Genomic DNA, 113,762 nt, shown 5'->3' with positions numbered 1-113,762 from the left:
GCCTCGACCTGCCCGGCGGAATGGCCGAGGCCGGGGAGTCCCCGCACGAGGCGGCCGGGCGCGAGGTGCGCGAGGAATTGGGCCTCGACCTCACGGTCGGGCGGTTGCTCGCGGTGTGCACCACGCCCGCCGCGACGTTCGGGCGGGTCGTGCTCGACTTCGTCTTCGCCGGGCCGACGCTCACCGACGAGCAGGTCGCCGTACTCGCCCCGGCCGACGCCGAGTTGCACGCGGTGTACGTGCTTACGCCCGACGAGGCGCTGCCGCGTTTTCCGGGACGCACCCGGCGGCGGGTCTCGGTCGCGTTGGAGGCGGAGGCGTCGGGGTCCTGTCTGTACGTGGTCGACGGGCGCGAGTATCGGCCACCGAAGGAGCGGGTCTGGCACGAGGACGAGCCGGTCCCGGCCGGTACGTCCGTGGGCCGGGCGGCGGGGTGGCTGTTCGATCCGGACGGTCGGGTGCTCCTTGTGGGCGACCCCGACGGGGGGTATGCGCTGCCCGGCGGCGGCGCCGAGCCGGAGGACGTGGACGCGCTCGCGACCCTGGCCCGCGAGGTGGCCGAGGAGGCCAACGCGGTGCTGGGCAAGATCACCCATGTGGGCTACCTGTCCGACCCGGACGGCGGCGACGTGCGCTCCCGCAGCGCCGCTCGGCTCGCCGCACTCGGCCCGCTCGCCCCCGACCCGGCCACAGGCTGGTCGTGGAGCCGGGTCCTGGTCACCCCGCGCCACGCCGCCGCTCTGCTCGGCGGCGGCTACGACACCCGACTGTCGCAGGCCCTCGCCGCCCAGCGCATCGCGCACGAGCGCCTGGGCGTGCCGATCCTGGACGACGACAGTCGCGTCGACGTCCCCCCGGAGGGCGTCACCTTCGCCTGACCGCCTGACCGCCTGACCGCCTGACCGCCTGACCGCCTGACCGCCCGACCTACAGCGGGCGGTTCAGGTGTCGGCTCAGGTCGCCCACGTAGTCCGTGATCATGTGGCGGCGGGTGAAGCGCCACGCCCCGTCGAGGCGGGCGAAGGTGTCGTGGTAACGGCCGGTGAAAATGGGCTGAAGGGGGAAGTCGGGCAGCGCCTGGAACACCGTGACGTAGCTGCGGCACGTGCCCGTCCCCGCGTCGTCGTCGACGTCCACGATCAGGTTCGTGGTGACGTGCCGCGTGTGGGGCGTGCCGTTGTCGGAATACCGGCGCGTCCACGCCTCGTACATCTCCCGCGCCCCGGCCGCGCCGCGCACCTCCGGGCCCTGGCCCTCCGAGGTGATCACGGCGTGCGCGAACAACTCGCCCACGCCCGCGAAATCGCCCGCGTCGATGCGCTCGGCGTACAGCCCGATCAGGTTCGGGATCGCGTGGTATCCGGATGGCATGACGGCACCGACCAACCTCTCGTGGGGGAGGGGCGAGGGGGCCCGAGGCCGCCCGGACCCCATCCGGGCGACCATAACTGACGCAGCGTCAGATGTCAGTGTCCCCTACGAAGCCCGGCCGCATCCCACTCCGCCTCACCCCACCGTCCCACCCCTGATGTTCTCCGTCAGCTCCAACAACTCCGCCTCCCGCTCCGCCCGCGACTTCGGGAACCCCGGCGCGTCCGGCCGGGTCTGCCACGGGTGCGGCCCGTCGAGCGGGCGGTACTCCACGCCCAACGCGTCCAGCCGCGCCAGGTGCGCCGACGTCAACCGCTCGGTGAATTCCGCGAAGTCGCCCGGCCCCGACCACACGGCCTCGGCGAACGCGCACATCCTCGGGAAGGCCATGTAGTCGATCCGCCGCACCGAATCCATGTGCTCGGTCCAGATCTGCGCCTGCCCGCCCAGGATCCGCGCGCCCTCCTCGGCGGTCAGCACCGAAGGCACCGGCCGGAACGCGTACACGTCCGCCAACGTCAACAACGGCCCCACCGGAATCGGCTCGTCCGCCGCCTCGCCCTGGCGGTAGTCGAAGTACACCGACATGTCGGGGCACGCCACCACGTCGAACCCGGCCCGCGCCGCCACGATCGTCCCGTGCTCGGCGCGCCACCCCCCGATCAACGCGTCCGACGGCACCGCGTCGCCGCCCGCCAGCACCTCGTCCCAGCCGAACACCACCCGCCCGTGCGCGGCCAACATCTTCGCCAACTCGGCCACGAACCAGCCGCCCAGCGAGCCGGGGTCGGGGTGCCCCATCCGCTCCCACGGCCCGGTCGGCACCTCGTCGCCGCCGACGCACACATACCGCGAGGGGAAGATCGCGCACACCTCGGCCAACACGTCGCGACAGAAGCCCAGCGCCTCCTCGGTCGGCGCCAGCACCCCGTCGGACAGCCCGCCCCAGCGGGTGCGCACGCCGTCCACCGGCACCGCGCCCAGCGACGGATACGCCGCCACCGCCGCTTGGACATGCGCCGGCAGATCGATCTCGGGCACCACGGTGATGTGCCGATCGGCCGCGTACGCCACGATCTCGCGCAGATCGTCGCCCGTGTAGAAGCCGCCGTGCGGCTTCTCGTCGAAGCGCTCGTGCTGCCGGGCCCCGCGCATGCTGGCGGTGCGCCACGCGCCCACCGAGGTCAACCGGGGCCACCCCGGCACCTCGATCCGCCAGCCCTGGTCGTCGGTCAGATGCAGGTGCAACACGTTCAGTCGATGCGCGGCCAGCAGGTCGACGAAGCGCAGCACGTCCTGCTTGGGCACGAAGTGCCGGGCCACGTCCAGCATCACCCCGCGCCACCCGAACGCCGGCGCGTCCTCGATCAGGCACGCCGGCATCGACCACGCGCCGTCTCGCACCCGTCCGCGCCGGAACACGTCCACCGGCAACAACTGCCGCAGCGTCTGCAGGCCCGCGAACACCCCCGCCGGCGCACCGCCGCACAGGTCCACCCCGGCGGCGGTGACCTCCAGTCGGTATCCCTCCGCCGGCAGCGCCTCCGGATCGAGCCGCAACTCGATTCCCGGCCCCGGCGGCAGCAGGCACCCGGTCGCCGGGCCGAGCGCGCCGCGCAACCACGCCGCCTCGCCCGCCAGTTCCGGCGGATGGCTCAGCCCGGTCGTGGGCGTCAGTACGAACCCGCCCACACCGGGTGTCATGCGCGCCGGTCGGGGAACCACGGACGGCCCGGATGCCACCGGCGCCACGGACGAGGAAGACGAAGACGAAGACACGGAATCAGCCCTTCACCAAGGAGGAGGTCACCACGGATACCAGCGACGACCGAACGCCGACACACCCCGAACCCTCAGTCCTTCACCGCCCCGCCCAACCCCGACACCAGGTGCCGCTGCACCAGCACGAAGAAGATCAGCACCGGAATGGTCATCAGCGTCGAGGCGGCCATGATCCCGCCCCAGTCGTTCTCGTCCGGCTTGAAGAACACCATCAGCGCCGCCGGCAACGTCTGGTGATCGGTGTCCAGGATGAACGTCTTCGCGAACACGAAGTCGTTCCACGCGGTGATGAACGAGAACACCGACGTCGCCGCGAGCCCGGGCGCCACCAGCGGGAACAGGATCCGCCACAGGATGGTGAACCGGTTCGCTCCGTCGATCCGCGCTGCCTCCTCCAGCGACTCCGGGATCGCCTTGACGAAGCCGCGCAACATCCAGATGGCGAACGGCAACGAGAAGGCCAGGTTCACCAGCATCAGCGAGCCGAGCGTGCTCAGCCCGAACTGCGGTGCCACCGAACCGATGTCGCGGACCAGGAAGAACAGCGGGATGGTCAGCGCCTCGACCGGCACCATCTGGGCGACCAGGAACATCACCAGGATCGTGGTGCGGAACTTGAAGTTGAACCGGGTCAGCGCCACCGCCGCCAGGAACGCCACGAGCCCGGACAGCACCACCACCACGCTCGCCACGATCAGGCTGTTCAGGAAGTAGCCGCCGAAGCCGCTGACCCCGAACGCGTCCCGGAAGTTGGACAACGTCGGATGCCACGTCCACGGGCGCGGGTCGACCGAGTTGATCTCGCCGTCCGGCTTGAACGCGGAGAGCACCATCCAGTACAGCGGGAAGACGGTGAGCAGCGCGACCACGATCGCCGTGGTGTTGGCGATCCTTCGGGACACCGTGCGATTGCCCTTCGAGCGACGGGGGCCGGCCGGCCGGACGGCGCCGGCGGAGGTACGGTTCACAGCTCCTCCCCGGAGCGACGCAGCGCGCGGATGTAGAAGATGGTGACCGCGAGCAGGATCAGCGTCATCAGCACGCCGATCGCCGCGCCCAGGCTGTAGTCCGAGGACGCGAAGGCCTTCTGGTACGCGTACACGTTGAGCACCAGGTTCTGGCCGGCGATGCCGCCACCGCCGGTCATCACGTAGATCTGGGTGAAGACCTTGAAGTCCCAGATGATCGACTGGATCACCACGATGGTCAGGATCGGCCGCAACATCGGCAGCATCACGTGTCGAAAGACGGTCCAGGTGGACGCGCCGTCCAGGCGGGCCGCCTCCAGCACCGAGACCGGGATCGACTCGATGCCCGCGTACAGCGAGATCATCACGAACGGGAACGAGTGCCACACCACCACGACGCCGACCAGCGCGAATGCGGACCACTTGTCGTAGAACCAGTTGTGGCCCTGCATCCCCAGGACCTCGTTGACCAGGCCCAGGTTGGTGTCGAACAGGAACATCCACACCGTCGAGCCGGTCATCGCCGGCGCCGCCCAGGCGCCGAGCGCGGCGAACAGCAGCAACAGCCGGGGCCACTTGCCGACCCGAGTGAGCAGCACCGCCAGCGCCGCGCCCACCGCCAGGGTCGCCACCACGCACGCCGCGGCGAACACCACGGTCTGGAACAGCACGTCCCAGAACTGGTCGTCGCCCAGCAGGGTCGAGTAGTTGTCGAACCCGACGAACTCCGCGACCTCGCCCGCCGACGCCTGCGGCTGACCGAACTTCAGGAAGGAGAGCAGGCCGAGCTGATAGAGCGGGTAGCCGAACAGCGGGATCAGAATGACCGCCGACGGCAGCAGCAGCCAGAACGGCGTCCAGGAGCGGCGCCGTCCGGTCTTCGTCTTGCCCGCGCCGCCGCGCGGGCGGACCGAGGCCGGGGTCGGCCGGTCCGCCCGCGCGGGCGTGGTGGTCGTGGTCACCGGCTTACTTCCCGGCGAACGCGTTGTCGATGACGGTCTTGGCCTCGCCGGTGGCGCCGGAGACGTCCGACTTGCCGGTGATCACCTTCTGGAACATGGTCGGCACCACGGACTGCGAGTCGATCTTGGCCCACGCGGCGTCCTTGGGCACGAACTTGGTGCCCGCGTTCAGGGTGTCGATGAACGGCTTGAGCCACGGGTCCTTGGCCACCACGTCGCCGCGCGCCGAGGCGAGCGTGGGCAGGTTGCCCATCGCGTCGAACATCTGGAGCTGGTACTTCTTGCCGCCCAGGATCTTCATGAAGTCGACCGCGAGCGAGCGGTGCTGCGAGGACTTCATCACGCCGAGGTCGTTGCCGCCGGAGAAGGCCGGCGCGATCGAGCCCGGGGCGGTGCCCGGCAGCGGCACGACCGCGTACTTGCCCTTGGCGGTGCCCGCCTCGACCGCGCTGCGCGAGGAGTTGGGCAGGATCGCCATGCCGGCGGTGCCGGCCGCGAACGCCTCGACCGTCTTGCCGCCGGTCAGGTCGGCGCACTGCTGGGGCGGACAGATGTCCTTGGTGAACAGGTCGGTGTAGGCCTTGACGCCCGCCTGGGACTGCGGCGAGTCGATCGCGGCCGCGTACTTGCCGCCCTGCTGGGTGGCGATCTCGCCGCCGTTGGCCCACAGGAAGGGCAGGCCGCCGAAGGTGTACTTGCCGCCGACCGCGATGCCGAGCATGTCCGGCTTGGCCTGGCGCACCTTCTTCGCCGCCTCGACCAGCTCGGCGTACGAGGTGGGGGGCTTCAGGCCCAGCTCGGTGAACACGTCGGTGCGGTAGTACAGCGAGCGCAGGCCCAGCCACCACGGCAGGCCGTAGATCTTGCCGTCGACCAGCGTGGTGTCCTTGAGGTCCTTGGGCAGGTCGCCCGCCTCCGACCAGTTGGCCAGGTCGCCGGAGATGTCCGCGAGGCCGCCGGCCTGGACGTAGCCGAACAGGTCGGTGTTGCCGAACTCGACCACGTCCGGCGCGCTGTTCGGGTCGTTGAACGCGCCCTTCATCTTCTCCGCGCGCGGGCCCGCGTCGGTGGGGATGTAGCCCACCTCGACGTTCACCTTGGGGTGCGCCGCCTTGAAGTCGGCGACGGCCGCGCCCACGACCTTCTCCTTGGGCGCCCGGTTGGCCTCGTCGTACAGCCACACCTTGAGCGTGCCGGTCTGTTCGTCGGCGGACTTCGTCTTGGACGCCGTGCCGGGCGCGCACGCCGCCAGCGCGATGCCGGCCACTGCGACGGCGGCCAAACTCCGGATCTTCACGACAATTCCTCCTGCGGCGAGGCAGGCCGAAGCGATCGCGGGGGGTGCCGCGACCCGAGGGTCGGCCTGTACGTCTGGACGTCGCGTCAATCGACACGAACGGGGCCGCAAGGGGGAAACAATCCGGTGCGGCGTGAGCGGGACGTTAGAAAGCGGCGCGTCGTTCCGACAAGGCGTCCCGCCGAACGTTGTGCACTGCAAAACTGTGTGCTGCGAAAGTGGTATCGGACGCTTACGGACACGTAACGTCCGTGCTCGGTCGACCCGTCGGTCATCCACCGGACACCGTGCGTTCCGAACCGCAGGCGGGCGGACACACGGGGTCACGCGAGGTGTACGGACGAGGCAAGAGGACGCGGGAAGCGACGCCGCACGGCGCGCGGCGAGAAACGCGTGAAAGGGCAGGGAGGGCTCGCATGTACGACGTACCGCCGCGCGGCGGACGGGTGCCCGGCGGCGGCGATGCGCCGGTGGCGGGTGTCCCCGTACCCTCGTTCGAAGCCCTGACGGGCAACCCGCCCGGGCACCCGGTCAGGCCGTCCTGAGGACATGCCAGTGAGCACTCCCGAGCACGGCCCCGAACCGGTCGACGGCAGCGCGTCGACCCGCGTCGACCAGCCGATCCGCCCGGTCGAATCGACCCGCGCGGTCGGACCGGCGCACGCGGGCGCGTCGACCCGCCGGGTCGGAGCGGCCCACCCGGTCGCGCCGACCCGCCCCGACGAGCCGGACGACGCCCGCGCCGGCCGCCCCCCGGCCCCGCCGCGCAACCAGTCCGCGTCCCTGCGCCGCGCCCTCGCCGTCCTGGAGCAGGTTCGCGACCACGCCGCCGCCGAGGGCCTGAGCCTGACGGAGCTGGCCGACACGCTCGGCCTGTCCAAGAGCACCGTGCTGCGCCTGGCCCAGCCGCTCCTGGACACCGGTCTGCTCTCCCGCGACCGCCGGCACGGCCACTTCCGGCTCGGCCCCGGCGCGCTCGCCCTCGGCCAGGCGTACCTGGCCGGCATCGACCTGCGCACCGCCGCCGCCGAGGAGGCGCACCGCCTGATGCGCGAGGCCGGCGGCACGGTGCACCTGTGCGTGCCGGACGCACCGCACATCGTCTACATCGACAAGGTCGAGAACGAGACCGCGGTACGGATGGCCTCGCGCATCGGCAGCCGCGCGCCGATGTACTGCACGGCGGTCGGCAAGGCGATGCTCGCCTGGCTGCCCGAGGACGTGTTCGCCCAGGTGGTCGACGCGGGCCTGCCCACGGTCACCACCCGCACCCTGACCGACCCCGGCCTGCTGCGCACCGAACTGGCCCGGATCCGCAACCGCGGCTACTCGGTGGACGATCGCGAGAACGAGCCCGAGGTGCGCTGCGTGGCGGCGCCTATCTTCGATCACAACGACGTCGTGGTCGGAGCCCTGTCGGTCTCCGGTCTCACGTCGCGCGTCACCGCGGCGCGGGTCCGCGAACTGGGACCCGCGGTCGCGGCGGCGGCACTCCGTGTATCGCGCACCCTGGGAGCGACCCGATGACCCTCGACTCGTACACCAAGGGCACCTGGCTGCCCTACGAGGAACTCACCGACGACGAGTTCGGCGCCGCCGGCCACAGCCTCTTCGACGGGCCGCTCACGTGGCCGGTGATGGTCGCGCGCAAATCCGCGCTGCTCGCGAACGTGGCCACGATGGCCGCGTACACCGAGCGGCACGGCGTGTTGTTCGCCCCGCACGGCAAGACCACCATGTCGCCCGAGTTGTTCGCCGAGCAACTGGACGCGGGCGCCTGGGGGATCACCGTCGCCACCGCGAACCAGGCGCTCGCCGCGCACCGGTTCGGGGTACCACGGATCCTGATCGCCAACGAGATCCTGGACGAGAAGGTGCTGCGCTGGGCCGCCACCCGGCCGGACCTGCTGTTCTACGTCGACTCCCGGGCGGGCGTCGAGGTCGCGGCGGCGGCGCTCGCGGCGGTGCCCGGGGGGAAGTTGTCGGTGCTGGTCGAACTGGGCCGCGCCGGCGCGCGGACCGGGTGCCGCGGTGTCGCCGAGGCGGCCGAGCTGGCCCGGGTCGCGGCGGCGGTGCCGGGGCTGACCGTGGCGGGTGTGGCGGGCTACGAGGGCGGCCTGCCCGACGCCGCGGCGGTGTCCGCGTGGATGGGCGAACTCGCGTCCCTGGCCGACGAGATCGCCGACCTGGTGCCCGGTTCGCCGATCGTCTCGGCGGGCGGCAGCGCCTGGTTCGACGCGGTCGTGGACACGCTCGCACCGGACGGCAAGCCGTTGCCCGACCGGACGATCATCCTGCGCAGCGGCGCCTACGTCTCGCACGACGACGGCTTCTACGCGGTGCGCACCCCGTTCGTCCGGCACCCCGAGGAGGGCTCGCTCGCGAGCGCCCTGGAGGTCTGGGCGCAGGTGCTCTCGGCGCCCGAGCCGGGCCTGGCTTTGCTCGGCGCGGGCCGCCGCGACGTGCCCTTCGACCAGGACCTGCCGGTGCCGCTGCGCATCCGTGCGCTGGACGGGACGCTGCGCGAGCCGGGCGCCGCGCGGGTGACCAGGCTCGACGACCAGCACGCCTACCTCGAACTCGGCGGCACCGAGGTGGCCCCCGGCGAGCTGGTCTGCCTGGGCATCTCGCACCCCTGTACGGCCTTCGACAAGTGGCGCGTGGTGCCGGTGGTGGACGACGACCACCGCATCGTGGACGTGCTGAACACGCACTTCTGACCGGGGAGCCGCGCCGGGCCCGGCCCCAACCCGGGCCCGGCGCACCGGTACACCCCGCCTGAACCGCCTGAACCGCCTGAACCACCCGAACCACCGGACCCACCCGAACCGATCCCGCATCCGATGCCGTCGACGACGCGACCCCCGCGAGAGGACATCATGACCGCCGAACCCCGGGAAACCCCGGACGTGGTCACGCTCGGCGAGACCATGGTGCTGCTCCGCGCGCCGCACATCGGCCCGCTGCGGCACGCCCGCACGCTCGACGTCGCCACCGGCGGCGCCGAGAGCAACCTGGCGATCGGGATCACCCGGCTCGGTGGGCGGGCCGCGTGGATCGGCCGGGTCGGCGACGACGAGTTCGGCCGGCTGGTGCTGGCCGTGCTCGGCGGCGAGGGACTGGACACACGCGCCGCGGTGGTCGACCCGGAGGCGCCCACCGGGCTGATGGTCAAGGCCCGACGCACCAGCGCGGCCACCGACGTACGCTACTACCGCGCGGGCAGCGCCGGTTCGCGGCTGTGCCCGGACGACGTGGACCCCGCCCTGGTGCGCTCCGCCCGGATCCTGCACGTCACCGGCATCACCCCCGCGCTGTCCCCGACCGCGCGCGCCGCGGTGCGCGCGGCCGTCGCCGAGGCGAACGCGGCCGGCGTCCCGGTCTCGCTCGACCTGAACTACCGGCGGGCGTTGTGGTCGGCCGAGGACGCCGCCGGCGAACTGCGCGCCCTGGCCGGCCACGCCGACATCCTGTTCGCCACCGAGGACGAGGCCCGCCTGGTGCTCAAGGCGCCGGACCACACCCCGTTCGTGGACCTGGCCCGCGAGTTGACCGCGCTCGGGCCGGCCCAGGTGTTGCTCAAGCGCGGCGCGCTGGGCGCGGTCGCGATCGTCGACGGCCGGCCGCACGAGGTGCCGCCGCACCGGGTGCACGCGGTGGACCCGGTCGGCGCGGGCGACGCGTTCGCCGCCGGCTACCTGGCCGAACTGGTCGGGGGCGGCCCGGTCGCGACCCGCCTGGCCACCGCCGCCGCGGCCGGGGCGTTCGCGGTGACCGTGCCCGGCGACTGGGAGGGCCTGCCCCGCCGGGACGAGTTGCGGCTGCTCGCCCAGGACGACGCGGTCACCCGCTGAATCCGGGCCACACGTAGCATTCCCACGCATCCGCACACGCGATCGGGAAGGCGAACCACCATGGCCCACAAGGAAATCCGCACCGACGCCGCACCGAAGCCCGGCGGCACCTACTCGCAGGGCATCGACACCGGCGACTTCGTCTACACCGCGGGCATGGGCCCGGTCGACCCGGCCACCGGCGCGACCGTCGGCGACGACGTGGCGACCCAGACCCGCCAGGTGCTGGACAACCTCAAGGCCGTACTGGCCGAGGCCGGGCTCGACTTCAGCCACGTGGTGAAGGTGACCACGCACCTGGAGCACCTCAAGCGCGACTTCGCCGGCTACGACGAGGTCTACCGCGAGTACTTCACCGCGCCGTACCCGGTGCGTACCACCGTCGGCTCGGACCTGATGAACATCCTGGTCGAGATCGACGTGGTGGCCCGCCGCCCGTGACCCGAGGCGGCGCGGGCGGTCACAGCGGCTGGAGGAATTCGAGCCGGTTGCCCACCGCGTCGTGCGCGTAGCACCGGCGGTGGCCGGGGAACTCGCCGTCGGGCGTGACCTCGGTGCCGTGCGCCGCGAGCCGGGCCATCACATCGTCCAGGTCGTCGACCAGGATGCCGGGATGGGCCTTGCGCGCGGGCCGGAAGTCGGCCTCGACGCCGAGGTGTATCTCCAGCGTGCCGGCGCGCACCCACAGTCCGCCGCGTGCCGCGAGCACCGGCGGCTTGGCCACCTCGGTCATGCCGAGCACGCCGAGATAGAAGGCACGACACGCGTCCTCGCTGCCGGCGGGGATCGCGAGCTGTACGTGGTGCAGGGCGAAGGATGTCATGCGCGCATTCCTACCCTCCCGGCGCCGCGGAGCGGAACCACGCCCCAGCGCCAGCACACCCACCGTCCGGGTCCCTCGGCGGGCGCCGCGGCCCACGGCCCCCCGATCGCGGGCACACACGGAACGGCCCCGCCCGGCACGTCGAAACGCGCGCCGGGCGGGGCCGAGGCGTCGGCTCAGCCGCCGTTGATGCAGACGTTGCCGAACGTCGGGTTGAGCGCCGCGATGATGTTGATGGTGTTGCCGCACAGGTTGACCGGGATGTGCACCGGGATCTGGATGTTGTTGCCCGACAGCACGCCGGGCGAGCCGACCGCCGCGCCGTCGGCCTCGGCGCCGGCCATGGCGGGGCCGGCGGCGCCGGCGAGAGCAGCGCCCACGGTGGCGGTCAGGACAGCGGCCTTGGCGATACGCGACATGTTGAGTCGGTCCTTTCGGTGCGTACAGGTCCCACCCTCGGCGGGTGGGTCCTGAACAACGCGCCAGGGCGCCGGGGGATACGGCACACGTCCGAACGAGCGGTGCAGGCCCCGCGGGATTAGGCCGTTCGGGCGGCGACCCGCAGTCGACCGGCCAGTTCGTGGGCCACCTGTGCCAGCTCCGCCGGGGCGCTCGCGGCCAGCGCGCACAACACGTCCGCCGACGCCTCGGCGACCGCGCGCGGTACCGGCACCGGCGCGAGTCCGTCCAGCAGCGAGCGGGTCCTGGCCGCGATCGGCGGCGACCCGGCCGGGGGTCCGGCGGCCTCGGCGGGGCCGGTCGCGGGTCGCCCCGCGTCGTCCGGAATCCCCTCCGGGCCGGGGCCGGGAATCAGGCTGCGCAGTCCACGGGGCACGACGGGCACGGTCATTCCCCGCAAGTTAGCCGACCCGCCCCCGCGAATTTCCTTGTGAGGCGTACTTTTCGGCCATCGAATGTCGATTCGCGCGGTGTTTCATCCTGACGGGTGACGGCGCTGTCGGAATCGACGGCTAACGTTCCCGCCAACCTGATCACGGGCGCCGAGCGCCTTGTGCCGCTGGGCAGTTGACGGGTTGTCACCGACATTCGCACACATGCGTGGAGGGGAACGATCGTGGGATGGATCCGGGCGGGCGACTATGAGGTCGCCTTGGAAGACGGCAAGGTGGTGTGCCGCAACGCCAAGGGGCGGCAACTGAAGTCGGTGCCCGGGAAACTCGCCGACGATCCGGCCGTGGTGGGCCTGCGCCAGCTCGTCGAGTGGCTGGATCGGCACGATCGGGCCTGCCTGGACGCGGTGGAGCGCTGGATGATCGGCTCGCTTCCGGTCCCGGTCGCGGTGTTGGCCCGGGTGTGGCCGGATCCCGCCTGGCAGCGGGTGCTGCGCGACCTGGTGGTCACCACCGACGAGGACGGCGCGGTGGCCGGATTCCTGCGCGGCGCGGACCCCGAGCGCGGCGTCGGCATCGTCGACCCCGACGGCGACACCGTCTACCTCGACGCGCAAACCATCCGCATCCCGCACCCCGTGCTCCTCGACGACCTCGACGACCTGCGCGAATTCGCCGTCGAACTCGGCGTCGAGCAGCGCGTCCAGCAGCTCTACCGCGAGGTGTGGCACCGCCCCGCCGACGTGGACGCCGCCCGCACCGGTGTGGATGAGTTCGCCGGCGGACGCTACGACCAGCTGCGCTTTCTGATCGGCCGGGCCACCCAGCTGGGCTACCAGGTGCGCGGCGGCCAAGCCGTGTGCACCGTGCTCGACGGCGGCCGCGAGATCGAGGCGCGGATGTGGCTGGGCGACTACGACGGCTACGACTCGACCGAGACCGGCTCGGTCGCCTGGACCGAGGACGGCGCCACGCTGACCCTCGACCGGGTGCCGCCGGTGGCCTGGTCGGAGGGCATGCGCATGGGCGCCGCGCTGTACGCGGGCCGCACGATCGAAACCACGGAGGACGCGGCATGAACACCACCGGCACGGGCACCACCCCCGACCCGTCGCGCGTCCTGCTGGACGCCGGCGCCGTCCTGCCCGTCGGCACCCTCGCCGGCGACGACATCGACACGCTCACCGTGCGCACCTACCTGCACCCCGCGTTCGGCGACCGCCCGATCGTCCGGCTGGTCCCGAGCACCCTGGGCGAGGCCGAGGACCTGGCGCTCGGCTTCCTGGGGCTGACCCGTGAGGCGGACGCCCCCGAGGTCGGCCAGGTCCGCCGCGAGGCGCTCGGCTTCCCCGCCTGGGCACTGGTCAACGACCCGGCGAACGGACACCACGCACTGGCCCTGGTCCGTGACATCGAACGCCTGGACCGCCAGGCCAAGACCAAGCCCGGCGCGGCCAAGGACGGCTTCGACCAGCTCGCGGTCCGCCTCGGCCGGGCCGTACCGCACTTCCTGCCCACCTTCCACGAGCAGGCCGCGCGGATCTTCCTCAAGCACGACAACAAGACCTACGCGTCCGCGTTCTTCGGCAAGGCCCGCGAGGCCGAGCGGGTGCACAACCTGGCGATCGAGGAGGAGCGGCTGCGCGCGGTCTTCCTGGAATTCGCCTTCGCCGGTGCGCTGACCGCCAAGGCGCTCAAGGAGCACGCCAAGTCGCTCGCCGCCCGCCTCGGACCCGCCGAGGCATGGGTACAGTTCCGCCAACTGGCGGTCGAGCGCTGCACCGCGGGCATGCCGCCGTACGCCGGCCTGGCCGAGGACGCCCGCGCGCTGATCCGCGCGGCCGGCGGCGACCACACCGCCGAGGAGCGCGCGCTGCTGCGCGAACTGCTCGCCACCCCCGCGATCGCCCGCGCGCCGCTGTCCTTCTGGAAGGTCAACCGCGCCCCGATCGCGGCACTGGCCGGCGCCGAACCCGAGTCGCGGGCCCGCCTCCTCGACATCCTGCCCACCCCCGGCGGTTCGACGTCCGACGCCGAGATCGACGACTTCTGGCTCGACCTGCTCGACGACGCCGGCGTCCTGGACCTGCTCGTCGGCGGCGACCTCGAACCCGGCGTCCGGGCCCAGTGGGTCACCCGCTGGGCCGCGCACCGTCAGCGCGGCTGGGGCTACACCGGACGCAGCGCGCGCACCGCCGCGCTGGTCGCCCGGATGGCCGACACGCTGCGCGCCGAGGCGGTACCGGTCGCCCTGTTCGGCGGCAATCGCTACCGCTCCGGCGTCGACCTGGACCTGCTGGACCTGGCCCTGGCCGAGCGCATACCCGTGACCGACCCGGACCCGAAGTGCACGTTCGGCCTGGGCGAGTGGTGGGACGACGAGGCCGAGGGCCGGCGCGAGCTGGCCGCCGTCGCCGCCGACGAACGATTCCGGGCCCTGCTCCTGATCGCCGTCGGCGGCCTGAACGCCAAGCACCAGCCGGCCACCGCCGCCCACCCCGTGCTGCGCCCCGTGCTCGCCCGCCGACTCACCGAGATGGGCGAACGACTCGCCTCCGCCGCCGGCCTGCCCGACGCCGAGCGCGAACTCACGCTGCTCGACGGCTTCCGCGGTGTGGTCGAGGACGTGACCCCCGACCTGGTCGCCCGCGTCCGCGCGTTCGACGCGGTCGCGCTGCTCGCGACCACGCTGCGTGCCGGCGTCTACGACGAACTCGGCTGGCCCGCGCTCGACGAGGCCGTCGAACTGCTCGGCCGCAAGGGCGACATCCGGATCGACGAGTCCTGGCCCGCGCTCGTGCTCTCCACCGACAAGCGCGCGCTCGTGGTCGGCCCCGAGGGCATCCTGCTCGACCACGAACCGCGCGTGCCCAAGGACCGCACCAGCTGGCAGCGCACCCAGTACCGCTACGTCGACGGACAACTCCTGGTCGCCTGGTACAACACCGACTACGAATGGGAGGGCTACTGGTCCGCGCGCCCGACCGAGACGTTCCTGCTCGGCGGACCGCCGAACAACGGCTCCGACGGCACCATGCTCTCCCTCGCGCTGCCCGGCGGCGGGGTGACCACCGGCGGCCGGCCGCTGTACGCGGGTGACACCAAGCTGCCCGCGCGCCGGGGCGTGCTCACCGACGGCACCACCCACTGGTCGCTCGACTACGAGCGGTCGGACCGCAAGTGGACCGAGTTCGACCCGACCACCGGCACCCACGGCCGCGCCTCGCTGCCCGCCCCGTTCGCCGCGGCGGTCGCCGACGGCGGCTCGCTGGTGCCCGACGCGTGCGAGTTGTTGCCGCTGCTGCCCGGCCTGGAGCAGACCCCGTTCGGCACCGACGGCACGCTCTTGGGCCGCTGGGTCAGGATCGACGGTGACACCCTCACCACCGGCTCGGTCGACGGCCGCACCGTGACCGCGCCCGTGCGCGGTCGGCGGCACTGGGACCAGCGGCCGCTGGAGATTCCGATCGGCGCGCTGCGCCTGCCCGGCGGCGCGGCCCCCACCGCGGTCGCCCCGCACAACGGCGCCGTGACGCTGTGGCACGAGGGCGTGCTGCTCGGCCACTGCGGGTCCGGCTCCGGACTGGCCGCCGGCACCCGGGTGGTGCCGGCGCCCGCGTTCTGGCACGCGCTGCGACCGCGCGACGAGGCCGGCTCGCTGGCGCTGCGCGCGATCACCCACGAGCAGGCCGGCGTACTGGTCGAGGAGGTGCGCGCGGACCGCGAGCGCGCCCGGGCCGCGTACGAGGCCGCCAAGAAGGGGTCGGCGAACAAGCCCGCCAAGCCGGCCACGATCCGGACCGAACCGGTGCGCCGCCTGCTGCCCGCGATCACCCACGCCGGTCTGGTCCGCGGCGTCGCCTCGCTGGCCGGGGAGACCGCCCGACTCGCCGAACGACTGCGCGACTTCGGCAAGGTGAACCGCAAGGAGCGGCAGCCCCGCGCCGTGCCCACCGGCCCCGCGTACGGCCGGGACAACGAACTGTGCGCGGCGGTGGCCGGCATCGCGGGCGTCGGCTGCCGCTACTACGGCAACCAGGGCCAGGGCACCTGGACCACGTTCGAACACATCACCGCGGTGGCCGCCGCGCTGGCGCGTACCGACGGCCCGGCCGAATGGACCACCGAACCCGAGAAGCTGCGGGAACCCCACGTGGCCGCCTGGCACGACCTGCTCGACCACCGCGCCGCGATGGTCGCCCGGGCCCTGTCGCCGCTCACACCCGACACACAGCGCGCCTCGCTGCTGCTGCTCCTGGAGGCGCTCGCCGCCGGCCCGCTGGGCACCCCCGCCGGGACGCTGCGCCGGGTCGTGTTGTGCGAGCCCTCCGGCAAGAAGAAGGAACGCAAGCGCATCGGACAGGTCCTGCGCCGCGCCGACCGCACCGTGATCATCCTGGACAGCCAGTACACCTACGGCAACGACACGCAGCACTGGCTCGCGCTCGACCACGACCCGTCGGGCCGGTTCGAGGCGGTCGACGGCTTCACCACGCACGAGGAACACCGCTACCGCGAGCCGATGTCCCCCGAGCGGGTCGCCGCCGTCGTCGAGGGCATTCGTGCCCACGGCCCGGTCCCGTGGCGACCGGAAGCGGTGTCCGCCCTGACCGAGGGCACCGGATTGGGCCGCGCCGAGGCGAGCGTGCTGCTCGCCGGGCTGGTCGCGGGCGACATGGACAAGGACCGCCGGGCGGTGCTCGGCCTCAAGGCGGCCGAGGCGACCACCGCCCGCGAGCAGTTGGACCGGCTCGACCGCGCGGCGCGCACCGGCGTCCAGGGCGCGCTGGTGCCCGAGCGGCCCGAGGACGTCGCCGCCCTGTGGACGAGCGGCTGGGACATCGCGGCCGGCAGCCGCGCCTGGGAGGCCGCCTTCGGGCGGGTGTTGCGGCTGCCCGAGGAGGTCGCCGCGGACGTCCGGGGCATCGCCGCCGCCGCGTTCGAGTACGTCCTCACCCCCGAATCCCAGCGGTGGATCACCGGCACCTCCACCCACAGCGTCGACAAGGACGGCAACCTCGTCGCCTCCGACCCCGCGGCCGTGCCCGCGGGCCACACCCTTGGCCAGACCGTGACCGCGCTCGCCTGGCTGGCCTACCGGCTGCCCTACGGCGATCCGCTGCGCCCGCAGCTGCCGCGCGTGCTCGACCTGCTGCGCAAGCGGGTGGCCGACCCGGGCCTGGTGGTCGACCTGGACGTCGAGTACGCCGAACGCGGCGCCACCTCCACCCTGTTGCGCGAGGCGGCCGGACTACCCGCCACCGGCGGCACCGACCCCGACGGCGTGCTCCGGATCGAGGACCGCTTCTGGCTGCGCCCCTGGTACACCGACAACGAGTTCACCCTGGTGCGCACCGCCGGCTTCACCGGCGCCGACGACCCGTGGTTCGATCGGCTGATCGCGCTGCGCGGCGAGGCGAAGTCCGTCGCCTTCGCCGCCTTCCGCCGCATCCTCGACCCCGCTTTCGAGACGCTCCTGCGCGCCGACGGCCCGCCCGGTGTCCCGCAGGACCCGAGCCACTCGGTGCCCGAGCTGGTCGCCGAGGTCGCCAAGACGCACGGCATCGGCGAGGACGCCGCCGTGCTGTACCTCCAGTTGCTCGCCCTGCCGGATCCGACGGATCGTCAGGTCGCCCGCTGGACCGGCTGGAAGCCCGCCCGGCTGAAGAAGGCCCGGACCGAACTCGCCGGCACCGACCTCGTCCTGGAGGCCAAGCGGGCCCGAGCCGGCCGCTCCCTGTTCCTGCCCGGCGGCTGGAACGCGCTGAAGAGCCCCGCATTGCCCCTGGAGGTCTGGAAGGAGGGGCTCTATCCGAAGCCCGGGCAGGGCATGATCGTGCCCGACCTGCCCGTGCCCGAGCTGTTCCACCGGGCCTGGCGGCGCGTGCAGGACGGCGATGCGCCAGGCTTCGAGGAACTCGTCACCCGCACCACCCGGAAGGGCCGCCGCTGATGGCAACCGCAACCGAACCCGCCGCCGGGGCACGCCAGATACACCCGCCCGAGGACCTGTACGCCCGGGAACTGGCGTTCCTGGCCGCCTACGACCGGGGCCCGCGCCCGCCGGCCTGGCGGCTGACCCCGCGCGCCGTGGTCACCTTCGTGATGGGCAGCGGCGACGAACTCAAGCTGCCCGAACCGGTCGAGGGCCTGCCCCGCGCCCTGACCATCGGCGCCAAGTTCGTCGGGGAACGTGCCCTCGTCGAGCGCTGCGTGGTCACCCTCGCCGGCGAACGCGGCCTGCTCCTGGTGGGCGAGCCCGGCACCGCCAAGTCGATGTTGTCCGAACTGCTCGCCGCCGCCGTCTGCGGCACCAGCGGGCTCACCGTGCAGGGCACCGCGGGCACCACCGAGGACCAGCTCAAGTACGGCTGGAACTATGCGCTGCTGCTTGCCCAGGGCCCCAGCCGCGGCGCCCTGGTGCCCTCGCCGGTGCTCACCGCGATGACCACGGGCGCGGTGGCCCGGATCGAGGAGGTCACCCGCTGCCTGCCCGAGGTACAGGACGCGCTGGTGTCGCTGCTCTCGGAACGGCGGATCGCGGTCCCCGAACTCGCGGGCGGCCCCGACGCGCAGGTACACGCCGCGCCCGGCTTCACCCTGATCGCCACCGCGAACCTGCGCGACCGGGGCGTCTCGGAGATGTCCGCGGCGCTCAAGCGCCGGTTCAACTTCGAGACGGTCGGCCCGATCGGCGACCACGACGCGGAGACTGCGCTGGTGCGCCGCCAGGCCAAGGCCGCGGTGGAACGCACCGGGACGGCGTACGCCGTCGACGACACGGTCCTGGAGGTGCTGGTCACCGCGTTCCGCGACCTGCGCACCGGCCGCTCCGCCGAGGGCTGGGAGATCGAACGCCCGTCCACCGTGCTGAGCACCGCCGAGGCGGTCTCCGTCGCCTCCTCGCTCGCGCTGGCCGCGGCCTACTTCCCGGGCGACCGGGACGTGCTGAGCCTGCTGCCGGGGCACCTGCTCGGCGTCGCGAAGAAGGACGACCCGGCCGACGCGGCCCGGCTGCTCTCCTACTGGGACGCGGCGGTGCGCCGACGGGCCGAACACGGCTCGGCCACCTGGCGCACCCTGTGGGACCTGCGCGGAGTCCTGGAGGGCTGACGAGGTGTCGACCATACGTACGGACGGGCCCAACGACGAGGCCCGTCCGGCCGCCGCGCGCCTTGCCGCGTCCCGGCGGCCCCACCTGATCGGCGTGCGCCACCACGCGCCCTCGCTCGCTGCCGCGGTGCCCGCGCTGCTCGACGAGGCCCGGCCCGACGTGCTGCTCGTCGAACTGCCGCACGAGGCCGCGCCCTGGTTGGAATGGCTCGCGCACGAGGACACCCGGGCGCCGATCGCGCTGGCCGGGACCGGACCGCACGGGCTCGGCTTCTACCCCTTCGCCGACTTCTCGCCGGAACTGGCCGCGCTGCGCTGGGCCGCGCGCAACGGCGTGCCGGCGATCCCGTGCGACCTCCCGCTGGGCCACCCCGGGTGGGACCGGGCGGCCGGCCCGGGGGCGGACGCGGGGGACACCGACGCGCGGGGCGGCGGGCTGCACGCGGCGCTACGCGACCGGCTCACCGGCCGGGCCGGGGACGACCTGTGGGACCGGCTGGTCGAGGCCACCGCGCCCGGCTCGTCCGCCGAGGCGATCCGCCGCGCCGCGCTCACCGTCGGCTGGGCGCTGCGCCGCGACACGGGCGGCATCGACCCGGTCGACCTGCGTCGCGAGGCGTGGATGCGGTCCACGCTGCGCGCGGCCGAGGAAGCCGGGGCGACGCGGGTCACCGTGGTGCTCGGCGCGTTCCACGCACCGGCCCTGCTCGACGGCGACGCGGAACCGCCCACCGGCGACATCGCCGACGTGACGATGTCGTTGATCCCGTACACCTACCCGCTCCTGGACTCCCGTTCCGGCTACCCCGCCGGCATCCGCGACCCCGAGTGGCAGCAGTCCGTCCTGGAATCGGCCGGCGACCCCGCCGCGCTGCGCGAGGCGCTGATCGGCGCGGCGGTACGGATCTGCACCGATCTGCGCGGCCAGGGACACCCCAGTGGTCCGGTCGACGCGCGCGAGATCGTCCGGATCGCCGGCGACCTCGCGAACCTGCGTGGCCTGCCGGCGGCGGGGCGCGGCGAACTGCTCGAAGCGACGCAGACCGTGCTCACCCACGGCGAGCCGCTGGGCCGGGGCCGCTCGGTCGCCCGCGCCCTGGAACGGGTGCTGGTCGGCACGCGGGCCGGACGCCCGTCACCGGCCGCGCCGCGCAGCGGCCTGGGGCCCGAGGTGGAGCGCCGGATCACCGAACTGGGCCTGCCCGGACCGACCGACCCGGCGGAGCGCGACCTGCGCCTGGACCCGCTGCGCAGCGACCGCGACCGGCGCCGGGAACTGCTCCTGCAACAACTGACGACCTGTCGCATCCCCTACGCCGAGCCGACCGCGGTGGTCGGCACCGGCGGCGCGGACGCGGTCACCACTCGCTGGCGGGTGCGCTGGACGCCGTCGGTGGCGGCCCTGCTCGACGCGGCCGGCACGCGTGGCGTCACCCCGGAACAGGCCGCCGAGGGCACCCTCCGTGCCCAACACCACCAGGAACTCGCCGAAGGCGGCCCCACGGCCGCCCAGGTCCTCACCGGCCTCGAACGCGCCGCGGCCTGCGGCCTGCCGGACCTCACCGCGACCCGCCTGGCCGAAACCGCCGAGTCCCTCCCCACGATCGCCGGCCTCCCCGACCTCCTCGCGGCCCTGACCCTCACCGACCGCATCCACCAGGGCCACCTGGGCCTCCCCGTCCCCGACACCGCCTCGGCGAAGGCCACGGTCGACGAGGCACCCCACGGCACGGCCGACGAGTACACGGAGTCCGGCGACCCAAAGGCCCCCACGGCCCCGGGACCGGAGTCGGGGTCGGGGTCGGGATCGGGCGAGGAGATCACCCGCATCCTCCTCACCGCCGCCGTCCGCCACCTCGACGGCCTGACCGGATCCGACGACCCGGCCGACGCCCGCGCGCTGGCCGACCTCGCCGGACGCGCCGACGTGTTCGGCGGAGTCCGGCTGACCGCCGGGCTGGCCCGCCTGGCCGCCGACGGCTCGCCGCTGATGTCCGCCGCCGCAGGCGCCGTCCGAGTCCTGCTCGGGCACGAGGATCCGACCACCCTCGGCGACCGGATCGGCTCCTGGATCGACACCGCGACCACCCCGGCGACCCGAGCCGAACTGACCCGCCGCCTCACCGGCCTGCTCACCGCGGCCGGCCCCCTCCTCCAGGCGGGCGGCCCGATCCTCACCCCCCTCCTGGACCGCGTCGACACCCTCCCCGACCGCCCCTTCCTGGACCGCCTCCCGGCCCTGAGAGGCGGCTTCGACACCTTGACCCCCGCCGCCCGAGACCGAGTCCTGGCCACCCTGGCCGACCACTTGGGCGACCGAGTCGACACCGACGCGGACCCCATCACCCTGGCCCTATGGACCAGCACCGACCTGACAGCCAAATCAGCCCTACTCCAACGAGCCCTCCTCCCACCCCCCGTCCCAACCACGAGCACGACGAACCCGCAGCCCACGAACCCCACCCCAGCCGCTTCCAGCGGCGCGCGAGCCCAATCGCCCCTCGCCGACGCCACAAATCCCCAGCCCTCGCATCCCACCCCCACCACCGGCAGCCCACAAACCCAGCCCGACACACCAAACCCGCAACCCCCGACCCCCGCCCTTCCGCAGCCCCCGAACCCCACCCTCGCCCCGTCTCCCACCACCGGCGCCCCGCAGGACCAATCCGCCCAGGCCAACACCGTGGCCCCGCAGCCCGCGAACCCCGGTCTAGCCCCGGCTCCCACCACCGGCGCCTCGCAGGACCAATCCGCCCAGGCCAACGCCATGGCTCCGCAGCCCGCGAACCCCGGTCTCGTCCCGGCTCCCGCCGACGGCGCCTCGCAGGACCAATCCGCCCAGGCCAACACCGTGGCTCCGCAGCCCGCGAACCCCGGTCTCGTCCCGGCTCCCGCCACCGGCGCCTCGCAGGACCAATCCGCCCAGGCCAACGCCATGGCTCCGCAGCCCGCGAACCCCGGTCTCGTCCCGGCTCCCGCCACCGGCGCCTCGCAGGACCAATCCGCCCAGGCCAACACCGTGGCTCCGCAGCCCGCGAACCCCGTGCCCGTCGCCGTGCTTTCCGCTCCCGACGGGCGGCCGCGAGGCCAATCCGGCTCGGCCGATGCCGTAAATCCGCAGCCTGCGGGTCTCGCGGAACGGGTGGGCGGGTGGGAACAAACCCACGACCTCCCCCCCGCCCAACGCTGGAAACTCATCCTCGGCCGCCAATCCGACCGCCTCCCCCCAAAGGCATCCGGCATGGCCCGCGCGCTCGACGAGCTATACGGCACCGGCCACGGCGAAGGCTCCCGCAGCGACCTCGGCGACGCCCCGGGCGCCGGCCGCGAAGCCCCCTACCCCGGCGTCCGCGAATGGTCCGAGGACCTGATCGCCCTCTTCGGCCCGGCCGTCCGCGAGGAGGTCCTGGCCGCCGCCGCGTCAGCGGGCCGCACCGATGTGCTCACCCACCTCGACCCCGCCGCCGCCCGCCCCTCCGTCGACCTGCTCAAGACCGTCCTGACCCACGCCGGCGGCCTCCCGGAGAGCAAACTCGCCCTCCTCCGCCCGCTGATCGCCCGCATCGTCGCCGAACTCGCCCGCGAACTCGCCACCCGGCTGCGCCCCGCGCTCACCGGCATCACCACCCCCAGGCCCACCCGCCGCCCCGGCGGCGCGCTCGACCTGCCGCGCACCCTGCGGGCCAACCTCACCACCGCCCGCCGCGCCGCCGACGGCTCGGTGCTCGTGGTACCGGAGAAGCCGATCTTCCGCACCCGTGCGAGCCGCAGCAACGACTGGCGGCTGATCCTGGTGGTCGACGTGTCCGGCTCGATGGAGGCGTCGACCATCTGGTCCGCGCTCACCGCCTCGATCATGGCCGGCGTCCCGTCCCTGAGCACCCACTTCCTGACCTTCTCCACCGAGGTCATCGACCTCACCGGACACGTCCACGACCCCCTCGGCCTGCTCCTGGAGGTCAAGGTCGGCGGCGGCACCCACATCGCCGCCGGCCTGCGCGCCGCCCGCGACCTCGTCACCGTGCCCTCGCGCACCCTGATCGCCGTGGTCAGCGACTTCGAGGAGGGCTATCCGATCGGCGGCCTGCTCGCCGAGGTCCGCGCGCTCGCCTCCTCGGGCTGCCACATCCTCGGCTGCGCGAGCCTGGACGACGCCGGACGACCGCGCTACTCGACCGCCGTCGCCGGCCGACTGGTCGCCGCCGGCATGCCGGTCGCCGCGCTGAGCCCCACCGAACTGGCCCGCTGGGTCGGAGAGAAGGTCCGATGAGCACGCAGGGCCTCCCACCGGTCGCCCCCGACGTCACCGCCGACATCGTCGAGGCACTCACCCCGCGCCTGCGCAAACGCCTCGACGCCGCGATCGGCAAACTCGCCGCCTGCCCGATCGAACACGACGGCGACACGGTGCGGATCACCGTCGGCGAGGACGCCGAACTGACCCTGTACATCCCGACCGGAGCCGTCACCACCACCGCCGACCTGCGCTGCAGCTGCCTGCTGGCCCCCGCCTGCGTACACCGCGCCGCAGCAGCCGCCGCGGCCCCGGTGGCCGAGCCCCAAGCCCCCGACGAAACCGCCACACCCGACGCGCCCACCACAACCGAGCCCACGGAACCGGCGGAAGCAACCGCCGAGTCCGCCACCCCCACCGAGCCCACCCCCACCGAGCCCACCCCCGCCGAACGCACCGCCGCCGACGCCCTCTGGACCGCCGGCGCCGCGATCGTCGACGCCGGAGTCGACGGCGCCGGCGCCGTACTCCAGGCCGGCCTGCTGCGCGCCGCGCACACCGCCCGCCTTGCCGGCCTGCATCGCGCCGCCGCCGCGGCCGTCACGGTGGCCACCGGCCTGCGTGCCGCCCGCGACCGCGACCCCGCGTACCGGCTCGCCGACCTCGTCGCCGCCATGCGCGAACTGCTCGACGTGGCCCACGCGTTGCGCACCCCGGCGGCGACCTACCCGCAGTCCCTCGACCTCCTGCGCGGCACCTCCCGCCGCGCCTACGCCCCGGCCGGCTCGCTGCGCCTGTACGGCCTGTTCACCGAACCCGTCCTGACCGCCCGGGGGTTCGCCGGCGCGGTCACCACCACGGTCGACCCCGCCGGCACCCTGCGCACCATCGGCGACGTCGCCCCCGGCGGCGCCGACCGCGCGGTCGGCGCCGCCACCCGCGCGATCCGGCTCGGCGACACCTCGATCGACCCGGTCGCGCTCACCCGCGCCGGCCTCGTCGTCTCCGGTGCCACCGTCTCCGCCAACGGTCGGCTCGGCGCCGGCCAGGCCGTCCGCGCCGCGCGCGCGAGCGGCGCGGCCTGGACCGACGAACCGCTGCGCGCCCTGTGGGAGACGCCGCTGTCCGCCCAGATCGACCGGATCGTGGGCCACCGCGACCTGCCCCCCGACGACCGCCCCGCAGGCGCCGACCTGCTCTTCCTCGACGTCACCGTGCTCGGCACCACCCCCGGCGCCCGGGACCGCCTGCTCGCCGAATGCGCCGGGCAGTCCGTACACCTGCTCGTCGCGCACGCCGACCCCGTCTTCGCCTACCGGGACAACCTGCGCCTGCTCGCCGACCGTCCCGGACTGCGCCTGCGCGTGATCGGCCGCCTCGAACCCGGCGCCGACCGGGCGATCCGGGCGCTCGCGGTCGGCGTCGCGCCCGGCGAGGGCCCGACCCTGCGCCTCGCCGAGGACCGCCTGGGCCGGATCGACCTGGGCCTGGAGCGCCTGCACCGCGCCGACCTGCCCGCCGCCGACCCGACCCCGTCCATACTCGGCGCGGCCGAGGAACCCCCGCCCGCCCCGCTCTACCTGATGCACCGTCACGTGGAACGCGCGATCAGCGGTGGCCGTCCCGTCCTGGCCCTGGCCGGCTCCACCGCCGGCGACACCGCCCGACTGCGCCGGGTGGGGCTGGCCACGGGGGCCGTGCTCGTGGAGCGTCTGACGCACGTCGCGGCGGGCCGCGAACGGGATGTTTTCGGGCGTCTTCGCGCGGGCGACAACGACCTTTTGTCCACTGCGTGGCTGGCCGCTGCCGTGTACGCGCAAACCGTCGAAGGGGCTCTGACCAGGGCTGTTTGGTCCACCGAGGGCTGAGGCAGGGGGCGTTGCGCCAATCGATTTCCGATCGGTGTCGGGCAGCGTGTATGGTTTTCCTGCTCGCCCCAATAGCTCAGTCGGTAGAGCGTCTCCATGGTAAGGAGAAGGTCTACGGTTCGATTCCGTATTGGGGCTCAGACGATGGGATCCCCACCTGGCAACAGGTGGGGGCCTCGTCGAGGCGGCGTAGCTCAGACGGTAGAGCAAGCGGCTCATAATCGCTGTGTCACCGGTTCAAGTCCGGTCGCCGCTACCAAGCGAGCCGATTCGGGGGAGACTCCGCATCGGCTGCTTTTGCTGTATTCACCCCTGACCGCAAGGAAGGCACTCCAGTGGCTGCCACCGACGTCCGCCCGAAGATCACGCTGGCCTGCGTGGAGTGCAAGGAGCGGAACTACATCACCAAGAAGAACCGGCGCAACGACCCGGACCGTCTTGAGATGAAGAAGCACTGCCCCCGCTGCAACGCGCACACCGCGCACCGCGAAACCCGCTAGGCGTTTCGCACTCCGACACCGACGAGGCCACTCCCCACGAGGGGGGTGGCCTCGTTGTCGTATTCTCCGCAGCGTTGCCCCGCCGGCTCGCCGGCCACCGCCGCCTCCACCAGGGAGAACCGCTTTTATGCCGCTGGACGCGAAGTTCATCGGGCGGACCTACCCGCCCACCGAGCCGTACGAGGTGGGTCGGGAGAAGATCCGCGAGTTCGCCGCCGCGATCGGTGACCCCGATCCCGCGTACAACGACCCCGAGGCGGCCAAGGCGCTCGGCCACCCCGACGTGATCGCGCCGCCGACCTTCGCGATCGTGGTCACGATGCGCGCCGCGGACCAGGTCGTGTACGACCCCGAACTGGGCCTGGACTACTCGCGTGTGGTGCACCGCGACCAGAAGTTCACGTACACCCGACCGGTGCGCGCCGGTGACCGACTGACCGTGGTGACCACCGTGGACGACATCAAGTCCCTCGCGGGCAACGACGTCCTCACCACCCGCGCCGAAGTCAGGACCGTGGAGGGCGAGCACATCGTCACCGCGCTGTCGAGCCTGGTGGCCCGCGCCGCCGACGAATCGGAGGGCTGACCATGACCGCCAAGATCTCCTTCGACGACGTCGCGGTCGGCACCCAACTGCCCACGCGCAGCTTCCCGGTCACCCGGGAAACCCTGGTCCGCTACGCGGGCGCGTCGGGCGACTTCAACCCGATCCACTGGAACGGCCGATTCGCGACCGACGTCGGCCTGCCCGACGTGATCGCGCACGGGATGTTCACCATGGCCGAGGCCGCCCGCGTGGTCACCGACTGGCTCGGCGACCCGGGCGCGCTGGTCGAATTCGGCGTGCGCTTCACCAAGCCGGTCGTGGTCCCGGACACCGTCGAGGGCGCGACCATCGAGGTCACCGGCAAGGTCGCGGTGCTCCTGGACGACCGCCGGGCCCGCGTGGACCTCGTGGTCACCGCCGCCGGCGCCAAGGTCCTGGGCGTACCCAGAGCCATCGTGCAACTGGCCTGAGCCCAGGCGCCGGGGCGCGCCCGGAGCCGCGGCCCGCTCCGCCCCGGCCCCGGACTCCGAGCGTGCCGGCAGCCGCGACGCGGCCGAGCCGAGCCCCGGCGCCGAGCGTGCCGGCAGCCGTGATGCGGCCGGCCTCGGCCCGAGGCGCCGGGTGTGCCCGGCCCCCCCGGCGCGGCCGGCCCGAGCCCGGTGCCGGGCGGGTGATGCGAGAATCCAACGGTGCAGCCTGAAATCGACGCGCCCCTCGCCGCCCTGACCACCCTCCGCCTCGGCGGACCGGCCCGTCGGCTCCACACGGCCACGACCACCGATGCGGTCCTGGCGATCGTCCGCGCCACCGACGAGCAGGGCATCCCGCTGCTTGTGCTCGGCGGCGGCAGCAACCTGGTCGTCGGCGACGACGGCTTCGCCGGCGACGTGCTGCGGATCGCCACCACGGGCCTGCGCATCGACGGCACCGAGCTGAGCGTGGACGCCGGCGTGCCGTGGGACGACGTGGTCACCGCCGCGGTCGACGCGGGCCTGTCCGGCATCGAATGCCTCGCGGGCATCCCCGGCAGCGCGGGCGCCACCCCGGTGCAAAACGTCGGGGCGTACGGCCAGGAGGTCGCCGAGACGATCACCTCCGTCGAGGTCTACGACCGCACCGAACGCCGCCCGCGCACCCTCACCGCCGCCGACTGCCGCTTCACCTACCGGCACAGCGTGTTCAAGGGCGACGACCGCTTCGTGGTGCTGCGGGTGCACTTCCGGCTGCACGACGACGACGGCCGCTCGGCCCCGATCCGCTACGCCGAACTGGCCCGCATGCTCGGCGTCGAGCCGGGGGAGCGGGTCGCGCCGGCCGCCGCCCGCGCCGCCGTACTCGAACTGCGCCGCGGCAAGGGCATGGTCCTGGACGCCGCGGACCACGACACCTGGAGCGCGGGCTCCTTCTTCACCAACCCGATCCTGACCCACGACGCTTTCGCCGACCTCACCGCGCGCGTCGCCCGACACCTGGGCCCCGACGTCACCCCGCCCCGCTACCCGTCCGGCGCCGACCACGTGAAGACCTCCGCGGCCTGGCTGATCGAACGGGCAGGCTTCACCAAGGGCTACGGCGAGGGCAGAGCCCGGATCTCCACCAAACACACTTTGGCCCTGACCAACCGCGGCAAAGCCACCACGGAAGACCTCCTCACCCTGGCCCGAGAGGTCCGCGACGGCGTGGCAACAACCTTCGGCATCACCCTCACGAACGAACCGGTCCTGATCAACGCCAAGCTCTAACCCACCCCCACGAGCCCCCACCCCCGGCGCGCCCACCAAACCCCACAGCCCACCCACACCCCACACCCGGCCGTCGGCGCTCGACCCGACCCCGATGCTCTCTGCCGCGGGGCCCGATTCGCTCGCCGCCTGCCCGAATCCCGCAGCCTTTCACCTCACGCAACGCTTGGGCGGGTGGGCACAACCCCCGCCCCCACCACCGCACCGGACCCCGCCAGCCACCCCTCCACCCCGTCCAGCAACGCCCGCTGCACCTCCGCCGGCGCCACCGAGCCCAGGATCGACTGCCGCGCCAACTCCGCCAACTCCGCGTCGGTGAACTCGTGTTCGTCCCGGGCCAGCTCATACTGCGCGGCCAACCGCGACCCGAACAGCAGCGGGTCGTCCGCGCCCAGCGCAATCGGCACCCCCGCCTCGAACAACGTCCGCAACGGCACATCCGCCGCCTTGTCGTAGACGCCGAGCGCGACATTGGAGGCCGGACACACCTCGCATACGATCCGCCGCCGAGCCAACACCGCCATCAACTCGGGATCCTCCACCACCCGGATCCCGTGCCCGAGCCGCCGCGCCCCCAACACGTCCACGCAGTCCCGGATGCTGCGCGGCCCGTCCAACTCGCCACCGTGCGGATTCGCGAACAGCCCCGCGTGCCGGGCGATTTCGAAGGCCCGCTCGAACGCCGGCGCCCGCCCGCGCCGCTCGTCGTTGGACAGCCCGAACCCGACCACGCCACGATCGGTGTACTGCGCCGCGAGCCGCGCGAGCGTACGCGCCTCCAACTGGTGCTTGGTCCGATTCGCCGCGATCACCACGGCGATCCCGATCCCGGTAGCCTTCCGCGCCGCCTCCACCGCGTCCAGCACGATCTCCACCGCCGGGGTCAGCCCACCCAGCCGCGGCGCGTACGAGGTCGGATCGACCTGGATCTCCAGCCACCCGGACCCCTCGGCCCGATCGTCCTCGGCCGCCTCGCGGACCAGCCGATGCATGTCGTCCTCGGAGCGCACACACGAGCGCGCGATGTCGTACAGCCGCTGGAAGCGGAACCAGCCGCGTTCGTCGGTCGCCCGCAATCGTGGCGGCCGGCCCGAGGTCAGCGAGTCGGGCAGCCGCACACCGTGCAGGTCCGCCAGTTCCAACAGGGTTTCCGACCGCATGGATCCCGTGAAGTGCAGGTGGAGATGAGCCTTCGGGAGGGTGCGGACATCGCGTGCGGGACGATCCATCCACAGATCATGGACCACCGGCCCCGCACGCGTGAGGGGTACCGCCGATGATCCCTCTGAAGGAGAGCGGAAACTTCGGCGGCGCCGACGTGAACGAGGACACGAACGACGACGTGCGGCTACTTCGCCTCGGCCAGCAATTCGGCGATCCGGCGTACGCCCTCGACCAGGTCCTCGTCGCCGAGCGCGTACGACAGGCGCAGGTAGCCCGGAGTGCCGAAGGCCTCGCCCGGTACCACCGCCACCTCGACCTCGTCCAGGATCAGCCCCGCCAACGCGGCCGACGTCGCGGGGCGCGCGCCCCGGATCTCCCGGCCGAGCACCCCCTTCACCGACGGATAGGCGTAGAAGGCGCCCTTGGGCTCGGGGCACTCGACGCCCGGGATCTCGTTCAGCATCCGCACGATGGTGCGCCGGCGCCGGTCGAACGCCGTCCGCATCGTGTCCACCGCCGACAGATCCCCGCTCAGCGCGGCCAGCGCGGCGGCCTGGGCGATGTTGCAGACGTTGGAGGTGGCGTGCGACTGCAGGTTCGCGGCGGCCGACACCACGTCCCGGGGGCCGATGATCCACCCGACCCGCCAGCCGGTCATCGCGTAGGTCTTGGCCACCCCGTTGACGATCACGCAGCGGTCCGCCAGCTCCGGCACCACCACCGGCATCGAGACGAACTCGGCGTCGTCGTAGACCAGGTGTTCGTAGATCTCGTCGGTCAGCACCCACAACCCGTGCTCGACCGCCCAGCGCCCGATCGCCTCGGTCTGCGCCCGCGAGTACACCGCGCCGGTCGGGTTCGACGGCGAGACGAACACCAGCACCTTGGTGCGCTCGGTCCGGGCCGCCTCCAACTGCTCGACCGACACCAGGTAGCCGGTGGTCTCGTCGGCGACCACGGCCACCGGGACGCCGCCCGCGAGCTTGATCGACTCGGGGTAGGTGGTCCAGTACGGCGCCGGCACCAACACCTCGTCGCCCGGGTCGAGCAGCGCCGCGAAGGCTTCGTAGATGGCCTGCTTGCCGCCGTTGGTCACCAGGACCTGTGCCGGATCCACGGCCGGACCCGAGTCGCGCAGCGTCTTGGCCACGATCGCGGCCTTCAACTCCGGCAGCCCGCCGGCCGGGGTGTAGCGGTGGAAGCGCGGTTCGCGACAGGCCGCGACCGCGGCGTCCACGATGTAGTCCGGCGTCGGGAAGTCCGGCTCGCCGGCGCCGAAGCCGACCACGGGACGCCCGGCGGCCTTGAGCGCCTTGGCCTTGGCGTCGACCGCGAGCGTCGCCGACTCGGCGATGGCACCGACGCGGACCGAGATCCGTCGCCCGGCGGCGGATCCGGACCGGGACGCGGACCCGGACGCGGCGGACGGGGAGCTGGGGGTGGAAGCCGTCATGCCGGCCATCGTCGCATTCGCCCCCGCCGAGAGCACGCCGATTCCGCGCCGCGAGCACACCCGAACTTCGGTACCGTCACGGCACGGGTTCGACCTGACGCACCCGACCCCGTACACTCGACGCTTGGCGGTCCCAACCTGCGTGCTGCCGCGCCCGAAATCCTGTGTTCTCGGGCCGGTGACTCCGCTAGGTTGATGACCAAACGAAGGGCACTAGCTCAATTGGCAGAGCACCGGTCTCCAAAACCGGGGGTTGGGGGTTCAAGTCCCTCGTGCCCTGCGATGTGCGAGAGCGGTCGATCCTCGGATCGACCGTGACGTGCACGCAGTCAGCGCAAACTGTCGGCGCCGACAACCCCGTCGGTGATCCACGGTCGGACCGGATCAGGTGAGGACGAGTTGACGGAGGCCCACGGCTCCACGGCTACGCCTGAGCACAGCAGCTCTGATGGCCACGGCTCCGACGACGTGCCCCCCGGCGGTCGCCGGGCGAATCGCCCGAAGGGCTCCTCGGGCAAGCCGGAGCAGAAGAAGAAAAACCTGTTCGCGCGGGCGGCTCTCTTCTACCGGCAGATCATTGCCGAGCTGCGCAAGGTCGTCTGGCCGACCCGCAACGAGCTGAGCACGTACACGACCGTGGTCATCGTGTTCTGCCTGATGATCATCGGAATCGTCTACGGACTCGACCTCGCCTTCGCGAAGGCCGCGCTCGCCGTCTTCGGCTGAGCCCCGTCCCTCGCAGCGCGCCTGCAACGACCGTTCGACCCCCAGCCAGGAAGAAGCACCCAACGTGTCTGACCCGAACCTGTCCGCCGACAACTCCGCCGATGAGACGGGGACCCTGTCGGAGCAGGCGGAGGCCGCGGCTCTCGAGGACATCGCCCTCGAGGACGCGGCCGAGGCCCCGGCCGTCTCCACCGATGACGACGTGGAAGACGCCGAGGCCGGCGAGGAAGACGCCGAGGGCGCGGAAGCCGAGTTCGCCGACGACGAAGACGAGGACGACGACGAGTTCGCCGACGCGTCCGAGTCCGACGACGACGCCGAGGCGGCCGAGGGCGACCCCGTCGAGGACTTCAAGGAGGTCCTCCGTCGCGCCCCGGGCGAGTGGTACGTCATCCACTCGTACGCCGGCTACGAGAACCGGGTGAAGGCCAACCTCGAGTCCCGCACCACCTCGCTCAACATGGAGGACTACATCTTCCAGGTCGAGGTGCCGCAGGAAGAGGTCGTCGAGATCAAGAACGGTCAGCGCAAGACCGTCAAGCGCAACAAGTTCCCCGGCTACGTGCTGGTCCGGATGGACCTGACCAACGAGTCGTGGGGCGCCGTGCGCAACACCCCCGGTGTCACCGGCTTCGTCGGCAACGCGCACGAGCCCTTCCCGCTCACCCTCGACGAGGTCGTCAAGATCCTCGCCCCCGAGGAGGAGAAGGCGACCGGCGGCGGCAGCGGCGCCAAGAGCACCACCGAGGTCAAGGTGCTCGACTTCGAGGTCGGCGACTCGGTCACCGTCATCGACGGCCCCTTCGCGACGCTGCAGGCGACGATCAACGAGATCAACGCCGACTCGCAGAAGGTCAAGGGCCTGGTGGAGATCTTCGGGCGCGAGACGCCGGTCGAGCTCTCGTTCAACCAGATCCAGAAGAACTGATACTTCCCCCTGGTGGGGCCCCGGTTCGCCGGGGCCGCATCCGGGTGGTGGACAAGGCGCCCTCACAACGGTGGTTATCGTTGAGTGGGCGCCGCACCGCGTGGCGGGCCCGAACACGTCCGCGCTCCGCGTGGTGATCGGGACGTACATCTCGTCGAAGGACCCGGAAAAAATGCCTCCCAAGAAGAAGAAGCTGTCAGCGATCATCAAGCTGCAGATCAAGGCCGGCGCAGCCACGCCGGCCCCGCCGGTCGGCCCCGCGCTGGGTCAGCACGGCGTCAACATCATGGAGTTCTGCAAGGCCTACAACGCGGCGACCGAGTCGCAGCGTGGCGACATCGTCCCGGTGGAGATCTCGGTCTACGAAGACCGCTCCTTCACCTTCGTGACGAAGACGCCGCCGGCCGCGCGCCTGATCCTCAAGGCCGCCGGTGTCGAGAAGGGCTCGGGCGAGCCGCACAAGACCAAGGTCGCGAAGATCTCTCGCGAGCAGGTCCGCGGCATCGCGCAGACCAAGATGGCCGACCTGAACGCCAACGACCTCGACGCCGCCGAGAAGATCATCTCCGGCACCGCGCGTTCGATGGGCATCACGGTCGAGGGCTGATCCAGCCCCCGCAGCACTCCGGCAGTACCGAAACAGCGCGAGAAGGTGTGCGTACGCCCACCGACTCGCGGAGTGGAAGGGTCCGCGCGACCCGCTCCCACCACAACTCCTTTCAGAATTCCAGGAGCTTTCAGTGAAGCGCAGCAAGTCCTACCGCGAGGCCGACACCAAGGTCGACCACGAGCGTCTCTACTCGCCGCTCGAGGCCGTTCGCCTGGCCAAGGAGACCTCGCCCACCAAGTTCGCCGGCACCGTCGAGGTGGCCATGCGCCTGGGCGTCGACCCGCGCAAGGCCGACCAGATGGTCCGCAGCACGGTCATCCTCCCGCACGGCACCGGCAAGACCGCCCGGGTCCTGGTCTTCGCGACCGGTGACCGTGCCGAGGCTGCCAAGGCCGCCGGCGCCGACATCGTCGGCTCCGACGAACTCATCGACGAGGTCGCCAAGGGTCGGCTCGACTTCGACGCCGTCGTCGCCACCCCGGACCTCATGGGCAAGGTCGGCCGCCTGGGCCGCGTGCTCGGCCCGCGTGGTCTGATGCCCAACCCGAAGACCGGCACGGTCACGCCCGACGTGGCGAAGGCCGTGAACGAGATCAAGGGCGGCAAGATCGAGTTCCGCGTCGACAAGCACTCGAACCTGCACTTCATCATCGGCAAGACGACGTTCGACGACGCCCAGCTCGTCGAGAACTACGCCGCCGCCCTCGAAGAGGTGCTCCGCGCGAAGCCGTCGGCCGCCAAGGGTCGCTACATCAAGAAGGTCGGCGTCTCGACCACGATGGGCCCCGGCATCCAGGTCGACCCCAACCGCACCCGCAACCTCCTGGTGGAGGAAGAGGCGGTCTGATCCGCCCCGCACGCGAACGAGGCCCGGCACCCCACACGGTGTGCCGGGCCTCGGCACGCCCGGCCCCGGCGCCGCCAAGCACTGCCAAGCGCCGCCGGGCGCCGGCGAAGCCCGCGCCGCCCGCCCGACGGAAGCGATTTGCTCCGAACGAGTGCCGTCGCGTACCTTTGCCTCAAGCCAAAGACCGTCGGTCGTTGTCGTCGTGCCGCAAGGCGGGTCGACAAACGAAGGTTCCGCATCGCGGACGGCCTGCGCAGGTGTGAACGTGAGACGTTACCCCCGATACATACGGATGCCGTGTGGATCGAGGATGTACGCCCCGTGCGCCTGCGCCGGGGCGTTTTTCGTGTGTGGACCCCTTCCGCCCCGCGGACCGGCGAATTCATCCGGCACAGGTCGACCGCCACGGTCGACCGGCAATCGCATCGCGGAAGGAGGCCAGCCCTATGGCGAGGCCCGACAAGGCGGCCGCGGTCGCCGAGCTCACGGACCAGTTCCGTGACTCGAACGCCGCAGTGCTGACCGAGTACCGCGGGCTCACCGTCGCGCAGCTCAAGGAGCTGCGTCGTTCGCTCGGTGAGAACGCGCAGTACGCCGTGGTGAAGAACACGCTGACCAAGATCGCCGCCAACGAGGCGGGCATCGATCAGCTGGACGACCTCCTCGAGGGCCCGTCCGCGATCGCGTTCGTCACGGGTGACCCCGTGGAGGCCGCGAAGAGCCTGCGTGACTTCGCCAAGGCGAACCCCCTTCTCGTCATCAAGGGCGGCGTCCTTGAGGGCAAGGCGCTCAGCGCCGACGAGATCAAGAAGCTCGCGGACCTCGAGTCCCGCGAGGTGCTGCTCGCCAAGCTGGCGGGTGCCATGAAGGGTTCCATGGCCAAGGCCGCGGCGACCTTCCAGGCTCCGCTCTCGCAGTTCGCCCGCACCGCGGACGCGCTCCGGGCCAAGGTCGAGCAGGGCGGTGCCGGCGAGCCGGCTCCCGCCGCGGAGGCCGAGACCGCCGAGTAGCTCGGCAGTCGCGACCGACGTCGCCGGGGGCAGCGCCCCCGCCCATCCACACCACCCGGCACCCGCCGAATTGATCAGGAAGGAACGCCGACCATGGCGCTCACGCACGAAGAGCTCATCGAAGAGTTCAAGGCCATGCCCCTCATCCAGCTCGCGGACTTCGTGAAGCTGTTCGAGGACACCTTCGACGTCAAGGCCGCCGCCCCGGCCGCCGTCATCGCCGGCCCCGCCGGCGGCGGCGCCGCTGCCGAGGCCGTCGAGGAGCAGGACGAGTTCGACGTCATCCTCACGGGTGCCGGCGACAAGAAGATCCAGGTCATCAAGGAGGTGCGCGCGCTCACGAGCCTCGGCCTGAAGGAGGCCAAGGACCTCGTGGACTCCGCCCCCAAGGCGCTCCTGGAGAAGGTCTCGAAGGAGGCCGCCGAGAAGGCGAAGGCCGCCCTCGAAGGCGCCGGCGCCTCGGTCGAGGTCAAGTAATTCGACGCCGCCCACCCGGGCGGCATCACCGAAGGCGATCGTCCGTCAGGGCGGTCGCCTTCGGGCTTTTCGGGGCCGGTTTCGGGCTCGCCCGCACCCGGTCCGCCGACGTCGACGGGTCATCGGAAGGGGTCGCGCGGCGCCCGATCCGCCCCGATCGGCCTCGCCCGAAAGGGTGATACTCCCAACACCCTGAGCAGTCGCCGAACCCCCGCGCACCAGCGTCGTCGTGTCCTCGCCGAGGGCGTGCGCCACGGCGCGCGCGGCCGGTTCGAAGCGCGCCGTCCGGGCGTTGTCGGACCGGCGGTCTACCGTGTTTTTCCGGCCTACCGAGGCTTCTCGACGACTCGGTCGGCCACTGTGACGAGACTCTCGCCGCAGGCCGCGAGTTCGGGACGGAGGTCCGGTTTTCTCGGCGCTCGGAAGGGTTCCGTCGGCTGTCAGGGGGAAAGCAACCCCTTGACGAACGGATCGGGGCGCGCAATTCTTCGGACGCACCCCTGAAGCACGGTTGCCGGATGGTTCACGAATCCGGGTGGTGGACCGGCCCTTCATAGGGGCTGGACAGCGGTGTGCCTTGTGGCTACACTGACCCTTTGCGCTGCCTATTGACTTACCCCGGTGTATGAACCCGGGCCGTCCAGTATGCGCATAGTGAGTCCGAGCCCTCGGAAGGACCCCTCTTGGCCGCCTCGCGCACCGCCTCCGCTACCAACCCCGGCGCCGCCACTGCCCCGCTCCGCATCTCCTTCGCCAAGATCAGGGAACCCCTGGAGGTTCCGAACCTTCTCGCGTTGCAGACCGAGAGCTTCGACTGGCTGCTCGGCAACAGTGCGTGGAAGGCACGGGTCGAGGCCGCCCTCGCGGGCGGACAGGATGTGCCCACCAAGTCCGGACTCGAAGAGATCTTCGAAGAGATCTCGCCGATCGAGGACTTCTCCGGTTCGATGTCCCTGACGTTCCGGGACCACCGGTTCGAGCCTCCGAAGAACTCCATCGAGGAGTGCAAGGAGCGCGACTTCACCTACTCGGCGCCGCTGTTCGTCACGGCCGAGTTCACCAACAACGAGACCGGCGAGATCAAGAGCCAGACGGTCTTCATGGGCGACTTCCCGCTCATGACCAACAAGGGCACCTTCATCATCAACGGCACCGAGCGTGTCGTGGTGTCCCAGCTGGTCCGCTCGCCGGGTGTCTACTTCGACAGCCAGGTCGACAAGACGTCCGACAAGGACATCTTCAGCGCGAAGGTCATCCCCTCCCGTGGTGCCTGGTTGGAGCTGGAGATCGACAAGCGCGACACCGTCGGTGTCCGCATCGACCGCAAGCGCAAGCAGAGCGTCACCGTGCTGCTCAAGGCGCTCGGCTGGACCGACTCCCAGATCCTGGAGGAGTTCGGCCAGTACGAGTCGATGCGCCAGACCCTGGAGAAGGACCACACCCAGGGCCAGGACGACGCGCTGCTCGACATCTACCGCAAGCTGCGTCCGGGGGAGCCGCCGACCCGCGAGGCCGCGCAGACCCTGCTCGAGAACCTCTACTTCAACCCGAAGCGCTACGACCTCGCCAAGGTCGGCCGCTACAAGGTGAACAAGAAGCTCGGGGTCGAGCAGGCGCTGGACGCCGGCGTCATGACCGTCGAAGACGTCATCGCGACCATCAAGTACCTGGTCAAGCTGCACGCCGGCGAAGAGGCCATGGAAGGCGCGTCGGGCCAGGAGATCGTGGTCGAGGTCGACGACATCGACCACTTCGGCAACCGTCGCCTGCGCAACGTCGGCGAGCTCATCCAGAACCAGGTCCGTACCGGCCTGGCCCGGATGGAGCGCGTCGTCCGCGAGCGCATGACCACCCAGGACGTCGAGGCGATCACGCCGCAGACGCTGATCAACATCCGGCCGGTCGTCGCCTCCATCAAGGAGTTCTTCGGTACCAGCCAGCTGTCGCAGTTCATGGACCAGACGAACCCGCTGTCGGGCCTGACCCACAAGCGTCGTCTGTCCGCGCTCGGCCCCGGTGGCCTCTCGCGTGAGCGGGCCGGCTTCGAGGTCCGCGACGTGCACCCCTCGCACTACGGCCGCATGTGCCCGATCGAGACCCCCGAAGGCCCGAACATCGGCCTGATCGGCTCGCTCGCCTCCTACGGCCGGGTCAACGCGTTCGGCTTCGTCGAGACGCCGTACCGCAAGGTCGTCGAGGGCCGGGTCACCGACGGCATCGACTACCTGACGGCCGACGAAGAGGACCGCTTCGTCATCGCGCAGGCCAACGCCCCGCTGAACGAGGACGACTCGTTCGCCGAGGCCCGTGTGCTCGTGCGTCGCCGCGGCGGCGAGATCGACTACATCCCCGGCGACGAAGTCGACTACATGGACGTCTCGCCGCGCCAGATGGTGTCGGTCGCGACCGCGATGATCCCGTTCCTCGAGCACGACGACGCGAACCGCGCGCTGATGGGCTCGAACATGATGCGCCAGGCGGTGCCGCTGCTGAAGGCGGAGTCGCCGCTGGTGGGCACCGGCATGGAGTACCGCGCCGCGGTCGACGCCGCCGACGTGATCACCGCCGAGAAGCCCGGCGTGGTGCAGGACGTCTCGGCCGACTACATCACCGTGATGAACGACGACGCGACGTACACCACGTACCGCGTGCAGAAGTTCATGCGCTCCAACCAGGGCACGTCCTTCAACCAGAAGGTCGTCGTCGACGAGGGCGCGCGGGTCGAGGCCGGCCAGGTGCTGGCCGACGGTCCGTGCACCGAAGAGGGCGAGATGGCCCTCGGCAAGAACCTCCTCGTGGCGTTCATGCCGTGGGAGGGCCACAACTACGAAGACGCGATCATCCTGTCGCAGCGTCTGGTGCAGGACGACGTCCTCTCCTCGATCCACATCGAGGAGCACGAGGTCGACGCCCGTGACACCAAGCTCGGCCCGGAGGAGATCACCCGGGACATCCCGAACGTCTCCGAAGAGGTCCTCGCCGACCTGGACGAGCGCGGCATCATCCGGATCGGCGCCGACGTCGTCCCCGGCGACATCCTGGTCGGCAAGGTCACGCCCAAGGGCGAGACCGAGCTGACCCCGGAGGAGCGCCTGCTCCGCGCGATCTTCGGCGAGAAGGCGCGCGAGGTGCGCGACACCTCGCTCAAGGTCCCGCACGGCGAGTCCGGCAAGGTCATCGGCGTGCGCGTGTTCGACCGCGAGGCCGGCGACGAGCTGCCGCCGGGCGTGAACCAGCTGGTCCGCGTCTACGTCGCGCAGAAGCGCAAGATCACCGACGGTGACAAGCTCGCCGGCCGGCACGGCAACAAGGGCGTCATCTCGAAGATCCTGCCGGTCGAGGACATGCCGTTCCTGGAGGACGGCACCCCGGTCGACATCATCCTCAACCCGCTCGGTGTCCCGTCCCGGATGAACCCGGGACAGGTCCTGGAGACGCACCTCGGCTGGATCGCCAAGACCGGCTGGAGCGTCGAGGGCGACGACGAGGACTGGAAGGGTCGCCTCCGGGCGATCGCGGCCGACCAGGGTGCCCCCGGCACCAACGTCGCCACCCCGGTCTTCGACGGCGCGCGCGAGGAGGAGATCACCGGTCTCCTCGACTCGACCAACAAGACCCGTGACGGTGTCCGGCTGATCGACGGCACCGGCAAGGCGAAGATGTACGACGGCCGCTCAGGCGAGCCGTTCCCGCACCCGGTCTCGGTCGGTTACATGTACATCCTCAAGCTGCACCACCTGGTCGACGACAAGCTGCACGCCCGGTCGACCGGTCCCTACTCGATGATCACCCAGCAGCCGCTGGGTGGTAAGGCCCAGTTCGGTGGCCAGCGCTTCGGTGAGATGGAGGTGTGGGCGCTCGAGGCATACGGTGCCGCCTACGCCCTCCAGGAACTGCTGACCATCAAGTCCGACGACGTCCTCGGCCGCGTGAAGGTGTACGAGGCGATCGTCAAGGGCGAGAACATCCCGGAGCCGGGCATCCCCGAGTCCTTCAAGGTGCTCATCAAGGAGATGCAGTCGCTCTGCCTCAACGTGGAGGTCCTCTCCAGCGACGGTATGTCGATCGAGATGCGCGACACCGACGAGGACGTCTTCCGCGCTGCGGAGGAGCTTGGAATCGACCTGTCGCGGCGCGAGCCGAGCAGCGTCGAAGAGGTCTGAGGCTCCCTCCCGGGTCCGGCCGCGAGGCCGGACCCGGGATTTCGACCCCAGTCCTGATGAAGACACACACTGGTGGACACGGCACAGCCCCCGCCGTGACCGCCGGGACCAAACCCCGAAAGAGGGATTGACGAAACAGTGCTCGACGTCAACTTCTTCGACGAGCTGCGTATCGGCCTCGCTACCGCAGACGACATCCGCCAGTGGTCGCACGGCGAGGTCAAGAAGCCCGAGACCATCAACTACCGCACCCTGAAGCCGGAAAAGGACGGGCTCTTCTGCGAGAAGATCTTCGGTCCGACCCGGGACTGGGAGTGCTACTGCGGCAAGTACAAGCGTGTCCGCTTCAAGGGCATCATCTGTGAGCGCTGCGGCGTCGAGGTCACTCGCGCCAAGGTGCGTCGTGAGCGCATGGGCCACATCGAGCTCGCCGCGCCGGTCACGCACATCTGGTACTTCAAGGGTGTGCCCAGCCGCCTCGGCTACCTGCTCGACCTCGCCCCGAAGGACCTGGAAAAGGTCATCTACTTCGCGGCGTACATGATCACGTACGTCGACGACGAGCGTCGCCAGCGCGACCTGCCGTCCCTCGACGCCAAGATCTCGGTCGAGCGTCAGCAGATCGAGCAGCGCCGTGACGCCAGCGTCGAGGAGCGGCAGAAGAAGCTCGAAGCCGACCTCGCCGAGCTGGAGGCCGAGGGCGCCAAGTCCGACGTGCGCCGCAAGGTGCGCGAAGGCGCCGAGCGCGAGATGAAGCAGCTGCGCGACCGCAACCAGCGCGAGCTGGACCGGCTCGACGACGTGTGGACCCGGTTCAAGAACCTCAAGGTCCAGGACCTCGAAGGCGACGAGATCCTGTTCCGCGAGATGCGGGACCGCTTCGGCACCTACTTCATGGGCGGCATGGGCGCGCAGGCGCTCCAGCGTCGGCTGGAGTCGTTCGACCTCGACGCCGAGGCCGAGAAGCTGCGCGAGATCATCCGCACCGGCAAGGGCCAGAAGAAGACCCGCGCGCTCAAGCGCCTCAAGGTCGTCTCCGCGTTCCAGCAGACCCGGAACAGCCCCAACGGCATGGTCCTGGACTGCGTCCCGGTGATCCCGCCGGACCTGCGTCCGATGGTGCAGCTGGACGGTGGCCGCTTCGCGACCTCCGACCTGAACGACCTGTACCGCCGCGTGATCAACCGCAACAACCGCCTGAAGCGCCTGCTCGACCTCGGTGCCCCCGAGATCATCGTGAACAACGAGAAGCGCATGCTCCAGGAGGCCGTCGACGCGCTGTTCGACAACGGCCGCCGCGGTCGTCCGGTGACGGGTCCGGGCAACCGGCCGCTGAAGTCCCTGTCCGACATGCTCAAGGGCAAGCAGGGTCGTTTCCGGCAGAACCTGCTCGGCAAGCGCGTGGACTACTCCGCGCGTTCGGTCATCGTCGTCGGCCCGCAGCTCAAGCTGCACCAGTGCGGTCTGCCGAAGGCCATGGCGCTCGAGCTGTTCAAGCCGTTCGTGATGAAGCGCCTGGTGGACCTCAACCATGCGCAGAACATCAAGTCGGCCAAGCGCATGGTCGAGCGTGCCCGCCCCGTGGTGTGGGACGTGCTCGAAGAGGTCATCGCCGAGCACCCGGTGCTGCTCAACCGCGCGCCGACGCTGCACCGTCTGGGCATCCAGGCGTTCGAGCCGCAGCTCGTCGAGGGCAAGGCCATCCAGATTCACCCGCTCGTGTGCACCGCGTTCAACGCGGACTTCGACGGTGACCAGATGGCCGTGCACCTGCCGCTGTCCGCGGAGGCGCAGGCCGAGGCCCGCATCCTGATGTTGTCCAGCAACAACATCCTGAAGCCGGCCGACGGTCGCCCCGTCACCATGCCGACCCAGGACATGGTGCTCGGGCTGTTCTTCCTGACCTCCGAGCGGGAGAACACCAAGGGTGACGGGCGCGTCTTCGCGTCCACGGCCGAGGCGATCATGGCGTTCGACGCCCGTGAGCTCGACCTGCAGGCGAAGATCGAGCTGCGGCTGCCGGCAGGCACCGTCCCGTCGCGCGGCTGGGTCGCGCCCGAGGGCTGGGAGCCCGGTTCGCCGCTGCGCGTGCGCACCTCGCTCGGTCGCGCGTTGTTCAACGAGCTCCTGCCGGCGGACTACCCGTTCGTCGACGAGGAGATCGGCAAGAAGACGCTGTCGGTCATCGTGAACGACCTGGCGGAGCGGTACCCGAAGGTGGTCGTGGCGGCGACGCTCGACAACCTGAAGGAGGCCGGCTTCCACTGGGCCACCCGTTCCGGTGTCACCGTCTCGATCTCCGACGTCGTCGTCCCGCCGGCGAAGAAGGAGATCCTGGAGCGCTTCGAGGCCCAGGCCGAGAAGGTCCAGAAGCAGTACGAGCGCGGCCTGATCACCAAGGACGAGCGTCAGCAGGAGCAGATTCAGATCTGGACCAAGGCGACCAACGAGGTCGCCGAGGCGATGAACCTGAACTTCCCCAAGACGAACCCCATCTTCATGATGGTCGACTCGGGTGCTCGCGGAAACATGATGCAGATGCGGCAGATCGCGGGTATGCGCGGTCTGGTGTCGAACGCCAAGAACGAGACGATCCCCCGTCCCATCAAGGCGTCCTTCCGCGAGGGCCTGTCCGTGCTCGAGTACTTCATCTCGACGCACGGTGCCCGTAAGGGTCTGGCCGACACCGCGCTGCGTACCGCCGACTCGGGTTACCTGACCCGTCGTCTGGTGGACGTCTCGCAGGACGTCATCGTGCGCGAGGAGGACTGCGGCACCGACCGCGGTCTGGTGTTGTCGATCGCCACGCGTGGTGCCGACGGCGTGCTCCGCAAGGACGACGACGTCGAGACCAGCGTCTACGCCCGCAACCTGGCCGAGGACGTCGTCGTCGACGGCAAGGTGCTGGCCCCGGCCAACGCCGACCTCGGCGACGTGATCATCAACCACCTCGTCGCCGAAGGCGTCGAGTCGGTGAAGACGCGGTCGGTGCTGACCTGCGAGTCCAAGGTCGGCACCTGCGCGATGTGCTACGGCCGTTCGCTGGCCACCGGCAAGCTGGTGGACATCGGCGAGGCGGTCGGCATCATCGCCGCCCAGTCGATCGGTGAGCCCGGCACCCAGCTGACGATGCGTACCTTCCACACCGGTGGTGTGGCCGGTGACGACATCACCCAGGGTCTGCCCCGTGTCGTCGAGCTGTTCGAGGCGCGCACCCCCAAGGGTGTCGCCCCGATCAGCGAGGCGGCCGGTCGGGTCCGCATCGAGGACACCGAGAAGACCCGCAAGGTCGTCGTGGTGCCGGACGACGGTTCCGAGGAACTGGCGTACGCGGTCAGCAAGCGCTCGCGCCTGCTGGTCGAGGAGGGCGACCACGTCGACGTCGGCCAGAAGATGCTCGTCGGCGCGGTCAACCCGCACGACGTGCTGCGCATCCTCGGTCAGCGCGCGGTGCAGATCCACCTCGTGGCGGAGGTCCAGCAGGTCTACCGCTCGCAGGGTGTGTCGATCCACGACAAGCACATCGAGATCATCATTCGGCAGATGCTCCGCCGCGTGACGATCATCGAGTCGGGCGACGCCGAGCTGCTTCCGGGCGAGCTGGTCGAGCGCGGTCGCTTCGAGACGGAGAACCGTCGGGTCATGTCGGAGAGCGGGCACCCGGCCTCGGGCCGTCCGCAGCTCATGGGCATCACCAAGGCGTCGCTGGCCACCGAATCGTGGCTGTCGGCGGCCTCCTTCCAGGAGACCACCCGGGTGCTCACCGACGCGGCAATCCACGCCAAGTCGGACCCGCTCCTTGGCCTGAAGGAGAACGTGATCCTGGGCAAGCTCATCCCGGCCGGTACGGGCATGCCCCGCTACCGCAACATCCGGGTCGAGCCGACCGAGGAGGCCAAGGCCGCCATGTACTCGATGTCCGGGTACGACGAGGCCGACTACTCCGCGTTCGGTTCCGGCTCCGGCCAGGCCGTCCCGCTGGAGGAGTACGACTTCGGCGGCTACCAGGGCTGATCCGTCCCGGTACCGGACAGGGCCGCCATCCTTCGGGGTGGCGGCCCTGTCGCGTGTCCGAGGCCGGGTGCCCGAAGGACTCTCCACGAGGGCCCCGGGGGTGCGACGATGCTTCCAACGCTCCGTCGTACCCCGGGAGGACCCCATGAGCACCCCCGGCGGGCCCGGCCCGTACGGCCCCTTCGGCGAACGACCCGCCGACGACTCCGAGGGCCCCTACGGCGCCCCCGGCGGGCAGCCGTCGTATGGCGACCCCGCCGCGCCGTACGGCTACGGCCAGGCGGCGTACGGGCAGCCCTACGACCCGAACGCCCCCTACGGCCAACCGCCCTACGGCTACGGCTACTACCCACAACCCGGCTACGGCGGTTACCTGCCCCAGCCGGGCACCAACGGCCTGGCCATCGCGTCGATGATCCTGGGCATCGTCTGGATCTACTGGATCGGCAGCCTGCTCGCGGTGATCTTCGGGCACATAGCCCTGGCCCAGACCGCCCGCACCGGCCAGGAGGGCCGCGGCATGGCGATCGCCGGCGTGGTGCTCGGCTGGATCGGCATGGCGGTGCTCGCGCTGGTGGTCGTGGCGCTCATCGTGGATTCCGGGCACGACCACGGGTATTCCGACTACCTCGGCCTGCTCGTCGGAGGGTGCGGCGTGCGCTGACCCGAGGCCCGGCCCGCCCGGGGAGCGGCCCCGGGTGCTCGTTCGCCTCTTTCCGCGATGCCGGGTACGGTGGGGCCCGGAGAGTGACATATCGGCCCGAGCGAATCGGTGCTCCACCAGCGTGAGAGCCCCGGATTCCGTGTCGTGGTGGGGGTCTTTCTTTTCGCTTTGACCTCTGCTGCTGTGGTAGGTAGTCTCTCTCCTTGTGCCTGGGGTGTCCCCGGGCTCTTGTGCCTGCGCTCACCGCAATCCCCTCGGGATGCGTGCGTGAGAGGGCGCGGGAGACCGACCCGCAGCCTCCTGAGCAAGCACACTCCCAAGACCGGGCGACACGCCCGACCGCGGGGGTCGGGCTTGCCGGTGGTTCCGGCGTCGACCGGGATGCAGGCCGATTCAGACATTGCAGTCGCTTCAAAAAGACCGCTCGGCACGAAGAAGACGGAGACGCGGTGCCCACGATCCAGCAGCTGGTCCGAAAGGGCCGCCAGGACAAGGTCGACAAGGCCAAGACTCCGGCGCTCAAGGGGAGCCCGCAGCGTCGCGGCGTGTGCACCCGTGTTTACACGACGACGCCGAAGAAGCCGAACTCTGCGCTTCGCAAGGTCGCGCGTGTGCGCCTCACGAGTGGCATCGAGGTGACGGCCTACATTCCCGGCGAGGGTCACAACCTCCAGGAGCACTCCATCGTGCTCGTTCGCGGTGGTCGTGTGAAGGACCTCCCCGGTGTCCGCTACAAGATCATCCGCGGTTCGCTCGACACCCAGGGTGTCAAGAACCGCAAGCAGGCGCGCAGCCGCTACGGCGCGAAGAAGGAGAAGAGCTAATGCCGCGTAAGGGCCCTGCCCCCAAGCGACCGGTCATCATCGACCCGGTTTACAACTCGCCGCTGGTCACCTCGCTGGTGAACAAGGTCCTGATGAGCGGCAAGCGCTCCGTCGCCGAGAAGATCGTCTATGGCGCGCTCGAAGGCTGCCGCGAGAAGACCGGTACCGACCCGGTCATCACGCTCAAGCGCGCGCTCGAGAACGTGAAGCCGACCCTCGAGGTCCGCAGCCGCCGTGTCGGTGGCGCGACCTACCAGGTGCCGGTCGAGGTCCGTCCGGGCCGCTCCACGACCCTCGCTCTCCGCTGGCTCGTCGGCTACTCCCGCGCCCGTCGCGAGAAGACGATGACCGAGCGTTTGATGAACGAGCTGCTGGACGCGAGCAACGGTCTGGGTGCCGCGGTCAAGCGCCGCGAGGACACCCACAAGATGGCCGAGTCCAACAAGGCCTTCGCGCACTACCGCTGGTAGTTCCACCCGCAACGACGAGAAGCCGAGAGAAGACAAGCCACGATGGCTACCACTGCTCTTGATCTGGCCAAGGTCCGAAACATCGGCATCATGGCCCACATCGACGCGGGCAAGACCACCACCACCGAGCGGATCCTGTTCTACACCGGGGTCAACTACAAGATCGGTGAGGTTCATGAGGGCGCTGCCACCATGGACTGGATGGAACAGGAGCAGGAGCGCGGCATCACCATCACGTCTGCCGCGACGACCTGTCACTGGACGCTCGACGACGTCGATCACACGATCAACATCATCGACACCCCGGGCCACGTCGACTTCACCGTCGAGGTGGAGCGTTCGCTGCGCGTGCTCGACGGCGCCGTCACCGTCTTCGACGGTGTCGCCGGCGTGGAGCCGCAGTCCGAGACCGTTTGGCGTCAGGCCGACCGGTACGGCGTGCCGCGCATCTGCTTCGTGAACAAGCTCGACCGCACCGGCGCCGAGTTCCACCGCTGCGTCGACATGATCGACGCGCGCCTGGGCGCGGTTCCGCTGGTCATGCAGCTGCCGATCGGCACCGAGATGGACTTCCAGGGCGTTGTCGACCTGGTCGCCATGAAGGCGCTGGTCTGGTCCGCCGAGGCGGCCAAGGGCGAGATGTACGACGTCGTCGACATCCCGGCCACGCACGTCGAGGCGGCCGCCGAATACCGCGGCAAGCTGCTCGAGACGATCGCCGAATACGACGACCAGATGATGGAGCTGTACCTGGAGGGCCAGGAGCCCGACACGGAGCAGCTGATCGCCGCGATCCGTCGCGCGACCATCGCCTCGACCAAGGGTGAGAACAAGGGCAAGCCCACGTTCACCCCCGTGTTCTGCGGCACCGCGTTCAAGAACAAGGGTGTGCAGCCCCTGCTCGACGCGGTCGTGCGCTACCTGCCGTCGCCGCTCGACATCGAGGGCATCCAGGGTCACGCGGTCAACAACGAAGAGGAAGTCATCGTTCGCCAGCCGAGCGATGACGAGCCCTTCGCGGGCCTCGCGTTCAAGATCATGCGTGACCCGCACCTCGGCAAGCTCACCTTCGTCCGGGTCTACTCGGGTGTCCTGGAAGCCGGCAGCTCCGTGCTGAACTCGGTGAAGGGCAAGAAGGAGCGCATCGGCAAGATCTACCGGATGCACGCGAACAAGCGTGAGGAGATCCCGTCGGTCGGCGCGGGCGACATCATCGCGGTGATGGGTCTGAAGGACACCACCACCGGCGAGACGCTCTGCGACCCGTCCAACGCGGTGATCCTGGAGTCGATGACGTTCCCGGCCCCGGTCATCGAGGTCGCGATCGAGCCGAAGTCCAAGGGCGACCAAGAGAAGCTGGGTGTCGCCATCCAGTCCCTCGCCGCCGAGGACCCCTCCTTCCAGGTGCACACCGAGGAGGAGACCGGCCAGACCATCATCGGTGGCATGGGCGAGCTGCACCTCGAAGTGCTCGTCGACCGGATGAAGCGCGAGTTCCGCGTGGAGGCCAACGTCGGCAAGCCGCAGGTGGCCTACCGCGAGACGATCCGCAAGGTCGTCGAGCGCGTGGACTACACGCACAAGAAGCAGACCGGTGGTACCGGTCAGTTCGCCAAGGTGCAGATCGCGCTCGAGCCGCTCGAGGGCGACGCGTACGAGTTCGTCAACAAGGTCACCGGTGGCCGCATCCCGAGGGAGTACATCCCCTCGGTCGACGCGGGCGCGCAGGAGGCCATGCAGTACGGCGTACTCGCGGGCTACCCGATGGTCGGCGTGCGTCTGACGCTGATCGACGGTGGCTACCACGAGGTCGACTCGTCCGAACTCGCCTTCAAGATCGCCGGTTCGCAGGCGTTCAAGGAAGCGGCTCGGCAGGCGTCGCCGGCTCTTCTCGAGCCGATGATGGCCGTCGAGGTCACCACGCCCGAGGACTACATGGGCGATGTGATCGGCGACCTCAACTCGCGTCGCGGCCAGATCCAGGCCATGGACGAGCGCTTCGGTGCGCGTGTCGTCAAGGCTTTGGTCCCGCTGTCGGAGATGTTCGGCTATGTCGGCGACCTCCGCAGCAAGACCTCGGGTCGCGCGAGCTACTCCATGCAGTTCGACTCCTACGCCGAGGTTCCGAGGAACGTCGCCGAGGAGATCATCGCCAAGTCGCGCGGCGAGTAATCACCGCAGGCGCGGCACCAGCGATACCTGGGGGACCCGGGGTCCGAAACCGGACTCCGGGGCCTCCGCCCCGGCTCACCCCCGATACCCGACGTCGTACGGCGTAAAGAACCAGTCCACAGGAGGACCCCAGTGGCGAAGGCTAAGTTCGAGCGGACTAAGCCGCACGTCAACATCGGCACCATTGGTCACATCGACCACGGTAAGACGACGCTGACCGCGGCGATTACCAAGGTGCTGCACGACGCGTACCCGGACCTGAACCCCTTCACGCCGTTCGACCAGATCGACAAGGCGCCGGAGGAGCGGCAGCGCGGTATCACGATCTCGATCGCGCACGTCGAGTACCAGACGGAGAACCGTCACTACGCGCACGTCGACTGCCCCGGGCACGCCGACTACATCAAGAACATGATCACCGGTGCCGCGCAGATGGACGGCGCGATCCTCGTGGTCGCCGCCACCGACGGCCCGATGCCGCAGACCAAGGAGCACGTGCTCCTGGCCCGCCAGGTCGGCGTTCCGTACATCGTGGTCGCGCTGAACAAGGCCGACATGGTGGACGACGAGGAGATCCTGGAGCTCGTCGAGCTCGAGGTGCGCGAGCTCCTCTCCGAGTACGAGTTCCCGGGCGACGACCTTCCGGTCGTGCGGGTCTCGGCGCTCAAGGCGCTCGAGGGCGACAAGGAGTGGGGTGGCAAGCTCCTGGAGCTGATGGCCGCCGTCGACGAGGCGATCCCGACCCCGCCGCGTGACACCGACAAGCCGTTCCTCATGCCCGTCGAGGACGTCTTCACGATCACCGGTCGTGGCACCGTCGTCACCGGTCGCATCGAGCGTGGCATCGTCAAGGTCAACGAGACTGTCGACATCGTCGGCATCAAGGAGACCAAGACCACCACCACGGTCACCGGCATCGAGATGTTCCGCAAGCTGCTCGACGAGGGCCAGGCGGGCGAGAACGTCGGTCTGCTCCTCCGCGGCATCAAGCGCGAGGACGTCGAGCGCGGCCAGGTCATCATCAAGCCGGGTTCGGTCACGCCGCACACCGACTTCGAGGCCCAGGTCTACATCCTGTCGAAGGACGAGGGTGGCCGTCACACCCCCTTCTTCAACAACTACCGGCCGCAGTTCTACTTCCGTACGACGGACGTGACCGGCGTGGTGACCCTCCCCGAGGGCACCGAGATGGTCATGCCGGGTGACAACACCGGCATGGACGTCGCGCTGATCCAGCCGATCGCCATGGAAGAGGGCCTGCGTTTCGCCATCCGCGAGGGTGGTCGCACCGTGGGCGCCGGCCAGGTCGTCAAGATCAAGAAGTGATGAAATCCCGCCCGCCGGTCCACCTGGGTCGGCGGGCGGGGCTTTGTCCGGATCGATTCCACCCCCTAGGTGGGACCGGATATCCATTGCTCGGGGGCTCTCTCCAACCCGGGGGAGCCGCTCGATTGGCCAAGCCCGCCATCGGTGGGGCATACTAGCCAAGTTGCTCGGATGGACAACGGGCTGCGCCGTGCCTGTCGCGAAGACGGTACGTAGCGCGGCCCCCGTTGGCTCCGAACAATCGGTGGACTTCTGTCCTGCCACCCATGCAGCCGGCGTCGTCGCTTAGTGACCTCGTGCCGTCCTTTCGCTTGCCGCAGCGAAGGTGACGCCGAGCGTACGTTGCCCAGGCCCCCAGGCCGCCCGTAAGGGTTTCCAAGGGGCGCTTGTGAGCAACAAGGCGACACGCCCGACCGCGGGGGTCGGCGGGGAAGGGAAACCCCGAGGGGTTTTCAGCCCAAGTCTTCTCCCCGTGTCAGCGGGGGTGATCCGCAGCGGTACGAGAGAAGGAATTCGAAGCAGCCATGGCGGGACAGAAGATCCGCATCAGGCTCAAGGCCTACGACCACGAGGTCATCGACAGCTCGGCGAAGAAGATCGTCGAGACGGTGACGCGTACTGGTGCGCAGGTTGCGGGACCGGTGCCGCTGCCGACCGAGAAGAACGTGTACTGCGTCATCCGCTCGCCGCACAAGTACAAGGACTCGCGCGAGCACTTCGAGATGCGCACTCACAAGCGGCTCATCGACATCCTCGACCCCACGCCGAAGACGGTCGACTCGCTCATGCGTCTCGACCTGCCGGCCGGCGTCGACATCGAGATCAAGCTCTGAGGACGCACCGACGATGACGAAGCAGATGAAGGGCATCCTGGGCAAGAAGCTCGGCATGACCCAGGTCTGGGACGAGAACAACCGCGTCGTTCCAGTGACTGTGGTCGAGGCCGGGCCCTGCGTCGTGACCCAGGTCCGCACCGCCGAGGTCGACGGCTACTCCGCCGTCCAGATCGCGTTCGGCGCGATCGACCCGCGCAAGGTGAACAAGCCGCTCGCCGGCCACTTCGCCAAGGCCGGTGTGACCCCGCGTCGCCACCTGGTCGAGCTCCGGACCTCCGACGCCGGCGAGTACACGCCGGCCCAGGAGATCACCGCCGATGTGTTCGAGGCCGGCCAGAAGGTCGATGTCATGGGCACCTCGAAGGGCAAGGGCACGGCCGGTGTCATGAAGCGACACGGCTTCAAGGGTCTCGGCAGCTCGCACGGTACGCAGCGCAAGCACCGTTCGCCCGGCTCGATCGGTGGCTGCGCCACCCCGGGTCGTGTGTTCAAGGGTGTGCGCATGGCGGGCCGCATGGGCAACGAGCGCGTTTCCACCCAGAACCTGACCGTTCACGCCGTGGACGCGGAGAAGGGCCTGCTCCTGATCAAGGGTGCGGTCCCCGGTCCGAACGGCGGCCTGGTTCTGGTGCGCACTGCGGCGAAGGGTGTGTGAATCTCATGACCAGCATTGACGTTCTTTCGCCCGCCGGCGACAAGTCCGGGACGATCGAGCTCCCCGCGGGGATCTTCGACGTCCAGGTGAGCATCCCGACGATCCACCAGGTCGTCGTGGCGCAGCTCGCCGCCGCCCGTCAGGGCACGCACAAGACCAAGACTCGTGGCGAGGTCCGCGGCGGTGGGCGCAAGCCGTACCGCCAGAAGGGCACCGGTCGCGCCCGTCAGGGCTCGACCCGCGCGCCGCAGTTCGCCGGTGGTGGCGTCGTGCACGGTCCCGTGCCGCGCGACTACGAGCAGCGGACCCCGAAGAAGATGAAGGCGTCCGCCCTGCGCGGCGCTCTCTCGGACCGGGCTCGGCACGAGCGCATCCACTGCGTCTCCGCGCTGGTCGAGGGCGAGACGCCTTCGGTCAAGGCCGCGAAGACCCTCCTCGGCAAGATCAGCGAGCGCAAGAACCTGCTCCTGGTCGTCGAGAAGTCCGACACCGCCGCCTGGCTGAGCGCTCGCAACCTCCCGCAGGTGCACGTGCTCGAGGTCGGGCAGCTGAACACCTACGACGTGCTCGTCTCCGACGACGTGGTCTTCACGAAGGCCGCTCTGGAGCGCTTCATCGCCGGACCGGCGAAGGCCGCCTCGGCGGTCGCGGGCTCCGACGAGCTCGAAGGGAGCATCGCGTGAGCACCGACACCGTCGAGAGCACGACGAAGGTCACCAGCAAGACCTACACCGACCCGCGCGACGTGCTGCTGAAGCCGGTGATCTCGGAGAAGAGCTACGGGCTCATCGACGAGAACAAGTACACGTTCATCGTGCACCCCGACGCCAACAAGACCCAGATCAAGCAGGCCGTCATCGCGGTCTTCGGGGTCAAGGTCGAGAGCGTCAACACGATCAACCGCGTCGGTAAGCGCAAGCGCACCAAGACCGGTTTCGGCAAGCGCAAGGACACGAAGCGCGCGATCGTCACCCTTGCAGAGGGCGAGCGGATCGACATCTTCGGTGGACCCGTCGGCTGACGGCCGCTGATACGGACGAGGACTAAGAGAAGCCATGGGCATCCGCAAGTACAAGCCGACGACGCCGGGCCGTCGTGGCGCCAGCGTCGCCGACTTCGTCGAGATCACGCGGTCCGAGCCGGAGAAGTCGCTGGTCCGCCCTCTGCACAGCAAGGGTGGTCGTAACAACCACGGCCGCGTGACCGCTCGCCACCAGGGTGGCGGACACAAGCGCGCGTACCGACTGATCGACTTCCGGCGCAACGACAAGGACGGCGTTCCGGCCAAGGTCGCGCACATCGAGTACGACCCGAACCGCACCGCGCGCATCGCTCTGCTGCACTACGCGGACGGCGAGAAGCGCTACATCCTGTGCCCGAACAAGCTGAAGCAGGGCGACCGGATCGAGAACGGTCCGGGCGCCGACATCAAGCCGGGCAACAACATGCCGCTCCGGAACATCCCGGTCGGTACGGTCATCCACGCCATCGAGCTCCGGCCCGGTGGCGGCGCGAAGATCGCCCGTTCCGCGGGTGTCAGCGTGCAGCTGCTGGCGAAGGAGGGCGCCCACGCGACCCTCCGCATGCCCTCGGGCGAGATTCGCCTGGTGGACGTGCGCTGCAGGGCGACGGTCGGCGAGATCGGCAATGCCGAGCAGTCGAACATCAACTGGGGCAAGGCCGGTCGCATGCGCTGGAAGGGCAAGCGCCCGACCGTCCGCGGTGTGGCGATGAACCCCATCGACCACCCGCACGGTGGTGGTGAGGGCAAGACCTCCGGTGGTCGCCACCCGGTGAGCCCCTGGGGCAAGCCCGAGGGTCGTACTCGTCGGCCGAAGAAGGCCAGCGACAAGCTCATCATCCGCCGCCGCAAGACGAACAAGAAGCGCTAGGAGCAGTCTCGATGCCGCGCAGTCTGAAGAAGGGACCCTTCGTCGACGGCCACCTCATCAAGAAGGTGGACGTACAGAACGACAAGGGAACCAAGAACGTCATCAAGACCTGGTCCCGCCGCTCGATGATCGTCCCGGCGATGTTGGGCCACACGATCGCGGTGCACGACGGCCGCAAGCACGTCCCGGTGTTCGTGACCGAGTCGATGGTCGGCCACAAGCTCGGCGAGTTCGCGCCGACTCGGACCTTCCGCGGTCACGAGAAGGACGACCGGAAGTCGCGTCGTCGCTGACGCGGCGAATCGCATGGATATCGAGATGAGCAAGGGGACGTCGATGGAAGCCAGGGCTCAGGCGCGGTACATCCGCGTCACGCCCATGAAGGCCCGCCGTGTGGTGGACCTCATCCGTGGCATGAACGCCGCGGAGGCCCAGGCGGTCCTGCGATTCGCCCCGCAGGCCGCGAGTGAGCCGGTCGGCAAGGTGCTGGACAGCGCCATTGCCAACGCCGGTCACAACCACAACCTGGACACGAACAACCTGTACGTGTCCTCCGCCTACGTGGACGAGGGTCCGACCCTCAAGCGTTTCCGTCCGCGGGCACAGGGCCGGGCGTACCGCATCCGCAAGCGCACCAGCCACATCACCGTGGTTGTCGCCGAGAAGGAGAGGACCCGCTAGTGGGCCAGAAGGTTAACCCGCACGGGTTCCGTCTCGGCATCACCACGGACTTCAAGTCCCGGTGGTACGCCGACAAGCTGTACAAGGACTACGTCGGCGAGGACGTCAAGATTCGTCAGATGATGACGAAGGGCATGGAGCGCGCCGGGATCTCGAAGGTCGAGATCGAGCGCACCCGTGAGCGCGTCCGCGTCGACATCCACACCGCCCGGCCGGGCATCGTCATCGGCCGTCGTGGTGCGGAGGCCGACCGCATCCGCGGTGAGCTGGAGAAGCTCACCGGCAAGCAGGTCCAGCTGAACATCCTCGAGGTCAAGAACCCCGAGGTGGACGCCCAGCTGGTCGCGCAGGGTGTGGCCGAGCAGCTTTCGAGCCGCGTGTCCTTCCGCCGCGCGATGCGCAAGGCGATGCAGAGCTCCATGAAGGCCGGGGCCAAGGGCATCAAGATCCAGTGCGGTGGTCGCCTGGGTGGGGCAGAGATGTCCCGCTCGGAGTTCTACCGCGAGGGTCGTGTGCCGCTGCACACGCTGCGCGCCAACGTCGACTACGGCTTCTTCGAGGCCCGTACGACGTTCGGTCGCATCGGTGTGAAGGTGTGGATCTACAAGGGCGACGTGAAGAACATCGCCGAGGTCCGTGCCGAGAACGCCGCGGCGCGTGCCAGCAACCGTCCCGCCCGTGGTGGCGCTCCCGAGCGTCCCCGCCGCGGCGAGGGTGGCGGCGGCGGTCGTGGTGGCGAGCGCGGTGGCCGTGGTGGCCGCGGCGGACGTCCGCAGCAGAACGACGCGCAGGCCACCGGTTCCTCGGACACCGGTTCCGCGCCGGCGGCCGAGGCTGTGAACTCGGCGCCCGAATCCGGATCGGAGGCCTGACCCCGATGCTGATCCCCCGCAGGGTCAAGCACCGCAAGCAGCACCACCCCAAGCGTGGTGGCCGCGCCAAGGGCGGTACGGAACTGGCGTTCGGCGAGTACGGCATCCAGGCCCTCGGCCAGGCGTACGTCACCAACCGTCAGATCGAGTCCGCTCGTATCGCCATCACCCGGCACATCCGCCGTGGTGGCAAGGTGTGGATCAACATCTACCCCGACCGTCCGCTGACCAAGAAGCCTGCCGAGACCCGCATGGGTTCCGGTAAGGGCTCGCCCGAGTGGTGGGTCGCGAACGTCAAGCCCGGTCGGGTGATGTTCGAACTGTCGTACCCGAACGAGAAGGTGGCTCGTGAGGCGCTCACCCGCGCCGTGCACAAGCTGCCGATGAAGTGCCGGATCGTCCGGCGCGAGGCTGGTGAGGCGTGATGGCGGCCGTTACCAAGGCGTCCGAGCTCCGCGAACTCGGTGACGAGGAGATCGTCGCCAAGCTCCGCGAAGCCAAGGAGGAGCTGTTCAACCTCCGTTTCCAGGCGGCGACCGGGCAGCTCGAAAACCACGGGCGGCTCAAGGCTGTCCGTAAGGACATCGCCCGGATCTACACGCTGATGCGCGAGCGCGAGCTGGGCATCGACGTGCAGGAGACCGGAGGCGCGGCGTGAGCGAGAAGACTGAGATGACTGAAGCAGCCCGGGGATTCCGCAAGACCCGTGAGGGCCTCGTCGTCAGCGACAAGATGGACAAGACCGTCGTCGTCGCCGTCGAGGACCGCGTGAAGCACCCGATGTACGGCAAGGTCATCCGCCGCACGAACAAGCTGAAGGCTCACGACGAGCAGAACGCCTGTGGCGTCGGTGACCGTGTCGTCCTCATGGAGACTCGGCCGCTGTCCGCCAGCAAGCGCTGGCGCATCGTCGAGATCCTCGAAAAGGCCAAGTAGCGAGCGCCGGTCGCCCCACCATCCGTGGGTCGTGACCGCGACGTGACGATCAGGAGTTAGACGTGATCCAGCAGGAGTCGCGACTGCGAGTCGCCGACAACACGGGTGCGAAGGAGATTCTCTGCATCCGTGTGCTCGGTGGCTCCGGCCGGCGCTACGCGGGCATCGGGGACGTCATCGTTGCCACCGTCAAGGACGCGATCCCCGGTGGCAACGTGAAGAAGGGCGACGTCATCAAGGCGGTCGTCGTGCGGACGGTCAAGGAGCGCCGGCGTGTCGACGGCTCCTACATCCGCTTCGACGAGAACGCCGCCGTCGTCCTGAAGAACGATGGCGAACCCCGTGGCACCCGTATTTTCGGCCCGGTCGGCCGTGAGCTTCGCGAGAAGAAGTTCATGAAGATCATCTCGCTCGCGCCGGAGGTGCTCTAACCAATGGCGAAGGCGATGAAGATCAAGAAGGGTGACCTGGTACAGGTCATCACCGGCAAGGACAAGGGCAAGCAGGGCAAGGTCATCGCGGCCTACCCGACGCAGGAGCGCGTCCTGGTCGAGGGTGTCAACCGGATCAAGAAGCACACCAAGGTGGGTCAGTCCGCCAAGGGTGCCAAGACCGGCGGCATCATCACCCAGGAAGCGTCCGTCCACATCAGCAACGTGATGCTGGTCGTGGAGAAGGACGGTAAGAAGGTCCCGACCCGGACCGGCTTCCGGTTCGACGACGAGGGCAACAAGATCCGGTACGCCAAGCGGACCGGTGAGGACATCTGATGACGGTCACCACCGAGGCGCGTGAACTGCCGCGTCTGAAGCAGCGTTACCGCGAGGAGATCCTGGGCAAGCTGCGTGAGGAGTTCTCGTTCGAGAACATCATGCAGGTTCCCGGTGTCACCAAGATCGTGGTCAACATGGGTGTGGGCGACGCCGCCCGCGACTCCAAGCTGATCGACGGCGCGATCAAGGACCTGATGGCCATCACCGGCCAGAAGCCCCAGGTCACCAAGGCCCGCAAGTCCATCGCGCAGTTCAAGCTGCGCGAGGGTCAGCCGATCGGCGCGCACGTTACACTGCGCGGCGACCGCATGTGGGAGTTCCTGGACCGTCTGCTGTCGATCGCCCTGCCGCGTATCCGCGACTTCCGCGGGCTTTCGCCCAAGCAGTTCGACGGGCGCGGCAACTACACCTTCGGTCTCACGGAGCAGTCGATGTTCCACGAGATCGACCAGGACAAGATCGACCGCGTTCGTGGCATGGACATCACTGTGGTGACCACCGCCAAGAACGACGACGAGGGCCGCGCTCTGCTGCGTCTCCTCGGCTTCCCGTTCAAGGAAGCGTGAGCAGTCGCCTCGGCGGCTGAGGAACGCAACAAGGAGACTGAGACGTGGCGAAGAAGGCCCTGATCGCAAAGGCCGCCCGCAAGCCGAAGTTCGAGGTTCGCGGCTACACGCGCTGCCAGCGCTGTGGCCGTCCTCATTCGGTGTACCGCAAGTTCGGTCTGTGCCGTGTGTGCCTGCGCACCATGGCGCACGCCGGCGAGCTGCCGGGCGTCACCAAGAGCAGCTGGTAGTCCGCGGCCGCCCCGGCGGCCGAGAGCTACCGCTACCGCAACAAATCGTTCGCCCGCTGGGCCGAGCGAGAACAGTAACGACGTCGTAGGTCCCGCACCGCAGTCGCCGTCCGCCGCCGTCCTTCGGGTCGGCGGCGGACGAGGGATCGCACGCCGGGAAACCACGGCGAGAAAGGCCTTGAGGCCGTCATGACCATGACCGACCCCATCGCAGACATGCTGACCCGTCTGCGGAACGCCAACTCGGCATACCACGACGATGTCGTGATGCCGTTCAGCAAGATCAAGTCGCACATCGCGGAGATCCTCCAGCAGGAGGGTTACATCCAGGGCTGGCGCGTCGAGGACGCGGAGGTGGGCAAGAAGCTCACCGTCGTCCTCAAGTACGGCCCGAACCGCGAGCGCTCGATCGCCGGCGTCCGCCGCGTGTCGAAGCCCGGTCTGCGGGTGTACGCAAAGTCCACGAACCTGCCGAAGGTACTCGGTGGCCTCGGCGTCGCGATCATCTCGACGTCGACCGGTCTCCTCACCGACAAGCAGGCGGCCAAGAAGGGCGTGGGCGGGGAAGTCCTCGCCTTCGTCTGGTAAGGGAAGGGAAGGAGAGCAATGTCGCGCATCGGACGTCTCCCCATCCCGGTTCCCACCGGTGTGGACGTCACCATCAATGGCCGCGAGGTTGTCGTGAAGGGCCCCAAGGGTTCCCTGTCGCACACCATCGCCGCCCCGATCGAGATCGCCAAGTCGGACGACGGCACCCTCGCGGTGACCCGCCCCGACGACGAGCGTCGCTCGAAGGCCCTGCACGGGCTGTCCCGGACGCTGGTGGCGAACATGATCACTGGTGTGACCCAGGGATACATCAAGAAGCTCGAGATCAGCGGTGTCGGCTACCGTGTCCAGCAGAAGGGCTCCTCGCTGGAGTTCGCGCTCGGATTCAGCCACCCCGTGGTCGTCGAGGCCCCGGAAGGCATCACCTTCGCGGTCGAGGCCCCCACCCGTTTTTCGGTCGAGGGCATCGACAAGCAGAAGGTCGGTGAAATCGCCGCGAACATCCGCAAGCTGCGGAAGCCCGACCCGTACAAGGCCAAGGGCGTCAAGTACGCGGGCGAGGTCATCCGCCGCAAGGTCGGAAAGGCTGGTAAGTAGGCATGGCTGTCGGCGTGAAGACCGGCAAGGGCGTTGCGAAGAAGTCTGTCGCACGCAAGCGCCGGCACATCCGGGTGCGGAAGAAGGTTTCCGGCACCCCGCTGCGGCCCCGTCTCGTCGTGAGCCGCTCCACTCGTCACATGGTGGCGCAGGTTATCGACGACATCGCCGGCCACACTCTCGCGTCCGCCTCCACGATGGACCCGTCCATCCGTGGTGGTGAGGGCGACAAGACCGCCCAGGCTCGCAAGGTCGGCGAATTGGTCGCCGAGCGCGCGAAGGCCGCTGGTGTCGAGGCCGTCGTGTTCGACCGCGGTGGCAACAGGTACCACGGTCGCATCGCCGCTCTCGCGGATGCCGCACGCGGAAACGGGCTCACCTTCTGAGCCCGCTGCTCCGGACAAGCTTCGAACGACAGATGAGGACATTCTGATGGCTGGACCCCAGCGCCGCGGTGGCGGCGCCGGCGGCGGCGAGCGGCGGGACCGGCGGGATCGACGTGATGGTGGCGCAGCCGCCGAGAAGACCGCTTACGTCGAGCGCGTCGTCGCGATCAATCGCGTCGCCAAGGTCGTGAAGGGTGGACGTCGCTTCAGCTTCACCGCGCTGGTCGTGGTGGGCGATGGCGACGGCACCGTAGGTGTCGGTTACGGCAAGGCCAAGGAGGTGCCGGCCGCGATCGCCAAGGGTGTTGAAGAGGCCAAGAAGCACTTCTTCAAGGTCCCCCGTATCCAGGGCACCATTCCGCACCCGATCCAGGGTGAGAAGGCTGCCGGCGTCGTGCTCCTGAAGCCGGCCTCGCCGGGTACCGGTGTCATCGCCGGTGGCCCCGTGCGCGCCGTGCTCGAGTGCGCCGGCATCCACGACGTGCTGAGCAAGTCGCTCGGTTCGTCGAACCCGATCAACATCGTGCACGCGACCGTCGCGGCGCTCCAGGGGCTCGTTCGCCCCGAGGAGATCGCGGCTCGTCGTGGCCTGCCCCTGGAGGACGTGGCCCCGGCCGCGCTCCTGCGGGCCCGCGCGGGGGTTGGTGCGTAATGGCACGTCTCAAGGTCACGCAGACCCGATCCAAGATCGGTGGCAGGCAGAACCAGCGGGACACTCTCCGTTCGCTCGGTCTCAAGCGCGTCCACGACGTGGTCGTCAAGGAAGACCGCCCGGAGATCCGCGGCATGATCGCGACGGTGTCGCACCTCGTCACCGTCGAGGAGGTCGACTGACATGGGTGCTGACAACCCGCTGAAGGTGCACCACCTGCGGCCCGCCCCGGGCGCCAAGACCGCCAAGACCCGCGTGGGTCGTGGTGAGGGCTCCAAGGGCAAGACCGCCGGTCGTGGTACCAAGGGCACCAAGGCTCGTTACCAGGTGCCGGCCCGCTTCGAGGGTGGGCAGATGCCGCTGCACATGCGGCTGCCCAAGCTCAAGGGCTTCAAGAACCCGTTCCGGGTCGAGTTCCAGGTCGTGAACCTGGACAGGATCGAGTCCCTGTACCCCAACGGTGGCGAGGTCACCGTCGAGGGTCTGATCGAGAAGGGCGCGGTTCGCAAGAACCTGCCCGTCAAGGTCCTGGGCACCGGCGAGATCTCGGTGGCTGTTCAGGTGAAGGCGCACGCCTTCTCCGGCTCCGCCAAGACCAAGATCGCCGCCGCGGGTGGTTCGGCCGACGAACTGTCGGTCTGACCCCTCGCGGACAAGGAATGACCGTCATGGCCCGTTCGGATCGGTACCGAACGGGCCTTGACGTCGTTGGAGGCTATAGCTCAGGGGCGTCACGCCGGTAAGGTGGTGGCGCCCCTGTGGTTTGCTGTGCCGTGGGGGTGGGTTCATTGCGCCACCCCCTCACATGACTTGCTCCGTATTTCACTTGTGTTGTGTCATGACGCAGGAACGTCGGCCCCGGGCGATACTTCCGGGCCGTCGGCGCTGTTATTGTCCGTGAGGTTCCTGTGAGGGACCTGACCAGTGGTCCTCTTCCCGGACCGACGACTCGATCGACTCGCCCCTGAGACGGGCGGGGCGCAGGAGGCAGTGTGCTCACCGCGTTCGCCAGGGCGTTCCGCACGCCCGACCTGCGCAAGAAGCTGCTGTTCACGTTGGCGATCATCGTCCTTTTCCGGATCGGGTCGCACATCCCGGTTCCCGGCGTCTCGTTCGAGATGGTGCGCTCTTGCGTAGAGGACTCCAACAAGAACAGCCTGTTCGGGCTCGTGAACATGTTCAGCGGTGGTGCGCTGCTGCAACTCACGATCTTCGCGCTGGGGATCATGCCGTACATCACGGCGAGCATCATCCTCCAGCTGCTCACCGTCGTGATCCCGCGACTGGAGGCCCTCAAGAAGGAGGGCCAGGCCGGTACCGCGAAGATCACGCAGTACACCCGCTACCTCACCATTGCGCTGTCCGTGCTCCAGGCGACCGCGCTGATCGCCACCGCCCGCAGCGGCGCGCTGTTCTCCAGCGCCCGCAGTGCCACCTGCGACCCGCAGGGCATCGTTCCGGACGACTCGCTCTTCCGGGTGATCGTGATGGTCGTCGTGATGACGGCCGGCACCTCGACGATCATGTGGCTCGGTGAGCTGATCACCGACCGCGGCATCGGCAACGGCATGTCGATCCTGATGTTCGTCTCGGTCGCCGCCGGCTTCCCGGCCGCGCTGTGGACGATCAAGGAGCAGGGCACCATCGGCGACGGTTGGATCCCGTTCTTCACCGTGATCGCCATCGGCCTCGTGATGGTCGGCCTGGTGGTCTTCGTGGAACAGGCGCAGCGCCGGATCCCGGTGCAGTACGCCAAGCGCATGATCGGGCGTCGCGCCTACGGCGGGACCTCGACCTACATCCCGCTCAAGGTGAACCAGGCGGGCATCATCCCCGTCATCTTCGCCTCGTCGCTGCTCTACATTCCGGCTCTGATCGCGCAGTTCAGCGGTGGCAAGTCGGACTGGGCGGTGTGGATCGAACGACACTTCGTCAAGGGCGACCACCCGCTGTACATGATCACGTACTTCCTGCTGATCGTCTTCTTCGCGTTCTTCTACGTGGCCATCACGTTCAACCCCGAAGAAGTAGCCGACAACATGAAGAAGTATGGTGGCTTCATTCCGGGGATCCGCGCCGGCAGACCGACCGCGGAATACCTGAACTACATCCTCACCAGGATCACGTGGCCCGGATCGTTGTACCTGGGCATGATCGCGCTGGTACCCAGCATCGCGCTCGTGCTCTTCAACGCCAACCAGAACTTCCCGTTCGGCGGCACGAGCATCCTGATCATCGTGGGAGTGGGTCTGGAAACCGTGAAGCAGATCGAGAGTCAGCTCCAGCAGCGCAACTACGAAGGCTTCCTCCGCTAAATGCGTATCGTTCTCGTGGGGCCTCCCGGCGCGGGTAAGGGAACCCAGGCCCAGTACATCGCCGCCAACCTGTCGATTCCCGCCGTCTCGACAGGTGACATCTTCCGCGCCAACGTGAGCCAGGGCACTCCGCTCGGCCGCGAGGCGAAGACCTACATGGACGCGGGCAACCTCGTACCCGATGAGGTGACCATAGGCATGGTCCGGGAGCGCCTGGCGCAGCCGGACGTCGCCGGAGGTTTCCTCCTGGACGGGTTCCCGCGCAACACGGCGCAGGCCAAGGTGCTCGACGAGATCCTGGCCGAGAACGACACCGAGCTGGACGTGGTGCTCGAACTCAAGGTCGACGACTCGGAGATCATTCAGCGGATCTCGGGCCGTCGGCAGTGCCGGGCCAACGGACACGTCTGTCACATCCTGACCGACCCGCCGAAGGTCGCCGATATCTGCGACGAGTGCGGCAGTGAGCTGTACCAGCGCGACGACGACCGTGAGGAGACCGTCCGGCACCGTCTGGACGTCTACAAGGAGCAGACCGAACCCCTGGTCGGCTACTACTCGGAGCGCAACCTCCTGCTGCCGATCCAGGCGACCGGTCCGGTCAAGGAGGTCACCGAGCGCGCGATGACCGCGCTTCGGGAGTTCGGCGCCTGATCGGCGTCGGCCGCGACAGACATCACACATGGGCGATCCGGGGAAACCCCGGATCGCCCATCGTGCTTTCAGTGGATGACAGGTGAGGACGGCCATGCCGGTGTTCAGGAAGCGGCACATGCGGATCGAACGCAAGACGCCCGAGCAGATCGAGAAGATGCGTCGTGCCGGCGCGGTGGTGGCGAACACGCTGGCCCTGCTGCGCGAGGCGGCGGTGCCCGGGGTGACCACCGCCGATCTGGACACGCTCGCCGAGCGCTCGATCCGCGGCGCCGGGGCGATCCCCTCGTTCAAGGGCTACCACGGCTTCCCGGCGTCGATCTGCGCGTCGGTCAACGACGTGGTGGTGCACGGGATCCCGGACGAGACGCCGCTGCGGGACGGGGACATCGTCTCGATCGACTGCGGCGCGATCCTGGACGGCTGGCACGGCGACTCGGCGATCACGGTGCCGATCGGCACGGTGGTGCCCGAGGTGCTGGAACTGAGCCGGGTGTGCGAGCAGTCGATGTGGGCGGGCATCGAGGCGGCGGTGGCGGGCGGTCGGCTGACCGACATCAGCCACGCGGTGGAGAAGTCCATCCGGTCGCACCGGCTGCCGGGCGGCGCGAAGTACGGGATCGTCGAGGACTACGGCGGCCACGGCATCGGCACCGAGATGCACCAGGACCCGCACGTGCTCAACTACGGCCCGGGCGGCCGGGGTCCGCGCCTGGAGGTCGGGGTGTGCCTGGCGATCGAGCCGATGGTCACCCTCGGCAAGCCGGACACGTACACGCTGCCCGACGAGTGGACGGTCAAGACCACCGCCGGCGGCCACGCGGCGCACTGGGAGCACTCGATCGCGATCACCGCGGACGGGCCCGTGGTGCTCACCGCACCCTGAGGACAGACCCCCGCCGATGGTGGGGCTGGCCCCATGTACGAGACCGCGGTGCCTGCCTAGTGTCGAAGGCATGGTGAGGCATCCGACGATGCGGGCATCCGACGTGGACCGCGAGGCGGCGGTGACGCTCCTGCGCGAGCACCATCTGGTCGGACGGCTGACGCTGGCAGAGTTCAACGAGCGTATGGGCGCCGCCTTCGCGGCGGTCACCCTGGGGGACCTGGCCCGGTTGATCGCCGATCTGCCGCCCCCGGAGCATCTGGAGGCCGACGTCGAGGTGATCCGCGCGCGGATGGCCTACGAGGAGGCGCGTACCCGGGCGGCGCTCGCCCGGCCGGCGGTGTCGGGTGCGGAGCCGGCGACGTCGGTGCTGCCCGCGATGCCGCTCACGCCGCCGCGGCCGCTGCCGCCGGTGCCGGCCGAGGTGCGGTGGTCGGCCGCCCCGGCGCGGCGCCCGGGCGACGGGTGGGCCACCGCGGCGCGGGGCCTGCGCGCGGCCTGGACGGTGTTGAACGCGGTCACCGCCCTGAACGTGGTGATCTGGCTGCTGGTCGCGGTCGCGGGCACGGGCGTCGTGTACTTCTGGCCGGTGTGGGTCTACGGGCCGGCGGCCGCGGTGCTGGGCTCGATCCAGATGATCGTGTGGCGACACGGCCGCGCCGCGCCGTGACCCGGGCGCCGGTGGGCCGACCGGGACTACGCTCGGAGCATGGACCGTGATCCGAACGCCCCCGCGACGCCGGCGGACCGCGAACGTGTGACCGCCGAGCTGCGCGAGCACTTGGCGTCGGGTCGCCTGGCACTGTCCGACTACCGGGCCGGCCTGGACGGGGTGCGCCGGGCGGTCACGGTGGGGGAGCTGGACGCGCTCGCGGCGAACCTGCCGGGTCGCGAGGATCGGGCCGAGACGGCGGGCACGACGCCGCCGCCGGGATACGACCGCCCCGTCGAGGCGCCGTTTCGCGCGGGTGCCTACGGTCCGGCCGAGGAGCGTCGGTCGCGGGTGTCCAACGCGACGTTGAACAAGGTGTGGTTGGTCGTGATGACCCTCGGCGTGCTGGTGTGGGCGCTGATCTACTTCGTGCGCTGATCCACGCGCCGGCTCGTGCGCGGGCGGTGCGCCGGTGCGGGTGTCCGTAGGGGCGCCGGGCCCGGAATCCGCGGTTCCGGGGCCGGTTTCGCTTTCACCCGTCCAGTGGCTTAGACTGACTCGTCGGCTCACATGTAGCCAGGTTTGGCGCGCCCGTCATACGGGCGCCAAAAATTTGAGCTTCGTCATGTGCGCCGGGTAACGGTAGTTGATCCCGAGACACGAAGCGCGGAGGACATGCCCAAGAAGCAAGGGGCCATCGAAATCGAGGGCACCGTCATCGAGTCGCTCCCGAACGCCATGTTTCGCGTCGAGCTTCAGAACGGGCACAAGGTCCTCGCGCACATCAGTGGGAAGATGCGGATGCACTACATCCGGATTCTTCCGGACGACCGGGTCGTCGTGGAGCTGAGCCCTTACGACCTGACCCGCGGCCGGATCGTCTACCGCTACAAGTAGGCGAGCCCCGGTCCCGCCCACGCCACGCGTGGTGTGTGGGGCCCGGCAGCAAACCGACAACCGACTCGGCGACGGCGGCGTGCCCGCACGCCTTCGTCACACGTACCGGAGAAATCATGAAGGTCAAGCCGAGCGTCAAGAAGATCTGCGACAAGTGCAAGGTGATCCGCCGTCACGGCCGGGTCATGGTGATCTGCGAGAACCTGCGCCACAAGCAGCGCCAGGGCTGAGCGGCACCACCCCCCTTCGCACAACGAGCGATCGACGCGCGACGCACCCCGTAAGAGCCGCAGCACCCGACCCCCGCCCCGTGCGGGACGCCACCCTCGGCCGGAGGCCGAGGACCGAGCACATCCCCCGTGGATCTGCCGGACCGGTGCTGGGCCAGACCTCCGACTGAAACCAGGAGCCACACATATGGCACGCCTCGTCGGCGTCGACCTCCCCCGTGACAAGCGGGTCGAGGTCGCTCTGACCTACATCTTCGGCGTCGGGCGCACTCGTGCGCTGGACACGCTGAAGAACACCGGTGTCAACCCCGACACCCGCGTCCGCGATCTCGCCGAGGACGACCTGATCAAGCTTCGCGACTGGATCGAGGGCAACTACCGCGTCGAGGGTGACCTCCGCCGCGAAGTTGCCGCCGACATCCGCCGCAAGGTCGAGATCGGTTGCTACGAAGGTCTGCGTCACCGTCGCGGTCTTCCCGTCCGCGGTCAGCGCACCCACACCAACGCGCGTACCCGCAAGGGCCCGCGCCGCGCGATCGCCGGCAAGAAGAAGCCGGGCAAGAAGTAGTCCGCGTACGACGGATCACGCGGTCCTCAATTCGTAGCGGACCGACGACCTCAGGAGTTTTCAGCAGATGCCTCCCAAGAGCCGCGCGGGCGCCAAGAAGGTGCGCCGCAAGGAAAAGAAGAACGTCGCTCACGGGCACGCCCACATCAAGAGCACGTTCAACAACACCATCGTTTCGATCACGGACCCCAGCGGCAACGTGATCTCGTGGGCCTCCGCGGGCCACGTCGGCTTCAAGGGCTCGCGCAAGTCGACCCCCTTCGCCGCGCAGATGGCCGCCGAGTCCGCCGCGCGTCGTGCGCAGGAGCACGGCATGCGCAAGGTCGACGTTTTCGTCAAGGGCCCGGGCTCCGGTCGGGAGACCGCCATTCGTTCGCTGCAGGCCACCGGCCTGGAGGTGGGCTCCATTCAGGACGTCACCCCCGTGCCGCACAACGGCTGCCGCCCCCCCAAGCGCCGCCGCGTCTGACCAGCAGCTGACTAGGAGTTAAAGAACAATGGCGCGTTACACCGGCGCGGACTGCAAGCGCTGCCGTCGCGAGAAGATGAAGCTGTTCCTCAAGGGCAGCAAGTGCGAGGGCCCGAAGTGCCCGATCGAGATCCGCCCCTACCCGCCGGGCGAGCACGGTCGTGGCCGTACCAAGGACAGCGAGTACCTGCTGCAGATGCGCGAGAAGCAGAAGTGCGCGCGCATCTACGGCGTTCTCGAGAAGCAGTTCAAGGGCTACTACGAGGAAGCGAACCGTCGCCAGGGCAAGACCGGCGAGAACCTGCTTCGCATCCTCGAGTCGCGCCTGGACAACGTGGTCTACCGCGCGGGCTTCGCCAAGTCGCGTGACCACGCCCGTCAGCTCGTGCGCCACGGCCACATCGTGGTCAACGGCGTCAAGACGGACATCCCGTCGTTCCGGGTCTCCGACAACGACATCATCGAGGTCCGCAAGGACTCGGTCGAGCTGACCCCGTTCGTGGTCGCCCGTGCCGAGGCCGGCGAGCGCACCGTCCCGGCCTGGCTCGAGGTCATCCCGGGCAAGATGCGCATCCTCGTGCACTCCCTCCCGGCGCGTCAGGTCATCGACACGCAGGTGCAGGAGCAGTTGATCGTCGAGCTCTACTCCAAGTAGCGGCTCTTCGGAACGGGCGGACCGGGCACACGCCGGTCCGCCCGTATCCTTGTTCTCACTGGCGTCATATAGCGGACGCCAATGACATGGAGGCACCCCATGCTTATCGCCCAGCGGCCGACCCTCACCGAGGACGTCGTCGACGAATACCGCTCGCGGTTCGTCATCGAGCCCCTCGAGCCCGGCTTCGGCTACACGCTCGGCAACTCGCTCCGTCGTACCCTCCTCTCCTCGATCCCGGGCGCTGCGGTCACCAGCATCCGGATCGACGGTGTCCTGCACGAGTTCACCACCGTGCCGGGCGTCAAGGAGGACGTCACCGACCTCATCCTGAACATCAAGCAGCTGGTCGTCTCCTCGGAGCACGACGAGCCGGTCGTGATGTACCTGCGCAAGCAGGGCCCGGGTGTGGTCACCGCCGGCGACATCGCGCCGCCGGCCGGTGTCGAGGTGCACAACCCCGACCTGGTCCTGGCCACGCTGAACGCCAAGGGCAAGCTGGAGATGGAGCTGACCGTCGAGCGCGGTCGCGGCTACGTCTCCGCGGTGCAGAACAAGCAGGCGGGCCAGGAGATCGGCCGCGTGCCGGTCGACTCGATCTACTCGCCGGTGCTCAAGGTCACCTACAAGGTCGAGGCGACCCGTGTCGAGCAGCGCACCGACTTCGACAAGCTGATCGTCGACGTCGAGACCAAGCAGTCCATGCGTCCGCGTGACGCGATGGCCTCCGCGGGCAAGACCCTGGTCGAGCTGTTCGGTCTCGCGCGCGAGCTGAACATCGACGCCGAGGGCATCGACATGGGCCCGTCGCCGACCGACGCCGCGCTCGCGGCCGACCTGGCGCTGCCGATCGAGGAGCTCGAGCTCACGGTCCGCTCCTACAACTGCCTCAAGCGCGAGGGCATCCACACCGTGGGTGAACTGGTCGCGCGCAGCGAGGCCGACCTGCTGGACATCCGCAACTTCGGTGCGAAGTCCATCGACGAGGTCAAGGCGAAGCTCAACGGGATGGGTCTGGCCCTCAAGGACAGCCCGCCCGGGTTCGACCCGACCGCCGCCGCGGACAGCTTCGGCGACGAGGACGACCACGGCTTCGCGGAGACCGAGCAGTACTGAGCAGCCCCTTCGGGAGCTGCCGCCACCCGGGCCGACCGGTCCGGGTGGACTGACGCCGGTACCTGATACGGCCGGCGCAGGAATATCAAGGAGAGAACATGCCCAGGCCCACCAAGGGTCCGCGCCTCGGCGGCGGCCCGTCCCACGAGCGGCTGATCCTGGCCGGTCTCGCGACGGCGCTGTTCGAGCACGGTCGCATCACCACGACCGAGGCCAAGGCGCGCCGGCTGCGTCCCGTCGCCGAGCGACTGATCACCAAGGCGAAGAAGGGCGACCTGCACAACCGTCGCCAGGTGCTCACCGTCGTTCGTGACAAGGGCGTCGTGCACACGCTGTTCGAGGAGATCGGTCCGCGCTACGCGAACCGTCCCGGCGGCTACACCCGCATCACCAAGATCGGCACCCGCAAGGGCGACAACGCGCCCATGGCGGTCATCGAGCTGGTCGAGGCGCTGACCGTGGCGCAGACCGCGGTCGGCGAGGCCGAGGCCGCCACCAAGCGCTCGGTCAAGGAGCAGGAGACCGCCAAGGTCGAGACGGCGAAGGCCGCCCCGACCGAGGAGGCGCCCGCCGCCGAGGCCGCCGAGGCCGAGGAGAGCAAGGACGCCGACAAGGCCTGAGGCCGGGTCGGACGCTCCAGGCGTTCCGAATCACCGTGCGAGCCCGTTCTCCGTATCCGTACGGAGGGCGGGCTCGCGCCATGTCCGGAGGTGGATGACGTGGTGCGCTTGCGCATCGATCTGTCGTACGACGGCACCGAGTTCGCCGGGTGGGCCCGTCAGCGCGAACTGCGCACCGTGCAGGGGACGTTGGAGAGCGCGCTGACCACGGTGCTGCGGCTGGCGGAGCCCGCGCAGCTGACCGTGGCCGGGCGGACCGACGCGGGGGTGCACGCGCGGGGCCAGGTGGCGCACCTGGACGTGCCCGACGAGGTGTGGGCCGATCTGGGCGAGGTGGCGCTGCGTCGGGTCACGGGGCGGCTGCCGCGGGATCTGCGGGTGCGCGACATCACCGTGGCGCCGGCCGGGTTCGACGCGCGGTTCGGCGCGATCTGGCGGCGCTACGCGTACCGGGTGTGCGACGCGCCGGGCGGGGTGGACCCGCTGCGCCGGGGCGACGTGGTGTGGCACGACCGGCCGCTGGACGAGGACCGGATGAACGAGGCGGCCGGGCGGCTGATCGGCGAGCACGACTTCGCGTCGTTCTGCCGCCGGCGCGAGGGGGCCACGACGGTGCGCTGCCTCCAGGACTTCTCCTGGGCCCGCGAGACGCCGACCGGTGCGGACGTGGGTCCGGCGTACCGCCCGGTGATCGTGGCGACCGTGCGGGCCGACGCGTTCTGCCACAACATGGTGCGCTCGCTGGTCGGCGCGATGTTCGCGGTGGGCACCGGGCGCAAGCCGCCGACCTGGCCGCTGGAGGTCCTGGGGCGCGCGGTGCGCGATTCGGGCGTGCACGTCGCGCCCGCGCACGGGCTCACCCTGGAGGAGGTGGCGTATCCGGCCGACGCACTGCTCGCGGACCGGGTGAACGCCACCCGGCGGCGCCGCGACGGCAGCTGAGCGCGGGGGCGGCCCGGCGCCGCCCCCGAGGTCGCTCAGCCCTGGATCTGCTCCAGCGCCTTGCGCCGGTTCTCGTCGTCGATCTGCTTGGAGATCGCCTCGCCGCGCGCGGTCAACGAGTTCCACAGGAACTTGTCCACGTCGTCCTGGGCCTGTGCCATGGTCTTGTCGTCGCCGACCGGGTCCTTGCCGTCGGCGTACCAGTCGAGGGTGAACAGGCCGTAGCGGCCCACCGAGTTGCGCAGCTTGCCGTGCTTTTGCTTCTTGGCGTCCAACACCTTGACCCCGGGACCGGCCAGCGGCAGCAGTTCGCCGCCGTCCTTGCCGTTCTTGACCGCGTTCGCCTTGTCCTCGGACGGGAACGAGGCGACCGCCGCGGTGGAGAGCACCCCGTTCGGGCCGATCACGGCGAGTCGGATCAGCTGCGTGCACTGCTGGTCGCGGGCCGCCGCGCCGAGCTTGGCGTCGGTGCCGTCGGAGCACGTGTTGTCCAGCTTGCCCGCGGCCACCGAGTACTGCCGTCCGTTGACGGTGAACTTCTGGTTGGGGAACAACGATTCGACGGTGAAGGGCGCGGTGTCCAGGGTGGGGTCGGCGAGCACCGCGCGGGCGGCCGGCGGCGCGGGTACGGTCGGCGCCGGGCGAAACGTCGGCTTCTCCGGGGCGAACGTCGCGGCGGACGGGCCGCCGGAGGCGCCGGGGCCGGCCTTCTTGTCGTCGTCACCGCCGGAAAGCGTCATCGCGGCGGCGACCACACCGCCGACCAGGGCAAGTCCGAGCACGGTGCCGCCCACGGCGAACAGCAGCCTGCGGCGCCGGGCGGCCGAGTCTCGTTCCTCCGCCAACCGGCTCCAGTCCGGGCCGCTCGACCCGCCCGCGCCGCCGAACTGCTGTTGTCCCGCGGGCTGTTGGGCCTGCGACGGGGGTTGCGCGAAGGGCTGCTGGGGCTGCTGTTGCGGGGGTTGCCCCTGGGATCCGTGCGCGTGCGAGGGAAACGGGTCCCACGCGTGTTGCGGCTGCCCCGGCGTACCGGGCCCGCCCGGGCGTACGCTCCATGGGCGTTGCCCGTCGTCCCCGGGTGTTCCGACCCCCGACACATCCGCCCCCTGCAAGGAAATGACCCGCCCCGGCTCCCCATGTGCCGACGCCCCGGCCGTTCGGCGCATCGTACCCACCCATCGATGTGATGAGCGTCGGCGTGGCACGGTCGGAGCACCCCCGGCGATGGCTTACGCTGGAGAGGGGCATGAGCAAATCATCGCCCCATTGCTCGTTTTGACCGGCACCCCCTTGACCCGGTATTGTGCCGGTTCGTTGTGCGTATTGGCTTGCTTGAGTGGAGTCGGTACGCCGGGCCGCCGGCCACCGGAGTCCGCATGGTTCGGAATCATCTCCCGGACAGCCAGTCGGCATCCGTCAGCACACACTCACGAAGAAGCGAAGGCTATCGACCGTGCGCACGTACAGCCCCAAGCCCGGCGACGTCCAGCGTCAGTGGCACGTCATCGACGCGACCGATGTCGTGCTCGGCCGTCTGTCCACCCAGGCTGCTGCCCTGCTCCGGGGTAAGCACAAGCCGGTGTACGCGCCGCACGTCGACACCGGCGATTTCGTCATCATTGTGAACGCCGACAAGGTTCACCTGTCGGGCAACAAGCGCAGCCAGAAGATGGCGTACCGCCACTCCGGCTACCCGGGTGGCCTCCGCGCCGTCCGCTACGACGAGCTGCTGGAGAAGAACCCCGAGAAGGCCGTGGAAAAGGCCATCAAGGGCATGCTCCCGAAGAACACCCTGGGTCGGCAGATGTTGTCGAAGCTCAAGGTGTACCGCGGTTCCGAGCACCCGCACTCGGCGCAGCAGCCGGTTCCGTTCGAGATCACCCAGGTCGCGCAGTAGTCACGGCCACCGCCTGACGAACGAATAGTTTGAGGAGAACAGTGGCCGAGACCATTGCAGAAACCCCGATCGAGGAGACCGAGGGTCTTCCGCTCGAGAGCTACACCTCCGAGTCGCTCGCGTCGCGCTTCAGCGAGCCGCAGGCGGGCGCGGCCACCGGCCGCCGCAAGGAGGCCGTCGCGCGCGTTCGCATCGTGCCCGGCACCGGCAAGTGGAAGATCAACGGGCGTTCGCTCGAGGAATACTTCCCGAACAAGGTGCACCAGCAGCTGGTCAACGAGCCCTTCAAGGTGCTCGAGCTGGACGACCGCTACGACGTGCACGCCCGCATCCACGGTGGCGGCGTCTCCGGCCAGGCCGGCGCGCTGCGTCTGGGTGTGGCCCGTTCGCTGAACGAGGCCGACGTCGAGGCGAACCGCCCGGCGCTCAAGAAGGCCGGCTTCCTGACCCGTGACCCGCGTGCCACGGAGCGCAAGAAGTACGGTCTGAAGAAGGCGCGCAAGGCGCCTCAGTACAGCAAGCGCTAAACAGCCCGCAGCACCCTCTGCGGCTGTTCGCAGCGTCATTCAGGCCCCGGGGGCACGGTTCGTGCCCCCGGGGCCTGATGCTTTTTTCCGGCGCCCCTCCTGGAGGAGCGGCGCCGAGAGGTAGTGTCCGAGACATCCGGAATGTATGCGGGAGATCCAACTGTGGGACGACTCTTCGGTACGGACGGCGTGCGTGGCCTGGCGAATGGCCGGCTGACCGCGGAACTGGCGCTCGACCTGGCGGTCGCCGCCGCGCGGGTGCTCGGATCACGCGGCCGGGACGGGATTCCGCAATCAGGGCACGGCCGCAGGCCGTTCGCCGTGGTCGGTCGTGACCCGCGGGCGTCCGGGGAGTTCCTGGAGGCCGCCGTGGTCGCCGGGCTCGCGGGCGCGGGTGTGGACGTCTACCGTGCCGGCGTGTTGCCGACGCCGGCGATCGCCTACCTGACCGGACTGCTCGGCGCGGACCTGGGCGTGATGCTCTCCGCGAGCCACAACGCGATGCCGGACAACGGGATCAAGTTCTTCGCGCGCGGCGGGCACAAGCTGCCCGACGAGGTGGAGGACCGGATCGAGGCGCTGCTCGGCACCGAGTGGGAGCGGCCGACCGGCTCCGCGGTCGGCCGGGTACAGGACCACCCCGAGGGCCACGAGCGCTACGTCGAGCACCTGCTGTCGTCCCTGCCGCACCGCCTGGACGGGCTCAAGGTGGTCGTGGACTGCGCCAACGGCGCCTCCTCGGCGGTCGCGCCGGACGCGCTGCGCCGGGCCGGCGCCGAGGTGATCGCGATCCACGCCGAGCCCGACGGCCTGAACATCAACGACAATTGCGGCTCCACGCACATGGACGCGCTCGCGGCGGCCGTGGTCGAGCACGGCGCCGACGCGGGCATCGCACACGACGGCGACGCCGACCGGTGCCTGGCGGTGGACGCGCGCGGCGAGTTGGTCGACGGCGACGCGATCCTGGCGGTGCTCGCGCTGGCCATGCGCGACGGCGGGCATCTCGTGGACAACACGTTGGTGGCCACCGTCATGTCCAACCTCGGGCTCAGGCTGGCCATGCAGGCCGCGGGCATCAAGATGGTCGAGACCGCGGTCGGCGACCGCTACGTACTGGAGGCCATGCAGGCCTCGGGGCTTTCGCTGGGCGGCGAACAGTCGGGCCACGTGGTGCTGTTGGAGCACGCGACCACCGGCGACGGCACGCTGACCGCGCTGCGCCTGCTCGCGCGCGTCGCGGAGACCGGCAAGCCGCTGCACGAGTTGGCGTCGGTGATGACCCGCCTGCCGCAGCAGTTGGTCAACGTCGCCGGCGTGGACCGCACCCGGGTGCACACCACCCCCGAACTCGCCCGCGCCGTCGCGCTGGTGGAGGAGCGGCTGGGTGCCACCGGCCGGGTGCTGCTGCGTCCGTCGGGCACCGAGCCGCTGGTTCGGGTGATGGTCGAGGCCGAGACCCACGACCAGGCGCACGAGGAGGCCGCGCATCTGGCCGAGGTGGTACGCACGTTGCTCGCGCTGGACTAGGTCCTGTCCGGCGGTCGAACTCGCGCGAGTTCACGACGACTCGGCGGCTCCCGGCGCGATGGCCGGGGGCCGCCGCTTGCTGCGTGCGGCCTGGAGGTTCCACAGGCCGCGCTGGACGAGCAGGGTCAGGGTGCCGGCTATGACGATGGCGCCCAGGTTCAGGCCGAGTTGGCCCAGCGAGCCGCCCGCCTGCGCGTAGTCGGTGTACCAGATCGCGACCGAGGCGTTCGCGGCGGCGGGCACGGTGGTGACCGAGATCAGCACACCGATCAGCGCGCCGGATTTGGCGCTGGTCAACGAGAGCATGCCCGCGACACCGGCCAACAGCGCGACCCAGAACGACAACCAGTCCGGTTGATAGATGAACTCGGTGAGCGGGCGCGGGCGTTCCAGCATGTCCCGGTCGAACAGGTCGAGCGCGCCCAGGAGCCCGGTGAAGGCCATGGTGGCCAGCATCGCGACCGGGAAGCCGATCAGCAGGGCGAGTCCGGAACGGGCGGCGAGCCGGGGCCGACGTTGTACCGCCGCCACGCACAGTCCGGCCAGCGGGCCGAACTCGGGGCCGACCACCATCGCGCCGACGATCAGGATCGCGTTGTCCAGCAGCACACCGCACGCCGCGATCATGGTGGCCACCGTCAAAAAGGCCAGGAACGTCACCGAGAGGGTCGACTCCTCGGAGGTGGCCTCCTCGATCTCCTCCCAGACTACGGAGTCGGCGCTCTCGCCCGGCGCGTCCCGCTCCGCCTCGTCGGCGGAGCGGGACAACATCACGTCCAGGTCCTCGAGCGCGATCGAGCCGTCCCGGTGCAGGTCCAGCGCGCGCAGTTCGGCGAGCACCGAACTGGTGGCCTCACGGGCGAGGTCGCAGGAGATCACGTCGCCCGCGGGCTGCACCGCGGCGCCCGGCCAGATCACCAGGTGGGTGGCTCCGGGCTCGGTGAGCAGCAGGTCGCGCACGGCGGCGCTGCGCTCCACGGGGACGATCAGACGAAGATGAAACATCCCGTGAAGGTACCCGGGTTCACAACTTGCGCAGCCGCAGTCGGCTCACCGCGTGCTCCGCGTCCTTTTGCAGCACCAGCGTGGCGCGCCCGCGGGTGGGGCGGATGTTCTGCACGAGGTTGACCTCGTTGATCGTCGCCCACGTGTTCTCCGCGTAGCGCAGCGCGTCGTCGGGCGTCATCACCGCGTACTTGCGGAAGTACGAGGCCGGGTCGCGGAACGCGGTCTGGCGCAGCTTGAGGAAGCGCTCCAGGTACCAGCGGCGGATGTCCTGGGTGCGCGCGTCCACGTACACGCTGAAGTCGAAGAAGTCGGACAGCGCGAGCCGGGGGCGCCCGTCGGCGGTCGGCGACGCCGGTTGCAGCACGTTGAGGCCCTCGACGATCAGGATGTCGGGCCGGTGGATGGTCAACCGCTCGTTCGGCACGATGTCGTAGGTCAGGTGCGAGTAGACCGGCGCGGTGACCTCGGGCTTGCCCGCCTTGACGTCGGCCACGAAGCGCACCAGGGCCCGCCGGTCGTAGGACTCGGGGAATCCCTTGCGGTGCATGATGCCGCGGCGTTCCAGCACCTCGTTGGGGTACAGGAAGCCGTCGGTGGTCAGCAGTTCCACGTGCGGGTGGTCGGGCCAGCGGGCGAGCAGTTCGCGCAGGATGCGCGCGGTGGTGCTCTTGCCGACGGCGACGCTGCCGGCGACGCCGATCACGAACGGTATCCCCGGGTTCTCGCCGTTGCCCAGGAACGTGGTCAGCGCGCGACCCAGGCCCCGGGTGGCGCCGACGTAGAGGTTGAGCAGGCGCGACAGCGGCAGGTAGACGTCGGAGACCTCGTCCAGGTCCACCACGTCGCCCAGGCCGCGCAGGCGCTCGAGTTCGTCCGCGGTCAGCGGCAGCGGCGTCCCGGCCCGCAGTCGGGTCCAGGCGGCGCGGTCGAGTTCGACGAAGGGGGACAGGTCGCGAGCCGGTCCCTGAGCCGCGAAGGAATGCACCCGCTCATTGTCGCCAGTGGGCGCGGGCCGCCCGTCGCCGGGCCGTCGAACGTGTTTCCGCCGGCTCGATGCGGACCCCGTAGGCTGGCCCCCATGTGCGGGATTGTGGGATATGTGGGCGCTCAATCGGCGCTGGATGTGGTCATCGGCGGGCTCAGGCGGCTGGAGTATCGCGGCTACGACTCGGCCGGGGTGGCCGTGCTCGTCGACGGTGCGCTGGTGAGCGAGAAGCGGGCCGGGAAACTGGCCAACCTCGTGGACGCGCTGACGCAGTCGCCGCTTCCGGTGGGGACGTGCGGCATCGGTCATACGCGGTGGGCCACACACGGCGCGCCCAACGACGTGAACGCGCATCCGCACCTGGACAACGCGGGTCGGGTCGCCGTCGTGCACAACGGGATCATCGAGAACTTCGCGGCGCTGCGGGCCGAGCTGGCCGAGCGCGGGCACAAGCTGGCCTCCGAGACGGACACCGAGGTCGTCGCGCACCTGCTGGCCGAGGAGTTCGCGGGCGCGGGGCAGGACCTGGCCGAGGCGATGCGCCGGGTCTGCCGCCGCCTGGAGGGTGCGTTCACCCTGGTCGCGACGCATGCCGACGCCCCCGACGTGGTGGTCGGCGCGCGCCGCAACTCCCCGCTGGTGGTCGGTCGCGGCGTCGGCGAGAACTTCCTCGCCTCGGACGTGGCCGCGTTCATCGAGCACACGCGCGAGGCGATCGAGCTGGGCCAGGACCAGGTCGTGGAGCTGCGCCGGGACAGCGTCACGGTGACCGACTTCCACGGCGCGCCGGCGGCCTTTCGCGAGTACCACGTCGACTGGGACGTGTCGGCCGCGGAGAAGGACGGCTACGACTACTTCATGCTCAAGGAGATCGCCGAGCAGCCCAAGGCGGTCGGCGACACCCTGCTCGGCCGGATCGGCACCGACGGGCGCCTGGTGCTCGACGAGGTGCGGATCGCCGACGAGGTGCTGCGCGAGATCGACAAGGTGGTGATCATCGCCTGCGGTACCTCGTTCCACGCGGGCCTGATCGCCAAGTACGCGATCGAGCACTGGACCCGGGTGCCCTGCGAGGTCGAGCTGGCCAGCGAGTTCCGCTACCGCGACCCGATCCTGGACCGGCAGACGCTGGTGGTGACCATCTCGCAGTCCGGCGAGACGATGGACACCCTGATGGCCCAGCGGCACGCCCGCGAGCAGGGCGCCAAGGTACTGGTGATCTGCAACACCAACGGCTCGACGATGCCGCGCGAGGCGGACGCCGTGCTGTACACGCACGCCGGCCCCGAGGTCGCGGTGGCCTCGACGAAGGCGTTCTTGACCCAGCTGGTCGCGTGCTACCTGGTCGCGCTGTACCTGGGCCAGGTGCGCGGCACCAAGTGGGGCGACGAGATCACCGAGGTGATCGAGCAGCTCGCGGCGATGCCCGAGATGGTGGACAAGGTCCTGGACACCATGGAGCCGGTGCGCGAGCTGGCGCGATCGCTCAAGGACGCGGGCTCGGTGTTGTTCCTGGGCCGGCACGTGGGCTACCCCGTGGCCCTCGAAGGCGCGCTCAAGCTCAAGGAACTGGCGTACATGCACGCCGAGGGCTTCGCCGCGGGCGAGCTCAAGCACGGCCCGATCGCGCTGATCGAGGAGGGCCTGCCGGTGGTCGTGGTGGTCCCGTCGCCCCGCGGGCGCTCGGTGCTGCACGACAAGATCGTGTCCAACATCCAGGAGATCCGGGCCCGGGGCGCGCGCACCATCGTGATCGCCGAGGAGGGCGACGAGGCGGTCGTGCCGTACGCCGACCACCTGGTGCGCATCCCGGCCACGCCGGTGCTGCTGCAGCCGCTGGTTTCCACGGTGCCGCTCCAGGTGTTCGCCTGCGAGCTGGCCACGGCCAAGGGCCACGAGGTGGACCAGCCGCGCAACCTGGCGAAGTCGGTCACGGTCGAGTAGTCCGTCCCGCTCTTCGGCCGCCCCGCACCCTCCTCGAACGAGGGGGCGAGGGGCGGCCTTTCGCGGTTTCGGCACGGTTTTCCGGTCGGGTGTGCGCCGTCGGCGCGGTGTGTGGTCAGCCCAGGTGGGTGTCTCCCTGGGCGATCAGGAGCTTGCGCAGCAGGCCGTTGAGCAGGTCGCGCTCGCCGTCGTCGAGCACGGCCAAAAAGCGCGCCTCGTTCTCGATGTGGCCGAGCAGGATGTCGTCCACGAGCCGGATGCCCTCCGGGGTCAGCCTGACCCGGACCGAGCGGCGGTCCTCGGTGCTGACCGAGCGCTCGACCAGGCCCTTGGCGGTGAGCTTGTCCACCCGGTTGGTGATCGCGCCCGACGTCACCATCGCCGAGCGCAGCAGCGTGCCCGCGCTGACTCCCTCGACGCCGCCGGAGCGGCGCAGCGTGGCCAGCACGTCGAACTCGGAGAAGTCGAGCCCGTACCGGGCGAAGTAGGTCCGCAACGTCTGGTCGATGTACCGGCGCAGTCGGTTCATGCGTCCGACGGCGGCCATCACATCCAGCAGGTCGGTGTCGATCTCGGGGCGTTCACGGTGCCATTGGTCCCATACGTCATCAATTGCGTCACGTCCGGTCATGGCTCCAATTTATCTCAACGCTCATCTACTTGACGCTCGCAGATCCGAGGTATTTACTTATCTCAACGTTCAGATAGTCAGTGCTCGTAAAACTAGCGTTGAGGTGAAAGTCATGGCGGTTCAGGGCGGTAGCAAGGGACTCGGTCGCCTGGGGATGCTCCTGGCGACGGCCGTCGCCCCGGCCACGTGGGGGACCACCTACCTCGTGACCACGGAGATGCTTCCGGCGGACCGGCCGCTGCTCGCGGCGGGCGTGCGGGCGCTGCCCGCGGGGCTGATCCTGGTCGCCCTGTCGCGCCGACTGCCCACCGGCGTGTGGTGGTGGCGCTCGTTCGTCCTGGGGATGCTCAACGTCGGACTGTTCTTCCCGCTGATCTTCGCCGGCGCCTACCGCCTGCCCGGCGGTGTCGCCGCCACGATCGGCGCGGTGTCGCCGCTGATCGTCGCGGGCCTGTCCTTCCTGATCCTGAAGGTGCGCACGCAGCCCCGGGTGCTGTTCGCCGGCGTCGGCGGGGTGATCGGGGTCGGCCTGCTGGTGCTCAGCTCGCAGGCGAGGATCGACCCGATCGGGGTCGGCCTGATGCTCCTGGCCACCACCCTGATGGCGACCGGCGTGGTGATGTCGGCCCGCTGGGGTCGTCCCGAGGGTGTCTCGCTCCTGGCCACCACCGGTTGGCAGCTCACCGTCGGCGGCATGGTCATCGTCCCGCTGATGTTCGCGGTCGAGGGCATGCCGCCGGTGCCCACCGGCCGCAACCTGCTCGGCTTCGGATACCTCGTGCTGATCGGCACCGCGCTCGCCTACGTCCTGTGGTTCCGCGGCATCGAGCGGCTCGGCGCCGGGGTGGCCTCCTTCCTCGGCCTGGTCAACCCGGTGATCGCCACGCTCGCCGGCCTGATCGTGCTGGGCCAGACGCTGACCCCGCTCCAGGTGCTCGGCCTGGTGATCGCCCTGGGCGCGATGGTGCTCGGCCAGCGGGCCCCCCGGCGCGCCCCCGAGGTGCGGGTCGAGGCGCCGGTCACCATCACGAAGCAGACCCGTCGGTCGGAGGTCGTCGAAGCCTCCTGAGCGGACGGGAGCACACCGCCACGAGCACCGCGCAGGACCGTTTCGCGAGCCGATCGGGCCGCATCCCCACCGGGGATGCGGCCCGGCCGCGTTGTCGGCGCGTCGTCGGTGGGTGGGTCGGCGCGGGCGGCCGGTGTGTGTTCTTCGGCGCCGCGCCCGGCAATAGGCTCGGGGCGTGATCATCGGTGTGGGTATCGACGTGGCGGACATCGCGCGCTTCGGGCAGTCGCTGGAGCGCACGCCCGGACTGGCCGATCGGCTGTTCACCGACGCGGAGCGGAACGTGCGCCCCGGACAGCCCCGCGGAGTCGCCTCGCTGGCCGCGCGCTTCGCCGCCAAGGAGGCGCTGGCCAAGGCGCTCGGCGCGCCCGGCGGACTGCACTGGCTGGACGCCGAGGTGACCACCGAGGACTCCGGCCGCCCGCTGCTGGCCGTCACCGGCACGGTGGCCGCGCGCGCCGCCGTGTTGGGTGTGACGCACTGGCATGTGTCGCTCAGCCACGACGCGGGCATCGCTTCCGCTGTCGTCATCGCCGAGGGCTAGGGGGCCGCCCATGCGCGCCGCACACACGGTCGAGCAGGTACGCGCCGCGGAGGCCGCGCTGCTCGCGACGCTGCCCGAGGGCACCTTGATGCGCCGCGCCGCGGCCGGGCTGGCCGGCACCTGCGTGCGCCTGCTCGACCGGGTCTACGGGGCGCGCGTGGTGCTCCTGGTGGGCAGCGGCGACAACGGCGGCGACGCGCTGTACGCGGGCGGCATGCTGGCCCGGCGCGGCGCGCGCGTGGACGCCCTGCTGCTCGCCCCGGACCGGGCCCATCCGGCCGGCCTCGCCTGGGCCCGCGCGGCCGGCGTCCGGGCGCGGGACGCGGTCGACCCGGAGGGCCCCGGCCTCGCCGACCTGCTCGGGCGGGCCGACCTGGTCCTGGACGGGATCGTCGGGATCGGCGGCCGGGGCGCACTGCGCCCGACCCCCGCCGCGCTGCTCGCCCGGGTGTCGGGGGCGACCGTGGTCGCCGTCGACGTGCCCAGCGGGGTGGACGCGGACACCGGCGAGGTCGCGGGCGCGGCGGTGCGCGCCGATGTGACGGTCACCTTCGGCACGCACAAACCGGGCCTGCTGATCGACCCCGGCGCCGCCCACGCGGGAGTGGTGCACCTCGTCGACATCGGCCTCGGCCCGCACCTGCCGGAGCCGGACTCGACCGTGCTGCAACACGACGACGTGGCCCGCTTGTTGCCCGCCCCCTCGGGCGAGAGCGACAAGTATTCGCGCGGTGTGCTGGGCGTGGCCGCGGGCTCCCCCCGCTACCCGGGCGCGGCGGTCCTGGTGGTCGGCGCGGCGGTGCGCGGCGGGGTCGGCGCGGTCCGCTGCACGGGGCCGGCCGCCGTGCTCGGCCCGGTGCTCGCGGCCCACCCGGAGGCGCTGGCGAGCCGGGCGCTTCCGGCCGAGGCGGGCCGGGTGCAGGCGTGGGTGGTGGGCCCCGGCCTGGACACCGACCCGGATGCCGAGGCGCGCTTCGCGAGCGTGCTGGACGCGGAGGTGCCCGTGCTGGTGGACGCGGACGGCCTGACGCTGCTCGCCCGCTCCGCCCCCGGCACGTGGCCCGCCCCGGCGCTGCTGACCCCGCACACGGGCGAGGCGGTGCGCCTGTTCGCCGCCGCGGGCGTCGAGGTCACCCGCGAGCGGATCGAGGCGGGGCGGCTGGAGCACGCGCGCCGGCTCGCCGCGCTGTACCGCTGCGTGGTGTTGCTCAAGGGCTCCACCACGGTGATCGCCGCGCCCGACGGCCGGACCCGGGTCAATCCCACCGGCACCCCGCGCCTGGCCACCGCGGGCAGCGGCGACGTGCTCTCCGGCCTGGCCGGCGCGCTGCTCGCGGCCGGTCTGGACGCGCTGGACGCCGCTTCCGCCGCCGCCTGGCTGCACGGACTGGCCGCCCGGACGCTGTCCGGCCCGGTGACCGCGCCGGACCTGGTCCGGGCGCTGCCCGGGGTGTGGGCGGACGTCGCCGGCACATGAGGAGGACGCCGCCCGGGCCCGGGCCTGCCACACTGGGAGTCTTGAGTTCGGGGATCCTCCGGGCCCGGCGGCCGGCCGGGGCCGCGCCCCGGACTCGCGTTCGATGATCGTCGTCGGAAGGACCACCTGCCCCATGCGTGCCGAAGCGCGGATCGATCTGGATGCGATTCGGGACAACATCGCGGCCATTCGAGCCCGGGTGGGATCGGCGGCGGTGATGAGCGTGGTCAAGTCGAACGCCTACGGACACGGCATGATCCCCTCCGCGCGGGCGGCCCGCGCGGGCGGCGCGACCTGGCTGGGCACCGCCGTGGTCGAGGAGGCGCTGGCGCTGCGCGCGGCGGGCGACACCGGCCGGGTACTCGCCTGGCTGTGGGCCCCCGGCGACGCCTTCGAGGAAGCGGTGCGCGCCGACGTGGACATCTCGGTGAGCGGATCGTGGGCGCTGCACGAGGTGGTGGCGGCCGCCCGGGCTGCAGAGCGACCGGCGCGCGTGCACCTGAAGGCGGACACCGGCCTGGGGCGCAACGGCTGCACGCCCGCCGACTGGCCGGCCCTGGTCGACGCCGCGCTCAAGGCCCAGGCCGACGGCACGGTCGAGGTGGTCGGCCTGTGGTCGCACTTCGCCTGCGCCGACGAGCCCGGGCATCCGTCCGTACCGGCCCAGTTGGGCGAGTTCGTGGCGATGCTTGCCCACGCCGAGGGCCGCGGGGTCACCCCCGAGGTGCGGCACATGGCCAACTCGCCGGCCACGCTGCTGCTGCCCGACACCCACTTCGACCTGGTCCGGGTCGGCGTGGCCGGCTACGGCCTCTCGCCCGTGCCCGAGGTCGGCGGCCCGGCCGACTTCGGCCTGCGCCCCGCGATGACGCTGGCGGCGAACCTGGCCGGGGTCAAGCGGGTGCCGGCCGGCCACGGTGTCTCGTACGGGCACGCCTGGATCGCGCCGAGGGACACCAACCTCGCGCTGATCCCCACCGGTTACGCCGACGGCATCCCCCGCCACGCGAGCAACGTCGGCCCGGTCCTGGTGGCGGGACGGCGGCGCACGATCGTGGGCCGCGTCGCGATGGACCAGTTCGTGGTCGACCTCGGCGACGACGAGGCGAGCGCGGGCGACGAGGCGATCCTGTTCGGCCCCGGCGACCGGGGCGAGCCCACCGCCGAGGACTGGGCGGCGGCGATCGGCACCATCTCCTACGAGATCGTCACCCGCATCGGTGCCCGCGTGCCCAGGGTGTACACCGGGACGGGCGCGTCGTGACCACCCCCGTGCCCGCCTCCTCCGGCGCCGGCCGCGCGCTCGGCCGCCGGGCCGGCATCGTCGGCGCCGCGGTCGGCGTGCTCGCGGCGGGCGCCGCCGCGGGCGTGGCGATCGAGCGCATGACGGTCGGCCGCGCCTTCCGCCGCCGTACCGAGGCCCAACTGGACGCGCTCGCCGAGTTCGGCACGCTGCGCGGCGAGCCGCACCTGATCACCGCCGAGGACGGCGTCGAGTTGTACGCCGAGGTGGACGGCGACCGGGACGCACCGGTGACCGTGGTGTTGTGCCACGGCTACTGCCTCGACATGGACTGCTGGCACTACCAGCGGGCCGCGTTGCGCGAGGAATACCGGCTGGTGCTCTACGACCAGCGCAGCCACGGCCGCTCCGGTCGCGGCGCGCCGGAGACCTCGACGATCGACCACCTCGGCGCGGACCTGTACACCGTGCTCGGCGAACTCGCGCCCGAGGGACCGCTGGTGCTGCTCGGCCACTCGATGGGCGGGATGACCATCATGGCGCTCGCCGACCAGCACCCCGAGCTGTTCGGGGAGCGGGTGATCGGCGTCGCGCTGATGAACACGTCGGCGGGCCGCTGGGCGACGGTGACGCTGGGCATCCCGGCGGCCGGGGCCCGACTGGTGCACCGGATGGCGCCGGGGCTGCTGCGTACCCTCGGCCGGCGCGCCGCGCTGGTGGAGGCGGGGCGGCGCGCGGCCCGCGACCTGGTGTACCTGTTCACCGAGCGATACGCCTTCGACTCGGAGGTGGACCCCACCCTGGTGCGGTTCACCGACCGGATGATCTCGGGCACGCCGATCGACGTGATCGCCGAGTTCTTCCCCGCCTTCGAGACGCACGACAAGCTGGCCGCGCTGCCGGCGCTGGAGACGGTGGAGACGCTGGTGGTGGCCGGGGAGGGCGACCTGATCGCGCCCGCCTCGCACAGCGAGGCGATCAAGGAGGCGCTGCCCGGCGCCGAGTTGCTGATCGTGCCGGACTCCGGACACCTGACCCCGCTGGAGCATCCGGAGGTGGTGAACGCGGCGCTGCGCGGGTTGCTCGCGCGTGCCGTGCGCGCGCCCGGTCGGCGCGGTGGGAAATCCGGCGGGGGATCCGGCGGGAAATCCGGTGGGCACGGGCGCGGCGAATCCTCCGCACAGGTCGGATTCGACGCGGGTCGGGATCCTGACGGACAGTGATCCCGTGCAGGGGTCCCGAGACCGCGGGCGGATTCGGGACGACGGTGGGGTCCGAAGGCGGTTCGGGCCGACGGGACCGGCGTGGTGGGAGTGCTGAAGTGGTGCGAAGTGTGACCGTGACGGTCGCCGGCGGCGCGGACACGCGCGCGCTGGGCGCCCGGTTGGCGAAGGTGTTGCGGGCGGGCGACCTGCTCGTGTTGTCCGGCGGTCTGGGCGCGGGCAAGACGACGCTGACCCAGGGCATCGGGGTGGGCCTGGGCGTGCGGGGCGCGGTGACCTCGCCGACGTTCGTGATCGCCCGCGTACATCCGTCCGAGGTCGGCGGTCCGGCCCTGGTGCACGTCGACGCCTATCGACTCGGCGGCTCCGCCGACGTCACCGCGGAGATCGACGGCCTCGACCTCGAAGCCTCGCTCGACGAGTCGGTGACCGTCGTGGAGTGGGGCGAGGGCATGGTCGAGGACCTGACCGAGGACCGCCTGGAGGTGGCCATCGACCGCGACCACGCCGATGCGGACCCGCTCGCCGCGAGTGCGGGCGACTTCGCCGGCGACGAGGTGCGCACGATCCGGGTGAGCGGGATCGGGGCCCGCTGGGCCGGCGCCGACCTGGACGGGTTGGCGGGCTGACGCCCCGGGCCGGTTCGGCGGATCCATCGGGATCCGCCGGGACGGGCGCCGGTCAGGTGCCCGCCGCCGGGGCCTGGGAGGCGGGTGTCTCGGGCGGGCTCGGGGACCGGCTCGGCGGGCGGGTGCTCGCTCCGCCGCCGGTGGGCGTACCCGGCGAGGAGGTGCCGCTCGGCGCCGTCGTGGTCGGCGGGGTGGTGTTCGGCGGCGTGCTGCTCGCGGGCGCCGTCGTCGGGGGCGCCGTGCCGGGCGGCGGCGTACCGGTGCTCGGCGGCACCAGACCGGTGTCGGGACCGCCGAGACCACCCTCGGTGTCCTCCGGGAAGTCGGCGACGCCGGTGCCGGCGAGCGCGGCGCGCATGTAGGTCGTCCACATCCGGGTCGGCAGGTTGCCGCCGTCCACCCGGGCCAGCCCGGCGACCCCGGACAGGGACAGGAACGCGTGCGTGTCGGCGTCCTCGCGGAACATGCCCATCGAGGTGGCCAGGTCCGGGGTGTACCCGACGAACCAGGCCGAACGGTTGTCGTCGGTGGTGCCGGTCTTGCCCGCCGCCGGGCGGTTCAGCGCCTGCGCGCGAAATCCGGTGCCGTCGTCCACGACGCCGCGCAACACCCGGGTGACCGCGTCCGCCTGCCTGCTGTCGTAGGCGTCCTTGGCGTCGTGGTCCGGCAGGTCGATCGTGTCGCCGCCGCGGCTGAGCTTGTCCACGGGGTACGCGTCGCGCTGCTTGCCCTCGGCGGCGAAGGTGGCGTAGGCCGCGGCCATGTCCAGGGCGCTGGGCGTGGAGGTGCCCAGCGAGACGGACGGTACGGGGCGCAGCCCAGGCGTGGTCGCGGGCAGTCCCGCGTCCACCGCGGCCCGCACCACCCGATCGGTGCCCACGTCCATGCCGAGTTGGGCGTAGGCGGTGTTGACGGACCGGTCCATCGCCCGGGCCAGGGTGATCTGCCCGTAGCTCACCCCGTCCTCGTTGCCGGGCTGCCACGGCACCCCGTCCTGGATCACCGGCTTGCCGTTCGGGTAGTGGATCACCACGTTGTCGTTGCCGTTGTAGACCGTGGCCGGGGTGATCCGCACCCGTTTGCCGTCCGGGTCCTGGGCGCCGTCGCGCAGTCCGGCGGCGAGTACGAACGGCTTGAACGTGGAGCCGACCTGCACGTCGCGGCGGGTGGCGTCGTTGACGAACTGTTTGACGTAGTTCGGGCCGCCGTAGACCGCGACGATGCGCCCGGTGCCGGGCTCCACGGACGCGGCGCCCACCCGCACCCCGACGTCGACGGAGCGGTCGGTGGGGTCGAGCGACTGGGCGAGTTGGTCCTGCACGGTCTTGTACAGCGTCTCGGTCTTGCGCTTGTCGAACGTGGTGGTGATCGCGTAGCCGCCCGCGTCGAGCCGGTCCTCGTCGACCACCTTGTGGTCGAGCAGGTAGCGCTTGGCCATCTCGACCAGATAGCCGTTGACCCCGGCCAGGTTGGCCGCCGGGCGCGGATCGACCGGCTCCGGGAAGACCATGCCGGCGCGCCGCTCGGGGGTCAGCCACTTCTCCTTGACCATGCCGTCGAGCACGTAGTTCCACCGGGCGAGGATCCGCCGCCGCCCCGCTTCGCCCGCGTTGCGCACGTCGTTGGCGCTCGGCGCGTTGAGCAACACCGCGAGGTAGGCGCCCTGTTCGACGGTGAGTTGCCCGACGTCGACGCCGTAGTACGCCTGTGCGGCGGCCTCGACGCCGTAGGCGCCGCGCCCGAAGTACACGCTGTTGAGGTAGCCGGTGAGGATGTCGTCCTTGGCCACGGTGCGGTCGAGCTTGACCGCGATGATGGCTTCCTTGAACTTGCGGCCCAGGGTCTGTTCCTGGGTGAGGTAGACGTTCTTGACGTACTGCTGGGTGATCGTCGAGCCGCCCTGGAGGCCGCCTCCGCCGCCCGCGAGATTGCTCAGCAGGGCGCGGACGGTGCCGGTGATCGAGACCCCGGAGTTCGAGTAGAAGGAGCGGTCCTCGGCGGCGAGCACCGCGTGTTGCACGTCGATCGGGATCGCGGCCAGCGGCACCGCCTGCCGGTTGGTGGCGCCGGTGCGGGTGATCTCGGTGCCGTCGCTCCAGTTCCAGACGTTGCTCTCCTGCCGGGCCTGCGCGTTGACCGTCTCGGGAACCGGGGTGATCGCGTAGACCAGGCCCACGGCGGCGAACAGGCCGGAGAGGGCCAGGAGCAGCAGGGTGAGCAGGTGCTTGAACGAGGGCAGCCAACGGCGCGGACCCCGGCGATTGCTCCGGGGATAGTCGAACAGCCTGCGCCGGGGAGTCGGCCCTTGGACGTCGCCGGGACCGCTCGGACCGGAGGAGTCGTGCGCCACGCCGCCCACCTGTTCCTCGGTGCCATTGCCCTGACGGGCCCTGCCGGTCGCCCGCGTGTGCCCGGTGGGGCCGGTGTGACCAGAGGGATCATCATTCCGATGATATGTGGGCAAAGCCAAAGAAAGGCCGCCGAATCGGACAATGGTGGGCGTGGCGCGGCGGACCCGATCGGCTCAGGGCCTCGCGGCGGCGCTCGGCGCGTCGCGACCGGGGTTCAGCGGATCGCGACCGGGCTCAGGGCACCACGATGACGGGTGTGCCGACCGGGGCGAAGTTCCACAGCGCGACGCCGTCGTCCGGCTTCGAGCGGATGCCCGCGCTCTGCTTGGCGGGCGGCGCCGAGGTGCGCGGGCGGGCGGTGCCGGTGGGGGAGGGGCCGGTTTTGCCGCCACTGTCGATCTGGTCCAGCGGGGTGTCCGTGGCCGCGAAGCCGAGCGGCACGCCCTGGACCGCGCCGAAGCGCACGGAGTAGGTGATCCGCAGGCCGTCGCTGCCGGTCTGCGCCTCCTCCTTCTTCAGCGTCACCTGGAACGTGCCCGGCTGCGGCCTGATCGGCGCGGCGGCCACCGGATACTCGCGCAACATGCGCTCGGCCTCGTCGACCAGCCAGACGTGGTTGTCCTTGAGCGAATACACGACCCGCTTGCCGGTGCCGGAGTTGGCGGGCACGGCCGGTGGGACGTAGACCGGCGCCACGGGCGCGCCGGAGGCGCCGGAGGGGGTCGGCGTGCTCGTCCGCGCTATCCCCCGATTGTCCGGCGCGGAGTTCGCGGCCTGGGCCGCGAGGAAGCCGACGCCGACCAGCGCGGCGATGGTGATGCCCGCGACGGCCACGCCCGGGTTGAGCCGCTTCGCCATTGCCTTGGGTCCCTCTTCCGCCGTGTGTCGGCCTCCATGGTGCCGGCAGCCGGTGTCCCCGCGTCGGAGCCGGGTCGGCTTTTCCTCGCGAACGCGTCCCGGGAGGCGCCGGCGGGCGGGCCCGCGCTCCGCGGTCGGTAGCCTGGTGCCGTGCTGCTGCTCGCCTTCGACACCGCCACCCCGGCCGTCACGGTCGCCCTCCACGACGATTCCCGCGTGCTCGCCGGTTCCACCCGCATCGACGCGCGCCGGCAGGGCGAGTTGCTCGCGCCCGGCATCGTCGACGTGCTCCGGGCGGCGGGACGCACCCGCGCCGAGCTCACCGACATCGCGGTCGGCGTCGGCCCCGGGCCGTACACCGGCCTGCGGGTGGGCATCGTGACCGCGCTCGCGCTGGGCGACGCGCTAGGCATCCCCGTGCACGGCGTATGCACCCTGGACGCGCTCGCGTACGCGGCCGGGCGCGAGGCCACGGTCGCCGGGCCGTTCACGGCCGCGACCGACGCGCGCCGCAAGGAGGTCTACTGGGCGCGGTACGACGACGCCCACACGCGCGTCGAGGGACCGTCGGTGGACCGCGCCGGCGACCTGGCCGCGAGCGTCACCGCGTTGCCCGCCGTCGGCGCGGGCGCCGCGCTGTACCCGGACTCGTTCGCGGACGTGCGCGGCCCCGAACACCCGGACGCCGCCGCGCTCGCGGCGTTCGCCGTCGCACGCCTGACCGCCGGCCTCGACCTGCTCCCGCCGGAGCCCCTCTACCTGCGCCGCCCCGACGCCCAGGTCCCCGCCGGCTACAAGGCCGTCACCCCCGCGGGGCCCCCGCCCGGGGCGTAGCCCGGCCGGGCCACGCCGGGCAGGCTCTAGACTTCCGGCATGGAATTCGGGTCTCGCCTGCGGCGGATGCGGTGGTGGGACATCGAGGCCGTGATGCGACTCGAGCACGAATTGTTCGCCGAGGACGCGTGGTCGGCGGGGATGTTCTGGTCCGAGTTGTCGGAACCGGAGATGCGGCACTACGTGGTCGCCGAGGACGAGACCGGCGCCCTGGCGGGATACGCCGGGCTCGCGGTGATCGGCGACGAGGGCGACGTGCAGACCATCGGCGTGCGCCGCGATCGATGGGGCACGGGCCTGGGCGCGCTGCTGTTGACCGAACTGCTCGACCTGGCGGTGGCACGCGACTGCCGGGACGTACTGCTCGAGGTGCGGGTGGACAACGCCCGCGCGCAGGCGCTGTACGAGCGCTTCGGCTTCAAGGGGATCGGCGTGCGCCGGGGCTACTACCAGCCCGCCAACGTGGACGCGTTGGTGATGCGCTGCGATCTGAAGGAACGTCGGGAAGGAACGGCCACCGGTGGCTGACGAACCACTCGTCCTGGGCATCGAGACCTCGTGCGACGAGACCGGCATCGGCATCGTGCGCGGCACCACGCTGCTTGCCGACGCGGTCGCCTCCAGCGTCGACGAACACGCCCGGTTCGGCGGTGTGGTGCCCGAGGTCGCCAGCCGCGCGCACCTGGAGGCGATGGTGCCGACGGTGCGGCGCGCGCTCGCCGAGGCGGGTGTCACGATGCGCGACATCGACGCGATCGCGGTCACCTCGGGACCGGGCCTGGCGGGCGCGCTGCTGGTCGGCGTCGCCGCGGCCAAGGGCTACTCGGTCGCCCTCGACAAGCCGCTGTACGGCGTCAACCACCTGGCCTCGCACGTGTGCGTGGACCAGCTGGAGCACGGCAAGCTGCCCGAGCCGTGCATGGCGTTGCTGGTCTCCGGCGGGCACTCCTCGCTGCTGCTCGTGCCCGACATCACCTCCGATGTGCGCCCGCTGGGGTCGACCATCGACGACGCGGCCGGCGAGGCGTTCGACAAGGTCGCGCGCGTGCTCGGACTCGGCTTCCCGGGCGGACCGGTGATCGACCGGTGGGCACGCGAGGGCGACCGCGCCGCGATCGCCTTCCCGCGCGGGCTGACCGGTCCGCGCGACGCGCCGTTCGACTTCTCCTTCTCCGGCCTCAAGACCTCGGTCGCGCGCTGGGTCGAGGCCCGGCAGCGGGCCGGGGAGAGCGTGCCGGTTGCGGACGTGGCGGCCTCCTTCCAGGAGGCGGTGGTCGACGTGCTGACCCGCAAGGCGATCCGGGCCTGCAAGGAGAACGGCGTCGAGCACCTGATGATGGGCGGTGGCGTGTCCGCCAACACCCGCCTGCGGGCGCTGGCGCAGGAGCGCTGCGACGCGGCGGGGATCGTGCTGCGCGTGCCGCGGCCGGGCCTGTGCACCGACAACGGCGCGATGGTCGCCGCGCTGGGCGCCGAGATGGTCGCTCGCGACCGGGCCCCCTCCACGTTGTCCATCCCGGCCGACTCGTCGATGCCGGTCACGATCTCGCAGGCGGTGTCCTGACCATGGCGATCGCGGCGATGTGGGAGGCCAGGACCGAGTCCGGCGACGGTGCGGCGCTGGCCGCGTGGGTGCACGAGGTGGCGCTGCCCGTCGTGGCCGGCGCGCCCGGCCTGGAGCGGATCGAGGTGTTCGCCGCCCCGGACGCACCCGACGGGGACCGCGTGGTGGTGATCGCGCTGTGGACCGGCCCGCCGGTGGCGCTGCCCGAGCCGCCGGCCGCCCTGGTCGCCAGGCCGCCGCACACCTGGAACTTCGAACGGCTCAGCGTCGGACCCTGAGGCCCCGGCGCCGCCCCTGCCCCCGCCCCGCCCGAGTCGGCGCAACACTCGACCCGCGTCCGACGAGGAGGCCATTCGCAAGCCGGACGCGGGTCGAGTGCCTTGGCTGATGGCTGCGTGCCGCCGCACGTGCCATTGGCCTTGCCGGGAGTGTGCCCAGCGCATCGGCCGCTCAACAGTCCTTCGACAGTCCCTTGAACAGGGCTTGTCCGGACCGTGACAGGCCGCCGCGCCGCGTAGCGTGGGCGCGGGTGGATCGGGCGAACGGTCCAGGCGACGGAAGGGCCGGCGACAGTGGTGCATGGAACGGTACAAAAGCGGCGAGGCGTATTCGCCTCGGTCGGCGTCGGCCTGGCCGGCGTACTGCTGCTCGCGCTGACCGGCTGCGGCGGCGGATCCGACGGCACGTCGTCGGTGAAGGCGACCCGGGCACCCTCCGGCGGCACCTCGACCGCAGCCGCCAAACCGGCGCCTGCGGCCAAGCCGGACACCCCCGGCGCCGACCCCGCCACGCTCGCCGCGAAGTGGAACCTGAAGCCGTTCGCCGCGCCGCCGGCCCCGCCCGCGGACAAGCCGATCAAGGGGGGCGGGCCCAAGCCGCCGGTGGTGGAGAAGATCCCCACGCAGGAGAAGATCGTGTTCATCACGATCGACGACGGCGCGGAGAAGGATCCCAAGTTCCTGGACATGATGCGGGACCTGCGTATCCCGGTGGCGATGTTCCTCAACGACACCTACGTGCGCCAGGACCCGGAATACTTCCGCAAGCTCCAGGACCTCGGCGCCACCGTGCAGAACCACACGCTCTCCCACCCCGACCTGAAGACCCTGGGCGCCGACGCGCAAAAGCACCAGATCTGTGGCCAACAGGACCGGCTCGGCGAGCTGTACGGCAAACGCCCGACGTTGTTCCGCCCGCCCTACGGCAACTGGAACGCGACCACGCAGACGGTGGCCGGCGGTTGCGGCGGGATCGGCGCGATCGTCAAGTGGCAGGAGTCGATGCAGATCAACGACATGCAGTACGTGGGGGAGAAGAAGCTGCACCCGGGCGACATCATCCTGGCCCACTTCCGCGGCCCCGGTGAGCTCAAGGGCACCACGATGACCGAGATGTTCGGCAACATGCTGCGCAAGATCCAGGCCCAGGGCTTCACGATCGCGCGCCTGGAGGACTACATCGGCTGAGGACCGCCTCGGCCCCGGTCACCCGCTGTCGGACACCGGGTGACCGATCAGCATCGTGGGCGCGCCCGCCACCCGGGTCAGCAGCACCGTGGCCGCGTTCGGACCGGTGGGGCGGACCCGGCGGCGGACCTCCTCCGGCTCGACCGCCGAGCCGCGCTTCTTGACCGTCAGGGTGCCGACGCCGCGCTCGCGCAGCAGGGCCTTGAGCCGCTTGAGGTTGAACGGCAACACGTCGGTGATCTCGTACACGCTCGCGAACGCGGTGTGCACCAGCCGGTCCGAGGTCAGGTAGGCGATCGTCTCGTCCACCAGGTTGCCGTCCACCAACTCGCTGACCTCGGACACCAGGTGGGCCCGGATCACCGCGCCGTCCGGCTCGTAGAGGTAGCGGCGCATCGGGCCCACCGGCGCCTGCCGGACGACCCCCGAGGTCAGCTCGGCGCCGCCGGGCAGCAGGGTGGCACGCAGGCCGGCCCGGGCGAGCCCGCCCCACCACAACACCGCCTCCTTGACGTCGCCGCGGTCGGAGACCCACTCCGCCTCCATGCCGGCGGGCACGATCTCGTGTGGGATGCCGGGGGCGACCTTGGCCGCGCCGGCGGGGACGCGGGCGGCGAGGGTGGTCAGGAACGAGAAGGGCGGCGCGTACGACTCGGGGTCGAAGGTGCGGCCGCGGGCGGTGCGTCGGGCCGGGTCGATCAACGCCGCGTCGTAGCCGGACGGATCCACCGCGGTCGCGTCCGCGCACTCGACCGTGATCAGGTCGGCCAGGCCCAGCGCCTCCGCATTGGCCCGCGCCACCGCGCAGGTCGGCGGATCGAGGTCGACCGCGTGCACCGCGATCCCGGCGCGGGCCAGCGCGAGCGCGTCGCCGCCGATGCCGCAGCACAGGTCGATCGCCCGGCGGACGCCGGCCGCGGCCAGCCGGACGGCCCGGTGGTCGGCCACCGAGGTCCGGGTGGACTGCTCCAGGCCGTTGGCCGTGAAGAACATCCGGTCCGCGTCCGCCCCGAACTTGGCCCGGCCACGCTGCCGCAACCGGGACTGGGTGAGCGCGGCGGCGATCAACTCCTGCGGATGTTCCCGACGCAACCGGGTGGCCAGCGACAACTCGTCCGCGGCGTCGTGTTCGGCCAGCAGGTCGAGCAGGGCGCGGCCCTCGTCGGTCCGCAGCGCGGTGAGGGCTTCGATGGCGTCGGTGTGCACCCGGCCATTCTCGCCGAGCGCCCGGCCCCCCTCGATCCGTGGCCCATCGGCATGAAGCCGGCCCCTCGATCCGTGGCGCATCGGTATGAAGAACGCTCGCGACGCGCTGAATCTGGCACTCTGGTTGACGGAGTGCTAACCGCCACCTAGTGTCTGTGCTGGCACTCTCCCCATGAGTGTGCCAGTGCGATACGAGCAGGTCCGGCACCCGCGACGACGGATCTGTCCCATTCGCCGACAGACATTTTTCCGTGAGATCTCCGAAGGGGGAGGTCGCATCGTGACGACCGCCAACACCAAGGTTGCCATCAAGCCGCTCGAGGACCGCATCGTGGTTCAGACGCTTGAGGCCGAGCAGACCACCGCGTCGGGTCTCGTGATCCCGGACACCGCCAAGGAGAAGCCCCAGGAGGGCGTCGTCCTGGCCGTGGGCCCGGGTCGTTTCGAGGACGGTCAGCGTCTGCCGCTCGACGTCGCCGTCGGTGACACCGTGCTGTACAGCAAGTACGGCGGCACCGAGGTGAAGTACAACGGCGAGGAATACCTCGTTCTCTCGGCCCGCGACGTGCTCGCGATCATCGAGAAGTGACATCGCGCTGACGCGCCGGAACCGGTGACGGTTCGACGACCCCGCCCCGGATCGCCCTGCCCTCGCGGCCGGTGGACCCGGGGCGGAGTCGGTTGTACGACGTCGAAAAGCAACCTTTAAGGACGAAGACCCTCATGGCGAAGATCCTCCAGTTCGACGAGAAGGCCCGGCGGTCGCTGGAGCGCGGCGTCAACGCGCTGGCCGACACCGTCAAGGTCACGCTCGGCCCCAAGGGCCGCAATGTCGTGATCGACAAGAAGTTCGGTGCCCCGACCATCACCAACGACGGCGTGACCATCGCCCGTGAGGTGGAGCTCGAGGACGCGTACGAGAACCTTGGCGCGCAGCTCGCCAAGGAGGTCGCGACCAAGACCAACGACATCGCGGGTGACGGCACCACCACCGCGACGGTGCTCGCCCAGGCGCTGGTGCGCGAGGGTCTGCGCAACGTGGCCGCCGGCGCGGCCCCGATGGACCTGAAGAAGGGCATCGACCTCGCCGTCGCCGCCGTGTCCGAGCAGCTGCTCGGCACCGCCCGCGCGATCGACGGCAAGGAGGACATCGCCGCCGTCGCCGCGCTGTCCGCCCAGGACAAGCAGATCGGCGAGCTGATCGCCGAGGCCATGGACAAGGTCGGCAAGGACGGTGTGATCACCGTCGAGGAGTCCCAGACCATGGGTCTGGAGCTGGAGTTCGCCGAGGGCCTTCAGTTCGACAAGGGCTACCTGTCGCCGTACATGGTCACCGACCAGGAGCGTATGGAGGCCGTCCTCGACGACCCGTACATCCTGATCCACCAGGGCAAGATCTCGGCCATCGCCGAGCTGCTGCCGCTGCTGGAGAAGATCATCCAGGCCGGCGCGTCGAAGCCGCTGCTGATCGTGGCCGAGGACGTGGACGGCGAGGCGCTGTCCACCCTGGTCGTGAACAAGATCCGCGGCACCTTCAACGCGGTCGCGGTCAAGGCCCCGGGCTTCGGCGACCGCCGCAAGGCGATGCTGGAGGACATGGCGATCCTGACCGGCGGTCAGGTCATCGCCCCCGAGGTCGGCCTCAAGCTCGACCAGGTCGGCCTGGAGGTGCTGGGCAGCGCCCGTCGCATCACCATCACCAAGGACGCCACCACCCTGGTGGACGGCGCCGGCGACGGTGCCGCGATCGCCGACCGGGTCAAGCAGATCAAGCGTGAGATCGAGTCCACGGACTCCGACTGGGACCGCGAGAAGCTGCAGGAGCGGCTCGCGAAGCTGGCCGGCGGCGTGTGCGTGATCCGCGTGGGCGCGGCCACCGAGGTCGAGCTCAAGGAGAAGAAGCACCGTCTCGAGGACGCGGTCTCCGCGACCCGTGCGGCCATCGAGGAGGGCATCGTCGCCGGCGGCGGCACCGCCTTGGTGCACGCGGCCTCGGTGCTCGCGGAGAACCTGGGCCAGACCGGCGACATCGCGACCGGTGTCGCGGTCGTGCGTCGCGCCGTGGTCGAGCCGCTGCGCTGGATCGCCGAGAACGCGGGCCTCGAGGGCTACGTGATCGTCAACAAGGTGCAGGAGCTCGGTGTCGGGCACGGCTTCAACGCCGCGACCGGCGAGTACGGCAACCTGGTCGACTCGGGCGTCATCGACCCGGTCAAGGTGACCCGCTCCGCGCTGCAGAACGCCGCGTCGATCGCGTCGCTGCTGCTCACGACCGAGACCCTGGTCGTCGAGAAGCCGGCCGAGGAAGAGCCCGCCGGGCACAGCCACGGCGGCCACGGCCACGCGCACTAGTTCCACGCGCATCGGTTCCGCGTGCCCGGGCTCCCCGCGCACCGGTTCCACCCCGCACGTCCCCGACGGGCCCGACCGCATCCCCGCGGTCGGGCCCGTCGGCCTTTTCGCCGCCGGCCCGATCTGCGAGAGTGCCCCGAGCCCGATAACTGACGGACCGTCAGCCGCCGGGTGCGGCCGATCCCGTCGAGCAGCACGAAGGAGACACATGGGTACCTACGCGATCACCGGCGCGGCCTCCGGCCTGGGCGCCGCGACCAAGGCCCGGCTGGAGGCGGACGGGCACCGGGTGATCGGCGTCGATCTGCGCGACGCCGACGTCACCGTGGACCTGGGCACGGCCGCGGGTCGGGCCGAGGCGATCACGCGGGTCACCGAGCTGTCCGGCGGCGTGCTCGACGGCTTCGTGCCGTTCGCGGGCCTGGCCGCGGCCACCGGTCGGTCGGGCGGCCTGCTGGTGTCGGTGAACTACTTCGGCGCGATCGTGCTCCTGGAGGGGCTGCGTCCGCTGCTCGCCGCGGGCGACGGCGCCTCGGTCGTGCTGATCAGCTCGAACTCCACGACGGCGCAGCCGAACTGGCCGGTCGAGGTGGCCGACTTGTGCCTGTCCGGGGACGAGGCGGGGGCGAGCGCGGCCGCCGAGGCGTTCGGCGAGTTCGCGGCGCTGCAGGCCTACCCCGCGACCAAGGCGGCGCTCGCCTGGTACGCCCGCACCCGGTGCGCCGAGTACATCGCCGACGGTATCCGGCTCAACGCCATCGCGCCGGGCCTGATCGAGACCCCGATGACGGCCGAGGGGCGCACCGACCCGCTGACCGCCGAGGGCATGGAGATGTTCCTGAACACCATCCCGGCCGGTCGCGGCGGCCGGCCCGAGGAGATCGCCGCGCTGGTGGCGTTCCTGCTCGGCGGTGAGTCGAGCTTCTTCGTCGGCTCCGTGGTCTTCTGCGACGGCGGCACCGACGCCTCCTTCCGGGGCAAGGACTGGCCGAAGGTGTGGGAGATGGACGTGTCCGCCTTCCAATAACGGGCCGAACCCTCCCGCACGTCCCGTGCCGACACGTGTCGCGCGCCCGGCCCGTGTCGACGTTCGGCGGCCCGCCTCCTGGCTTGGGGGCGGGCCGCCGAACGTTTCACGATGGTGTTGTCGGGCTCCGCCATGGGTGCGGCAGGCGAGGCGTGGACGCCCGTGGGGGTCGATACGTGGGAGATCGTGGAGGTCAGGGCGTCACGGACGCGCGCCGCTCGCCGCGGCCGCCCGTTCCGCGGCGACCCCGTGCCGGCGGTCGCTGTCGAGTTCGACCCGTTCGTCCTCGGTGAGCCCGCCCCATACGCCATACGGCTCGCGCACCTTGAGCGCGTGCGTGGCGCACTGGCGACGGACCGGGCACCGCATGCAGACTTCCTTGGCCGAAGCCTCCCGGGCGACCCTGGCGGCGCCTCGCTCGCCTTCGGGATGGAAGAACAGTGCGCTGTCGACTCCGCGACAGGCTGCCGACAGCTGCCAGTCCCACAGATCGGCGTTGGGGCCGGGGAGTCGCGAGAAATCAGCCATGACTCGTCCCTCTGCTTATCGCGTACGAGTGATCGGTGAGCAGGGATGCCACCTCTGGTGCGGACCGTGCAGAACAGTCGTGATCAAGCGATCAGAAGTAGGTGCGACTGTGTCACGAAATGATCAGTTCCAATCCTAATTCCCACTTATGCATCGAATCCCGAAAAAATTACCCAGGGTGGGGTCTGCGGCGGGGGTATCGGCTGAATCGTGATGATGTGGTGCGAATGGGTGTGGTGTGGGTGGAGGGGCGTTCGGGGGTTCGGGCAGTGGGGAGTGGGGGTGTGCGGGGCGGCTGCCGGGTGGGGTGGGTCGGCCGGGCTTCACCCTTGCGTGTCCTTCGGGACGGTCGCCTCGTTGTGGTGGCGGCGGAGCGGAACTCCCCCCGTAACCCTTTCGAGTGATGCTCGTTGGGGTGGGTGAAGCGGTTGGCGACGAGGGCGGTCGGGGCTGGATCCCGAGCCACCGACCCTCGGGGCCGCCGCAAAGGAAACGGTACGTACAGGCGTGGAGGCTCAACGTGACGCGGATCCACTGCGGAGGCCGGCGATGACGACCGTCCTGGTCTGCGACGATTCCCCGCTGGTTCGGGAGACCCTGCGGCGGGCGGTGGCCACGGTCCCCGGCGTCGAGAGGGTGACGACGGCCACGAGTGGCGAGGAGGTACTGCGGCGCTGGGGCGCGGAGCGGTCCGACCTCGTCCTCATGGACGTGCGGATGCCCGGGCTCGGCGGCGTCGAGGCGGTGCGCCGCCTCCTGGCCGGCGACCCCGGCGCACGGGTGATCATGCTGACGATGGCCGAGGACCTGGACGGGGTGGCCCTCGCGGTCGCCGCCGGGGCTCGGGGATATCTGCACAAGGACGCGTCGCGCGCGGAATTGCGCGCGACCGTCTCCCAGGCGCTTGCCGACCCGACGTGGCGGCTGGCGCCCCGGCGGTTGCGCTCGCCCGACATGGGCGTGGCGCCGACCCTGACGGCACGTGAGATCCAGGTGCTCGAGGGCATGAGCCACGGGCGCAGCAACGCCGAGATCGGGCGCGAGCTGTTCCTGTCGGAGGACACGGTCAAGACCCACGCCCGACGCCTGTTCAAGAAGCTGGGCGCGTCCGACCGGGCGCACGCGGTCGCGCTGGGATTTCGGTGGGGACTCGTGCGATGACGAACGTCCGCGAGGACCTCCCCGACCGCGAGGGCCCGGGGGTTCGTCCGGGCGACCACGGTCGGTGGGGACTTGTGCGATGAGGCGGGTGCCGACGGCCCCCGACGGGCGAGGGTCCGTGCGGTGAATGCCGTTGCCCGGGGGGCCGGATGAGTCCCCCGGGTCGGCATGGCCGTGATTCGGTCGTCGATCCCTGCATACTGAATGGCATGGGTGGGACCCCCGAGCGAATGCCGGACGAGTCGTACGAAGCACACGCGCACGCCGACGACGGCATGCGTGCCGTCGTGGTCCGCGCGGTCCAGGGGGATGTGCAGGCGACCGACGAACTGCTCGCCTACGTCCGACCACTGGTGTTGCGCTACTGCCGGGCCCGGCTCGGCCGGGTCTCCGGCGCCGAGCACGCGGCCGACGACGCCGCGCAGGAGGTGTGCCTGGCGGTGCTCTCCGCGCTGCCGCGATATCGCGACGAGGGGCGCCCGTTCGAGGCGTTCGTGTTCGGTATCGCGGCACACAAGGTGGTCGACGTGCAGCGTGCCGCGATGCGCGGCGCGGTGCCCACCTGCGATCTGCCCGAGGCGGTGGACGACCACCCCGGGCCCGAGGACCAAGTGGTGCGGCGCAGCGACGCCGCACACGCGCGCGCCCTGCTCGGCAGGCTGCCCGACAACCTGCGCGAACTGCTCGTGTTGCGGGTCGCGGTCGGGTTGTCCGCCGAGGAGACCGGGCGGGCGATGGGCATGTCGCCCGGCGCGGTGCGGGTCGCCCAACATCGCGCGTTGACCCGCCTGCGGGCGTTGGCGGGCGAGGAGAAGACCGCGTGAGCGGCGGTGGTGTGCGGTTCGGCGGCCGATCCGGCACCGCCGACCTGGGTCTGCTGCGCCAGGACGACGAACTCGTGGAGCAGCTGCGCCGGCGGCGCCCGCTCCCCGTCCAGGACCGGATCGTCGGCTTGTTCGACGCGCTGCTCGCCGAGGTGGACGGCACCGCCGCGAACCGCCGTCGAGTGGTGCCGGACCGGTGCTGAGGCCGGTGCCGATTCCGGCCGGGAATGGTCGGGGTCGAGTGTGCCGTTGTGCTCACCGTCGGCAAGCGGGCTCGAAGCACCGCGCGGGGCCAGTAGCATGAACCCTCAACCCACCCATCCGCTTGCCGAGAGCGCGTTCTCGTCCTACCCGGCTACCCGGGGACCCCGTTCCTCGCGGGGCCGGCGGAGCGGTCCATCGGAATACCTTCGGAAGGTGTCATGAGTCTCACGGCCGACGGCGTACCCGAGAAGTTCGCGATGCTCGGGCTGACGTACGACGATGTCCTGCTGCTGCCGGGCGCGTCCGACGTCGTGCCGAGCGAGGTGGACACCTCCGCCCGGGTCACCCGCAACATCCGCGTCCGCATCCCGCTGCTGTCGTCGGCGATGGACACCGTCACCGAGGCGCGGATGGCGATCGCCATGGCCCGCCAGGGCGGTGTCGGTGTGCTGCACCGCAACCTGTCGGTGGAGGACCAGGCCGCGCAGGCGGACACGGTCAAGCGGTCCGAGGCCGGCATGGTGCTCGACCCGATCACCATCGGCGCCGACGCCACGCTGCAGGAAGTCGACGCGCTGTGCGCGCGGTTCCGGATCAGCGGTGTCCCGGTCACCGACGACAAGGGCCGACTGCTCGGCATCGTCACCAACCGCGACCTGCGCTTCGAGGTCGACCACTCGCGCCGTGTGCGCGACATCATGACCCCGATGCCGCTGGTCACCGGCAAGGTCGGCACCACCGGCGACCAGGCGATGGAGCTGCTGCGCCGGCACAAGGTGGAAAAGCTGCCGCTGATCGACGACGCCGGCAAGCTGCACGGCCTGATCACGGTCAAGGACTTCGTCAAGAGCGAGCAGTATCCGAACGCGACCAAGGACGCCGACGGTCGGCTCGTGGTCGGCGCCGCGATCGGCACCGGCGACGACAGCTACCGCCGCGCCCAGGCGCTGGTCGAGGCGGGCGTCGACTTCATCGTGGTGGACAGCGCGCACGGCCACTCGCGCAACGTGCTGGAGATGATCGCCAAGGTCAAGGCGAACACCAAGGTCGACGTCATCGGCGGCAACGTGGCCACCCGCGACGGCGCCCAAGCGCTGATCGACGCGGGCGTGGACGGCGTCAAGGTCGGCGTGGGCCCCGGCTCGATCTGCACCACCCGGGTGATCGCCGGCGTCGGCGCGCCCCAGGTCACCGCGATCTACGAGGCGGCGCAGGCGGCGCGGGCGGCGGGCGTGCCGGTGATCGGCGACGGTGGCCTGCAGTACTCCGGCGACATCGCCAAGGCGATCGCGGCGGGCGCGGACACGGTCATGCTGGGCAGCCTGCTCGCGGGTTGCGAGGAGAGCCCCGGCGACCTGATCTTCATCAACGGCAAGCAGTTCAAGTCCTACCGGGGCATGGGCTCGCTGGGCGCGATGCAGTCGCGCGGCCAGGCCAAGTCCTTCTCCAAGGACCGCTACTTCCAGGACGACGTGCTCTCCGAGGACAAGCTCGTCCCCGAGGGCATCGAGGGCCAGGTGCCCTACCGTGGCCCGCTGTCCGCGGTTGCGCACCAGCTGATCGGCGGCCTGCGCGCGTCGATGGGCTACGCCGGCGCCGCGACCGTGGCCGAGCTCCAGGACAAGGGCCGCTTCGTGCGGATCACCTCGGCCGGGCTCAAGGAGTCGCACCCGCACGACATCCACATGACGCAGGAAGCGCCGAACTACCACTCGCGCTAGCGGGCGCCGTGGTATCCGTACTACACCGAGGGGCCCCGTCCGTACGCCGGGCGGGGCCCCTCGCCTGCGTACTCGCCCCGTACCCTGGGATACGGGGATTTTCCCAGCCACCGATTCCAGCAGGAGAGGCGCAACGTGACTGAGGTCGAAATCGGCCGGGGCAAGCGTGGCCGGCGTGCCTATCACTTCGACGACGTCGCCATCGTCCCCAGCCGGCGGACCCGGGACCCCGAAGAGGTCTCGATCGCGTGGCAGATCGACGCGTACCGGTTCGAGCTGCCGTTCCTGACCGCGCCTATGGACAGCGTCGTGTCGCCGCAGACCGCGATCGAGGTCGGCCGGATGGGCGGCCTCGGCGTGCTCAACCTCGAAGGGTTGTGGACCCGCTACGAGGACCCGACGCCGCTGATCGAGGAGATCGGCGCGCTCGACGAGGACGCGGCGACCCGGCGGATGCAGGAGATCTACGCCGAGCCGATCAAGGAGGAGCTGATCGGCGCGCGGATCAAGCAGATCCGCGACTCGGGCGTGGTCACCGCCGCGGCGCTGTCGCCGCAGCGCACCGCGCAGTACCACAAGGCCGTGATCGACGCCGGTGTCGACGTGTTCGTCATCCGCGGCACCACCGTCTCGGCGGAGCACGTGTCCGGTCGGGCCGAACCGCTGAACCTCAAGCAGTTCATCTACGACCTCGACGTGCCGGTGATCGTCGGCGGGTGCGCGACCTACCAGGGCGCGCTGCACCTGATGCGGGCGGGCGCGGCCGGCGTCCTGGTCGGCTTCGGCGGCGGCGCGGCGCACACCACGCGCGGCGTGCTCGGCGTCGCGGTGCCGATGGCGACCGCGGTGGCCGACGTGGCCGAGGCGCGGCGGGACTACCTCGACGAGTCGGGCGGCCGCTACGTGCACGTGGTCGCCGACGGCAGCGTGGGCCGCAGCGGCGACATCGCCAAGGCGGTGGCGTGCGGTGCGGACGCGGTGATGATCGGCTCTGCGCTGGCCCGGGCGAGCGATGCCCCCGGCGCCGGCCACCACTGGGGTTCGGAGGCGCACCACCCCGAACTGCCGCGCGGCCGGCGGATGAACCTGGGCGCGGTGGGCACCCTGGAGGAGATTCTGCTCGGCCCCTCGCACGTGTCCGACGGTTCGATGAACCTGTTCGGCGCGCTGCGTCGGGCGATGGCCACCACGGGCTACTCGGAGCTGAAGAAGTTCCAGCAGGTCGAGGTCACGGTCTCGCCCGCGCACTGACCCGAACCCCCGTCCGGCCCCGAACACCCTCGGTGTTCGGGGCCGTTCGTCGTTTCCGGGCGGTTCAAGGGTGGCTCGCGGGCGGTGCTCGGGCACCTCGTCCGCGGGGTGCGCGCGGGTCGTGCGGCGCATGCGGGGTCCGGGCGGCGGGGCAATGGGTACACGCAGGAGGGGCGCGTCGTCGCCGTCCGTGTGGTCCGTTGCGTGATGATCGAGGTCGGAGGTGGCGGATGCGGACCACGGCGATGGGGCCCGCGGAGCGCGCGCGGGCGCTGCGGCGGATGGCCGAGCGCGAACTGGACATCGTCGTGGTGGGCGGCGGCGTGGTCGGCGCGGGCACCGCCCTGGACGCGGTCACCCGGGGTCTGTCGGTGGGTCTGGTGGAGGCGCGCGACTGGGCGTCGGGCACCTCCAGCCGCTCCAGCAAGCTGATCCACGGCGGGCTGCGCTACCTGGAGATGCTGGACTTCGCGCTGGTGCGCGAGGCGCTGCGCGAGCGCGGGCTGCTGCTGCGCACGCTGGCGCCGCACCTGGTCAAGCCGGTGCCGTTCCTGTACCCGCTGCGCCACCGCGGCTGGGAGCGGCCCTACGTCACCGCCGGGGTGACGCTCTACGACACGATGGCGATGTCGGCCGGCCGGGACCCGGGGCTGCCCCGGCATCGGCAGCTGACGCGGCGTCAGGCGCTGCGCCTGGCACCGGCGTTGCGCAAGGACGCGCTGGTGGGTGCGGTGCAGTACCACGACGCGCAGGTGGACGACGCGCGATACACGATGACCCTGGTGCGCACCGCGGCCGGCTACGGCGCACACGTGGCCTCGCGGGCGGCGGTGACCGGCTTCCTGCGCGAGGGTGAGCGAGTGGTCGGGGTGCACGTGCGCGACATGGAGACCGGCGCGACGTACGACGTGCGGGCCGGGCAGGTGGTCAACGCGACCGGGGTGTGGACGGACGAGACCCAGGCCATGGTCGGCGAGCGCGGACAGTTCCACGTGCGCGCCTCCAAGGGCATCCACCTGGTGGTGCCCAGGGATCGGATCCACTCCTCGACCGGGCTGATCCTGCGCACCGAGAAGAGCGTGCTGTTCGTGATCCCGTGGGGCCGGCACTGGATCGTGGGCACCACCGACACCCGCTGGGATCTGGACAAGGTGCATCCCGCGGCGAGTCGGGCGGACATCGAGTATCTGCTCGACCACGTCAACGAGGTGCTCGCGGTGCCGCTCACCCGCGAGGACGTCGAGGGGGTGTACGCGGGCCTGCGTCCGCTGCTCGCGGGCGAGTCGGACGCCACCTCGCAGTTGTCCCGCGAGCACACCGTGGCGCACCCGGTGCCCGGCCTGGTGGTGGTCGCGGGTGGCAAGTACACGACGTATCGGGTGATGGCCGCGGACGCGGTGGACGCCGCGGTGCACGGCCTGGATCGCAAGGTGCCGCCGAGTTGCACCGCGACGGTGCCGCTGGTGGGCGCGGAGGGGTATCGGGCGCTGTGGAACGCGCGGGCCTCGACGGCGGCGCGCACCGGCCTGCACGTGGCCCGGGTGGAGCACCTGTTGAACCGGTACGGGTCGCTGATCGAGGAGCCGCTGGCGCTGATCGCGGCGGAGCCGGAGTTGGCGTATCCGCTGGACGGCGCGGACGACTACCTGGCCGCCGAGGTGGTGTACGCGTGCACCCACGAGGGCGCGTTGCACCTGGGTGACGTGCTGGATCGCCGGACCCGGGTGTCGATCGAGACGTTCGACCGGGGTGCGCGGGCGGCCCGGGCCTGCGGCGCCTTGATGGCCCGGGTGCTGGGATGGGAGGAGGAGCGGTCGCGGCGGGAGGTGGACTACTACCTGAAGCGGATCGAGGCGGAGCGGTCCTCGCAGGAGCAGATGGACGATCACACGGCGGACGCGATGCGGCTCGGGGCGGAGGACATCGTCTCCGGCCGCGGCCCGGCGGCGGCGCCCGATCCCGGCGGTTGATCCGGAGTGTCGTGGGCACCTTCCCGGGCGTCGTCACGTTCCATCGATAGGCCGGTCAGGTGTCGTCGGCGAGGTTCGTCCGCGAACCGGTGGACCCCGCGCGCCGCCGGACAGGAGTATGGGAAGGCAACCACCCGATCGCGCGGCGGGGCCGCGGCTGTATGGGGAGCGAGAGACTTGACCGACCCGGAAGCGCCCGAGCGTCTGCTGGCGGGGCGATACCGCCTGGGTGATCACCTGGGCCGGGGCGGGATGGGCACCGTGTGGCGGGCGGTGGACACCATGTTGGATCGCGACGTGGCGGTCAAGGAGATGCGGCTGCCCCGCTACGAGGACGACGACGAGCGCGGCACGCTGAGCGCGCGGATGTTGCGCGAGGCGCGGGCGGCGGCCCGGATCGACCACCCGAACGTGGTGACCATCTTCGACGTCGCCGAGCAGGACGAGCGGCCCTGGATCGTGATGGAACTGGTCCGCGGGCTCTCCCTGGCCCAGGAGTTGGACAAGGAGGGGCCGATCCCGCCCGAGCAGGTCGCCGAATTGGGCCTGCGCCTGCTCGCCGCGCTGGAGGCCGCGCACGAGGTCGGCGTGCTGCACCGCGACGTCAAGCCCGCCAACGTGCTCTTGGCCCGCAACGGCCGGGTGGTGCTCACCGACTTCGGGGTCGCCTCGGTCGAGGACAGCGCCACGCTCACCCAGGCCGGCGCGATGGTCGGCTCGCCCGAATACCTGGCGCCGGAGCAGATCGCGGGCGAGCCGCCCGGGCCGCCCGCCGACCTGTGGTCGCTCGGCGCGACGTTGTTCGAGGCGGTCGAGGGCCGACCGGCGTTTCGCCGCAACACCCACGCGGCCACCCTCGCCGCGGTGGCCGCGGGCCGCTTCCCGGAGATCTTTTTGGCCGGCCCGCTGACCCCGGTACTGAAGGCGCTGCTGGTCAAGGACCCGGCCCGGCGCGGCTCGGTGACCCAGGTGCGCGAGTTGCTCCTGGAGATCGTCGAGCGCATGCCGACCGCGGCCGGCGGATCGACCTCCGAGCGTTTTGTGCCGGACCGGACCCGGCCCGGCGCGGTGCGGCGGCACGGTGTGCGGGTGACCGGCCATCCGCACACCCCGCTGCGCCCCGGCACGCCGCGGGCGCCGGGCACGCCGCGTCCGCCGGCCCGGGCGGGCGCGGGCAGCCGGGGCGGCGCCCGGGGGAGCCTGGACGAGACCTTCACCAACGTGCGCCTGCCCCGCGAGGGCGGCGCGTTCCGGGCCCGCTACCGGCGCTGGCCGCGCTGGTGGTTCCGGCACTGGACGACCATCCTGACCTCGGTCGGCATCGCCACCGCCGCCGGCGCGCGCTGGCTGGCCGCGTTCGGCAACTGGACCGGGATGTACACGATCGTGCTGCTCGCGCTGGCGCTGAGCGTGTGGCTGGTGTTGCCGCACCGGCGGATCCCCCGGTCGGTGCCGATCGCGATGTTGCTCGGGGTGATCGCCGGCGGCGCGCTGGAGGTGGCGAAGATCAATCCGAATCCGATCATCGTCGGCGCGCTGATCGGCGGCTGCCTGGTGGTCGGCCCGCTCGTGGACAACAAGGTGATACCGCGACTGCGCCGGCGGCGCCGCACCGATCTGGGCTTCGCGCTGCCCGTGCCGGAGGGCTGGACCTGTACGGACAGCCAGAGCGGGCTGACGGTGACCGACCCGGACCGGCTGATCTCGGTCACCGTCACCGTCGACCGGGGCATCGTGATGGCCCCCGAGGAGTCGGTCGCGCACCGCGAGCACGGCAGCGTCGGCGGCCGGGAGCGGCTGGACGGCGAGGACTACGAGCGGCTGCTCCTGCAGGCCATCGACTACCGGGGCCACGAGGCCGCGGAGTGGGAGTACGTCTGGCGCGGCCAGGACCTGACCACGTACCACGGCAAGGACCTGGTCGTGCGCACCACGTCCGGCCTGCGCTACTGGCTGACCGTGCGCGGTCGCGACGACCTGTGGGGCACGGCCGGCGCCTATTACGAGCACGCCCGCCGTCACCTGTCGATCGCCGGCTGACCGGGCCCGGAAGACGATCCGGTCGGGGGCGGCGATGAGTGGGCGCGTACTCGCGGGGCGGTACCTGTTGACGGAGGTGCTCGGGCAGGGCGGCATGGGCGTGGTGTGGCGGTCCCACGACCCGGAGATCGGGCGGGACGTGGCGATCAAGGAGTTGCGGCTGCCCGGCTGGCTCGACGCCGACGAGGTGGCCCGGCGCTCGGCGCGGATGCAGCGCGAGGTGCGGGCCGCGGGGCGGGTGCGGCACCCGAACGTGGTCACCGTGTTCGACATCGTGGTCGAGGACGGCCGGCCGTGGATCGTGATGCAGCTGCTGCCGGGCCGGCCGCTCACCGCGCTGATCGCCGAGGGTGCGATGGCGCCGGAGCGGGTGGCGCGGATCGGCGCGCGCATGCTCGCGGGGCTGGCCGCCGTGCACCGGGTCTGCATCGAGCACCGGGACGTGAAGCCCGCCAACGTGATCGTGGACGAGGACGACGGCGTGGTGCTCACCGACTTCGGCATCGCGACGCACCCGGACGCGCCCGCGGTCACCGAGACCGGCGCGACCGCGGGCACCCCGGAGTACATGGCGCCGGAGCGGGCGAGCGGGCGGCCGTCCGGGGCGCCGGCCGACCTGTGGTCGCTGGGTGTGACGTTGTACGAGATGGTCGAGGGATTCTCGCCGTTTCGCCGGGACAATCCGCTGGCCACGCTGCAGGCGGTGGCGCTGGGCAGGTGCCCGCCGCCCACGCATGCCGGGCCGCTGGCCGAGGCGGTGCTCGGGCTGCTCACGCCGGATCCGGCCGCGCGGATGACGGCGGCGGACGCGGCCCCGCTGCTGGCTGCGGCGAGCGCGGGGGGAGCGGGGGAGCGGCGCGGGCCCGGCACGCCCATCGCCCGCCCCCACCTCGCTTCCCCCGACGCGCCCGGTCATCCCGACCCGGCCCCGTCCGCGACCTCCCTCCCCGGCATCGAGCCGGCGCCGACACCCGACCCGCCGGGCCCGCGCACACCCCCGGAACCGGCTGCCCCGCTCGCGCCCGCCACCCCGGCCGGGCCGCCCGCGCAGCCGACGCCCCCCGGACCGCCCGTCGCGCTCGCGTCGCCCACGCCGCCGGGGCCGCCCGGCGCGTTCGGCTCACCCGAACCGCCCGAGCCGGCGACCCCGCCCGGGTCGCCCACCCCGGCCGCGCTGCCCTCGGGCTCGGGGCGGCCCGCGTTTGTTTGGGCGTCGCGGCGGGTGCCGGTCGTGGTGGGTGCGGTGGTGGGGGTGGTGCTTGCGGTGGCCGGGGTGGTCGTCGGGGTGTTGGTGGAGCGGGCCGATCGTCGGGGCGCGGCCTCGGCGACCGCTTCCGGCCCGCCGGGGGTCGACGTACGGGCGAGTGGTGCCGTCGTGGTCCCGAGCGGCGGCCCAGGCCCGGCCGATCCGGCGGGCGGGTTTCGGCGGGTGACCGCGCGCGGTGCGTTCACCGTGCTCGTGCCCGCCGGCTGGACCGTGCGCGACGCGGCCGGCGAGCGGGTCTACTACCGGTCGACGGACGACCTGTACCGCCTCGGCGTGCGCCCCGACGCGTCCGACGCGCACGGTGATCCGTGCGGCGAATTGGCCGTACAGGCATCCAAGGGCCTGGGACCGGGCAGCTTCATCGGAAACGGCACGGACTACCACCTGATCCGGCTGCTCTGCACGAGCGTGCACGGACAGGTCGCCGGGCTCTGGGAGTTCACCTGGAACGACCGGGGCACGGTGCGCCGATCGATCAACATGCGCTTCGTCGAGGACGGCCGGACCTGGGACTTCTGGGTCTCCGGCCCCGACGGTGGCGCGGCGCTGGTGCGTTCGGCGTTCGACGCGGCGCGGGAGAGTTTCACGCCGGGCGGCTGAGCCCGGCCCGGAGCGGAACCTTCGGCACTCGCCGGACGTCCTATACGTGACGCCAAAGACGCGCCGACGGGGCGGATCGGGTGGTGTCCACGGTCTTGGGGAGGACCACGTGGCACACGACAGCGGCTCGCACGGCCGCCTGGTGGATGGGCGCTATCGCCTGGGCGAGCCGCTCGGTCGAGGTGGCATGGGCACGGTGTGGCTCGCCTTCGACGAGCTGCTGCGCCGCGACGTCGCGGTCAAGGAGGTCCGGATCCCGGACGACCTGGACGAGATGGAGACCCAGGGCCGCTGCGAGCGGGCGCTGCGCGAGGCCCGCGCGGCGGCCCGGATCACCCACCCCAACGTGGTCACCATCTTCGATGTCGCCGAGGACGACGGGCGCCCGTGGATCGTGATGGAGCTGGTCCGCGCGCCCTCGCTCACCGACGTGCTCGACGAGGGCCGGATGGCCCCGCACGAGGCGGCCGAGGTCGGCCTGGCGGTGCTCGCCGCGCTGCGCGCCGCCCGCGCGGCCGACGTTCTGCACCGCGACGTGAAGCCCAGCAACATCCTGATGGCGCCCGGCGGCCGGATCGTGCTGACCGACTTCGGCATCGCCACCGTGGCCGGCTCCGTCACCCTCACCGCGACCGGGATGCTGGTCGGCTCTCCCGAATACCTGGCGCCGGAGCGGGTGCTCGGGCGTCGGCCCGGTCCGGCCTCCGACCTGTGGTCGCTCGGGGTGACCCTGTACCAGGCGGTGGAGGGATTCTCGCCGTTTCGCCGGTCGGGCGCGATGGACACGCTCAGCGCGGTGCTCACCGACGAGCCCGCGCCGCCGCGGCAGTCCGGCGCGTTGTGGCCGGCCATCGAGGCGCTGCTGCGCAAGGACCCGTTGGAGCGGGCCGACGAGGACACCACCGAACGACTCCTGACCGCCGCGCTGGTCGGCGTCGAACCGCTTCCCGAGGACCCGTGGAACGCGGCCGGCCCGATCCCGCCGGGCACCGCGACCGTCGAGGATCCGGGCGGCGTTCGCGGCGCCACCCGCTCGTCCTGGCAGCCGGCTCCATCGCCGCCGACCCCGCAGACCCCGTCGACGCCGGTGCCGACGCCGCAGCCCGGACCCGGACCCGAGCCGGACTGGCGGCAGCAGCCGCCGACCGCCGCCGCGCCGCCGTTCGGCGCGGCCGGTTCCGCCGATCCGGACAGCCCCGGCGGCGGCTACCCGGCGACCGGCGCGCACGCCTGGTCGCCCACCGACGCCGTGCACGGCTCGGCCACCGCCGACGACCGGGTCAACCCGGTGCTGATCGGCCCGGCCGGCGGCCCCTCCGGCGGCCCGTCGGCCGCGGCCGACGCCGCCACGAAGAAGAAGCGCCGCAAGGCCGTCGTCTTCGGCACCATGGTCGCCGCCGCGGTGGCCGCGCTGGCGATCTTCGTGCCGAACGCGCTGGGCGGACAGGGCGGTGGCGGTGGTGGCGACGGCGGCTCGGGCAACGAGAAGGTCGCCAACACGCAGCCCGCCGGCTCGGGCGCCGCGAACTCGCCGGGAAGCGGGACCCGCAACGACATGTTGCACACCACCGGTTCCTCCACCGGCTCCGGGAACAACGACAGCGGCACCTCGGGCAGCGGCAGCCAGGGATCCGGTTCGACTCGCACCTCGCGGCCGACGAACACGGAGACCTGGACCACCCGCCCGCCCACGACGCGCCCGCCCACCACGAGGCCGCCGACCACGAGCAGGCCGCCGACGACCACCACGACCACCCGCCCGCCGATCACCGACCCGCCGCCGACCGGCAGCGCGGGCAAGTCGACCTGATCGGGTTCGCTCCCGCCCGATCGAGCACCGGCCGCGGGTCGCCCGAGGCCGGAAACCCCACGTCACGGCCGTGACGTGGACCGTCGGCGTGCCCGCCGGCGGGGTGCGAGAGGCGGGCCCGGAACGGTCCGGTCGGCGGATCCGCTCGCCGAACCCCGGGGCCTCGCATCTAATGTGGCGGGTTGCAGACCGAAGATGGCCGGCGGTACAGCCGGCCGATGCGGGGAGGGTACGTGGCACAGACCGGGGGCACGCGCGGTCGGGTGGTCGGCGGGCGTTACCGGTTGGGCACCATGCTCGGCCGCGGCGGCATGGGCACGGTGTGGCGTGCCGTGGACGAGATGCTGCACCGCGACGTCGCGATCAAGGAGCTGCGGCTGCCCGACCATCTCGACGACGAGGAGAAGGAGCTGGCCCGCGAGCGCACGATGCGCGAGGCCCGCACGGCGGCCCGGATCGGGCATCCGAACGTGGTCACCATCCACGACGTGGTCGAGGACGGCGGCATCCCGTGGATCGTGATGGAGCTGGTCGAGGCCCAGTCGCTCGCCGAGATCCTGGAGACGCAGGGCACGCTGACCCCGGCCGACGCCGCCGAACTGGGCCTGAAGGTGCTCGACGCGCTGATCGCCGCCGACCAGAAGGGTGTGCTGCATCGCGACGTCAAACCCGCGAACATCCTCGTCACCCCGCACGGGCGGGTGGTGCTGACCGACTTCGGGATCGCCACCGCGACCGGCACCGCGACGCTCACCACCACCGGCATGCTGGTCGGGTCGCCGGACTTCCTGTCGCCGGAGCGGGCCGAGGGCAAACGTCCGCTGCTCGCCGCGGACCTGTGGTCGCTCGCCGTGGTGCTGTACATGGCGGTCGAGGGACGCAACCCGTTCCGCCGGGGCACCATGATCAGCACGCTGAACGCGATCCTGAACGACGAGGCCGACCCGCCCCGGCACGCGGGTGGCCTCGAGCCGGTGATCGCGGGCTGGCTGGTCAAGGACGTCGACCTGCGGATGGGCGTGGAGGACGGCGCCCGGATCCTGCGCGAGGTGGCGAACTCGACGCCGTCGCGGCAGTACGGCGCGGTCCCGCCGCCACCGACCCCGGTCGCCGACCCCGGCGCGCCGACCACCCCGGCCCAGCCGTACGACCCGCACGGGCGCGCACAGGCCGGCCACGACACGGGCGCGACCGGACACCCGGGCGGCAACACGCCGCCGAACTCCTGGCCGCAACCGGCGTATTCGCCCGCCGAGGCGTCGCCGACCCGCACGGGCGTACCCCCGCAACCGCCGCACATCCCCGCGCCGCCGCATGGGCCGACCCCCGAGCCGCGCCGCCGCGGCCGGATCGTCGCGGTCGTGGCGCTCGTGGTCGCGCTGATCGCGGGCGGCGCCGCGGTGGGGTTCCTGGTCACCCGGGACGACGACAAGGGCGACAAGGCGGGCCCGAACCCGACCACATCCGGGCAGGGCACGCAGCCGCAGACCCCGCCGCCGGCGACCGCCGTTCCTCCCACCACGCCGCCGTCCGCCTCCGCGCCGAACGGGTCCGTCCCGCCCGCCGGCTACGAACTGGTCAAGGACCCGTCCGGGTTCTCGCTGTTCCTGCCCAAGGGCGCGACCCGCACGGTCGCCGGCGCGAACAGCGACCAGATCAAGTACCTGACGCCGGACCGCAAGACGGTCTATCTGATCGGCCTGACGCAGATCGGCAACGACCCCAAGGGCAACTTCACGCGGATCGAGCCGACCGCGGAGAAGAAGGACGGGTACGAGCGTCTCCAACTCCGCGACTACACCCCGATTCCGTCCGGTTCACGCAAGGCCGCGCTGTGGGAGTACACCTGGCGGGGCGACCCGATCGGCGAGGACACGACCAAGCGGGTGCCCAGCCACGCGATGAACCTGGGCATCGTGACCAACGGCAACAAGGACTACGCGTTGTACATCGCGTCCTACGAGACCAACTGGAGTTCGGTCTCGCTGGACCGCTTCGAGAAAATGACGGAGTCCTTCCAGGCCAAGTGACGCGGGAGTTCGAGTCCCGTCCCGGGGTACGGTCCGAGGGAGCCCAGCCATCCCCGGAGGTACACCAGTGAGTACGCAGCACCCCCAAGACGTCGCGACCGTCGACGTGATCGTCCTCGGCCTCGGCGTCGGCGGCGAGGCCGTCGCCGGCAACCTGGCCTCCGCCGGGCTGGACGTGGTGGGCATCGAGGACGGCCTCGTCGGCGGCGAGTGTCCGTACTGGGGCTGCATCCCGTCGAAGGCGATGGTGTACGCGGCGGCCCGCGCCCGGACCGAGGAGCACCCCGACTGGGCGCCGCTCGCCGCGCGGGTCCGCGAGTTGACCGCCGACTGGGACGACACGGCGGCCGTGGACCGGCTGGTCGACAAGGGCATGACCTTCGTGCGCGGCGCGGGCCGGATCACCGGCGTGGACACCGTCGAGGTGCCCGGCCCCGACGGGGTGCGGCGCTTCCGGGCCCGGCACGCGATCGTGGTCGGCACCGGCACCAAGGCATTCGTCCCGCCGATCGAGGGCCTGGCGGGCACTCCGCTGTGGACCAACCGCGAGGCGATCGAGGCCGCCGAGGCGCCGGCTTCGCTCGCGGTGCTCGGCGGCGGCGCGATCGGCCTCGAACTCGCCCAGGTGTTCACCCGGTTCGGCACCCGGGTGACGATCGTGGAGAACGGCGAGCGGGTGTTGGCCGTCGAGGAACCGGAATCCTCCGACCTGGCCGCGTGGGCGCTGGGCGAGGACGGCGTCGAGATCCACCTGGGCGCGCGGGCCGAGCGGGTCGCGCACGACGGCAAGACGTTCACCGTCGAACTCTCCGACGGGCGCTCGATCGAGGCGGAGAAGCTGCTGGTGGCCACCGGCCGCCGGGTGGACCTGCCGGGCTTGGGCGCCGAGGCGCTGGGCGTCGACCCGCACGCGCACGCGCTGCCGGTGGACGGGCAGTTGCGGGTGCAGCCCGGCGGCACGGCCCCCGCGGTCTGGGCGGTCGGCGACGTGACCGGGCAGGGCGCGTTCACCCACGTGGCGATGTACCAGTCGGCCATCGTGACCAAGGCGGTCCTGCACGCGGCCGGTCGGGGCACCGCCGGACCCGACGCGGACCACAGCGCGCTGCCGCGGGTGACGTTCGTCGACCCGGAGATCGGCGCGGTCGGCCTGACCGAGCACCAGGCCCGCGCCGCCGGGCTCTCCGTGCGGATCGGCCACGCGGACCTGGCCGCCTCCTCGCGCGGACACATCACCGGCGCGCGCGGCTTCGTGAAGGTGATCGAGGATGTCGACCGGGGCGTGCTGGTCGGCGCGACCACCGCCGGCCCGGCCGGCGGCGAGATCCTCGGCGCGCTCGTGGTGGCCGTGCGCGCGGCGGTCCCGGTGGCCACGCTGCGGGACATGATGTACGCGTATCCCACGTATCACCGCACCATCGAGTCGGCGCTGGCCGACCTCGACACGGACTGAGTCGGGCCCGGGAACGGCGTGCGGGCGGGTCGGGTCCGTCCGCGCGCCGGACGGTTCTTGTTACCCGAAAGTAGCGCTGTCTAGGCTGGTGCCATGACGGACATCGCAGCGCCCGCAGCAGCCTCCATCGCCGTGCCCCACCTGCCCGCCGAGCGACTGGCGCGGCGCGTGGTGACCGGCACCGTGCCGACGAAGGTGACGACCCGTAGTCCGTTCGACGGGTCGCCGATCGCCGAACTCCCCGAGTCCACCCCGGAGAACGTCACCTCCGCCTTCGCCCGCGCGCGGCTTGCGCAGACCGCGTGGGCGAAGCGTTCGGTGCGTGAGCGGGCCGCGGTGTTCCTGCGTTTCCACGACCGGGTGCTGGAGCGCCAGTCGGAGATCCTGGACATCGTCCAGACCGAGACCGGCAAGGCGCGCAAGCACGCCTTCGAGGAGGTCCTGGACGTCGCGCTGTGCTCGCGGCACTACGGCCGGCGGGCGGCGGGCTACCTGCGCGAGCGCCGCCGGGCCGGTGCGCTGCCGGTGCTCACCAAGGCGATCGAGGTCCGCCACCCCAAGGGGGTGGTCGGCCTGGTGTCGCCGTGGAACTACCCGCTGGCGCTGTCCATCGGCGACGCGATCCCGGCGTTCATCGCGGGCAACGCGGTGGTGATGAAGCCCGACACGCAGACCGCGCTGACCGCGCTGTGGGCCCAGGACGTACTGATCGAGTGCGGCCTGCCCGAAGACCTGTGGCAGATCGTGCTCGGCGACGGGCCGGTGGTCGGCACGGCGGTGGTGGAGGGCGCGGACTACGTCGGGTTCACCGGCTCCACCCGCACCGGCCGCGAGGTGGCCCGGCGGGCGGCCGAGCGACTGGTCGGCGCGTCGCTGGAGTTGGGCGGCAAGAACGCGATGATCGTGCTGCCCGACGCGGACCTGGACCGGGCCGCCGAGGGGGCGGTGCGCGCCTGCTTCTCCTCCGCCGGCCAGCTGTGCATCTCGATCGAGCGGATGTATGTGCACGCGGACGTGTACGACGCGTTCGTGGACCGGTTCCTGGGCCGGATCCAGGCGATGCGGCTCGCGCCCGGATACGGGTGGGACACCGACATGGGCTCGCTGGTCTCGCGCCGACAGCTGGACGCGGTCACCCGGCACGTGGACGAGGCCCGCGAGGCGGGCGCGACGGTGCTGGTCGGCGGCAAGGCCCGACCCGACCTGGGCCCGCTGTTCTACGAGCCCACCGTCCTCGCCGACGTCACCCCCGACATGGCGGTGTGCGCGGAGGAGACGTTCGGCCCGGTGGTGTCGGTGTACCGCTACACCGAGGAGGAAGAGGTCGTCACCCGCGCCAACGAGACCGCGTACGGCCTCAACGCCAGCGTTTGGACCCGCGACACCCGGCACGGCGGCGCGCTCGCGCGCCGGTTGCGCGCGGGCACGGTGAACGTCAACGAGGGCTACGCGGCGGCGTACGGCAGCGCGGGCGCACCGATGGGCGGCATGGGCGACTCGGGTCTGGGTCGGCGGCACGGCGCGGAGGGGATCATGAAGTTCACCGAGGCGCAGACCGTGGCCACCCAGCGCCTCCTCCCGATCGCCGCCCCGTTCGGCATGACCGACGAGCAGTGGGCCCGCTCGTTGACGTTGTCCCTGCGCATCATGAAGACCCTGCGCGTGCGCTGACCCCGCGCGTGCGGCCGGTGCCCACGGCCGGCACACGCCTGCCGACACCCGGCGCGCGCCGGGTATCGGCAGGCGTGTGTGCGGCTCGCGGGGCGCGAGACGGCGGAAGGGTGAATTCCGTTGCTCGGGCACGGCCGAGCGAAGGGCTGCCAAGTCGGGGCAAAATGACATTTATCGACCGGTTAATGATCATCATTTGCGCTAACCGGACGTCCCCGAGGCGGTCGCGCACTTCGCCGGAACCACCGATGGGGGCACCGAATCCCGCTACTCTTGGCGCTGCCGGCGGCTTTGGTGTGAAAGATCCGCGTTGCGCAGCTTTCGCGGTGCGTGGGATTCGTGGTGAATGGGGCACGCCGAGGCCCGACGCGCCGGGGTCGATCCGTGGATCGACCCAAGGCGCGGCGGGGGGGGGGGGGGGGGGCCCCCCCCCCCCCCCCCCCGGGGGGGTGGGCCGGGGGGGGGGCCGGCGCGCCCG

Annotated in this window: 109 protein-coding genes and 3 tRNA genes (1 of these 112 only partly in view); 94 read left to right on the top strand and 18 right to left on the bottom strand. The window is 71.0% G+C overall.

Annotated elements, in window-relative coordinates; all coding sequences use genetic code 11:
- Positions 1–878: the 3' portion of an NUDIX domain-containing protein gene (locus tag ACFXKZ_RS33495; protein ID WP_380005474.1), read on the top strand. The gene continues 145 nt to the left of window position 1, outside the view; only the last 878 of its 1,023 coding nucleotides appear in the window; the start codon falls outside the window, past its left edge; it ends in the stop codon at positions 876–878.
- A 49-nt stretch (positions 879–927) separates the two neighbouring features.
- Here ACFXKZ_RS33495 and ACFXKZ_RS33490 read toward each other — a convergent pair whose 3' ends face one another.
- From ACFXKZ_RS33490 to ACFXKZ_RS33470, 5 genes are all read right to left on the bottom strand, one after another.
- Positions 928–1,371 carry a nuclear transport factor 2 family protein gene (locus tag ACFXKZ_RS33490; protein ID WP_380005472.1) on the bottom strand — a complete coding sequence of 148 codons (444 nt, stop codon included), beginning with the start codon at positions 1,369–1,371 and terminating at the stop codon, positions 928–930.
- Positions 1,372–1,506: 135 nt separating this feature from the next.
- Complete coding sequence (locus tag ACFXKZ_RS33485; RefSeq protein ID WP_380005470.1) at positions 1,507–3,096, bottom strand: beta-N-acetylhexosaminidase; 1,590 nt, start codon at positions 3,094–3,096, stop codon at positions 1,507–1,509.
- A 128-nt stretch (positions 3,097–3,224) separates the two neighbouring features.
- Complete coding sequence (locus tag ACFXKZ_RS33480; RefSeq protein WP_380005590.1) at positions 3,225–4,055, bottom strand: carbohydrate ABC transporter permease; 831 nt, start codon at positions 4,053–4,055, stop codon at positions 3,225–3,227.
- Between the two features lie 62 nt (positions 4,056–4,117).
- Positions 4,118–5,083 (bottom strand): carbohydrate ABC transporter permease, encoded by a 966-nt coding sequence (locus ACFXKZ_RS33475; RefSeq protein WP_380005468.1) that lies wholly within the window; start codon positions 5,081–5,083, stop codon positions 4,118–4,120.
- A gap of 4 nt (positions 5,084–5,087) precedes the next feature.
- Entirely contained in the window at positions 5,088–6,380 is a 1,293-nt protein-coding gene (locus ACFXKZ_RS33470; protein WP_380005466.1) for an extracellular solute-binding protein, read from the bottom strand.
- Between the two features lie 555 nt (positions 6,381–6,935).
- Here ACFXKZ_RS33470 and ACFXKZ_RS33465 point away from each other — a divergent pair.
- From ACFXKZ_RS33465 to ACFXKZ_RS33450, 4 genes are all read left to right on the top strand, one after another.
- The gene (locus ACFXKZ_RS33465; RefSeq protein ID WP_380005464.1) at positions 6,936–7,907 is read left to right on the top strand and encodes an IclR family transcriptional regulator; all 972 of its coding nucleotides are present in this window, start codon (positions 6,936–6,938) and stop codon (positions 7,905–7,907) included.
- Entirely contained in the window at positions 7,904–9,100 is a 1,197-nt protein-coding gene (locus ACFXKZ_RS33460; RefSeq protein ID WP_380005462.1) for an alanine racemase, read from the top strand. The genes ACFXKZ_RS33465 and ACFXKZ_RS33460 overlap by 4 nt, the downstream gene beginning before the upstream one ends.
- Positions 9,101–9,259: 159 nt before the next feature.
- On the top strand, positions 9,260–10,234 hold the full coding sequence (locus tag ACFXKZ_RS33455; protein WP_380005460.1) for a sugar kinase: 975 nt from the start codon (positions 9,260–9,262) through the stop codon (positions 10,232–10,234).
- Positions 10,235–10,294: 60 nt separating this feature from the next.
- Positions 10,295–10,675 carry a RidA family protein gene (locus ACFXKZ_RS33450; RefSeq protein WP_380005458.1) on the top strand — a complete coding sequence of 127 codons (381 nt, stop codon included), beginning with the start codon at positions 10,295–10,297 and terminating at the stop codon, positions 10,673–10,675.
- Between the two features lie 19 nt (positions 10,676–10,694).
- Here the strand turns inward: ACFXKZ_RS33450 and ACFXKZ_RS33445 are convergent, their stop codons facing one another.
- From ACFXKZ_RS33445 to ACFXKZ_RS33435, 3 genes are all read right to left on the bottom strand, one after another.
- Positions 10,695–11,057: a VOC family protein gene (locus ACFXKZ_RS33445; RefSeq protein WP_380005456.1), complete on the bottom strand. Its 363-nt coding sequence runs from the start codon at positions 11,055–11,057 to the stop codon at positions 10,695–10,697.
- 176 nt (positions 11,058–11,233) lie between these two features.
- Entirely contained in the window at positions 11,234–11,476 is a 243-nt protein-coding gene (locus ACFXKZ_RS33440) for a chaplin (protein ID WP_380005454.1), read from the bottom strand.
- A gap of 119 nt (positions 11,477–11,595) precedes the next feature.
- A complete protein-coding gene (locus tag ACFXKZ_RS33435; protein ID WP_380005452.1) occupies positions 11,596–11,907 on the bottom strand; it encodes a hypothetical protein in 312 nt (103 codons plus the stop codon).
- A 225-nt stretch (positions 11,908–12,132) separates the two neighbouring features.
- On the opposite strand from ACFXKZ_RS33435, the gene ACFXKZ_RS33430 reads away from it, so the two are divergent.
- The 11 genes from ACFXKZ_RS33430 to ACFXKZ_RS33380 all read left to right on the top strand — a co-directional run bounded on the left by ACFXKZ_RS33430 (position 12,133) and on the right by ACFXKZ_RS33380 (position 27,912).
- The gene (locus ACFXKZ_RS33430; RefSeq protein WP_380005450.1) at positions 12,133–12,987 is read left to right on the top strand and encodes a DUF4132 domain-containing protein; all 855 of its coding nucleotides are present in this window, start codon (positions 12,133–12,135) and stop codon (positions 12,985–12,987) included.
- Positions 12,984–17,861 carry a hypothetical protein gene (locus tag ACFXKZ_RS33425; RefSeq protein ID WP_380005448.1) on the top strand — a complete coding sequence of 1,626 codons (4,878 nt, stop codon included), beginning with the start codon at positions 12,984–12,986 and terminating at the stop codon, positions 17,859–17,861. Before ACFXKZ_RS33430 ends, ACFXKZ_RS33425 begins: the two co-directional genes overlap by 4 nt.
- A complete protein-coding gene (locus tag ACFXKZ_RS33420) occupies positions 17,861–19,021 on the top strand; it encodes an AAA family ATPase (RefSeq protein WP_380005446.1) in 1,161 nt (386 codons plus the stop codon). The genes ACFXKZ_RS33425 and ACFXKZ_RS33420 overlap by 1 nt, the downstream gene beginning before the upstream one ends.
- Positions 19,022–19,025: 4 nt before the next feature.
- Positions 19,026–23,291 carry a DUF5682 family protein gene (locus tag ACFXKZ_RS33415; protein ID WP_380005444.1) on the top strand — a complete coding sequence of 1,422 codons (4,266 nt, stop codon included), beginning with the start codon at positions 19,026–19,028 and terminating at the stop codon, positions 23,289–23,291.
- A complete protein-coding gene (locus tag ACFXKZ_RS33410) occupies positions 23,288–25,123 on the top strand; it encodes a hypothetical protein (RefSeq protein ID WP_380005442.1) in 1,836 nt (611 codons plus the stop codon). The genes ACFXKZ_RS33415 and ACFXKZ_RS33410 overlap by 4 nt, the downstream gene beginning before the upstream one ends.
- Positions 25,124–25,188: 65 nt before the next feature.
- A tRNA-Thr gene (locus ACFXKZ_RS33405) sits at positions 25,189–25,261 on the top strand.
- A 45-nt stretch (positions 25,262–25,306) separates the two neighbouring features.
- Positions 25,307–25,382 (top strand) — tRNA-Met (locus tag ACFXKZ_RS33400).
- Between the two features lie 76 nt (positions 25,383–25,458).
- The gene (rpmG, locus tag ACFXKZ_RS33395) at positions 25,459–25,623 is read left to right on the top strand and encodes a 50S ribosomal protein L33 (RefSeq protein WP_004571794.1); all 165 of its coding nucleotides are present in this window, start codon (positions 25,459–25,461) and stop codon (positions 25,621–25,623) included.
- Between the two features lie 127 nt (positions 25,624–25,750).
- Entirely contained in the window at positions 25,751–26,209 is a 459-nt protein-coding gene (locus ACFXKZ_RS33390) for a MaoC family dehydratase N-terminal domain-containing protein (RefSeq protein ID WP_380005440.1), read from the top strand.
- A gap of 2 nt (positions 26,210–26,211) precedes the next feature.
- Positions 26,212–26,640 (top strand): MaoC family dehydratase, encoded by a 429-nt coding sequence (locus tag ACFXKZ_RS33385; RefSeq protein ID WP_380005438.1) that lies wholly within the window; start codon positions 26,212–26,214, stop codon positions 26,638–26,640.
- A 219-nt stretch (positions 26,641–26,859) separates the two neighbouring features.
- The gene (locus ACFXKZ_RS33380) at positions 26,860–27,912 is read left to right on the top strand and encodes a UDP-N-acetylmuramate dehydrogenase (protein ID WP_380005436.1); all 1,053 of its coding nucleotides are present in this window, start codon (positions 26,860–26,862) and stop codon (positions 27,910–27,912) included.
- 155 nt (positions 27,913–28,067) lie between these two features.
- On the opposite strand, the gene ACFXKZ_RS33375 is transcribed toward ACFXKZ_RS33380, so the two are convergent.
- Positions 28,068–29,141: an adenosine deaminase gene (locus tag ACFXKZ_RS33375; RefSeq protein ID WP_380005434.1), complete on the bottom strand. Its 1,074-nt coding sequence runs from the start codon at positions 29,139–29,141 to the stop codon at positions 28,068–28,070.
- Positions 29,142–29,260: 119 nt separating this feature from the next.
- Positions 29,261–30,529 (bottom strand): pyridoxal phosphate-dependent aminotransferase, encoded by a 1,269-nt coding sequence (locus tag ACFXKZ_RS33370; RefSeq protein WP_380005432.1) that lies wholly within the window; start codon positions 30,527–30,529, stop codon positions 29,261–29,263.
- A 207-nt stretch (positions 30,530–30,736) separates the two neighbouring features.
- Between ACFXKZ_RS33370 and ACFXKZ_RS33365 the strand changes: the two genes are divergently transcribed.
- From ACFXKZ_RS33365 to truA, 48 genes are all read left to right on the top strand, one after another.
- Positions 30,737–30,809: transfer RNA gene (locus ACFXKZ_RS33365), tRNA-Trp, on the top strand.
- A gap of 119 nt (positions 30,810–30,928) precedes the next feature.
- Positions 30,929–31,255, top strand: coding sequence for a preprotein translocase subunit SecE (gene secE / locus ACFXKZ_RS33360; protein ID WP_078979280.1), 327 nt, complete (start codon positions 30,929–30,931; stop codon positions 31,253–31,255).
- Positions 31,256–31,319: 64 nt separating this feature from the next.
- Complete coding sequence (gene nusG / locus ACFXKZ_RS33355; RefSeq protein ID WP_380005431.1) at positions 31,320–32,183, top strand: transcription termination/antitermination protein NusG; 864 nt, start codon at positions 31,320–31,322, stop codon at positions 32,181–32,183.
- A 172-nt stretch (positions 32,184–32,355) separates the two neighbouring features.
- The gene (gene rplK / locus ACFXKZ_RS33350; protein WP_078975739.1) at positions 32,356–32,790 is read left to right on the top strand and encodes a 50S ribosomal protein L11; all 435 of its coding nucleotides are present in this window, start codon (positions 32,356–32,358) and stop codon (positions 32,788–32,790) included.
- Between the two features lie 133 nt (positions 32,791–32,923).
- Complete coding sequence (gene rplA / locus ACFXKZ_RS33345; protein ID WP_126636177.1) at positions 32,924–33,640, top strand: 50S ribosomal protein L1; 717 nt, start codon at positions 32,924–32,926, stop codon at positions 33,638–33,640.
- A gap of 446 nt (positions 33,641–34,086) precedes the next feature.
- Positions 34,087–34,650: a 50S ribosomal protein L10 gene (gene rplJ / locus ACFXKZ_RS33340; RefSeq protein ID WP_380005429.1), complete on the top strand. Its 564-nt coding sequence runs from the start codon at positions 34,087–34,089 to the stop codon at positions 34,648–34,650.
- 93 nt (positions 34,651–34,743) lie between these two features.
- The gene (gene rplL, locus ACFXKZ_RS33335; protein ID WP_380005427.1) at positions 34,744–35,127 is read left to right on the top strand and encodes a 50S ribosomal protein L7/L12; all 384 of its coding nucleotides are present in this window, start codon (positions 34,744–34,746) and stop codon (positions 35,125–35,127) included.
- 683 nt (positions 35,128–35,810) lie between these two features.
- Positions 35,811–39,290, top strand: coding sequence for a DNA-directed RNA polymerase subunit beta (rpoB, locus tag ACFXKZ_RS33330; protein WP_126636173.1), 3,480 nt, complete (start codon positions 35,811–35,813; stop codon positions 39,288–39,290).
- 138 nt (positions 39,291–39,428) lie between these two features.
- On the top strand, positions 39,429–43,304 hold the full coding sequence (locus tag ACFXKZ_RS33325; RefSeq protein WP_126636172.1) for a DNA-directed RNA polymerase subunit beta': 3,876 nt from the start codon (positions 39,429–39,431) through the stop codon (positions 43,302–43,304).
- Positions 43,305–43,449: 145 nt separating this feature from the next.
- Positions 43,450–43,968: a DUF4190 domain-containing protein gene (locus tag ACFXKZ_RS33320; RefSeq protein WP_380005424.1), complete on the top strand. Its 519-nt coding sequence runs from the start codon at positions 43,450–43,452 to the stop codon at positions 43,966–43,968.
- Between the two features lie 449 nt (positions 43,969–44,417).
- The gene (gene rpsL, locus ACFXKZ_RS33315) at positions 44,418–44,792 is read left to right on the top strand and encodes a 30S ribosomal protein S12 (RefSeq protein ID WP_020549242.1); all 375 of its coding nucleotides are present in this window, start codon (positions 44,418–44,420) and stop codon (positions 44,790–44,792) included.
- Positions 44,792–45,262 (top strand): 30S ribosomal protein S7, encoded by a 471-nt coding sequence (gene rpsG / locus ACFXKZ_RS33310; RefSeq protein ID WP_020549241.1) that lies wholly within the window; start codon positions 44,792–44,794, stop codon positions 45,260–45,262. The genes rpsL and rpsG overlap by 1 nt, the downstream gene beginning before the upstream one ends.
- A 42-nt stretch (positions 45,263–45,304) precedes the next feature.
- Positions 45,305–47,434, top strand: a complete 2,130-nt coding sequence (fusA, locus tag ACFXKZ_RS33305; RefSeq protein ID WP_078975733.1) for an elongation factor G — start codon at positions 45,305–45,307, stop codon at positions 47,432–47,434.
- 132 nt (positions 47,435–47,566) lie between these two features.
- A complete protein-coding gene (gene tuf, locus ACFXKZ_RS33300) occupies positions 47,567–48,760 on the top strand; it encodes an elongation factor Tu (RefSeq protein WP_078975732.1) in 1,194 nt (397 codons plus the stop codon).
- A 524-nt stretch (positions 48,761–49,284) separates the two neighbouring features.
- A complete protein-coding gene (gene rpsJ / locus ACFXKZ_RS33295; RefSeq protein ID WP_020549238.1) occupies positions 49,285–49,593 on the top strand; it encodes a 30S ribosomal protein S10 in 309 nt (102 codons plus the stop codon).
- Positions 49,594–49,606: 13 nt separating this feature from the next.
- A complete protein-coding gene (gene rplC, locus ACFXKZ_RS33290) occupies positions 49,607–50,251 on the top strand; it encodes a 50S ribosomal protein L3 (protein ID WP_380005421.1) in 645 nt (214 codons plus the stop codon).
- Positions 50,252–50,256: 5 nt separating this feature from the next.
- On the top strand, positions 50,257–50,934 hold the full coding sequence (gene rplD / locus ACFXKZ_RS33285) for a 50S ribosomal protein L4 (protein ID WP_078975730.1): 678 nt from the start codon (positions 50,257–50,259) through the stop codon (positions 50,932–50,934).
- Complete coding sequence (gene rplW, locus ACFXKZ_RS33280) at positions 50,931–51,272, top strand: 50S ribosomal protein L23 (RefSeq protein WP_020549235.1); 342 nt, start codon at positions 50,931–50,933, stop codon at positions 51,270–51,272. Before rplD ends, rplW begins: the two co-directional genes overlap by 4 nt.
- 34 nt (positions 51,273–51,306) lie before the next feature.
- Entirely contained in the window at positions 51,307–52,143 is an 837-nt protein-coding gene (rplB, locus tag ACFXKZ_RS33275) for a 50S ribosomal protein L2 (RefSeq protein WP_020549234.1), read from the top strand.
- An 11-nt stretch (positions 52,144–52,154) separates the two neighbouring features.
- Positions 52,155–52,436 carry a 30S ribosomal protein S19 gene (gene rpsS, locus ACFXKZ_RS33270; protein WP_020549233.1) on the top strand — a complete coding sequence of 94 codons (282 nt, stop codon included), beginning with the start codon at positions 52,155–52,157 and terminating at the stop codon, positions 52,434–52,436.
- A gap of 43 nt (positions 52,437–52,479) precedes the next feature.
- Positions 52,480–52,824, top strand: coding sequence for a 50S ribosomal protein L22 (gene rplV, locus ACFXKZ_RS33265; RefSeq protein ID WP_078979279.1), 345 nt, complete (start codon positions 52,480–52,482; stop codon positions 52,822–52,824).
- On the top strand, positions 52,824–53,696 hold the full coding sequence (gene rpsC / locus ACFXKZ_RS33260) for a 30S ribosomal protein S3 (protein ID WP_078975729.1): 873 nt from the start codon (positions 52,824–52,826) through the stop codon (positions 53,694–53,696). The genes rplV and rpsC overlap by 1 nt, the downstream gene beginning before the upstream one ends.
- A 5-nt stretch (positions 53,697–53,701) precedes the next feature.
- Positions 53,702–54,121: a 50S ribosomal protein L16 gene (rplP, locus tag ACFXKZ_RS33255; RefSeq protein ID WP_020549230.1), complete on the top strand. Its 420-nt coding sequence runs from the start codon at positions 53,702–53,704 to the stop codon at positions 54,119–54,121.
- A complete protein-coding gene (gene rpmC / locus ACFXKZ_RS33250) occupies positions 54,121–54,354 on the top strand; it encodes a 50S ribosomal protein L29 (RefSeq protein ID WP_020549229.1) in 234 nt (77 codons plus the stop codon). Before rplP ends, rpmC begins: the two co-directional genes overlap by 1 nt.
- A complete protein-coding gene (gene rpsQ / locus ACFXKZ_RS33245; RefSeq protein WP_020549228.1) occupies positions 54,351–54,632 on the top strand; it encodes a 30S ribosomal protein S17 in 282 nt (93 codons plus the stop codon). The genes rpmC and rpsQ overlap by 4 nt, the downstream gene beginning before the upstream one ends.
- A gap of 62 nt (positions 54,633–54,694) precedes the next feature.
- Complete coding sequence (rplN, locus tag ACFXKZ_RS33240; protein ID WP_078975728.1) at positions 54,695–55,063, top strand: 50S ribosomal protein L14; 369 nt, start codon at positions 54,695–54,697, stop codon at positions 55,061–55,063.
- A gap of 15 nt (positions 55,064–55,078) precedes the next feature.
- Positions 55,079–55,402: a 50S ribosomal protein L24 gene (gene rplX, locus ACFXKZ_RS33235; RefSeq protein WP_078979278.1), complete on the top strand. Its 324-nt coding sequence runs from the start codon at positions 55,079–55,081 to the stop codon at positions 55,400–55,402.
- Positions 55,402–55,971 carry a 50S ribosomal protein L5 gene (gene rplE / locus ACFXKZ_RS33230; RefSeq protein ID WP_078975727.1) on the top strand — a complete coding sequence of 190 codons (570 nt, stop codon included), beginning with the start codon at positions 55,402–55,404 and terminating at the stop codon, positions 55,969–55,971. Before rplX ends, rplE begins: the two co-directional genes overlap by 1 nt.
- A 44-nt stretch (positions 55,972–56,015) precedes the next feature.
- On the top strand, positions 56,016–56,201 hold the full coding sequence (locus ACFXKZ_RS33225; protein WP_020549224.1) for a type Z 30S ribosomal protein S14: 186 nt from the start codon (positions 56,016–56,018) through the stop codon (positions 56,199–56,201).
- A 189-nt stretch (positions 56,202–56,390) separates the two neighbouring features.
- Positions 56,391–56,789 (top strand): 30S ribosomal protein S8, encoded by a 399-nt coding sequence (rpsH, locus tag ACFXKZ_RS33220; protein WP_020549223.1) that lies wholly within the window; start codon positions 56,391–56,393, stop codon positions 56,787–56,789.
- Between the two features lie 18 nt (positions 56,790–56,807).
- Complete coding sequence (gene rplF / locus ACFXKZ_RS33215) at positions 56,808–57,347, top strand: 50S ribosomal protein L6 (RefSeq protein ID WP_078975726.1); 540 nt, start codon at positions 56,808–56,810, stop codon at positions 57,345–57,347.
- Positions 57,348–57,349: 2 nt separating this feature from the next.
- A complete protein-coding gene (gene rplR / locus ACFXKZ_RS33210) occupies positions 57,350–57,733 on the top strand; it encodes a 50S ribosomal protein L18 (RefSeq protein WP_380005417.1) in 384 nt (127 codons plus the stop codon).
- A 46-nt stretch (positions 57,734–57,779) separates the two neighbouring features.
- A complete protein-coding gene (gene rpsE / locus ACFXKZ_RS33205; RefSeq protein WP_020549220.1) occupies positions 57,780–58,385 on the top strand; it encodes a 30S ribosomal protein S5 in 606 nt (201 codons plus the stop codon).
- Positions 58,385–58,567, top strand: coding sequence for a 50S ribosomal protein L30 (gene rpmD, locus ACFXKZ_RS33200; protein ID WP_020549219.1), 183 nt, complete (start codon positions 58,385–58,387; stop codon positions 58,565–58,567). The genes rpsE and rpmD overlap by 1 nt, the downstream gene beginning before the upstream one ends.
- A 1-nt stretch (position 58,568) precedes the next feature.
- Positions 58,569–59,027, top strand: coding sequence for a 50S ribosomal protein L15 (gene rplO / locus ACFXKZ_RS33195; protein WP_380005415.1), 459 nt, complete (start codon positions 58,569–58,571; stop codon positions 59,025–59,027).
- Positions 59,028–59,377: 350 nt separating this feature from the next.
- Positions 59,378–60,700 (top strand): preprotein translocase subunit SecY, encoded by a 1,323-nt coding sequence (gene secY, locus ACFXKZ_RS33190; RefSeq protein ID WP_078975723.1) that lies wholly within the window; start codon positions 59,378–59,380, stop codon positions 60,698–60,700.
- The gene (locus ACFXKZ_RS33185; RefSeq protein ID WP_380005413.1) at positions 60,701–61,354 is read left to right on the top strand and encodes an adenylate kinase; all 654 of its coding nucleotides are present in this window, start codon (positions 60,701–60,703) and stop codon (positions 61,352–61,354) included.
- A gap of 94 nt (positions 61,355–61,448) precedes the next feature.
- The gene (gene map / locus ACFXKZ_RS33180) at positions 61,449–62,240 is read left to right on the top strand and encodes a type I methionyl aminopeptidase (protein ID WP_380005411.1); all 792 of its coding nucleotides are present in this window, start codon (positions 61,449–61,451) and stop codon (positions 62,238–62,240) included.
- A 70-nt stretch (positions 62,241–62,310) separates the two neighbouring features.
- A complete protein-coding gene (locus ACFXKZ_RS33175) occupies positions 62,311–62,910 on the top strand; it encodes a DUF1707 domain-containing protein (protein ID WP_380005409.1) in 600 nt (199 codons plus the stop codon).
- Between the two features lie 39 nt (positions 62,911–62,949).
- On the top strand, positions 62,950–63,330 hold the full coding sequence (locus ACFXKZ_RS33170; RefSeq protein WP_380005407.1) for a DUF1707 domain-containing protein: 381 nt from the start codon (positions 62,950–62,952) through the stop codon (positions 63,328–63,330).
- Positions 63,331–63,567: 237 nt separating this feature from the next.
- On the top strand, positions 63,568–63,789 hold the full coding sequence (gene infA, locus ACFXKZ_RS33165) for a translation initiation factor IF-1 (protein ID WP_018382544.1): 222 nt from the start codon (positions 63,568–63,570) through the stop codon (positions 63,787–63,789).
- A 116-nt stretch (positions 63,790–63,905) separates the two neighbouring features.
- Positions 63,906–64,019 (top strand): 50S ribosomal protein L36, encoded by a 114-nt coding sequence (gene rpmJ, locus ACFXKZ_RS33160; RefSeq protein WP_009740505.1) that lies wholly within the window; start codon positions 63,906–63,908, stop codon positions 64,017–64,019.
- A gap of 187 nt (positions 64,020–64,206) precedes the next feature.
- A complete protein-coding gene (gene rpsM, locus ACFXKZ_RS33155) occupies positions 64,207–64,587 on the top strand; it encodes a 30S ribosomal protein S13 (protein WP_078975718.1) in 381 nt (126 codons plus the stop codon).
- A gap of 67 nt (positions 64,588–64,654) precedes the next feature.
- Positions 64,655–65,056: a 30S ribosomal protein S11 gene (gene rpsK, locus ACFXKZ_RS33150; RefSeq protein ID WP_020549211.1), complete on the top strand. Its 402-nt coding sequence runs from the start codon at positions 64,655–64,657 to the stop codon at positions 65,054–65,056.
- 28 nt (positions 65,057–65,084) lie between these two features.
- A complete protein-coding gene (rpsD, locus tag ACFXKZ_RS33145) occupies positions 65,085–65,711 on the top strand; it encodes a 30S ribosomal protein S4 (protein WP_020549210.1) in 627 nt (208 codons plus the stop codon).
- 99 nt (positions 65,712–65,810) lie between these two features.
- Positions 65,811–66,827 (top strand): DNA-directed RNA polymerase subunit alpha, encoded by a 1,017-nt coding sequence (locus ACFXKZ_RS33140; protein ID WP_020549209.1) that lies wholly within the window; start codon positions 65,811–65,813, stop codon positions 66,825–66,827.
- Between the two features lie 98 nt (positions 66,828–66,925).
- On the top strand, positions 66,926–67,447 hold the full coding sequence (gene rplQ / locus ACFXKZ_RS33135) for a 50S ribosomal protein L17 (RefSeq protein ID WP_380005404.1): 522 nt from the start codon (positions 66,926–66,928) through the stop codon (positions 67,445–67,447).
- A gap of 99 nt (positions 67,448–67,546) precedes the next feature.
- Entirely contained in the window at positions 67,547–68,389 is an 843-nt protein-coding gene (gene truA / locus ACFXKZ_RS33130) for a tRNA pseudouridine(38-40) synthase TruA (protein ID WP_380005402.1), read from the top strand.
- A 35-nt stretch (positions 68,390–68,424) separates the two neighbouring features.
- Here truA and ACFXKZ_RS33125 read toward each other — a convergent pair whose 3' ends face one another.
- On the bottom strand, positions 68,425–69,486 hold the full coding sequence (locus ACFXKZ_RS33125; RefSeq protein ID WP_380005400.1) for a hypothetical protein: 1,062 nt from the start codon (positions 69,484–69,486) through the stop codon (positions 68,425–68,427).
- A 356-nt stretch (positions 69,487–69,842) separates the two neighbouring features.
- On the opposite strand from ACFXKZ_RS33125, the gene rplM reads away from it, so the two are divergent.
- The 3 genes from rplM (at position 69,843) to glmM (ending at position 72,343) form a co-directional block, all read left to right on the top strand.
- The gene (rplM, locus tag ACFXKZ_RS33120) at positions 69,843–70,286 is read left to right on the top strand and encodes a 50S ribosomal protein L13 (protein ID WP_020549205.1); all 444 of its coding nucleotides are present in this window, start codon (positions 69,843–69,845) and stop codon (positions 70,284–70,286) included.
- Between the two features lie 41 nt (positions 70,287–70,327).
- Complete coding sequence (gene rpsI / locus ACFXKZ_RS33115) at positions 70,328–70,813, top strand: 30S ribosomal protein S9 (RefSeq protein ID WP_078975713.1); 486 nt, start codon at positions 70,328–70,330, stop codon at positions 70,811–70,813.
- Between the two features lie 162 nt (positions 70,814–70,975).
- A complete protein-coding gene (gene glmM / locus ACFXKZ_RS33110) occupies positions 70,976–72,343 on the top strand; it encodes a phosphoglucosamine mutase (RefSeq protein ID WP_380005398.1) in 1,368 nt (455 codons plus the stop codon).
- 30 nt (positions 72,344–72,373) lie between these two features.
- Here glmM and ACFXKZ_RS33105 read toward each other — a convergent pair whose 3' ends face one another.
- Both ACFXKZ_RS33105 and coaA read right to left on the bottom strand, forming a co-directional pair.
- Positions 72,374–73,348, bottom strand: coding sequence for a DUF389 domain-containing protein (locus ACFXKZ_RS33105; RefSeq protein WP_380005396.1), 975 nt, complete (start codon positions 73,346–73,348; stop codon positions 72,374–72,376).
- A gap of 19 nt (positions 73,349–73,367) precedes the next feature.
- A complete protein-coding gene (gene coaA / locus ACFXKZ_RS33100) occupies positions 73,368–74,336 on the bottom strand; it encodes a type I pantothenate kinase (RefSeq protein WP_380005394.1) in 969 nt (322 codons plus the stop codon).
- A 93-nt stretch (positions 74,337–74,429) separates the two neighbouring features.
- On the opposite strand from coaA, the gene glmS reads away from it, so the two are divergent.
- The gene (gene glmS / locus ACFXKZ_RS33095; RefSeq protein WP_380005392.1) at positions 74,430–76,280 is read left to right on the top strand and encodes a glutamine--fructose-6-phosphate transaminase (isomerizing); all 1,851 of its coding nucleotides are present in this window, start codon (positions 74,430–74,432) and stop codon (positions 76,278–76,280) included.
- A gap of 115 nt (positions 76,281–76,395) precedes the next feature.
- On the opposite strand, the gene ACFXKZ_RS33090 is transcribed toward glmS, so the two are convergent.
- Complete coding sequence (locus ACFXKZ_RS33090; RefSeq protein ID WP_380005390.1) at positions 76,396–76,911, bottom strand: MarR family winged helix-turn-helix transcriptional regulator; 516 nt, start codon at positions 76,909–76,911, stop codon at positions 76,396–76,398.
- Positions 76,912–77,023: 112 nt separating this feature from the next.
- Between ACFXKZ_RS33090 and ACFXKZ_RS33085 the strand changes: the two genes are divergently transcribed.
- The 6 genes from ACFXKZ_RS33085 (at position 77,024) to tsaE (ending at position 83,096) form a co-directional block, all read left to right on the top strand.
- Positions 77,024–77,980, top strand: a complete 957-nt coding sequence (locus ACFXKZ_RS33085; protein ID WP_380005388.1) for an EamA family transporter — start codon at positions 77,024–77,026, stop codon at positions 77,978–77,980.
- Positions 77,981–78,155: 175 nt separating this feature from the next.
- Positions 78,156–78,524, top strand: a complete 369-nt coding sequence (locus ACFXKZ_RS33080) for a holo-ACP synthase (protein WP_380005386.1) — start codon at positions 78,156–78,158, stop codon at positions 78,522–78,524.
- A gap of 10 nt (positions 78,525–78,534) precedes the next feature.
- Positions 78,535–80,001 carry an NAD(P)H-hydrate dehydratase gene (locus ACFXKZ_RS33075; protein WP_380005384.1) on the top strand — a complete coding sequence of 489 codons (1,467 nt, stop codon included), beginning with the start codon at positions 78,535–78,537 and terminating at the stop codon, positions 79,999–80,001.
- A 133-nt stretch (positions 80,002–80,134) separates the two neighbouring features.
- Positions 80,135–81,265 (top strand): alanine racemase, encoded by a 1,131-nt coding sequence (alr, locus tag ACFXKZ_RS33070; protein WP_380005382.1) that lies wholly within the window; start codon positions 80,135–80,137, stop codon positions 81,263–81,265.
- Positions 81,262–82,467: an alpha/beta fold hydrolase gene (locus ACFXKZ_RS33065; RefSeq protein ID WP_380005380.1), complete on the top strand. Its 1,206-nt coding sequence runs from the start codon at positions 81,262–81,264 to the stop codon at positions 82,465–82,467. Before alr ends, ACFXKZ_RS33065 begins: the two co-directional genes overlap by 4 nt.
- 110 nt (positions 82,468–82,577) lie before the next feature.
- Positions 82,578–83,096: a tRNA (adenosine(37)-N6)-threonylcarbamoyltransferase complex ATPase subunit type 1 TsaE gene (gene tsaE, locus ACFXKZ_RS33060; RefSeq protein WP_380005378.1), complete on the top strand. Its 519-nt coding sequence runs from the start codon at positions 82,578–82,580 to the stop codon at positions 83,094–83,096.
- A 52-nt stretch (positions 83,097–83,148) separates the two neighbouring features.
- On the opposite strand, the gene ACFXKZ_RS33055 is transcribed toward tsaE, so the two are convergent.
- Positions 83,149–85,446 (bottom strand): transglycosylase domain-containing protein, encoded by a 2,298-nt coding sequence (locus tag ACFXKZ_RS33055; protein ID WP_380005376.1) that lies wholly within the window; start codon positions 85,444–85,446, stop codon positions 83,149–83,151.
- Positions 85,447–85,681: 235 nt separating this feature from the next.
- Positions 85,682–86,305, bottom strand: coding sequence for a L,D-transpeptidase (locus tag ACFXKZ_RS33050; RefSeq protein ID WP_380005374.1), 624 nt, complete (start codon positions 86,303–86,305; stop codon positions 85,682–85,684).
- A 150-nt stretch (positions 86,306–86,455) separates the two neighbouring features.
- On the opposite strand from ACFXKZ_RS33050, the gene tsaB reads away from it, so the two are divergent.
- The 5 genes from tsaB (at position 86,456) to ACFXKZ_RS33025 (ending at position 90,169) form a co-directional block, all read left to right on the top strand.
- Positions 86,456–87,139 (top strand): tRNA (adenosine(37)-N6)-threonylcarbamoyltransferase complex dimerization subunit type 1 TsaB, encoded by a 684-nt coding sequence (tsaB, locus tag ACFXKZ_RS33045; protein WP_380005372.1) that lies wholly within the window; start codon positions 86,456–86,458, stop codon positions 87,137–87,139.
- A 39-nt stretch (positions 87,140–87,178) separates the two neighbouring features.
- Positions 87,179–87,667 (top strand): ribosomal protein S18-alanine N-acetyltransferase, encoded by a 489-nt coding sequence (gene rimI / locus ACFXKZ_RS33040; protein ID WP_380005370.1) that lies wholly within the window; start codon positions 87,179–87,181, stop codon positions 87,665–87,667.
- A complete protein-coding gene (gene tsaD, locus ACFXKZ_RS33035; RefSeq protein WP_380005368.1) occupies positions 87,660–88,703 on the top strand; it encodes a tRNA (adenosine(37)-N6)-threonylcarbamoyltransferase complex transferase subunit TsaD in 1,044 nt (347 codons plus the stop codon). The genes rimI and tsaD overlap by 8 nt, the downstream gene beginning before the upstream one ends.
- A gap of 2 nt (positions 88,704–88,705) precedes the next feature.
- Entirely contained in the window at positions 88,706–88,981 is a 276-nt protein-coding gene (locus tag ACFXKZ_RS33030) for a hypothetical protein (RefSeq protein ID WP_380005366.1), read from the top strand.
- Between the two features lie 294 nt (positions 88,982–89,275).
- A complete protein-coding gene (locus ACFXKZ_RS33025; protein WP_380005364.1) occupies positions 89,276–90,169 on the top strand; it encodes a polysaccharide deacetylase family protein in 894 nt (297 codons plus the stop codon).
- Between the two features lie 18 nt (positions 90,170–90,187).
- Here ACFXKZ_RS33025 and ACFXKZ_RS33020 read toward each other — a convergent pair whose 3' ends face one another.
- Complete coding sequence (locus ACFXKZ_RS33020) at positions 90,188–91,375, bottom strand: methyltransferase domain-containing protein (protein WP_380005362.1); 1,188 nt, start codon at positions 91,373–91,375, stop codon at positions 90,188–90,190.
- 280 nt (positions 91,376–91,655) lie between these two features.
- Here ACFXKZ_RS33020 and groES point away from each other — a divergent pair, with 280 nt between their 5' ends.
- From groES to ACFXKZ_RS33005, 3 genes are all read left to right on the top strand, one after another.
- A complete protein-coding gene (groES, locus tag ACFXKZ_RS33015; RefSeq protein ID WP_078975694.1) occupies positions 91,656–91,964 on the top strand; it encodes a co-chaperone GroES in 309 nt (102 codons plus the stop codon).
- 134 nt (positions 91,965–92,098) lie between these two features.
- Complete coding sequence (gene groL, locus ACFXKZ_RS33010) at positions 92,099–93,727, top strand: chaperonin GroEL (protein ID WP_380005587.1); 1,629 nt, start codon at positions 92,099–92,101, stop codon at positions 93,725–93,727.
- A 208-nt stretch (positions 93,728–93,935) separates the two neighbouring features.
- A complete protein-coding gene (locus ACFXKZ_RS33005; RefSeq protein ID WP_380005360.1) occupies positions 93,936–94,754 on the top strand; it encodes an SDR family oxidoreductase in 819 nt (272 codons plus the stop codon).
- A gap of 201 nt (positions 94,755–94,955) precedes the next feature.
- Here the strand turns inward: ACFXKZ_RS33005 and ACFXKZ_RS33000 are convergent, their stop codons facing one another.
- Complete coding sequence (locus ACFXKZ_RS33000; protein ID WP_380005358.1) at positions 94,956–95,282, bottom strand: WhiB family transcriptional regulator; 327 nt, start codon at positions 95,280–95,282, stop codon at positions 94,956–94,958.
- A gap of 549 nt (positions 95,283–95,831) precedes the next feature.
- Between ACFXKZ_RS33000 and ACFXKZ_RS32995 the strand changes: the two genes are divergently transcribed.
- The 12 genes from ACFXKZ_RS32995 (at position 95,832) to ACFXKZ_RS32940 (ending at position 113,284) form a co-directional block, all read left to right on the top strand.
- Positions 95,832–96,443, top strand: coding sequence for a response regulator transcription factor (locus ACFXKZ_RS32995; protein WP_020549179.1), 612 nt, complete (start codon positions 95,832–95,834; stop codon positions 96,441–96,443).
- 230 nt (positions 96,444–96,673) lie between these two features.
- Positions 96,674–97,267: an RNA polymerase sigma factor ShbA gene (gene shbA / locus ACFXKZ_RS32990; RefSeq protein WP_078979276.1), complete on the top strand. Its 594-nt coding sequence runs from the start codon at positions 96,674–96,676 to the stop codon at positions 97,265–97,267.
- Positions 97,264–97,470, top strand: coding sequence for a hypothetical protein (locus ACFXKZ_RS32985; protein ID WP_078975690.1), 207 nt, complete (start codon positions 97,264–97,266; stop codon positions 97,468–97,470). Before shbA ends, ACFXKZ_RS32985 begins: the two co-directional genes overlap by 4 nt.
- A gap of 219 nt (positions 97,471–97,689) precedes the next feature.
- The gene (gene guaB, locus ACFXKZ_RS32980; protein WP_380005356.1) at positions 97,690–99,192 is read left to right on the top strand and encodes an IMP dehydrogenase; all 1,503 of its coding nucleotides are present in this window, start codon (positions 97,690–97,692) and stop codon (positions 99,190–99,192) included.
- 135 nt (positions 99,193–99,327) lie between these two features.
- The gene (locus tag ACFXKZ_RS32975; protein ID WP_078975688.1) at positions 99,328–100,443 is read left to right on the top strand and encodes a GuaB3 family IMP dehydrogenase-related protein; all 1,116 of its coding nucleotides are present in this window, start codon (positions 99,328–99,330) and stop codon (positions 100,441–100,443) included.
- 230 nt (positions 100,444–100,673) lie between these two features.
- The gene (locus tag ACFXKZ_RS32970) at positions 100,674–102,413 is read left to right on the top strand and encodes a glycerol-3-phosphate dehydrogenase/oxidase (RefSeq protein ID WP_380005353.1); all 1,740 of its coding nucleotides are present in this window, start codon (positions 100,674–100,676) and stop codon (positions 102,411–102,413) included.
- Positions 102,414–102,590: 177 nt separating this feature from the next.
- Positions 102,591–104,453: a protein kinase gene (locus ACFXKZ_RS32965; RefSeq protein ID WP_380005351.1), complete on the top strand. Its 1,863-nt coding sequence runs from the start codon at positions 102,591–102,593 to the stop codon at positions 104,451–104,453.
- 34 nt (positions 104,454–104,487) lie between these two features.
- Positions 104,488–106,320 (top strand): serine/threonine-protein kinase, encoded by a 1,833-nt coding sequence (locus tag ACFXKZ_RS32960; RefSeq protein ID WP_380005349.1) that lies wholly within the window; start codon positions 104,488–104,490, stop codon positions 106,318–106,320.
- Between the two features lie 109 nt (positions 106,321–106,429).
- On the top strand, positions 106,430–108,130 hold the full coding sequence (locus ACFXKZ_RS32955) for a serine/threonine-protein kinase (RefSeq protein ID WP_380005347.1): 1,701 nt from the start codon (positions 106,430–106,432) through the stop codon (positions 108,128–108,130).
- A 233-nt stretch (positions 108,131–108,363) separates the two neighbouring features.
- Positions 108,364–110,160, top strand: a complete 1,797-nt coding sequence (locus ACFXKZ_RS32950) for a serine/threonine-protein kinase (protein ID WP_380005344.1) — start codon at positions 108,364–108,366, stop codon at positions 110,158–110,160.
- A gap of 67 nt (positions 110,161–110,227) precedes the next feature.
- Complete coding sequence (locus ACFXKZ_RS32945) at positions 110,228–111,613, top strand: dihydrolipoyl dehydrogenase family protein (RefSeq protein WP_380005341.1); 1,386 nt, start codon at positions 110,228–110,230, stop codon at positions 111,611–111,613.
- A 93-nt stretch (positions 111,614–111,706) separates the two neighbouring features.
- Positions 111,707–113,284 (top strand): succinic semialdehyde dehydrogenase, encoded by a 1,578-nt coding sequence (locus tag ACFXKZ_RS32940; RefSeq protein ID WP_380005338.1) that lies wholly within the window; start codon positions 111,707–111,709, stop codon positions 113,282–113,284.
- Positions 113,285–113,762: the final 478 nt, after the last annotated feature.

Source organism: Embleya sp. NPDC059237 (assembly GCF_042754105.1).
Lineage (GTDB): Bacteria > Actinomycetota > Actinomycetes > Streptomycetales > Streptomycetaceae > Embleya.
Note: the sequence above shows the minus strand (reverse complement) of the source record. Positions and strands in the feature narration are given on the sequence as shown.

What these genes read in the sequence shown, in the direction of transcription:
- ACFXKZ_RS33410 (WP_380005442.1), top strand. Translation starts at nt 23,288, where the DNA reads ATGAGCACGCAGGGCCTCCCACCGGTCGCCCCCGACGTCACCGCCGAC.
- guaB (WP_380005356.1), top strand. Translation starts at nt 97,690, where the DNA reads ATGAGTCTCACGGCCGACGGCGTACCCGAGAAGTTCGCGATGCTCGGG.
- ACFXKZ_RS33185 (WP_380005413.1), top strand. Translation starts at nt 60,701, where the DNA reads ATGCGTATCGTTCTCGTGGGGCCTCCCGGCGCGGGTAAGGGAACCCAG.
- groL (WP_380005587.1), top strand. Translation starts at nt 92,099, where the DNA reads ATGGCGAAGATCCTCCAGTTCGACGAGAAGGCCCGGCGGTCGCTGGAG.
- rpsG (WP_020549241.1), top strand. Translation starts at nt 44,792, where the DNA reads ATGCCGCGTAAGGGCCCTGCCCCCAAGCGACCGGTCATCATCGACCCG.
- rplR (WP_380005417.1), top strand. Translation starts at nt 57,350, where the DNA reads ATGGCTGTCGGCGTGAAGACCGGCAAGGGCGTTGCGAAGAAGTCTGTC.
- ACFXKZ_RS33455 (WP_380005460.1), top strand. Translation starts at nt 9,260, where the DNA reads ATGACCGCCGAACCCCGGGAAACCCCGGACGTGGTCACGCTCGGCGAG.
- ACFXKZ_RS33000 (WP_380005358.1), bottom strand. Translation starts at nt 95,282, where the DNA reads ATGGCTGATTTCTCGCGACTCCCCGGCCCCAACGCCGATCTGTGGGAC.
- ACFXKZ_RS33175 (WP_380005409.1), top strand. Translation starts at nt 62,311, where the DNA reads ATGGTGAGGCATCCGACGATGCGGGCATCCGACGTGGACCGCGAGGCG.
- ACFXKZ_RS33420 (WP_380005446.1), top strand. Translation starts at nt 17,861, where the DNA reads ATGGCAACCGCAACCGAACCCGCCGCCGGGGCACGCCAGATACACCCG.
- rplQ (WP_380005404.1), top strand. Translation starts at nt 66,926, where the DNA reads ATGCCCAGGCCCACCAAGGGTCCGCGCCTCGGCGGCGGCCCGTCCCAC.
- rpsE (WP_020549220.1), top strand. Translation starts at nt 57,780, where the DNA reads ATGGCTGGACCCCAGCGCCGCGGTGGCGGCGCCGGCGGCGGCGAGCGG.
- rpsM (WP_078975718.1), top strand. Translation starts at nt 64,207, where the DNA reads ATGGCACGCCTCGTCGGCGTCGACCTCCCCCGTGACAAGCGGGTCGAG.
- ACFXKZ_RS33425 (WP_380005448.1), top strand. Translation starts at nt 12,984, where the DNA reads ATGAACACCACCGGCACGGGCACCACCCCCGACCCGTCGCGCGTCCTG.
- rplK (WP_078975739.1), top strand. Translation starts at nt 32,356, where the DNA reads ATGCCTCCCAAGAAGAAGAAGCTGTCAGCGATCATCAAGCTGCAGATC.
- rplP (WP_020549230.1), top strand. Translation starts at nt 53,702, where the DNA reads ATGCTGATCCCCCGCAGGGTCAAGCACCGCAAGCAGCACCACCCCAAG.
- ACFXKZ_RS33030 (WP_380005366.1), top strand. Translation starts at nt 88,706, where the DNA reads ATGGCGATCGCGGCGATGTGGGAGGCCAGGACCGAGTCCGGCGACGGT.
- ACFXKZ_RS33170 (WP_380005407.1), top strand. Translation starts at nt 62,950, where the DNA reads ATGGACCGTGATCCGAACGCCCCCGCGACGCCGGCGGACCGCGAACGT.
- rpsD (WP_020549210.1), top strand. Translation starts at nt 65,085, where the DNA reads ATGGCGCGTTACACCGGCGCGGACTGCAAGCGCTGCCGTCGCGAGAAG.
- ACFXKZ_RS33050 (WP_380005374.1), bottom strand. Translation starts at nt 86,305, where the DNA reads ATGGCGAAGCGGCTCAACCCGGGCGTGGCCGTCGCGGGCATCACCATC.
- rplC (WP_380005421.1), top strand. Translation starts at nt 49,607, where the DNA reads ATGACGAAGCAGATGAAGGGCATCCTGGGCAAGAAGCTCGGCATGACC.
- rpmC (WP_020549229.1), top strand. Translation starts at nt 54,121, where the DNA reads ATGGCGGCCGTTACCAAGGCGTCCGAGCTCCGCGAACTCGGTGACGAG.
- rplD (WP_078975730.1), top strand. Translation starts at nt 50,257, where the DNA reads ATGACCAGCATTGACGTTCTTTCGCCCGCCGGCGACAAGTCCGGGACG.
- alr (WP_380005382.1), top strand. Translation starts at nt 80,135, where the DNA reads ATGCGTGCCGAAGCGCGGATCGATCTGGATGCGATTCGGGACAACATC.
- ACFXKZ_RS33490 (WP_380005472.1), bottom strand. Translation starts at nt 1,371, where the DNA reads ATGCCATCCGGATACCACGCGATCCCGAACCTGATCGGGCTGTACGCC.
- rpsK (WP_020549211.1), top strand. Translation starts at nt 64,655, where the DNA reads ATGCCTCCCAAGAGCCGCGCGGGCGCCAAGAAGGTGCGCCGCAAGGAA.
- ACFXKZ_RS33460 (WP_380005462.1), top strand. Translation starts at nt 7,904, where the DNA reads ATGACCCTCGACTCGTACACCAAGGGCACCTGGCTGCCCTACGAGGAA.
- rplO (WP_380005415.1), top strand. Translation starts at nt 58,569, where the DNA reads ATGGGTGCTGACAACCCGCTGAAGGTGCACCACCTGCGGCCCGCCCCG.
- rplB (WP_020549234.1), top strand. Translation starts at nt 51,307, where the DNA reads ATGGGCATCCGCAAGTACAAGCCGACGACGCCGGGCCGTCGTGGCGCC.
- infA (WP_018382544.1), top strand. Translation starts at nt 63,568, where the DNA reads ATGCCCAAGAAGCAAGGGGCCATCGAAATCGAGGGCACCGTCATCGAG.
- ACFXKZ_RS32960 (WP_380005349.1), top strand. Translation starts at nt 104,488, where the DNA reads ATGAGTGGGCGCGTACTCGCGGGGCGGTACCTGTTGACGGAGGTGCTC.
- ACFXKZ_RS33090 (WP_380005390.1), bottom strand. Translation starts at nt 76,911, where the DNA reads ATGACCGGACGTGACGCAATTGATGACGTATGGGACCAATGGCACCGT.
- rpsH (WP_020549223.1), top strand. Translation starts at nt 56,391, where the DNA reads ATGACCATGACCGACCCCATCGCAGACATGCTGACCCGTCTGCGGAAC.
- ACFXKZ_RS33105 (WP_380005396.1), bottom strand. Translation starts at nt 73,348, where the DNA reads ATGTTTCATCTTCGTCTGATCGTCCCCGTGGAGCGCAGCGCCGCCGTG.
- map (WP_380005411.1), top strand. Translation starts at nt 61,449, where the DNA reads ATGCCGGTGTTCAGGAAGCGGCACATGCGGATCGAACGCAAGACGCCC.
- shbA (WP_078979276.1), top strand. Translation starts at nt 96,674, where the DNA reads ATGCCGGACGAGTCGTACGAAGCACACGCGCACGCCGACGACGGCATG.
- ACFXKZ_RS33005 (WP_380005360.1), top strand. Translation starts at nt 93,936, where the DNA reads ATGGGTACCTACGCGATCACCGGCGCGGCCTCCGGCCTGGGCGCCGCG.
- ACFXKZ_RS32995 (WP_020549179.1), top strand. Translation starts at nt 95,832, where the DNA reads ATGACGACCGTCCTGGTCTGCGACGATTCCCCGCTGGTTCGGGAGACC.
- rpsS (WP_020549233.1), top strand. Translation starts at nt 52,155, where the DNA reads ATGCCGCGCAGTCTGAAGAAGGGACCCTTCGTCGACGGCCACCTCATC.
- ACFXKZ_RS32940 (WP_380005338.1), top strand. Translation starts at nt 111,707, where the DNA reads ATGACGGACATCGCAGCGCCCGCAGCAGCCTCCATCGCCGTGCCCCAC.
- rplL (WP_380005427.1), top strand. Translation starts at nt 34,744, where the DNA reads ATGGCGCTCACGCACGAAGAGCTCATCGAAGAGTTCAAGGCCATGCCC.
- ACFXKZ_RS32970 (WP_380005353.1), top strand. Translation starts at nt 100,674, where the DNA reads ATGCGGACCACGGCGATGGGGCCCGCGGAGCGCGCGCGGGCGCTGCGG.
- rplE (WP_078975727.1), top strand. Translation starts at nt 55,402, where the DNA reads ATGACGGTCACCACCGAGGCGCGTGAACTGCCGCGTCTGAAGCAGCGT.
- ACFXKZ_RS33140 (WP_020549209.1), top strand. Translation starts at nt 65,811, where the DNA reads ATGCTTATCGCCCAGCGGCCGACCCTCACCGAGGACGTCGTCGACGAA.
- rplV (WP_078979279.1), top strand. Translation starts at nt 52,480, where the DNA reads ATGGAAGCCAGGGCTCAGGCGCGGTACATCCGCGTCACGCCCATGAAG.
- glmS (WP_380005392.1), top strand. Translation starts at nt 74,430, where the DNA reads ATGTGCGGGATTGTGGGATATGTGGGCGCTCAATCGGCGCTGGATGTG.
- ACFXKZ_RS33435 (WP_380005452.1), bottom strand. Translation starts at nt 11,907, where the DNA reads ATGACCGTGCCCGTCGTGCCCCGTGGACTGCGCAGCCTGATTCCCGGC.
- ACFXKZ_RS33450 (WP_380005458.1), top strand. Translation starts at nt 10,295, where the DNA reads ATGGCCCACAAGGAAATCCGCACCGACGCCGCACCGAAGCCCGGCGGC.
- rpsJ (WP_020549238.1), top strand. Translation starts at nt 49,285, where the DNA reads ATGGCGGGACAGAAGATCCGCATCAGGCTCAAGGCCTACGACCACGAG.
- ACFXKZ_RS33385 (WP_380005438.1), top strand. Translation starts at nt 26,212, where the DNA reads ATGACCGCCAAGATCTCCTTCGACGACGTCGCGGTCGGCACCCAACTG.
- ACFXKZ_RS33075 (WP_380005384.1), top strand. Translation starts at nt 78,535, where the DNA reads ATGCGCGCCGCACACACGGTCGAGCAGGTACGCGCCGCGGAGGCCGCG.
- rpmJ (WP_009740505.1), top strand. Translation starts at nt 63,906, where the DNA reads ATGAAGGTCAAGCCGAGCGTCAAGAAGATCTGCGACAAGTGCAAGGTG.
- ACFXKZ_RS33440 (WP_380005454.1), bottom strand. Translation starts at nt 11,476, where the DNA reads ATGTCGCGTATCGCCAAGGCCGCTGTCCTGACCGCCACCGTGGGCGCT.
- ACFXKZ_RS33375 (WP_380005434.1), bottom strand. Translation starts at nt 29,141, where the DNA reads ATGGATCGTCCCGCACGCGATGTCCGCACCCTCCCGAAGGCTCATCTC.
- rplJ (WP_380005429.1), top strand. Translation starts at nt 34,087, where the DNA reads ATGGCGAGGCCCGACAAGGCGGCCGCGGTCGCCGAGCTCACGGACCAG.
- ACFXKZ_RS33370 (WP_380005432.1), bottom strand. Translation starts at nt 30,529, where the DNA reads ATGACGGCTTCCACCCCCAGCTCCCCGTCCGCCGCGTCCGGGTCCGCG.
- ACFXKZ_RS33320 (WP_380005424.1), top strand. Translation starts at nt 43,450, where the DNA reads ATGAGCACCCCCGGCGGGCCCGGCCCGTACGGCCCCTTCGGCGAACGA.
- ACFXKZ_RS33085 (WP_380005388.1), top strand. Translation starts at nt 77,024, where the DNA reads ATGGCGGTTCAGGGCGGTAGCAAGGGACTCGGTCGCCTGGGGATGCTC.
- ACFXKZ_RS33445 (WP_380005456.1), bottom strand. Translation starts at nt 11,057, where the DNA reads ATGACATCCTTCGCCCTGCACCACGTACAGCTCGCGATCCCCGCCGGC.
- rplF (WP_078975726.1), top strand. Translation starts at nt 56,808, where the DNA reads ATGTCGCGCATCGGACGTCTCCCCATCCCGGTTCCCACCGGTGTGGAC.
- ACFXKZ_RS33390 (WP_380005440.1), top strand. Translation starts at nt 25,751, where the DNA reads ATGCCGCTGGACGCGAAGTTCATCGGGCGGACCTACCCGCCCACCGAG.
- rplX (WP_078979278.1), top strand. Translation starts at nt 55,079, where the DNA reads ATGAAGATCAAGAAGGGTGACCTGGTACAGGTCATCACCGGCAAGGAC.
- rpmD (WP_020549219.1), top strand. Translation starts at nt 58,385, where the DNA reads ATGGCACGTCTCAAGGTCACGCAGACCCGATCCAAGATCGGTGGCAGG.
- rimI (WP_380005370.1), top strand. Translation starts at nt 87,179, where the DNA reads ATGGAATTCGGGTCTCGCCTGCGGCGGATGCGGTGGTGGGACATCGAG.
- fusA (WP_078975733.1), top strand. Translation starts at nt 45,305, where the DNA reads ATGGCTACCACTGCTCTTGATCTGGCCAAGGTCCGAAACATCGGCATC.